The sequence below is a fragment of the Paenibacillus polymyxa genome (genome assembly GCF_015710975.1).
GTDB classification, from domain to species: Bacteria; Bacillota; Bacilli; order Paenibacillales; family Paenibacillaceae; genus Paenibacillus; species Paenibacillus polymyxa.
Genome location: NZ_CP049783.1, coordinates 3,005,343 through 3,120,685 on the forward strand (window position 1 = coordinate 3,005,343; position 115,343 = coordinate 3,120,685).

The following is a 115,343-nucleotide window of genomic DNA, read 5'->3' on the forward strand; positions in this document are numbered from 1 at the left end:
TGATGTCGAGGACGTATTTATTGATCTAGCGGAGAATGAGTACTGGGTAATTCTACCTGCGATTTTGCTGCATACAGATGATATTGAGGATATACGAGATGCTGTGCGTGAGTATCGTTCACACGGTTGGGAATGTACGAAGCCTTTATAAATGCATACTGCTTAAGCATCTACACGGAGACGTCTTTCTTTTGCGAGATAGGCGTTTTCTTGTGTATTTGTGTATAAACTATTCCTAATGATTGGCATGAAAAGAAAGAAATTATGCTGAAAATGCGCAAAATGTATCATTTTTTATCATAAAACGACAAGTTGGGAAATGAAAACGGACTTAATGTGTTATACTTAGTATATCAAAGGACAAGAGTCTAAAACGACCGGTAAGGCCCTTTCTTTGAAGAGCCTCTGAATGGTTCAACGTTTATCCAAAATAAATGGTCAAAAGGAAAAGGGGAAATGCTAACGTGAGAGTGAATTTGAAATTTACGAACAAAGGGCAAGTTGCAGTTGAGAAGTTCAACAATGAGGAGCTTATCGAAATCTTTAGCCGCTACATTAAAACGTTATGCAAGAAGTATGATATCTCGGTTACGGTACCTGAGGATCTGAACGAGCAGATTTTGGAAGAGGGCACCGTGAAGGTCGTGCTGGATAAGATTAATTGTGACATGGACGCTTTTTTCAAAGAGCTGAGTCGGGATATCAAGGTGCCGCTGGTCAAACGATTGGGTACCAAACTGGATAACGTGTTTAAGACCGAGGTCGTGGAGCAAGAACAGAGCCAAGAATAGAGATCAAGTCGAGACCCAATGAGAATTTGCATTATGAAATCATAAAACCTCCCGAATGGGGCGCATGGCTAGGCAATGTGCTCGTTCGGGAGGTTTTATATGCTTAAGCTGCTCTATTTAGGAGATAACATGCATGGCATGTCTGCACCTTTTAGCGTGTTGTTGTGGACGTAAGGCGCAGTTTGGCTAAATCAAACGGAGGCACCAGCCCTTCCTGCGCAGCGCGACCGAGTAAGGCTTCAATGGCGGCATAACCGCTGTCGCCCAAATTGGCGGTAAAATCGTTCACGTACAGGTCGATATGCGATTGGGCGACATCGGGTGATAGCTCTTGCGCATGAGACAATACATATTCACGCGAAGCTTCGGGATGTTTCCAAGCATATTCGACAGAGGCACGTATCCAGTTGGTGATCGCATCCAGATCCAGTGTACGACGGGCAATAATAGCTCCGAGCGGGATTGGCAGCCCTGTATCTTCTTCCCACCAGTTCCCTAGGTCAACTTGCTTGCTAAGTCCATAGGACGGATATGTGAAGCGTGCTTCATGAATCACCAATCCTGCATCTATCTCTCCGTCACGGACAGCAGGCATAATTTGGTCGAACGGCATCACGACGATCTCGCCGACACCTCCAGGCACATGCTTGGCCGCCCATAGACGGAACAGCAGATAAGCGGTGGAACGTTCACTTGGAACAGCTACACGCTTGCCGGATAGGGCTTTCGGACCTTCGACGGTGGAACCTTCCTTAGTCAGCACGAGCGGTCCACAGCCCCGGCCCAGTGCACCACCACAAGGCAGCAGGGCGTATTCATCCAGCACCCAAGGAAGTGCAGCGTACGAAATTTTCATGATATCAAGTCCGTCTGGTGTGATCGCCAGATTGTTGGTGATGTCGATATCGGCGAATGTAATGTCCAGCGCGGGTGCGCCCGGAATCAATCCATGCACCAAGGCATGGAAGACAAAAGTGTCGTTAGGACAAGGTGAAAAAGCAATTTGCATCTATATAACCTCCGTTAATGTAGAAAATGCGGCTTCCAGCGCTTGCAAAGCCTCTTTGATTCGCCAGGATGCACGGTCACGTGGACCAACAGTATTGGAAATCGTGCGAATCTCCATCATCGGCAGCTCGAACCTGTTGGCCGCCACGGCTACTCCGTAACCCTCCATCGCTTCGGCAGCAGCGCCGGGAACGCGTTTGGCTAGGCGTTCCGCTGTAGCCGCTGTGCCGGTGGCCGTCGAGACGGTCAGGATCGGTCCGGCGACGGCCGTCTGGCCAGCGTCACGCAACGCCTGAACGAATCGCTGCGCGGTGGCAGCGTTCACGGCAATGCGGCTGGAGCCAAAACCCAGCTCGTCCACGCTGCTGAAGCCCTCTGCCGTCTCTGCCCCTAAGTCGGCGGCAATAATCGCGTCAGCAACGACGACGCTCTCCAGTGCAGCGACCTTCACGAAGCCGCCCCCAATTCCGGCGCTAATGACCAGACGGTAGCCGCCAGTGGCCAGTGCCAACGCGGTTGAAGCCGCTGCGGACGGAGCGCCTACACCAGCCAGCTCGACCACAAAGCGAGTGTCGCCTTTCAGGCCGCGCAGCACAGCCTCCCGTTCGCCTTCAACCGCGGTCATGACCAGGATGCGCCCATCTGATGTTGTATGCTCCATCGGTTGATTCCCCTTTAAATTTAGGTAATATGCTTTCTTATCATACTGCTTTTCCAAACGATGTTCAAAAAAAGTCAACAAAAAAAGCGCTCTATGGCGCTTTTTCGGAGAAAACTGCAAGATTCAACAGATATGAAAATTGGTAGATTAAACATATAACCATTCTAATCTGGAAGAACGGCGCAGACATAGCATATAATAATTATATCGGCTGATCCTTCGTGATTAGCTGAAACATGGTGATATTGCGGTCATAATGGCTTGGGGTCCCATCCTGATTGCGCACCCGAATCATCTCGCTACTGAACAATTCGATATAACCACAGCCTATCTCACAGTATACGCCCGCAGGGTCTTCTTGCCAGACCGAAACGAGGTGTTGAGACAGCGCCGCGGTAAAAAATTCGATGTTTTTTTGCAGTACGCGTGGCGTTTTCTTGGGTTCCATAATGTAAATCCTCCCTATATCATGCCATTTGAAAATCAGCAATTGAACGTGGCTACTAAGTGGTTATTACGCATCATAATGAACTTAATCAACTGAAAAAGGTACGGTTCGTCATTCTACTCTATGAAACAGACGTAAACACTGTACCGCTTAATGCTATTTTTGTAAAGCATCCGTTTGACCTTTTCAACATCCATTGTGTGTTTACACACATTTTACATTGCGTTTACACTTCTGTGATGCTAGTGCGTTTCATCTAATAGTACAATTAAGGGTAACTATACTGCATGAAATTGATGGAGGCCATATGTTGATAGAGAGTCAGAAGAAGGATAAAGCCGGGTCAGAACGTTACTTTAACCGAGATTTAAGCTGGATTGAATTTAATCGTCGTGTGCTCCAGGAGGCTCAGGATGCAGATACACCGTTGCTGGAAAGAGCCAAATTCTTAGCAATTGTGTCCAGCAATTTGGATGAGTTTATGGCTGTTCGTGTTGCAGAGACGCGCGAGAAGATCAAGGCTGGTTTTATGCAAAAGGATTTTACGGGTTATACCCCCTCCGGTTTGTACAAGCGCCTGATCAAGCGTACCGTCTCGATGGTATCCGAGCAATACCGGACCTATCGTGATATTTCTCGCCTATTGACGAAAAAAGGTCTTTTGCTGCTTGAATATAATGACTTAAATACGACACAGCGCAAGTCGCTGGATGCATATTTTCATGAAATTATATTTCCGGTGCTTACACCGATGGCGGTCGATCAAAGCCGTCCTTTTCCACTGGTTCATAATAAATACGTATATTTGGCAGTTGTCTTGAAACGTCCAGGAGATACGGAGGAGGATAAGCCGCTTTTTGCCATTGTGCAGGTGCCTTCCAATATTCCGCGTGTCGTTTCGGTGCCGTTACGTTCCAATAGCAAGAAGAAATCATTTATTTTAATTGAGGAACTGATTAAGCATCATATACAAACGTTGTTTTCTGGATATATCCCCGAGGCGGTTCATGCCTTTCGGGTTACGCGTAACTCTGATTTGTCCATTAATGAAGAAGAGATTGAAGATTTGCTCGAAGAGATTGAAAAAGAACTACGTCGAAGACGGCGGGGAGCACCGGTCAGACTGGAAGTGGAAAAAGGGATTAATCCCTTTGCCCTGATGGAACTTCAACGCGAATTCAAGCTGTTCGATCATGTATTTGAGATCGACGGGCCGTTAGATCTGACGTTTTTGTCGTCTTTTGCCGATCATTTGGAGGGGTATTCGCATCTGAAATTTCCGGCAATCAAACCATTGTATCCAGAAGAACTGCCTCCGCAAGAGGATATCTTTAACGTACTTCGCAAACGGGACGTGCTCGTGTACCATCCGTATGAATCGTTCGATGCGGTAACTGATTTTATCATTGAGGCATCAGAGGACCCGGATGTAATGGCCATTAAGATGACCCTGTACCGTGTCAATGGAGAATCGAAGCTCATTCCGGCTCTGGCACGTGCAGCCGAATCGGGCAAGCAGGTGACCGTAGTGGTCGAGCTGAAGGCACGTTTTGACGAGGAACGTAATATTGCTTGGGCGCGTACGCTTGAAAAAGCTGGCTGTCATGTAGTATACGGGTTGGTCGGCTTGAAGACGCACGCCAAAATTATTCTAATAGTACGCCGTGAACGTAATGTGCTCAAACGATACGTGCATGTCGGAACTGGCAACTACAATGAAAGCACGGCACGTGTATATACGGATATCGGGTTATTCACAGCGGATCCGGTGCTGGGTGAGGATGCCTCTGAGCTGTTCAATGAAATTACGGGCTTCTCGGCGCTCAAGACCCCGCAAGCTTTCACCGTAGCCCCGACGGGAATGAAAAATAAGCTGTTCGACCTGATCCGCAGGGAAGCGGAGCAAGCACTTGCAGGCAAGCCAGCCCGTATTATTGCTAAAATTAATTCTTTATCCAATCAGGAAATGATTGATGAACTATATGCGGCTTCTCAAGCAGGTGTGAAGATTGATTTAATCATTCGAGGGGTCTGCTGTTTACGCCCTGGAGTGGAGGGCTTTAGCGAGAACATTCGGGTTATCAGTATTGTCGACCGTTTCCTAGAGCATTCCAGACTGTTTTACTTTGAAAATGCAGGTCATTCGGAGCTATTCTTGTCCAGCGCGGATTGGATGACTCGCAATCTGACTCGCCGGATTGAGCTGATGTGCCCAATTTATGACGACCGAATCAAAGAAATGCTAGTGGATATTTTACGTTTATCCTTGAAGGATAATGTAAAAGCACGCCAGCTTCTGCCGAATGGCAGCTATCAATTTGTAGCCAGAAACAACGAAGAGGCTCCCATCAGGAGCCAATTCGAAGCAATGAAGGTTAAAAACTGGAAGAAGGAAGAATGGACCACGACAACGTAAGATTCCAGGCCTTTTGAAAATCTTTTGCGACAGCCACCAGCTCCCGTTGCTCCAGAATCGGTTCACTCTTGCTTTCCAGGCGAATATGCAGCGCATCGTCTCCTGTCGTGGGATGGATGCCGGAGATGATGCCGGATTCGCTACGATCCATACCGATTGCTAGCTGGAGCAGCGAGCCGAGCCGGTGTACACGTTCTTCGTCGGAAGGCTCCAAAATATCTGCATGTGTGCGCAGCAAGCGGGGAGTCCGGTTTTTAGGGTGGTAATCAGCGATCAGCGCGGCTAGCACTGTTTCCCGGTGAGATAAGCCGCCAATGCCTGCGTGCAAGATCCAGAACACGGAATGCTGGCGGAAGTGATAGTAATTCAAGGCTGCGCCTGTTTTGTAAAGAGTTGCTGCGGTCAGTAACAAGCGTTTGTCCATAGCGATTGAAGGTCCCTCAGCTAAAGTGTCATAGAGCCGGACGGCGTACTCGTTAACCCGCTTGACATGCGCTTCGCTAACCGGGACAGCAAACGACAAGATATTGCGAATGGACGCGATGAGCGGATTAGCCACCACAGGCTGTTCAGCGTTGACTAGCTCATGAAACAGGCCGTCTCGCAGACCCGCTCCACTGACCAAATATGCGGAGCCTTGAGCAGCTTCAAAGATCGTTTTCAATATAATGAGACCCGGTACGATAATGTCGGCTCTGTCTTTGGACAGGCCGGCTGTTTTTTTGCGTTTTTCATAGGGGAGATGAGGCAGACTGCTATAAAAATAATCGACATCTTCTATTGTCATTTCGTAATGGTGTGTCACAGGAAGCGAGTAATCCTGCCGTTTCTGATTGATTTTAGCCAAAGTACGGAGGGTTCCACCCAGCCCGATAAACGGCAGACCCGGATTGGAGAAGATCCAATCATGGTTTTGCAGTGAAGAACGGACAAAGCTCTCCATTTCTTCAATCTGTCCAGAAGACCATTCGCCATTCTTGACCTCACGTCCAAAGCGCCAATTCATATTGACTGCGCCAAAGGGAAATGAAACTGTATGCAGCCGTGTTCGATCCCGGAACAGCGTAATTTCGGTACTGCCGCCCCCGATGTCAATAATAATGCCGTCACTCACATTCATTGTATTCACTACGCCCAGAAAACCGGCATAGCCCTCTTGCTCCCCACTCAGGATTTCCAATGTTAAATTTGTCTCTTCCGCAATCCATTGAACAATTTCGTCCGAATTGGCCGCATTGCGGATGGCCGCTGTTGCTGCTGCACGCATACGAACAACCCCGTGCATACGGCAAACTTCCATAAATTGGCGTAGCAATGGAGCGATGCTGCGGATTGCTTCTCGTTCCATACGGCCGTTGGCCCCAACCTTTTCGCTCAGTCGGGCAGCTTCTTTGCATTCCTGCACAATTCGATAAGCACCAGTCTCTGTCATTTCATAGATCACGAGACGTATGGAGTTTGAGCCAATGTCCATGATGCCAATTTTGCTATTCATGAGTTGACCTCCTTGTTGAAAGAAACAATTTGCAGCAAATTTAACTGCTCCGTTCTAAATGGTATTCAGATTATTGTCATTGTACCAGTGTTGTCCGGTGCATGCTACCGTTCGTCATGATCTTGTCGAAATAGACACATGATCCTGACAATCACCCAAGAATAGCACACCTCTATTGAGTATGTATAAGTATAGCTGACGGCGAAAGGAGAGAATTAGATGAGACAACTTGCAAGCAAATGGCTAAAGACGAAGGCGCTCCTCCATCATCCACATACCGCCGTTTATATACCGGAAACCTGTCTATATAGTGAAGAACAATTGCGCATAATGCTACGGCGGCATGCTTTTGTATTTATAAAACCCGTAAAAGGAGGCGGAGGTGTCGGAGTCATGCGCGTGGCAAAGGAGGGGAACGGCTACACCTGTACGCGTATGGAACAAACATATCGGTTCAGCCATTTTAGAGCGCTTGTGGCCGGAATCAATAAGCTCCGAATCCAACGTCCGTATCTCATTCAGCAAGGTATTCAACTAGCAAGTATCCAAGGTAGACCTGTTGACTATCGAGTCAAAGTCGTAAAGGAAGGGGGAAAATGGGAGTTTCGTGCAGTGGTGGCGCGTCATGCTCGTCCCGGACTGGTCATAACGAATCTGTGCAAAGGAGGAACTTTGCTGAAGGGAACAGAGGCACTTCGAATGATATATCCGCGACGGCTAGCTAGACGAAAGCGGCGGGAGATCGTTGAACTTACACAGCACTGTATTCCTATACTTGAAAGAAGATTTCCCGGGATCGGACAACTGGGATTTGATTACGGGCTTGATTGGAATGGACGGGTATGGATTTTAGAGGTAAACACAAGACCTCAATAAATTCAGGTTTTCTTCAAAAAGTTTCCATTATAATCTATTAACAAGATGCTAAATATAATATATTTGTATAAACATAAAAAAATTTTTTTTTGCGTTTAATCGCCAAAATTCTGTGTATAAATATTGTCCACATTATCCCCTGTCACATATAAGGGTTAACGACACTTACCAACAATTTATACACAGGATTTCCACAATTGACTGTGGATAATAGAACGCTTGTTCCGTTTTTGGTATTTTGATAGAATAGATTTTGAAATAAAAGGAAAGGTTGTGTCGAGGATGGCTATGCTGACGGATGAAATGCTTTTGGATTCCTATCAGATGGCAATCGAGCTTAAACTTGAATGTGACTTCATTGCACTGTTGCTGGCTGAAATTCACAAAAGAAATCTAGAGATGAATACAGCCGTAGTCCTTCATTAGACCGGACAAGCTCTCGTACTGCGACTGTAAAGTCATTCAGGGTTCGGATGACTTTACGGACAATCACTGCAACGAATAGGCACACCGTGAAAAAGGGTATTTCACTCCAAAGGTTCAAATCTGGAGTAAAATACCCTTTTTTGTCATAGTCTAAATTAACTACAATTTCATGTTACTGCTGTGTCCGGGAGACAACTTGGCGTCTGGATCTACATAGACCTTGGCGTTGTTGACTGCTGTAGGAGCTTCACCAAAACCAACCGCGATCAGCTTGAGCTTGCCTGGATAGGTAGTGATGTCTCCTGCAGCGAAAATGCCAGGAATATTCGTCTCCTGACGAGAATCGACCACGATGGAGTTACTTTCGATTTCAATTCCCCATTCAGCAATTGGGCCAAGTGTGGATACAAATCCAAAGTTAACGATGACATCGTCCACTTCGATTTCCTGAGTTTCTTTGGTTTTTACATGAGCAAGAGTGACCTTTGTAATCGTATCTTCCCCATGCAATTCTGCAATTTCCGTTGGTGTAATCACGTTTACTTTGGAAGCGAGGAGGTTCTCGACACTGTGTTCATGCGCGCGGAATTTGTCACGGCGATGAATCAATGTAACCTGTTCTGCAATCGGTTCCAGCATAAGGGCCCAGTCTACAGCAGAGTCACCGCCGCCACTGATTAGCACCTTACGACCTGCAAATTTGCTCAGGTCGCTGACAAAGTAATGCAGGTTCGTTTTTTCAAAACGATCGGCACCTGGAAGCTCCAGTCTGCGCGGCTCGAAAGCACCCACGCCAGCGGTAATAATAACCGCTTTACCATGATACTCGCCACCTTTGTCTGTTTTGACGATGAAGTGGCGTTCTTCTTTCTTCTCTAACGATACGACTTTCTCTTCTAGCTGCACCTCTGGATTAAAATGGTTCATTTGTTGAACCAAATTGTTGACCAGTTCCTGTGCAGTCACTTTAGGAAAGCCAGCAACGTCATAAATATATTTTTCAGGATAAAGGGCTGCAAGCTGGCCGCCCAGTTGGGGCATACTTTCAATTAAGGTGACGGATGCCTGACGCATTCCTCCGTAAAAAGCGGCGAAAATACCGGCTGGACCGCCTCCAATTATGATCAGATCGCGGATCTCCGCACCTGTGGATTGAGCTGTCACTCTAAAAACACCTCCGAAAGGGATAGTATGAATTGTATATATTGAATCAGCCGCATAGAGGTTCAGATAGCCGCCGAACGTATGATTCACTGCTTATCATTATAAACTGCTGGGTTCTTCTTGCAAAGTTAAAGCGATTAATATTTGATGAAGACTTTCCGGTGAGTATAAGTTAACCGTGTTAAGAGAAAAGCTGTGAATATTGAATGATTATGTATATCGGAAGGGGTAGAAGCATGAGCAGTATTCCCAAAATTGTCATTGTGGGCGCCGGATATGGCGGTATATTGACGGCTCAGCAATTGCAAAAGGAGCTCAAGCACAATGAGGCAACTGTCACGCTAATCAACCGTCATGATTACCACTATATTACGACACATCTTCACATGCCTGCGGCAGGCACGGATACGATTGAGCATTCGAGGATTCCGATTGCGCAGCTAATCGATGAGTTCAAGGTGGATTTAGTCAAAGGAACAGTGAAGGAAATCATACCAAATGAGAAAAAAGTCGTGCTGGAGGATGGCTCGCTATCCTACGATTATTTGGTCATCGGATTAGGTGGCGAGCCGGAGACATTCGGTATTCCAGGAATGGATCAATTCGCACTGACGATTCGCAGTATTAACTCTGTGCGCCTGATTCGAGAGCATATTGAATACCAGCTGGCCCTGTATAAAAATGACGGTAAGCCAGGTCGCCTAAATTTCGTCGTAGGGGGCGCTGGTTTTAGTGGCATTGAGTTTGTAGCGGAGTTGGCAGATCGTCTGCCACAGCTGGCTAAAGCTTACGACATCGATTTTAACCGAATTCAAATCATTAACGTCGAGGCAGCTCCTACAGCATTACCAGGGTTTGATCCTGAGCTGGTGGAGTATGCGATGGATGTCCTCAAGCGTAAAGGGGTTAACTTCCGTATTGGAGTCCCGATTAAGGAATGCCAGCAGAATGGTGTAATTGTCGGTGAGGGTGAGAAAATTGAAGCCTGCACGGTCGTCTGGACAGGTGGAATCCGTGGGAACGGTTTGATCGAGAAAGCCGGATTCGAAGTGATGCGTGGAAGGGTGAAAATCGACGATTTTCTGCGTGCACCGGGTCACGATGATATTTTCATTATCGGGGACAGTTCTCTGATGTTTAATCCCGAAGGCCGCCCTTATCCACCGACTGCCCAAATTGCAATGCAGCAAGGAGTGCTTTGTGCCAAGAATCTGGCCGCTACGCTCCGCAAAAAGGAGCTGCACAAGTTCGTCTTCTCCAATAAGGGTACAGTTGCATCTCTTGGAAAGGGCGAAGCCGTCGCCGTAGTAGGTAAACGCAAAATCAAAGGCTGGGTGGCCGCACAGTTGAAAAAGATCGTAGATCTACGCTATCTGTTCATCATTGGCGGCATTCCACTGGTATTGAAAAAAGGGCGATTTTTCTAATCTCAGCCAAGTAGTCAAGATGCACCTAAAAACAATAAGAACAGAAAAAGGTTTCCACGACTTCTACCAGAGCCTGGAAACCTTTTTTCTATTGCTTTTCTTTTCTATATATTAGAGTCCTACAGCTTCAGCATGTCTTCAAATGTTTCTTCGTTCAACACGCTGCCGACATAGAAGGAACCGAATTCACCGTATCGGGCACTCACTTCATCAAAACGCATTTCGTAAATTAGCTTCTTGAATTGAAGTGCGTCGTCGGAGAACAGGGTCACGCCCCACTCCCAATCGTCGAAGCCGATGGAGCCTGAAATGATTTGCTTTACTTTGCCAGCATAGCTGCGTCCAATTAAACCGTGGCTGCGCATCAAGGTGCGACGCTCGTCCATCGAAAGCATGTACCAGTTGTCATCCAGATCACGTTTCTTGTTCATTGGATAGAAACAAATATAACGTGCCTTGTTTAATACAGGCTTCAGGCGCGCGACAATTTGTGGATTTTGCATTGGATCTTCTTCCTTGCTCAAATAATTACTCAGTTCCACCACACTTACATAAGAATACGTTTTGGTCGTATATTTGGCGAAGGTTGTTTTGTTGAATTCATTTTCCAATTTATTGAGGTCTTCCAGCGTTTCACGCAGGTGCAGCATAACAAAATCAGCCTTTTGTCCGACTATAGTATAGACAGCTGAACTGCCCAGACCTGCTTCCTCGGTAACGCTCCATTCCTTCATAAACTCTTGAAGCTCGTCCAGTGCTCCCGCGCGCTCTTCATCGTCTGCAGTTTTCCATGCCGTCCAGTTGATGGACCGGAAATCGTGAAGCGCGTACCAGCCTTCCAGTGTGGAGGTTACTTCGTTGGGTGTTGCTGGGGTTTGTTGAGGTTGATGTTGATTCACGATCTACACTCCTTTACGATCTGTAAATGTAATCGGCTTAGCCGAAATATGTGTACTTCCGTATATCGTTCCTGTATCCAATACGTGATGTTTAACCATTATATTGTAGCTCAATTTGGAGCTTTTCACCAATGAAAGAAGTGTGAAGAATATTATTTTTCCATGATGCAGGTCACAAAAGTCATAAAATAGTTAGTATTCTCGAAAAAAGAAGAACTCGGACGAATACGGCTGCCAAAAAGGAGGACAATTGCCCTTATTTTGTTGGTCCCACCCGAGGGCAAGTATGATAGAATAGAAAAACATCTTGGAGAACGTTATGTCAGGAAAGGAAGAATGTCGGAATGCGGATGAAAAACCTGCTGCACTATACTGAGAACCACCGCTACTGCGTTTATCGGGAGTTTGGCTTGAGCGCACTGGATGAATTGATGCTGGGAAGTGTCTATCAGCCGATGGTAGGCGCATTTGCGGTCAGTCTATATCGACTGTTGTTCCAGCATGTGCCAGTCGGACAGATTGGTTATTCGCCGTTGGAACAGCAACGTCGACTTTTTCTGACACTGGGACTGGAGCCAAGTGAGAAGGGACGCAAGTATTTGATTGAACAGACCTCCAAGCTGGAGGCTGTCGGTCTGTTGCAGACGTCCAGGTTGTATGCGCCCGAAACGGACGATTATATGTATGAATATGAGATGCAACCACCGCTCGCACCTGCTGAATTTTTCAGAACGCAGCACCTTACCCTTTTGTTGAGAGACAAAATCGGTAAGTTTGCAGTGCTTTCTCTGAGAGAATCGTTGTGGAGCAGGGAATCTAGCGAATGGTCGCAATCTTCCCATAATAAAGAGAATATATCGGTTCCGTTTTATGAGCTGTTTGAGCTGAACACCCATGTTATAGATTATGAGCTGGAACAGGCGTTGTCCGAAGTATCCACGAGCCGCCAGACTGGAGCATTAGCGTCCGAATCGGAGGAAGCTTTGAACTATGCCGATATTATTCTTCGTTTTCCGCGTGAATCCGCCAATCGCAAACACGTGGAGCGTCTTCGATTTGAACACGAGCAACTGGGTATGGTCAATTACGTGGTCCGTAAATTTGATCTCTCTGTACAGGATATCAGCCGCTTACTGGATGAGGACGGCATTTTTACCGAAGCAGGTGACTTATTGCTCGACGAGCTTCAGCTTCGGGCTAGCCAACACTCCAGGCAGGAACGGAAGCGTCAGGAGGAGCAGCAAGTGCAGGCCGCCAAAGTGGTTGCCTTGCGACAGAGGGAAACTTCCACACCTGAAGAGCCGCCTGCAGAGCAGGCTGTGGAAATGGAATTTTATGTAGAGGTTCCCCCACAATTCACAGCCAAGTGTGACATTCACCAATATAATATGATGCTGCGCAACGAGCCTTATCGCCGTTTGCTGCAAACCTTTTTCCCCGGCACGGTTCCCGGTAACCTGCTGGATATATTCGAGAAGATTGATATCAGCTATAAGTTGCCTGGTGAAGTCATCAATGTGCTGATCCATTATTTAATGTCACTGCTCGTATCGGGGAGCGATCAGCGGATTAACCGCAACTTTGTCGAGGCCGTTGCCTCCAACATGCTGCTAAAGCAGGTAAACACTTACGAAAAAGCTGTTCAATATATAAGGGATCAAGCCAAGGTAAAAGGAAAACAGTCTACTGCTTCTTCCTCCGGGGGCAGATCCCGCACGTATGCCAAAAACAATGGGCCTGCCAAGCCGTCTATTCCGATCGTACAAGATCAGCCTTCCGAGGAATCCGTATCCGAGGAGGAATTGGATGAACTGCTTCGCCTGGCCGAACGACTGCAATCCGGTAAACAGAAAAAGGTGTAATGGAAGCCAATTCAATAATGTGTCGACTTTATGGCGGTCGGCAGCGAAGCGTCAATCGCCCTCCATAACTTGCACATTTTAGAAAGGAGGAGCATTCTTGGAATCACTCGGTGATTTGCTTCAGCAGATGCAGAACCCTTCGTTTCGCCAACGTACTCGTAGCGTAGCCGATCAGGTTCTAAATGATCCGCTGGTGAAGGAATTTTGTGCTGCACATCCTGATGTAGACGAAACGCAATTGCGACTTAATATGAGTATGCTCTTTCAGTATACCCGGGATCGTCGAAATTGCGACAACTGTCCGGGACTGGAACAGTGTCCTAACGATTTCCAGGGTCACTTTTGCAAGCTGGGCGTGGAGTATCCCAATGGAACAGCGGAAATGGTGGACATTCGGACCCCGTGCGCCAAGCTAGTTGCCTCCCAGCATGAACAACGAGTGCGTCAGCGAATCAAAAGCTTTTATGTGGACGAGCGCGCGCTGTTGGAAGGATATAATGCCGTGGAAATTGCGCGCAAAGATTTGCAACGCGTACCCGCAGTCAATCAGGTTTTCCGCTATATTGAAGAAACCAAAAGTCAGGGTTTATTAAAAAAAGGGCTCTATCTGGAAGGTACGTTTGGTACGGGGAAAACCTTTTTGATGGGTTATCTGTTGCACGAGTTGGCTCTGTCGGGTTTCAACGGTGTGATTGTCTACATGCCTGATTTTGTGGAGGACTTAAAGTCCATGATACAGGATGGACAGAAGCTTAAGGAAACGACCGAAATGCTTAAAAATTGTGATCTGCTCGTATTTGACGATATTGGTGCTGAAAATTTGAGTCCATGGGTACGGGATCATGTAATGGGCTCCATTTTGAATTACCGAATGAACCGTAAACCGACCTTTTATACTTCTAATTACTCACTGCAAGGGCTAGAGAAGCATCTTAGCTTTACAAGCAAAGACGGAGAGGAAATGTACAAGGGACAACGCTTGATGGACCGGATTCGTCCTTTTGTGGATGTCATTACCGTCAAGGGGAAAAATCAGCGAGGGTAAGCGTTCATTCGTCGCTCTTTTGATATCTTACAATTAAAAGACTATTGTGATATAATTAAAAGGTGTCGAAACAGACATTACAGGTTATAATAATCTTGACTTTTCTATAAAGGAGGAACATACAATGGCAATTGTTAACGTGTCCGATCAATCCTTCAACGCAGAAGTCGAAGGCACAGGAACCGTTTTGGTTGATTTTTGGGCGCCATGGTGCGGTCCTTGCAAAATGATCGCTCCAATTCTGGAGGATCTGTCTACAGAAGTTGGCGATAGTGTCAAAATCGCGAAGGTGAACGTGGATGAAAATCCAGAGTCTGCTTCTCGTTTCGGCGTGATGAGTATTCCTACCCTAATCGTCTTCAAAGACGGACAGCCTGTTGATAAAGTGGTAGGTTTGAACTCCAAAGAAGCATTGAAAAGCATGCTTACTAAACACCAATAATCATGGAATGTGACCCATGCTCCTGCGGGGGCTTGGTGGAGCGCCATGAACAGTCAATGCCTCCGGTTATATATACCGGGGGCGTTTTTGTGCATTATTCCTATATAATATAAGTAGTAAGTTGAGCAGTCATTAAGAATGGAAGGAGGAACCGGGCGAATGAAATCCTATGCGGAGGACTTGCAGAACCAGGAGAAGGCGCTGGAGAATATACGGCACAAATTAGCATTGCTGCCGGATGCATCAGGCTGTTACCTGATGAAGAACAGCGAAGGCACCATCATTTATGTCGGCAAGGCCAAAGTGTTGAAAAACCGGGTCCGTTCCTATTTTACAGGTAGCCATAACGGCAAGACGCAACGACTGGTTGCCGATATTCGTGATTTTGAATATATCGTTACAGGCAGCAATATGGAGGCGCTCATTCTGGAGTGCAACCTTATTAAAAAGCACCAGCCGCGTTATAACGTCCTGTTGAAGGATGATAAAACCTTTCCGTACTTGAAAATTACGAACGAGGCACACCCCAAGCTGGAGGTAACCCGTCGCGTTCTGAAAGATAAAGCGAAATATTTTGGACCGTACCCCAATTCCTACGCGGCACATCAGACGAAAAAGCTGCTGGATCGTATGTATCCGCTACGCAAGTGCGGTGTAATGCCAAAAGAAGTGTGTCTGTATTATCACATGCATCAGTGCTTGGGACCTTGTGTAAAAGAGGTCGAGAAGGAAACATATGACCAGATCAGTCAGGAGATCGGTTCCTTTTTGAGTGGAGGACATGAGGAAATTAAAAAGGATCTCCAACGTAAAATGCAGGAGGCCGCAGAGGAATTGTACTTTGAGCGTGCCAAGGAGCTGCGGGATCAGATTATTAGCATCGACGCGATGATGGAAAAGCAGAAAATCACCACATCTGATGCGAAGGACCGGGATGTATTCGGCTTTTCGGTAGATAAGGGCTGGATGTGTGTACAGATTCTATATGTCCGCAAGGGTAAAATGATCGAGCGCCATATGTCGACTTTCCCTTTCTACGGTGAAGCTTACAGTGATTTTATGTCCTATGTGACGCAATATTACAGTGACAACCCGGCAGTGCCGCAGGAGATATTGTTGCCGGATTCTCCTAAGCTGATGAAAGCAAAATCGGCTGATGTTGATCAACCGATTGCAACAGAAACTGAGCTTTACAGTGCAACTACAGCTGAGACTACCAGGATTACAGATGAGGAAGCAGTACAAACGGAGTCAGACCGTTCTGCTGACCCACTGCGGGTAGCCGAAGCACGAGCAGCTTATGCAGAAGGAACGAATCAAGCTCAAGTTGGTGACCAAGAAACCGAGGAAACAGAAACTGAAACTCAACTATCCGGTGGATTGGAGGACCCAACGGCGGCAGCTCTCGCTTTGGCTGAATGGCTGGATGTAAAGGTACTTGTGCCGCAGCGTGGGCTGAAAAAGCAAATGACGGGGATGGCGACGGAAAATGCACGTGTTGCTTTGGATGAAAAGTTTAAACTGATCGAGCGGGATGAGGAACGGACCTCCAAAGCTGCAAGCAATCTGGGACGTGCCATTGGGCTGGATAGTCTGCATCGGGTAGAGGCGTTCGATAATTCCAACATTCAGGGTTCCGATCCAGTGTCGGCCATGATCGTCTTTATTGACGGTAAGCCTGCCAAAAAAGAGTATCGAAAATACAAGATCCGTTCTGTGCAGGGACCAGATGATTATGAAACGATGCGTGAGGTTATTCGGCGCCGATATGAACGTGTACTGAAGGAAAATCTAGAGCGTCCCGATTTGATCATTGTCGATGGCGGGCGTGGACAAATAAAAGCGGCAACCGATGTATTGGAAAATGAGTTGGGCTTGTTTATTCCTGTGTGTGGTTTGGTGAAAGATGCCAAACACAGAACTTCCCAATTACTGATGGGGGATACATTTGAGGCCGTAACACTTGCACGCAACAGCGAGGAATTTTATCTGCTGCAACGGATTCAGGACGAGGTTCACCGTTTTGCCATTACGTTCCACCGCGAGCAGCGCGGCAAATCGATGGTAACTTCCCAGTTGGACTCCATTCCGGGCATTGGAGAGAAACGGCGTAAGTTGCTGCTTAAGCATTTTGGATCGCTCAAAAAAATAAGAGAGGCCAGCGTCGAAGACTTCCGGCCTCTCTCTATTGGGGATAAACTTGCTCGTCAGATTATAGCTGCCCTTCGGGAGGAGGAGTCGTAGAATACGGCTCCTCTTTTTTCACGGGTTCAAACATGATTAGATTAGGTTTTTTAGGACTAAACCAGTAAATGATGTAGCCTACAATAGCCGGAAGTAAGATCCAGAATAGGCCTGCGCTCACATTCACGGTGTCTCCCAAACTGATCACACTAAGCCCCATTAATATGCTGTCAAAAATAACGTGGCTGAACATGGCAGCGATAAAGCCGTAACGCAGGAACACGAAGCTAAACAGCAAACCAAGAAAAGTCAGCTCAATAGGTCTTGAAATCACTGGATAGATTGGATAAAGCGTATGTCCCAGTGCCCAAATAAGCGTAGTAATCAGACAAGCAACAAACGTATTTTTGACTATTTTTTTTACCATCGGAATACCAAATAGACGGTAAACAGTCTCTTCTCCAATACCTGCCATCCAGGCCATAATCGGTAGTAGCCATGGATAAGCCATATTGTAAGGGGATTGCGTGGCGTCTGTAGTGGAGAACGTATTAAATGTACGCTCCAGTACAAAGAACAAAATGGATTGTACGCCGAGTAAAATGAAGGCCCACAAGTAACCGACATACATACTGCGAAGCACATACAGCCCGTAGCCCGGCTCTTTGGCCCGTGGCCATGCATTGAGTCCAACCTGACGCATAAGCCCGTCACCACCAACCAAGGAGAAGTAGAGGGCTACAGCCATGAAGAAGGTAACACCGACCTGGAATACCATAAGAAATATAAGCATGCCCTTACTGCCTGCTTCAGCTTGTAATAAAGGCAGCATGTTCATGGTCCCAGCTATACTAGCAACAAAATAAACAATGGACAGAACAATACCGCGTACAAATGAAGTATGTCGTCGGGTGAGTGACGCATACACAATGGCAAGTACGCCCAGGACAAAGCTAAATAGGGCATAACCCGCATAAGTCATCCAATTCGCCCAGTATGTTTGATTTTTAACATAGTCGGTATAAGACGAAGGGGCTGAAAAGCTTTGGGTAAATGAGCGAACATCCCCATCTTCAAAGGTAAAAGCCAGCGTAAGGACCGAGGCGCCGATTTTCTTTTCGTCCACGGTATATTTTAATCCACCTTCCCCCTCAGTGGTCGCAAGCTTCAATTCCGATGGATTAAAGCCAAAGCGTTTGATCCATTTTGCTGCAGCCTGTTCCTTAGCTTCAAGCGTCATGTCGCCCTCAGCTATACGTACAAGCTTGCTTCGTGCTTGTTCATCTGTAGAAACATCAGCCTGTGTGTAATTGGTGCTGGAGGTGATCCGCTTAAAGCTAACGACCTTCCCAGTGGATAAATCCACATGAATTTGCAGCTTGCCCTTCGCTGAGGAGTCAGGCAAATCAACCCGAAAGGTTTCATAAGGATAATTTTTTTTCCATGTACGATCGTACGCTTGAAGCAGTTTTTCTCTGGATAAATAACCGTACAAATCTGTTTCAGCCTGATAGGTCACGACAGGCTTCTCTGGCTGTGATTCCGTATAGCCCAGCTCAGAACGGGCGAAGTCCAATGCGTGTACGATCGCTTCTTGTTTGCTGATGACCTTTGCATTCATCAATGATTCCGGACTTGGATTGCTAAGCGAGGGAATAAGCAATTGAAAGATAAAAAAGCAAATCAGGCCAACCCCGCCCAGCAAGCCTAATTTTTTGAAGTTGGCCGTGAGCACGACCGGTTTCCCGATAGGATTCATGAGTTTCCTCCTTAATCTGTAAATAAGAACATCCATTAAAGATATCATACTGCACAGGTTCCCGCCAACAGACCAGCGATATTCATGAAAACAGAGTGAAAGCACTTTAAAGTTTTAATAAAATTAGATAAGCTGTGATTAAGCGATGCCCAATCGCAAATTAAAGCCAATTTCACGTTTTTTCGGCGAAATCGGTTTTGTGATCTGGATAGAGAAGGATTATAATCTTGAGGCAATGCCTATGAAATATATGGGTAATGACATACATTTAAGCCGAATTTCTGTGAGAAAACGGGGGAACCATGTTACTGGGGTGAATTTTACAGCCGATCCTGATGGACCGGAAGTGTAAATAGGGCATACTGTGCTGCCCGAATCCGTCAGCTAACCTCGTAGGCTGTGGGCAGGAACCAAGTCAGGCACTCGGTTTTCCGGTGTCTTTTTTTGTGTGTATAAGTGTGAATAAAAGTTTGCTGAGTTAAGGACGCTGCGCGTTCCATTTGATCTTCCAATCGCTGTTGCCACTGAATTTTTTTGATTTTCTAGACCTTGATAAGGGTAAAATTCAGAGTCAAAGGCGAGCGCTATCGCTTCTCCAGATTCAAATGGACCGCTTCGCTGCTGCCCGCCTTAAAGTCATCAAACGTTCCATGAGGTAGTTACGTAAAGTGTAGTGAGTATTGAAAGGCAAAAGTATCCCGCTTTGCGGATACTTTTCTGATTTATAAAAGAAACTGAAAAGAATTGGTGATTTTATGAGCTGAGCGATCTCCATGCTCATAGTTCACCAAGGAGGAGAAGTGATGAATAAATGAATCCCAATGCAAGCTGGCTTCGGCTTTCTCCACCGCAAATATTCGTTGCAGGCTTTGCCATTATCATTCTAATAGGTAGTTTATTGTTAATGCTGCCCATTTCTAATACAACAGGAAAACCACTTGCGTTTATAGACGCTTTGTTTACTGCCGCTTCCGCGACCTGTGTAACTGGGCTTGTCGTTAAGGATACAGGGCTCTTTTTTACAACCTTTGGTCAAATTGTCATCGTTGCGTTGATTCAGATTGGCGGACTTGGCTTTATGACTATGGCTACCTTGATCGCGCTGGTGTTCAAGCGTCGGATTTCCTTGCGGGAGCGCCTTATTTTGCAAGAAGCGATGAATCAGACCTCTGTCGAAGGAATTGTCGGATTGATCCGCAAGGTGCTATGGTACTCGCTGATGATTGAGGGCGTATGTGCAATCATTTTTTCGATTCGCTGGTCGTTTGATATGCCTGTAGGCAGGGCGATTTATTTTGGGATTTGGCATGCTATTTCCATGTTTAATAATGCTGGTTTTGATTTATTCGGTGAATTTCGCAGCCTGACAGGTTATGTATATGATCCGATTGTTAATTTTACAGCCATGTTCCTCATTATTTCGGGTGGCATTGGTTTTGTAGTGATGTCAGACCTGGCAGATTATCGCAAGCGTAAGAGACTGTCCTTGCATACCAAGGTGGTACTCAGCATGACAGCTGCTCTGATTGTCGTCGGGACGCTTGTCATTTTTGTATTTGAGTTTACGAATCCGAAGACGCTTGGCTCGCTTGATTGGGGTGGTAAACTGCTGGGTTCTTTATTCCAGTCCGTTACCCCTCGCACCGCAGGTGCCAACACGCTGGACATTGCAGGCTTGCGGCAGGCTACGCAGTTTTTTATCATCATACTCATGTTTATTGGGGCTTCGCCTGGCTCCACTGGAGGCGGGATTAAGACCACTACATTTGCTCTGCTCATTGGAGCGGTGTTTTCGATGCTGCGGGGACGGGAAGACATTGTGCTGTTCCGGTACCGACTTGCGCAGGCACGCATTTATAAGGCTTTGACTATTACATTGCTGGGGTTGCTGTTCGTGATTGGGGTGACGATGATTCTGTCCGCAACCGAAGATCATCATTTTCTGATGATCTTGTTCGAGACGGTGTCTGCCTTTGGTACGGTAGGACTGTCCATGGGGCTTACACCTGATTTGACAGTTGTAGGCAAGCTGGTGATTACTCTGACGATGTTTGCAGGCAGGCTGGGTCCACTCACGCTAGCTTATGCACTGGGACCGAAAAAGGGTAAGGAATTGTATCGTCATCCAGAAGGTAAAATAATTATAGGGTAAGGGAGTTTTCGAGTAGATATGAAAACGCAGCAGTTTGTAGTCATTGGCTTGGGACGGTTTGGCTCAAGCCTGGCTTTGCAATTGGTGGATATGGGGTGCGAGGTGCTGGGCATTGATCGGAATGAGGATGTTGTGGACAGTATGAGTGAGATTCTGACACATACTGTCGTGGCGGACGCTACAGATGAGGATGCCTTGCGGTCACTCGGCATACGTAATTTCGATTGCGGCATTGTTGCGATTGGTGATGATATTCAGGTAAGCATCCTGACCGCCATTTTGCTGAAGGAGCTGGGTGTGAGAAAAGTCGTAGCCAAAGCCATATCTGTGCTGCATGGGCGTGCGTTAGAGAAGCTTGGGGTGGACCGAGTCATTTATCCGGAACGGGATATGGGTATTCGAGTAGCGCATCAGCTGGTCACGCCTAATCTGCTCGATTATTTGGAGCTGTCCAAGGAATACAGCATTGTAGAACTTAATGTGCCTGCATGTCTGAATGGCAAAACGTTGGCAGAATTAAATGCTCGCACCCGCTTTGGTTGCAGCATCGTGGCGCTTCATACGGCGAATGGTATCTTGATCGCACCGACAGCTATGGATCGGCTGAAAGCAGACGATATTATGGTCATTATCGGCTCCAATGATAATATCGGCCGCTTTGAGGATGAGGTCGTTAATGTCAATGAAGAGGGTTAAATCCTCTATACCATACGGTAGCCTGCAAACGATGCGCGTGTCTCGCTAATCCAGCGTCGTGCTGTTGGGCCGAGATCGGCCGTTTCTGAGTAGATGAGGGAGGTCGTTCGGCGTGTCTCCTTCAAATCAGGCAAGTACAATGCAGTAAGTCCATTATCTCGCAGCAGTTCGCTGCGCAAATAGGATTTGGGCAGCAAAGCGGATGCCTTGCAGGTGGGAAGCAGGCGTACAATCGCCTCGAAGGAGTCGATTTCCATGCGGATATCCGGCATAATGCCGCTACGCTGGAACAAGTCATCCGTCAGACTGCGGTACCAGGTTCCTTTGGAGAAAATAATCATCGGCAATCCTTGCAAGTCCTTCATTGAAGCCGTTCCTGTCTTGACAGTTAATTCATGTCCGATGGGGACGACTAGCTCCAAATGATCGTCAAATAACGGAATGCAACGCAGTCCAGCTTCATGAATGGCAGACCCGACAACGCCGGCGTCTGCTTTTTTGTCGCGTACAAAGGCAACGATTTCATGCGTCTTGCCGGTGAGCAGCTTTAGCTCAGTCTGAGGATGCTTGCTCATGAAAGCTTCGACGAGGGTAGGCAGCGTCGTTTGGAGTGTCGTGAGACTAGCGCCCAGTGTAAGCATGCTCTGAGCTTCATTTTTGTGCTGGGACAGCTTTTGTAAGAAGCGAAGCTGACGTTGCCGTTGCTCCAGCGCGAAAGTATATACAAATCGGCCAGTCGATGTAATTTCGAGCCGTTTGCCCCGACGATCAAAGAGATGGACACCCAGCTCTTCCTCCAGCTTGGCAATTTTGCGAGACAGGGCGGGTTGGGACAAATTCAGCAGTTTGGAGGCTTTATTCAAGCTGGACTGCTCGACAATGACGGCAAAAGCGTTCAAATCCTCAAACAAATCTTCCACTTCCTCTCTATATGCAAAAAAGACATAATAATTAATACGTATATTGCAATTCCATTATAAGCCGAAAAGGAGTAACATGAAAGCGACACAAGATGTTCACACTTTTGTTTTTCCTTATAAGGGACACCTTGTTGAACATTCCCTGTCGGGAACTGTCATTTTATATGTTATATTACTATTGAAAACGCTATTATTGGGAGAAGGGAGCATGACCTAGATGAGAGGATTTTATTCCAGAAAGCTGCATTCGCTTCTTGGCGTCATTCCATTGGCTCTATTTTTTGTTGAGCATTTGGTGACGAACTTCACAGCGGTGGAGGGCGGCAAGGAAGGTTTTAATCGCAGCGTGGCCTTCCTGAATGGTTTGCCGCTGGTTATTGTGTTAGAAACGTTATTCATCTACTTGCCATTACTGTTCCACGGAATCTATGGCTTGTATATCGCTTATCAGGCTGACCCGAATGTCAAAAGGTTTGGCTATTCGCGTAACTGGCGCTTTTTGTTCCAGCGTATTTCCGGCGTCATTACGTTTGTATTTATTATCTGGCACGTATACGACACACGCTTTCAGGTGGCCCTAGGTAATGTAACTCATGAGGAGCTAGGCGGCGTAATGCATGGTATAGTGACGAACCCGGTCTATTTTATTTTGTATTTAATCAGTGTCGTTTCGGCATCATTTCACTTTGCTAATGGACTGTGGGCATTTATGGTCAGTTGGGGGATTACCGTGGGACCACGTGCCCAAAAAGTATCTTCCTATATCTGTATGACCCTGTTCGTGGTGGTGTCGATCGGCTTCGTTGCTTCCCTGCTTGCATTTCGCAGCGCGGAATTCCAGGAAACGGCAACAGCCTTGGTGCAATGCAGCGCCTTTAAACAGCTACTGTAAATGAGTTATTTAAATGATACATCGTGTTGAGATTCTATTCTGATTTGTAAAAGGGGATTTAGTACAAATCCTGAAAAGAAGGAGTGAGCAGAAATGGCAGCATCCAACATTATTGTCGTGGGCGGCGGTCTGGCAGGTCTAATGGCTACGATCAAGGCGGCAGAAGCGGGAGTCCACGTTCATCTATTTTCTTTGGTTCCGGTCAAAAGATCCCACTCCGTTTGTGCGCAGGGCGGCATTAACGGTGCGGTAAATACCAAAGGTGAGGGAGACTCACCCTGGATTCACTTTGATGATTCAGTCTATGGCGGTGACTTTCTGGCCAACCAGCCGCCGGTAAAAGCGATGTGCGAAGCGGCTCCGGGAATTATCCATCTCATGGACCGCATGGGTGTTATGTTCAATCGGACACCAGAAGGACTGCTAGATTTCCGCCGCTTTGGCGGTACCCAGCATCATCGGACAGCCTTCGCTGGCGCGACGACAGGACAGCAGCTCCTGTACGCTCTCGATGAGCAGGTACGGCGCTGGGAATCTGCTGGTTTGGTGACCAAGTATGAGAACTGGGAGTTTTTACAGGCTGTACTGGATGATGAAGGCATCTGCCGAGGGATTTGCGGGCAAGATTTGCGTACGATGGAAGTGAAGACTTTTGCAGCGGACGCCGTTATTTTGGCATCCGGTGGTCCCGGAATTATTTTCGGCAAAACCACAAATTCCGTTATTAATACCGGTACAGCTGCCGGTGCAGTGTATCAGCAAGGCGTTCGCTATGCGAACGGTGAGTTTATACAGATTCATCCAACGGCTATACCCGGTGACGACAAGCTGCGTCTCATGTCCGAGTCGGCACGGGGGGAAGGCGGTCGCATTTGGACGTATAAAGACGGGAAGCCATGGTATTTCCTTGAAGAAAAGTATCCGGCTTATGGAAATCTGGTCCCTCGCGACATTGCGACACGTGAAATATTCAGCGTATGTGTTGATGATGGACTGGGTATTAATGGCGAGAACATGGTCTATCTGGATTTGTCCCACAAGGACCCGAAAGAGCTGGATGTAAAGCTGGGCGGCATTATTGAAATTTATGAAAAATTCGTCGGCGACGATCCGCGTAAAATCCCAATGAAAATATTCCCGGCTGTTCATTATTCAATGGGCGGCATGTGGGTCGATTATAATCAGATGACAAATATACCGGGTCTGTTCGCAGCTGGTGAATGTGAGTTCCAGTATCACGGAGCGAACCGCTTGGGTGCAAACTCATTGCTGTCGGCCATTTACGGCGGGATGGTGGCTGGACCGAAGGCTGTGGAATATATTAAGGGCTTGAAAAAGTCTGCACAGGATGTAGCTTCTTCGGTATTTGATGCGGCAGTCCATCAGCAGACAGAGAAGTATGAACGTATTTTGCATATGGACGGTAAGGAAAATGCCTATGTTCTTCATAAAGAGCTAGGTGAGTGGATGACGAACAATATGACCGTGGTTCGTTATAATGACAAGCTGGAAGCTACGATTCACAAGATCAAGGAGCTGAAGGAGCGTTACTCGAACATTAACATTAATGACGCTTCGCGCTGGAATAATGCGGGTGCTGCGTTTACACGGCAGTTGTGGAACATGATGGAGCTGGCCGAAGCGATGACCAAAGGGGCGCTGCTGCGCAACGAAAGTCGCGGGGCCCATTACAAGCCGGACTTCCCGGACCGCAATGATGAAGATTATTTGAAAACGACGATTGCAGATTGGACACCGGAAGGACCACAAATTTCGTATGAAGAGGTCGACGTTTCACTGATCAAGCCGCGTGTTCGAGATTATTCCAAGAGCAAATAACAGAAGGGAGTGTATTTAGATGTCGGAGCAAGTAGTGAAGTCGAATAAAACAGTGAAGTTCGTGGTTACTCGTCAGGATGAGCCTAACGCTAGTTCCTATACGGAAGAATTCGAATTGGCATACAGACCGGGAATGAACGTGATCAGCGCGCTGATGGAAATTCAGCGTAACCCGGTAGACAGCCAAGGTAAAGAGACGGCTCCGGTGTGCTGGGAGTCGAACTGCCTGGAGGAAGTATGTGGAGCTTGCTCCATGGTGATTAACGGCAAACCGCGTCAGGCGTGTGCGGCGCTTGTCGATAAGCTGGAGCAGCCGATTACGATTGCGCCGATGAGTACATTTCCGGTCGTACGGGATTTGGTCATTGACCGCAGCCGGATGTTTAACGCGCTCAAGAAGGTCAAAGCGTGGATTCCGATTGACGGTACCTACGATCTGGGGCCGGGTCCTAGAATGGCAGAGAAAAAGCGTCAGTGGGCGTATGAGCTGTCCAAGTGCATGACCTGTGGTGTCTGTCTGGAAGCATGCCCGAACGTCAATGAGAAGACGACGTTCATCGGACCTGCGGCGATATCTCAGGTTCGCCTGTTTAATAGCCATCCGACAGGGGAAATGAATCAGGAGGAGCGCCTGGATGCATTGATGACGGACGACGGGCTGGAGGGCTGTGGTAATTCGCAAAACTGTGTACGCTCTTGCCCGAAAGGCATTCCATTGACAACTTCCATTGCCGAAATGAACAAGCAAACGACCAAGCATATGTTCAAGCGCTGGCTGACTGTGTAGCAGAGCCAGCCCATAGGTTGTACTCAAACAGGCTTCTTCCCAAACCGGAGAAAGCCTGTTTTTTTGCGCTCAGGAATGATGGAGGGTAACATGGAGTAAGGAGCGAGGGACAGCACTTATGGTATAATTAGAGTATTGTGTATCGTTTTGGAGAAAAGGAGGCTGGACAGGTGACTGTGCAACCGATAACGAATCGACCTGTCACGAGGTCGGATGTAATGAAAGGATTAAAGGAACTGGGAATTCGGAGCGGCATGACATTGCTTGTTCACTCGTCGATGCGCAGCTTTGGACGCTTTGTTCCAGGCGGGGCCTCCACCATTCTTGCCGCATTAACCGAAGCGATTGGCCGGGAAGGAACGCTGGTGATGCCAACACAGTCACACGACTTGACAGATCCGTCCACCTGGATGAACCCGCCTCTGGATGAGTCATGGTGGGAACTGGTCCGCGAGGAAATGCCCGCTTATGATCCGCCCTGGACGCTGACCGGAGGGATGGGCGTCATTGTAGAAACGTTCCGTGGCCTGCCGGGAACAGTGCGCAGCGGGCATCCGCACGTTTCTCTGGCGGGGCGTGGACCTGCTGCTTTAGGCTTGCTGGAAGCGCATGAGCTTGATTTTGGGCTGGGTGAGCATTCGCCCTTGGCAAAGCTGTATGAGGCAGATGCCTATGTACTGTTGCTGGGCTGCGGACATGACAGCAACACCTCCTTACATTTGGCAGAATATCGAACAGCCTATAATGGACGTGAAGTTGTCACGCATCAAGCCCCTATGATGGTGGATGGGACCAAAGCGTGGGTGTCTTTTCAGGATTATAATATTACCTCGGATGATTTTGAGCAGCTGGGACTTGATTTTGAGCGGGAATGTCCCACATCCTTTACGCGGGTGAACATTGGAGAGGCTTCATGTTTTTTCGCAAGGCAACGAGATTTGGTTGACTATGCAGAGCAGTGGTTATCCACTCATCGCTAGAGCTTCTGGACAGTAGGGAAATCTGAGAAATGAGATAGAAAGGACAGAACGCAAGGGGGGACGCATAATGAAGAAGACGCCGCAAATCCGCCGCGAGAGTCAGGATGGCCTACATCAGGAGGCCGCTATCCCTCCCGGTTCTTCGCGGCGTTCCTTATCAAATGAGCCAGCTAATCCTTCTCGCCGCCGTTTTTTGAAAAAAGCGGCTTTAGCCACCGCAGGAACTGCACTTCTGGCTGGAGGATATGCTTCCTTATGGGAACCTAATCATTTGGAGATTACACGCTTCAACTTGTCTCTCCCTCGTCTTCCGTCTGCATTTGACGGAATTAGGGTGGTGCATTTCAGTGATGTACACTTGGGGTTTCATATGGATGAGCAGGATCTGCGTGAGCTGGCGGACCAGATAGCAGGTCTGGAGCCGGATTTGCTCTGTTTTACAGGAGATATTGTAGATGATTATTCCGTATCTATGAAGGCTGCTGTTCCAGTTATGGCTTCCATGCACGCTACCCTTGGCAAGTTTGCTATTCTGGGCAATCATGATTATAGAGGCTTGCCAGCCGGCGTTCAGGAGCTATATCCCAAAACTGGGTTTACGCTGCTGAGAAACGAGCATACGGTTATAGAGCGCGCGGGACAACGTGTGGCCATTGTCGGTTTAGAGGATAACATCATGGGCAAGCCCAATCCGCAGCGTGCTATCCACGGACTGCCTGATGAGATGTGCAAGCTGCTGCTGATGCATGAGCCGGACTATGCAGATGTGGCGGCACAAATGTCCTTTGATCTTCAATTGTCAGGACATACACATGGGGGACAGGTACGTTTGCCGGTCATTGGAGCACCGATGCCGCCCCCAGGTGGACGCAAGTACATTCAGGGATTGTTTCATGTGGGGACGGATAGAATGCCACTGTATGTCAGCCGCGGCATTGGGATGACACATTTGCCGATACGGGTGCTGTGCAGACCGGAGCTTAGTGTGATTACGTTAAAATCTGGCCAATAGGCCATGATCTTTTTTTTCATCTTCATCATATATGTTGGAACTACATAATGTTGGCTTGAATGTAGTGTAGAGATGTAGTCGTTTCGGGACAAAGGAGTGAGATTCAGATGGATCGTGTTGCTGTCATTTCAGATATTCATGGCAATTGGCCTGCTTGTGAGGCGGTGCTGGAGGATATTGCTTCCCGAGGCATTAGCCGTGTGTTTTGTTTGGGGGATCTGATCGGCAAAGGGCCTAGCCCGTGCGAGGTGCTGGATGCTATCCGCCAACATTGTGAAGTCGTCGTTAGAGGCAATTGGGATGAGTTGGTTAGCATAACCGATGATCTCCATTTTAGCTGGCAAGCCGAACGTTTGGGTGCAGAGCGAGTACAGTATTTGGCACAGTTACCGTTTCATTATGATTTCAGAATGAGCGGACGTCGTATCCGCTTGGTGCATGCCTCGCCGCAAAGTGTGTATCACCGTGTGCAGCCATGGGATGAGCCGGCCAAAAGGCTTGCCATGTTTGATCCACTAGCAGAGGAAAGTGGAAAAGTACCTTTTGCTCCAGAGGTCGTGGGATATGGTGATGTGCATAATGCTTTTATTCAGCATTTTCAGGGGAAAACACTTTTTAACGTTGGGAGTGTCGGGAATCCGTTGGATATCACCCAGGCTTCCTACTGCATTTTAGAGGGGCAATGGGGAGAGGAGCAGCTCACGCCTTTTTCCATTCAGTTTGTACGTGTACCCTATGATATAGAATTGGCAGTAAAACAAGCAGAGGAGGCAGATGTTCCTTCCTTGGCATATTATATTCGAGAACTGCGTACCGGTATTTACCGCGGAATTCAGGACCTGGATTAAGTATGGAAATATGCATAGCTAAAAGCAGAATCCATCCGCAGGAGGGAACATTGTGCTGACCAGAGAAATGCTTCGTCTCGGATTGCCGGAGCTTTACACTCGCCGAGTCCGATTGCGCCAGCTAAGAGCGGAGGATTATCCTGCGCTGGAGCGGATCTTATCCGATCCATTGGTAATCCAATATGTGAATCGAATTCGCAAGCCAGTCTATGCCAGAATGAGGCGCCTGGTTGCGCAAATTAAAATATCTGCTGACTCCCTGGATTCTCTGCATTTCGCAGTGGAATGGCATCGGAGAAATACAGGAGAAAGCAATCTGCATGATGAATTCAACAAACGGACCTCCTCACCGTTGCTCGGTATCGTTTCTTTTCAGCAATGGAATGAAAGGACGGGTGAGGCACAACTGGGCTATATTCTGGATCGGCCTTTTTGGGGACAGGGATTGGCTACAGAAGTCGTGGGAGAAATGCTGAACTTTGGTTTCGAGTCTCTGAAGCTGAAGCGGATCGAAAGTCGTTGCCAAGAGAATAACCACGCTTCGATGCGTGTGCTTATGAAAAATAAGATGCGCCTGCTGCGGACCATTGGTGCCTATGATCCCTTAGGAGAGGTGCCGAGTGTATTGGTATTTTCGATGACCCAAGGGGATTATGCCTAGAAATGACATTGGAATATTTTGTTACAAAGATGAAATATAACTGCAAAGCAACTCTAACACAGGACGGGTACAATACAGACATGACCCCCTTTTGAATAATATATGTTGCTGGGACCCGATCATTCGGGTCCTCTTTTTTTGGTTCTTTAATTCGAGATAATATGGATTGGACAGATCCTGTCTATGTTTCATTTTGTAACAAAAATGAAATATAACTGCAAAACTACTTTAATATAGACTGGGTACAACATAGACATGACCCCCTTTGAATCATATATATTGCTGGGACCCGAAGCTTCGGGTCCCCTTTTTTTATGATTCATAGGTACGGTTCAGGCTGATTACCAGCTCTGGTAACCATTCGTTTAGGGAGAGGAATGAGTATCCCTCTGACTGGGCATTGGATGTATCCATGTACCACGACTGTGTAATACCGAATGGAGACATATGCTCGTCTGCTGTTTTTTCTTGGATCACAGCTTGTTTTCCCGTGACCTGCTCGATAATGGAAATGATATCTCCAATCCTTACTGTACCGTCGGAACAAGCATTTACAGGGCCTGTTAAATGAGCAGACCCAAGCCAAAGCAGAAAATCTGCAGCTTCATCGGAACGAATAAATGAGATATGGGCTGCGGGATTAGGTACTCCAATTTCTTGGCCTGCACGAACATGTTCAATATGAAAATGAAGTCTTTTCGTATAATCATCTGTTCCCAATACAATCGGAAAACGAACAGCCACTACAGGGAACGTAGCTTGCTGCGTAAAAACTGCTTCAGCCTGCCGTTTAGCCTCTTGATATGTAAAATCGTCCTTTCCGCCCTGGCGAACTGGATAAGCCTGAGGATCGAAGATATTCTCTGTCACCGCTTCCGGGCTTGGATCATAGACAGATAGGCTTGAGGTCATAATATACCTTTTGGCTTTAGCATCAAAAATACGACAGGCTTCGCTGGCTTCATCTGGGGAATAGCAAATATTATCATAAACAACGTCCCACACTTGCTCACCTACCGCCTCTGCGAGCGCTTGCGGGTCCGTACGGTCTGCACAGATCCGTTGAACACGGTCACCAAACGAATCGTTTGTGTGGCCCCGCGTGAGAATAGTAATGGAGTTCTCGGAACTGTCCAGCAGACGTTCCACCAGTCTCTTGCCGAAAAAGCGCGTTCCTCCCAAAACAAGTACCTTTTTCATACTTACATCACTCCTCATGGAATGGTTTTCATTTATATTAAGATAGACGGACTAAGGAATGTAAAAGATACAGGACGCAATAAAAAAGGGAGGATCACATGCCATACGTAAAAACTCGGGATTTAGAAATGTATTACGAAAAAATGGGTGTAGGAGACCCCGTCATATTTTTGCACAGTCATTATTCAAGGGGAATCCTGGCTTTTTCATCTCAATTACTTGATTTTTCAGCAAAAGTATACATGTTATTTTCCAGACCATCGGGGACATGGCAGAACGAAATGTGATAGCCTGGAATGGAGTACCCCTCAACTCGCAGAAGATGTGCTTGATTTTATGCAGGCGTTACATATTTCTAAAGCTCATCTTATTGGGTACAGCTGCGGAGGCAATGTGGCTTTATACTGTGCGGTGAAGCACCCTCAAATGTTCGCAACCGTTACCACCATTGGGTGTAGTGGAGTCGCATGTCCTGAGGGGGCAGATGAGTTTGAGCCGGAGTGGCTCATCCAAAACGAATGTTATGAAATGATTCATCAAATGATGGAACGCCATGAGGAAGCGCATCAAGGTAATTGGCAGGAATTTATGCGTCAAAGCGCTCAGGATTGGCGCCAATATCCGCAATTGACACGGAATGAGTTAAGCCGCATTACGTGCCCTGCATTATTTATCGCCGGTGAACATGACGACTTTGCCACAGAAGAGCAGCTTCAGGAATTATGCTCATGCGTCCAAGATTCACGTTATCTAGTTGCTCTGGGTTGTAGTCATCGACCGCATATGCTTAGAGAGCAGCCCATCTTAATCAATGATTCTATTCTTCAATTTTTGAATAATCACGCTATTGGTTGATTAAAATTATTCCCCTAGAAGCTTCAAAAAATTGGCTGGCACCGTAATCTGCTGATTATTAATCATAATCTTTCGAAGCTCTTCCATAGAGTCTTCTTCACCTCTGGCATCTTTAATCTCCTTGATTTCACGATGCAGACGTTCCATTTGCAGATCCAGCGCATTAGCGGAATCCGCTGCGTTCTTTAATTCACGTGTCAGACTCTCGGGAACAGACTGGTTGTATTTATAAAAGATTTTATGCTCCAGGCTTGCCCAAAAATCCATCGCAATGGTTCGAATCTGCACCTCTACGCAGACTAGTTCCTCACAGTCCGACATGAATACAGGAACTTGAATCAGCAAATGCAGGCTTTGATAACCGTTCGGCTTGGGATTCTTGATGTAATCCTTGATTTCCAGCACCTTGAGGTCACTCTGTCTCTGAAGCATGTTACTGACATCATAAATGTCAGAAATAAAAGAGCAAGTAATACGCAAGCCCGCGATATCCTTGATAGAATCTTTGATAGCATCCAGCGATAACTCGCTATTTTTACGAAGCATTTTGTTCATGATGCTCTCAGGAGACTTAAGGCGTGATTTGGTATGCTCAATAGGGCTGTAATCGTGCAACGCTTGAAATTCCTGTTTTAATATTTCAATCTTGGTTTCCATTTCGTCGAGCGCAAACTTATAGATGAGCATAAAGCGCGTGATGTCATGCTTTAGCTTTTTGAGCTTGTCCATAGGATCTTCCAATTGCATATGTAATTCTCCTCACACAAGATGTTGTTTATTAAAAATAATGGAGCTGTACGGTTTAAGGCGATTGGTAGCAGAGCGAGGATTTGAATCTGGAGAAGCATAGCGTTCGCTGTTGCAATGGGATTATTGCTATATATAGAATACCTAAGCATCCCATTGCAACAGCGATCCCACCTTTCATGCCTTTTAAAGCGCCACAGGAATTTTACGTTTTTCTTTAAAATAAACCCATTCCCGGAAGCCGATATCCTTCAGCATCGCTTTTACGTCTTCCCAATCGTCGCCTACCCGCGAAGGCTTATGGGCATCCGAACCAAAAGTAACCTCCACACCAAAATGGTGCGCTCTTTCTAAAATAGAAGCAGACGGGTACCATCCGCCACTCAGCTTGGTTTTACCTGAAGTGTTAATTTCAATCGCCACATTGGATGCTGCAATCACTTGCAAGGTTTCGTCAATGGCTTCATCGGCAGGAATGTCTGAAAAGGCAGGGAAATTCCCCTTCATGGCGTCAATATGACCTAAAATCTGAAACATGCCGCTTCGCGCAGATTGCTGAATGAGCGCATAGTAGGCTTGTTTGACCTCGACTTTACGAGCGTCACTTAGTTTTTTCCAACGGTTGCGGTTAAAAATGCTGTCCCCTTCAACATTGTGAATCGACCCGATAAGGTAATCAAATGGATAAGGAGCCAAAGTAGAACGATACAATTCAGCAAAATCAGGGAAATAATCCGTTTCCAATCCAAGAAGCACGTCAATACGGCCCTCGTATTCCTTCTTAAGCTCCTGTACCTCTTTTACATATTCAGCAAGCTCTGACTTGGCCATATAAATTTTAGGAAAAGCCTGATCCTTTTCGCTGCATAGGAAGGGGGAATGGTCGGAAATACCAATAGCTTGTAAGCCTGATTGAATACCTGCTTCGATGTAATCCCGAATGTTGCCGTCTGCATGACCGCAGCGGAAATGGTGGGTGTGCAGATCAAATTTCATGGACTGTCTTCCTTTCGTAACCAAGGTTTATATTGTGTATGTTGTTCATAGCGAATTACGTTATTCAGAACTGGTGAAATTCGTCTCTGGCATCCCCTTTAGATCGCTTAAAAATTGCTGCATTGCTGAGTTTAGATAGCGGCCGGATTTATAAATCACCCCTACCGGATGACTAACTTCCAGCTCGGGAATATGGATCATTTTTAATGTGCCTGTACGCAGTTCAGAAGTGACTGACAATCTGGAAATGATGGCAGCCCCGAGATTGATTTCGACCATCCGTTTAACTTCCTCACTGCTGGACAACTCGATCACAACATGGGGAACGATTTGGTGCTTTTTAAAAACATCGTCCACGAATTTCCGTCCAACCGTATCGGGAGAGAGCAGAATGAGCGGAATTTCCCGAAGGGCTTCAATGGTAGCATGTGGTTGCGAGGCCAGCGGATGAGTAGGAGACACGACAAGTTCAAAGGAATCATAGTACAGAACTGAAGTGCTTAGATTGGGATTACGTTCGATCAGATAACCGATACCAACATCAATAAGTCCGTTCTCCACCTGCTGATAGATCATCGAGGAAGCCATCGATTGAATGGAGGTTTTGATGAGAGGGAACTGATCCTGAAAATAGGAGAGCACACGCGGTAAAATTTGAATGGCGATGGATGTTGTGGTACCCAGTGCAATGTGACCCTGCGGTGTTTCGTTTAAGTCGTACAATCTCTGTCTTAATTCCTCAACTACCTCTAATATGCGCTCGGCGTGTTCCAAAAAAACAACTCCCCGGTCGGTCAGGGTGACGGGCTGGTTGCGGTCAATCAGAATGGTTTTGAACTCATCCTCCAGACTTTTGATTTGGGCGGACACTGCCGGCTGCGTCAAATTGAGAAGTTCTCCGGCTTTACGGAAGCTCATCGTTTTGGAAATCATGATAAGCGTTTCAAGTTGACTGATGTTCATGAAGTTCCTCCTCTCTTTTCTTTAGCTTGTCGCAGCTGTATAGACTGAGTTTAGCCAATCTACTTGTTTATATGTAAAACCATCGTTATGCTTTATTTCATTAGATTATAGGTTATTCGAGCAGGAAGGGCAATGAATCGAAGCAGTACATCGTAAAGTGTGGTATATTGGGAAATAAAGACTAAAGTCCTGATATACTTTAAAATTAACCTGTCTAAATTCGGCATGGAGTAAAGATATAGGACATTATTCACATTTTTTGTGCTTTAGCTATAAAAAATTGCCGGACTGCTGTCGATAAGTGATAGAGAGAGCATTTTATTGCAGGTTGAGTCGTTATACAGCATTATTTGAATAAAAAACTCAAATTAAAATGGGACTTTTGTTGTGTGTCTAAAAGCCCATCGTAAAGGGGCGCAATGATCGTGAAGGCAGAAGTGATAAATCCTTTTTTGGAGTCGGCGAGACGGGTCATTGAACAATTGATCCAAGTATCTCCTTTACCCGGAAATCTCGGTGTGAAAAATGTCGAGCTGGTGGACGACCATATCTGGATTATGATCGGGATGACTGGACAGCTTAGCGGAAATATTGTGTTCGGCCTGAATGAACAGGTGGCGCTACGTATGGTATCGGCGATGATGGGCGGATTTGTGTTGACTGAAATTGATGAGATGGGAAAAAGCGCAATTTCGGAATTGGGCAATATGATTAGTGGCAATGCCAGTACAATTTTGTCCAGTCAAGGAATTGTCGTGGATATCACCCCTCCGCAGGTCATGAAATCAGAAAACTTAACCACTTTTGTGCCTCAGCGTGCCCTTTGTATTCCGCTTTCGGTGGAAGGAATCGGTGAGCTGGATATTCAGGTGATGATCTCTTAATATTAAAGGAGTAAGTTTCTTTAATGTGGAGGGATGTCCATGAGTACATTGCAGGATAAGGTAATTGTGATTACAGGTGCATCCAGTGGGATTGGCGCCCTTTGCGCTCAGTTGTTGAGCGCAAAGGGCGCGATTCCTATTTTAACAGCGCGCTCGCAGGAACGACTGAAGCAAGTATCTGCGGGAATCAGCGGCAGGCACGAGCTGATCCCACTGGACGTAACTTGCCAGGAGCAGGTAGAGGCTGTGGCTGCACGAGTATTGGAAGAATACGGACGGGTTGATATATTGCTCAACAATGCGGGGTACGGTAAGTTTGAGTATTTTAATGAGACCGACCTGACAGAGTTCGAACAAATGATGGACGTGAACTATATGGGGGTTGTTCGCTGCATCAAGGCATTTCTGCCACAAATGACAGAGCGGAACTGTGGGCAGATTGTTAATGTAGCATCGATGGCTGGGAAAATCGGGACAGCCAAATCGGCTTCTTATACGGCCACGAAGCATGCGTTGCTCGGTTTCAGTAATGCGCTCCGGCAAGAACTGCGCGGAAGTGGAGTGACCGTAACGACGATTAACCCCGGGCCGATTGATACACCGTTTTTTGAGCTGGCAGATCCCTCCGGGGGTTATGTGCGGAATGTTGGCTGGTTTATGCTAAAACCTGATAAGGTGGCACAGCATATCGTAAGGGCGATGGAGCTTGGTAAGGAGGAGGTTAATCTGCCACAGTGGGTATCTCCTTTTCTCAAGCTGTATCAATTAGCTCCCAGACTGATCGACAGGCTGGGGCATGGTGTGATGAATAAGAAATAATAGATGTCCCGTAGCCATTAGGTGTGGTGAGGGACATCTTTTATTTTTGTGATTTGGTAACAAGGCTATTTTCGCATATAATGGAGAGTAACGAATTTACGTATAGGGGTTGGACCTTTTCATGACATCGAATTTTGAAGCGCTCGGCGTTGAACAAGATCTGCTGGACAAACTGACCGAGCATGAAATTACACAGCCTTCGCCAGTTCAGGCAGAGGCTATACCGGAAATAATGAAGGGACAGCATGTATTGGCACGCTCGCAAACCGGCACAGGCAAAACACTGGCTTATTTGCTACCGCTGCTACAAGCCATTGACCCACAGAAAAAGGCTACGCAAAAGCTCATACTGGCTCCAAGCCAGGAATTGGCCATGCAAATTGTACGTGAGGGTCAGCGCTACGGAGAGCATCGTGGAATCCGTGTACTGGGTCTGATTGGTGGGGCAGCCATCAAGCGCCAAATCGAAAAGCTAAAGGATCACCCACAGCTTGTGGTAGGCACACCAGGCCGTGTACGGGAACTCATCGCTTCGAAAAAGCTGAAGATGCACAATATTACAACAATTGTCATCGATGAGGTGGATCAGATGTTCCAGCTCGGCGGAGCAGGCGATGTGACCAATATACTGGGCTCTGCCCAACGTGACCGTCAATTGGTATTCCTGTCCGCAACGCTGAATAATGAAATTCAGTCGCTGGCACAACGGGAGATGCCTGATTACGTAGAAATTGGGATTGATCCTGACCAGAAGACGGCCAGTGGACTGGAACATTACTACTTTGTATCCGAAGAACGGGATAAGGTGGATATGCTGCGCCGTCTGGTACGGCACTTTAATCCGAGAAAAGCGCTGGTGTTCGTGAATACAACCAATGCTATTGGGGAAATTGAAGCCAAGCTCAAGCATATGGGTCTAACTACGGCATCCTTGTATGGAGATGCAGATAAAGTCACGCGCAGCAACGTGTTGGCCCGATTCCGCGAGGACAAGCTCAAAGTGCTGGTCGCTTCCGATGTGGCAGCCCGTGGTCTGGATATTGAGGGCCTTGAAATGGTCATTCATTTTGACCCGGCTACGGATAGTCAAGCTTATGTTCACCGCGCAGGACGGACAGGACGTATGGGACGCAAAGGATTAGTAGTGTCGGTTGTGACTGACCGCGAAACGTTCATCATGCGTAAGTTTTCTCGTGAACTGGGAATCGATATTGCAGAGCGTGTGTTGTACGGAGGTCGAGTTGTGGTGCCGCGCCCGGCGGATGCCAAACGTGTCCCTGTAAGGCCATCTGAAACTAGATCCAATTCCAATGGAACAGTGACGGAAAATCGCAAGACACCTGTTCGGACTGAAGCAGGACGTCCAGGCAGGAATTCCGTGAGCGGTTCAGCTCCAGGCAAGAGCAAAGGAGCAGCCTTATCCAAAGCAGGAAAGGCACAGCGCGAGCGTGATCGTAAAAACAAGGGTGCGCCAAGATGGCTGAAGGAAAAAGGATCAAAACCGAACGAGTAAGGGAGAAGAGGGGAGCCATGGAACAACAGCCTGTGTTGCAAATTAACGGACTGACTGGTGGATACAGCGCCAAACGCCCGGTGCTGCATCAGATTTCGCTCGATGTGAAACCGGGCGAAATGGTGGGACTGATCGGTCTGAACGGGGCCGGGAAAAGTACGACCATGAAGCATATTTTGGGTCTGATGACACCGCAGGCCGGAGAGATTCGCGTACAGGGGCATAAGCAGGATGAGAATCCCGAGGTATATCAGGGAGCTATTGCTTTTGTACCTGAAGCTCCAGAGCTGTATCCTGAAATGACAGTGATGGAGCATATGGAGTTCACGGCTAGAGCGTACGGAGTCAGCGAAGCAGATTTCCGCACGCGCAGTGATCAAATGCTGGATTTGTTCCGTATGCGGGATAAAAGCGGAAGTATGTCGATGCATCTCTCCAAAGGGATGCGCCAAAAAGTGATGATTATGTGCGCATTTTTAGCGGGACCGCCGTTGTATGTCATAGATGAGCCTTTTTTGGGTTTGGACCCGCTCGGCATTCGTTCTCTGCTTGACTTTATGTTGGAGATGAAGCGTTCGGGCTCGTCTATTTTGCTCAGTTCTCATATTTTGTCCACGATTGAAAATTATTGCGATCGTTTCATTGTGCTTCATCAGGGTGCCATCATTGCTCAGGGTACGCTGGATGAAGTGACAGCACAGGCGGGTAAGCCGGGCATGCCGCTGGAAGATGCATTTTATGAGCTGGTACAGGGCAGGGAATGAGCATGGATTTGCAACGTTTGCATAAAGAAAGACGTCTAGCGTTCTGGGGACAGGTGCTGCCTTATCTGGGCTATGTCATTCAGAGCGGCCTTGCAGTGGTCTTCGGCTTTGCGCTGATTGCCTTTGCCGCATGGTACACGTCACTACTCATGCATATTCCGCCGGATTTGCCCATCCGCTGGATCATGCTTATTGTAGCTATTCCAATTGCGCATGCGAGCTTTCGAACGTATTTGAATGCGGCAGATATAGTCTTCCTTCGTCCCCAGGAGTACGCGATGCCACAATATTTTAAGGCCAGCCGGATTCGAGGCGTAGTGTACAAAATATTCGGTCTGCTGCTGCTGTCCATGATTTTGTGGCCGTTGTATATCCGCAGTGATGCTGCACCTAAGCCGCTGCTACTGACTCTGCTGCTGTTCGTGCTACTGAAGGTGCTATTTAGCTACGGCGGCTGGCAGGAGCTTCGTATGGTATCGGTTGGCGGGAGCATAGGCTATCGTCTACTGCGGTGGGTGCTGGCTGTGCTGATGGTAGCCGCATGGCTATGGCAGCCCCCGCTACACAGCTTGCCGTTTATCGTATTGGTTGGCGTGGTGTACGTGCTTGTTCTGCGTTTGCCGGTCAAGCTGCTAGTGGCTTGGGAAAAACTGATCCGCACAGAGGCTATGCAGGCTGCCCGCGTGATGCGTACGTTGGGCTGGTTTGTCGATGTGCCTGCCCTTACACAGAGAGTGACGCCGCGCCGCTGGCTCTCCTGGCTGGGTGGCAACATACCTTGGAACAGAAAGGGAGCGTATCGTTACCTGCTGTTTAAGACGTTCTTGCGTACAGAACCAGCAGGCATTGTCATTCGGTTAGGTATTCTGGGTCTGTTAATTATATATATCACCCATGCTAGCTGGATTGGTATTGCCGTATATTTATTTTTTATATTCCTCATAGGTGTTCAGATTACTTCATTAAGACAGTATCACAGGGATTCGTTGTGGCTTCAGTTATATCCGATTCCTGCGCATAGTCGCCGTGCGTCTTTTCTTGACTTTGTTGTTCGGTTGACGTTGCCGGCTGCGGTGGTGCTGTGGCTTCCTTTTCTGGCAAAAGGAACGGAGGATTTACTGTCTACATTGCTCACGTTGGTTGGGGGAGTCCTTGTTGTGTTCCTGCTCCGTGGTACTCAAGCCAAAAAATGGCGTTTGGACGGACAGGATGAGGAAGAAGTGTGATCCATATCTGTGTCAATAAAGTAAAGGCTAATTCGCAAGCAGCAAAAGCTGAGCTGCCTGCGGATTAGCCTTTTTTGTACATTCACTGCTTATGGTAGTCGTGGGTGCAGATATCGGTCTGCTTAAACGAAGATCGTTTTGCTGATGATAACTAACAAAATGAACAGTACCAAAATTGTTCCTGTACTTGTGAATGCGCCGTAACCACCGTAACCGCCTCTTGTTTCTTCTGCTCCCATGCTCATTCTCCTCTCGGTCATTGTGATAAAGGATACATCGTATCTTATGAAGTGGGTTTCCGGATTGCGTGGGCCAATGTTCTGGTGTGTTGCCGAATCGCCCTATATTTTTCATCAGATGCAGGAGATGAGAGAGGAAAAGGTACGTATTATCGAGAATAGAAGAAGTATGTAATCATTATCACTTGGAAAGTGGGAAAGACGAGATGCTGGTAGATAAGCTGCTCGTGAACATATTTCTTGTGTTTGTACCGTTACTCGTATATAGTGCTTTGTCAGATCATCGGCATAGGAAGCATACCCCGCTGCTTATGGGAGGAGTGCTGGGTGTTTCTTCTGTGCTTTGCCTTATGTTTTCGTACATTTGGTACGGATTATATTGGGATCTTCGCTATGTTCCTTTGATCCTTTCTGTTTTATATTTTGGTCCTACGGCAGGCCTAATGAATGTGACGCTAATGGTAATGGCTCGCATGTATGTAGGCCCTGAGTCTATGGTGGTGGGGCTTCCGAGCATGATGTTGTGTTATTTGGGACCTCTCTTGGTAAGAAACAAATTTATGCAGCTCAAAAGCATGTTGCTTCGAGTGGGCATGAATATGGTAATGAGTATATGGATTACTGGGGTCATGCTGATTTTTCTTTTAATACATTCTTGGATCAATGGCAGACTGGATGAGGATGAGATTGAGCTGATCCGTTCAATACTCTGGTTCGGTGTGATTCAATTTCTAAGTATTGGAGCCTCTTCTTTATGGATGGAGTTTAGTTTGGAGCGGGAAGAAATGAGAAGAAAAATTAAATATGCCGAGCGTCTGAATACGTTGGGTGAACTGGCAGCCTCTATGGCTCATGAAGTACGGAATCCTTTAACCGTTGTAAAAGGGTTCCTGCAAATGGTTCAGTCAGGATTAGAAGGAAAAAATCGCAGATATGTTGCTTTGGCACTGGCAGAGGTGGATCGGGCTGAAAGAATTATTAGCGATTATCTGAATTTATCCAGACCGCAGATTGGGAACACAGAACGGATGGATCTGTCTGGCATGGTTGAACAGATCGTTTTGCTTCTGAAACCAATGGCGACCAAGCAAGGCGTAAGGCTGTATACAGAGCTAAGGAATGAAATTTATGTACATACAGATCGTAACCAGCTGCTACAGGCGTTAATACATGTGACGAAAAATGCGATTGAAGCTGCGGAAGATGGAGGCAGGGTATACATAAAGCTGGCGATACAGGAAGAGCAGGCATGTCTGAGTATCAGGGATACTGGAAAAGGCATGAGCCAGGAGCATCTCGAACGAGTGGGTACTTTGTTTTTTTCAACCAAAGAGGTAGGAACAGGACTGGGAACGGTCGTTTCCTTTCGAATTATTGAAGCCATGAACGGGAGTATACGCTATGAAAGTGAGCCCGGAGTGGGAACGGAGGTCGTCATCCTGCTGCCACTGGCACAGGAATCTCTGCTAGCTGCGGAAGGATAATTGTGCGGACGTATGATGGACAATAGTCAGCCGACCCAAAAAGCGGTATGCCCTAATATCTGGCATACCGCTAGTTATATTATATATTCTAACCTGATACAGACAGATTAGGCGTTCAACAAATCTTGTGCACCACGATACACAATGTCATATAGGTCTTCCAGATACTCCTCTTCGATACATGAGAATGCGATACGAAGATCGTATTCACCCAATGCAATCGTGCCTACCCCATATTGTTCCAGCAAATGTGTGCGCAGTCGTTCAGCAGACAAGCCGTTCAGCTTGAGACACATAAAATAGCCTGAATTGAAAGGATAGTAGCTCCATACATCCCCGTATTTTCCGCTATCGAGCAACGCTTTGACTTTATTAGCTCGCCCCTTCATAATTTGGAACTTTTCATTCTTCTGTTGTTCAAATTCTGGTGATTTGAGAGCATCCAGTACGAAGGTTTGAGATGGGTGAGGACCGCTCGAAATCGTTGCCCGGATAATCCCTAGTGTTTTTTGTTCCAGTGCGCTCAGTACATCCTGATGCTCCGAAGCAAAGGTAATAAATCCGACACGGAAGCCCCAAACGAATTCTTCTTTGGTAGCTCCGTCAATTTTGACTGGTAAAATTCTCGGATGAAGCCCGGCTAGCTGACCGAATAGTGATTCATGCAGAGAGTCCTCGAAGAACAGGCCAAAATAAGCGTCATCTGTCACAACTACGACATTGATGCCTGCTTCCGCCGCTTCCTGAATGGCAGCGACAATTGCTTTACCTTCTTCAAGGCCCGGTGTATAGCCTGTCGGGTTGTTCGGGAAGTTCAGTACAACGATCGCTTTGCCGTATTCTTTCTGCGCCAGTAGCGCCTCGCGTAGTCCCTCACTATTAAAACGGTGATCCTCTGTGAACAACGGGAAATTCACCAAACGTCCATGACGGCGAATACCGAAAGTCAGTTCATAGTTCTCCCAGTTTTTATCTGGATAAATGACAGCATCTCCTTCATCCGTAAACAGGTCGGCAACGATGCTCAAACCGTGGGTCAGCGCGTTGGTAACTACAGGAAGGCCGTAGCCTTTTCCAGCCAGCGAAGGATTTTCTTTCAGCATTTTGTCACGCCATACGCTACGAAGTTCAGGCTTGCCCGCAGGGGGAGCGTAAGGATACAAATCCTTGGGACTGTAAGCGGACAGCTTCTCCTGAATAACCTCCAAATGCATAGGACCATTGCCTTCAGTAGCAATCCCGATCGTAGCATTATACTTTTTGGCAAGTTTCCCTGCCTCGGCGGATTGACTCAAAATCCCTTCTTTTGGAAAATAAATCTCTTTACCTAAAAGAGAAAGCATTTGATATACATGCTCGTTGCCTGTCTGAATGTTTTGATTTAACTGCGCTGCCAGTGGATTCATTCCCGTTTCATCCTTCCAAGTCATTTTGATTACATATTATAGCATTACACACGGTAAGCGTCACGCACAAGCATTAGGGGCCATAAGAGCGTATTTTTTGCTTAATCGTGGCGCTGCGCTTATATTATAAAATAACGGGATAACAGGACAACCAGAGATGAACCAAAGGAGGTACAGATTTTGCTGGATACATCTGCGTCATCGTTTATCCTGCTGCCGGCCTTTGCCAAAATTGTGTGCGAGCCGGGCTGGAAATGGCAGGTACGCGAGAAGCCGATGCCAAACTATGATTTATTTTATGTATGGAGTGGAGAAGGAACGGTTGTATTAAATGGGGAAGCCTATCCGGTGAGCAAGGGCAGTTGTTTTTTGTTCAAGCCGGGAGACGATACCCGTGCCACACATAATCCGCAAAAGCCGCTCATACTTACTTATATTCATTTTGATCTCACCGAACAACCCAAGCAAATTCCAGCCAGCTACCGCATGCTGGAAGAAACGTTCGAGGTGGAGCATATGCTTGCCAGATATGTCCGTCTGCGTCTGGAGCGTGCCTATGGGGCTGATGAGGAGGGCAAGCTGATCCTGAAGCAACTGATGATTCATCTGCTGCGTGCAGATCGGAAGGAACCGCAGGAGCAACAGGCCAGTAACCAGCTCACCGAGGTCATTCGAGAAACGGCCAACTACGTGCGCCAGCATCCGGGACTTCCTCATCGAGTCGAAGATTTGGCAGCACGTGCAGGGCTGTCACCGCGTTATTTTTCGATAAAATTCAAGGAGCTGCTAGGTGTTTCCGTGCAATCCCATATAATCAGCATGCGGATTGAGCGCGCGCAGCACCTACTGCTACATGCCGGAATGAATGTAACTGAGGTGGCGGAGGCTTTGGGGTACCGCGACATCTTTTTTTTCAGCCGTCAATTCAAGCAGTATACAGGAAAAAGTCCGTCTGAGATTCGATAAGGCTATTAACGCATGACGAATATAAAGGATAAATCAAAAAGGACCGAAGCAGTTACGCTGGGTCCTTTTTCGTATGAGTCATTTGAATCATTCGATCCCCATGCTCAAATGTGCAGCTATTTTTTTGTTACAATCCTTCATTTATGCTTTAGGATCGTGTCGAAAGCTACCAAGACGTTGTCCCATTTTCACCACGTCCCCAAGCTTCAATGCGGGGTCTGGCTCAAATGTGCCGTTTTCAGTCAGCAAAACTACGGTTGAGCCAAATTCGAAATAGGCGAGATCGTCACCTTTTGTCCAGGAAGTCGCTTGTTCATCCGTATATTTGATGCTGCTCACATTCATTGCGCCAACCTTGACGACCGCCACCTCACCATATTCGTGGGCCATGTACGTAATTTGTCGCTCATTGCGGCTAAGAACTCCTCTCATATGCTGCAAGCCAAAGTCATTCACTGGGTATACTTTGCCACGCAGATGTTCCTTTTCTACCAGTGTACCGGATACCGGTGCATGAATGCGATGGTATTCTGCCGGGCTGAGATAGAGCACAAAAGCATAGCCGTGTGTGTACTTCTCAAGACGCGGAGAGCGGTTAAGAAGCTCTTCCAGCGTATAGTCTTGCCCCTTGACATTCAAAAGAGTACCAGACGTAATTGGGCCGGTAAACGTAATCCGTGCATCCACCGGACTGGTCATCACCTCGGCGTTCGTATCAATCGGGCGCATGCCCGCTTTTAATGTGCGTGTAAAATAGGCGTTCAGGGAGCGGTATTCTTTCCAATCCTGTTCCGCCTCATGCGTCTGGATCTGGTACGTACGTATAAAGGTGGGGATAAAAAGTCGGCTTGCACCGCTTTGCGCGAAGGAGCCCACAATCCGGCACACCCACTTGCGCGATGATAGCTCCGTCATAAGCCGCAGCCACTGTTTTGCCATTACAGATCCCCCTTGTTCATTTCCGAGCCGTCTTGGCCGGAACCTGTCCGGCCGCTCTGAACTATATTGACACAGAATGTGACGTAAATCAATACAGGGGACGGCCAGGTGAACGTTCGATGCCTGACGAAGACATTCGTTCGAGAAGCCAACGAGCGTAAGCCATCGGCTGAGCATATGTTTCTTTCCAGACATTACTCATGCCTGCCTGGCTAAAGCCATAGCGCTGATCACGACCGTTGCATTCGATAAAAATAATCTTGCCTTCATGGGTAATTCCCAGATCCAGTCCGACATCGGCGAGACGGGGTAGGTGTTGTGCCAATCGGTGGACGATTTGCAATGAGAGTCTCTCTAGCTCATTCATCAGCCGGGCTATGTTTGAGTTTTGAACTGTCTCTGTTCGTGATAACACCTCTGGTAGGGAACGGGCCGTACCGCCCTGGGCTACATTCGAGACGAAAGTGTGGGATGGAGCAATTTTGGCAAACATGCCTGTCACGCCCCAGATTCCGCCATATCCGCGCTGAACGGTCACACGGATATCAAATGGACGATTATCGCATAAAGCAAGCGGAATGGTTTCCTGAATGATATGAGGTACACGCATCAGTCGCTTATGCAGAAATAAAGGGAGTTCTCCGACATTCAACCGTAGTGTGGACCAACGCCCAGGTATCGTTGGATGAGCACATTGCAATGTCCAGCTTCCGCTGGAATGCCTCAGCCGCATAATTCCTCTACCCACGCTGCCGCTACTGGGTTTAATTACAACATCCCCGGTTTGCTCCATCAAGGTACGGATGGAAGACAGGTTGCCTTGCAATGTTTTGGGCAGGTGGGAATGTAGCAGAGGGTCTTCCTGTAGAATTGCATGTATATGGTCTTTGCCGAAACGGTTTTGTTCATTAAAAATATAGAATCCCTTGTGTACCAGCCTGTTGATATCGCGGGCATTTTCATTTTGCCGATAGAGAGTCCGATTGTGGATGACTGGCGGCAACGGAAGAGTCATCTGCCGATACTCGTTACCGTTTTTAACAAAAGCCCGGCATGTTCCGGACGATATATGAATATCTTCCAGACGAAGAAAGCAGGGGATTAGCTCGTGGCTTAATCCGGCCTCTTCGTAATTGGCGATGGATTCATATCGCGTCTTCATGACGGGAATGCCCCGATAAGTTGCCGGGTTGAGCATGACGCCGACATGCAACATGAGTATGTCCGCCCTCCTTATCGTCATTCCAACTAATCATACTATGGTTCTAGTCCATCATATGTATCAAAGGTCGGCCAGGCATGGACGCTAGCCTTGCGGTATGCCCAAAGTAGTAAGTCAGGCACCTTTCAGAGCAGGGAACGATATGATACAAGATGAGTGTTGAAGGGTGAAGGAATAAGGTGAGGAAAGTAGGTGAGGTGATGCAGAGACTGAAGGTAGCAGTCATTACACCGGGCTCTTTTGTTATACCTTCGTCCCGCAGCAGTTCAGTGGAGAGGGTAATTGCTCGTATGGTACCACTGGCTAGCCATAAGCTTCAGGCACAGATCTATGGCATAAGAGGGGCAGAAACACCGGATCACGGCGATGTTGACGGAATTCCTTGTATGCGCTATACGCGGGGAGCAGGATATATTCCCGAGGTAATCGCTGATTTGAAAAGATGGTTACCTGCGGTTATAGATGTACACAACCGCCCCGCAGTTGCTTATGCCATTCGCGAGGCTTTGCCCAATAGCAAAATTGTGCTGACTTTGCATTCCACCACGTTCATCCGGGAGCCTCACCTCAAACGGAAGGACATGGGTAGGCTGTTGTTGCCGCTGGATCGTATTATTGTGAACAGTGCGTATTTAGGGGCTGTTGTGGCTTCTGACAGTCCCGATGCGGTCAGAGAGCGCATCGTCATCAACAAGCTGGGTATTCATCCTGGCGATTTCCTACCACGGTGGACTCCTGCAGCAGAAGCGATCAGGTCGGCTCGATTGGAAGATTTCGGCTGGTCAGGCCGCCGAATCGTGTTATTTGCAGGCAGACTGGTGCCGGGGAAGGGAGTTCATCGGTTGCTAAAGGCCTTGCGGCGTATCGTCCATACCTGTCCGGACGTGCTGCTGCTTATAGCAGGGAGTGCCTATTACGGTCACGACCGCCTCACGCCATACACCGCAGCATTGCATCGGCAGATACGTAAACTAAGGTTGGCGAGGCATGTGCACTTCCTGGGTTATGTGCCGCATCCGGCATTGGCCTCGTTATATCAGTTAGCCGATGTGGCGGTTGTTCCTTCAGTAGAAGCTGAAGCCTTCGGGCTGGTCAATCTGGAAGCCATGGCGGCAGGCGTGCCTGTGGTAGCCTCACGAATCGGTGGTATTCCGGAGGTTATACAACACGGCAAGACAGGCTGGTTGGTTTATCCGTCACACGGCGAGCAGGAAATGGCCGACGCCATCATCAGGTTGCTCCAGCAGCCTGACTTACGGCAACGGATGGGAGAAGCCGGGCTGGGTGAGGTGCGAAGCCAATTTTTATGGCAGCACTCTGCAGAACGCTGGGCTCAAATTGTAACAGACTGTGCAATTGAGTGACGTGGTCGTGGTTACGTGCATAGGCTATCGCATAGGCATTAGGCCATGATTCCCACCTGGGTGAATGAAGCGGAGCGACCGCTGTTTCACTCCTGTGTCAAAGGAGCGGTCATCATGAACCATCGCACGAACCATAACCCTAAGGATAAAAAAATAGCACGGCGTAACCATTCCAATACTGTCCCCTCTCCCCGTGTAAACAAGGAGAAAACGGTTTCGCCTGCTGTTGCTGGCAGTCACAGACCCACTCAGCGTGGAACGGCAAGGGTACCTGTTCCCGTAGAGAAGGATACCCCGGTGCAAGCTATAGAGGAAGCAGCATGGAAAAAGCATAAGCTTCCCAAAACGCTGGAGGAAGCGATGCAGATGAATCGATCATCTGTGCTGCTGTTGTCTGTGCCTGACTCAGATACCGAATACGGAACGGATCACGACATGGCGTCTATGAAGACGGAAGGTCAGACCGAGCAAGATTCGTTATTGGATTGCTCTATAACCAGTATTCATATTGCGGAAGGAAGACAGCGTCCAAAGCAGCGAATGCGCTTGCCAGAGCAAGATACCCATCTAGTTTCTCAGACTGAAAAAGAATTAGGTCGGAATGCCATTCATGTTGGCTCAGTGACCGATGACGGGACTACTGACAGTGAAGTGACTTTACCTCAATTTGGCAGCACTTCTTTTTATCTTTCTGCACAAGAAGTTACAAGCAAAGTGAACGTTGTGTTTGATAAGCCTTTTATAGACACGCAATATGCAATCACCGCCAATGCGAGCGTACCGGGAGTGATAGTGTCCGTCACACAACGACAGAGGCATTCGGCAGTGCTTACAGTGGAACGCAGACAACCGGGTCAGATATGTGAGGGATGGATTCTCTGGATTGCGATGGGGACATCATAGATAATAAATATACACAGCTTTTGTTTATGGTAATGTTAGAACAACCTCAGACACTGAAACAGGAATGAAAAAACGCCATTCTTTCCTATGATTATAAGGAAAGAATGGCGTTTTTTTACTTTTTTTAATCGGCAGAGCATAATAGCCAAAAGCTAAATCGAGCGAAGGTAAAGGAGCTAATGCATGACATAAAAAAGAGCTTAGTACAGCTTGTTTTATAGTCATGATCTACAAATATGACACTTTGACACTACCGTATGTGACAGATAACAAGTTAGATTCGAAGGGCAATTTATAACGTATTAGCAAATAAAATAAAGAGTAGGAGAGAATCAAATGACGAAAGAATCAGCTCGCAAAAGGTTGCAAGATTTCTACTTTTTGTTATTTACCTTCGGGTCTGGACTGTTTTATTTTTGCTTCTATTTGGCCAGCATTACATTTGCGTTAGCGATGACGGTTATCTTCGTGGGTATTCCCTTGTTGGCGCGTGTGTTGCGAACAACTCACACGTTTGTCCAATATGAACGCATTCAGACGAAGGTTTATACGAATATATCAATAGAGCCAATCCTGACAAGGACAAACAGTGGAAGGGATAAATGGATGAAAGCGAGAGAAGCAATTCTTAGTAGTAGCAATTGGAGGGCCGTTTTTTGGCTTATGCAGAAATTTTTTATTGGGGTGATTAGCCTCATATGTGCCGTTATATTGTACATAGCTCCGCTCGTATTTATCGTTACACCGATACTTTTTCAACATCTTGAGCTATACTTATTGGGATTCGCTGTGGATTCATGGGAAAAGGCTATAAGTGTCATGATCGCTGGGTGTATTCTCGTCTGGATCAATACCCGCATTGGAAAGAGCCTAGTTCAAATCGTTGGAATGTACACGCGCTCTATGTTCAAAGCTATTAAGGAGTGATAATTTGTTTACAGCCTGGAAACAATGGCTCTGGTATGACTGGTTATTGCTTTGTATACGTTTTGTCATCTGGTTCTCATTGATGATAACTACGATCCAACACCAAGACCATTTAACTGTGCCCCTTTGGATCATCATTCTTTGGGAAGTTGTCTCATTTTCAGTACCTTGGATTTGTTTAATGTTCAGTTATCGCTACTATCTGCTTACTGAGATGGTTTTGTTTGGCGGAGTGTGCTTCTACTTAACCTTATTATTTCCGGGGGCGTATCTTGCATTTTTAATGCCAACTTTCATGATCGCGGCAAATAGTGCTCATAAATCATTCCGTTGGTCGGGTTCTATTACAGTTGTTTTGTTTCCGTTGCTCATTGCAATGTTTTCCCCAGGAACAGATCTATGGGCGATTATCCCACAAATCGGTCTGACTTTTGCGATGGGATTTTCCTTTCACTTACTAGTTTCTAATTACCGCCAAAATGAAGTTATTCGCAATCAGAAGCTTGTGCTGGAACAGTACCTATCTCAGATTGAGCAGATTACTTTGTTGGAGGAGCGCGATAGACTTTCCAAAGATTTGCATGATACGATGGGGCATTCCTATACCTCGATCATTATGGGGTTGGAAATATTGCGTACGGAATTAGCGACAAAAGATGGAGAGCAAAAAATCGACTCATTATTGCAATTGGCCCGTAACAGTATGGAGGAAGTGAGAGCCTATTTGCATCAAATAGATTCACCACAAGAATCACTTCCCTTGACTGTTACTTTGCAACAATTAGCAGAGGAGTTCCAGAAACATGCACAAGTAAATGTACGCACTCGAATAATAGGGGAAGAGTACATAGTCTCCAAACAAGCGAAAATGACGTTCTATCGGAGCTTGCAGGAATCGCTGACTAATGCCGTGCGCCATGGACAATCCACTGAAATCATTGTGTCACTGCATTTTGAACCGCAACAGACGAGATTGGATGTGCAGGATAATGGCGGCGGAGTGGAGGAGTGGAAGGATGGCTTCGGATTAACTGCAATGAAAGAACGTGCGACACAGTTACAAGGAAGAGTCACTGTATACTCCGAAAAAGGCGAAGGGACGTTCATTTCATGCGTGTTACCCAGACTGGTACAATTGTCCGATGAACGAATCCGCTTGTGTATCGTCGATGATCATTCGTTTATCCGAGACAGTCTCCATACCATCTTGGACGGACAGGAGGACCTAGAGGTGGTGGGGGTGGCCGAAGATGGGGAACAGGCTGTGGAATTGTGCAGAAGCCTGAATCCGGATTTAATATTAATGGATTTGGAGATGCCCAATCAGGATGGGATTCGTGCAACCCAAATAATCAAGGAGACATGGCCTGACATTCGCGTCCTCATCCTGTCAACGTTTCAGGATACAGAGAGGGCGAAGGAAATCATGCGAAGCGGCGCTGACGGCTATTTGCTGAAATCCATAGAATCGCGTGAACTGGCTGAAACGATTCGCCTCGTCTATCGGGGAGGCACGGTAATTAACCAAGATTTGTTCCATAGAATGTGGGACGGAAATGATGAAGAAGAGTCAGTCGGACCGAGGTCAGATGGAGAAGAGTATGGCTTAACGAAACGTGAACTAGAGGTTTTGAATCTTTTATCTCAAGGAAACCGTTATAAAACAATTTCTGAGAAACTTTACCTATCCAACGGAACAGTAAGAAATTACGCCTCCACTCTCTATGACAAGCTGGGAGTCAACAATCGAGAAGAAGCTGTGCAAAAAGCAAGAGATACAGGATTACTTTTATAAGAGAAAAGGACGCCCCTTTGAGGGGGCGCCATAAATAAGGGGGAAGGGGTGCAGACTTGTACACTGCACCCCTATTTTTCGTCCATGGTATGGGCAGAGCCAAGTGACAGTTGCACAATGGCAAAGGTCTATGGACGAGAAAATGAGGAGGATCGTGTATATGATTTAGTTTACGCCTACAGCGTCAAAAGACTTAGCAGCTGCAGTTGCTTCTGCTGAGTTCGCCCCGTACAGATCTTTTGCGGCTTGGATCACAGCAGCACGTGCGTTGGAGAAGTCGGAAGAAGAAGTCAGGTAGTTCGTAAAGGCACTATAATAAATTTGCACCGCAGCATCGCGGCCAATTCCATTTACAGTAACGCCATGGAAAGTACCGCCTTGTGCCAACAAGTAGTAGGCTTTATTGATAATACCGCTGTTTGTATGAACGCCGCCGTTATCGGAGCTGCCTTTATACAGGTTGGAATAGTGATCTGGTTGATCGTACAGAGTAGGATTGGACATTGAGCGAAGGGCATCGCCCGCAATGTTTGGCGTGTAAATATCATCGCCTACAAGCCAGTTTTTGCGTTGAATGTCATTACCGATAACGTCCGAGAAAGCCTCATTCAATGCGCCGGACTCTCCGTAATATTCCAAATTCGAAGTATACTCTGTGACACCATGTGTAAGTTCATGCCCTACTACATCGGGGTCCCCGCTGAAGGCGATAAATGTGCTACCGTCTCCATCTCCATAAGTCATTTGGGAGCCGTTCCAGAAAGCGTTGTTGTAGCGGCTGCCGTAATGGACTGTCGAACGGAGTTGCAGACCACGTCCGTCAATGCTGTTGCGTCCAAATTTGGATTTATAGTAATCATAGGTTTTGGCAGCATACGCATGGGCATCCACACCGGCTGGATCATTCCATACATTATCAGCATCTGTCAAAAGGGTGCCTGGGATGCTTTGGCGGTTGGAGGCCGTGTAAGTCACGATACCGTTACCGCGTGTGGTATCTTTTAACTGGTAGCTACTGCCGGAAGCGGTAGTAGTGAACGATTTGGAATCACCAAGCACACCTTTACCTGTGCCTGTCGCTTCATTAATGATGTCATACTGGAATACGATGCTGCCGTCATTGGCATCAATAATGTAGCGGGTACGCAGTGGGGCAGGTTCTAAAACATTAACTTCTGTCACATAAACTAGCAGCAGGTCATCCCCTTTAGGGTAGTAGTAGAGTTCTGCTTTAGGATCTACTTCAGGCTGTAGATTAGCGATTTTGGCAATGGAACTTTTTTCGGCCTCCACTGCTACAATTTTGCTATCTTTCAGGACAGATGCCTTATCAAGACTCAGCTCGTCCTTATCAATAGAAAGCGTTTTGTCGTTGTTAGCTGCTTCGGCGTAAGTATCTTTACTTACACTGCTTGGCTCCTCAGCGTCTTTAGAAATAGTATCGTCGGAGGTAGGGAGGGCTTCAATCCGTGCAGCTGCTTCTTTATATGCGGTGTAAACCGCTTCAGAAGCGCTGATTTTTGGAGTTGTACCTTGCGTAGCTTCTTCCTGCTGATCCTCATTAATCACCGCTCCTAAGTAAGAGGTGACTTCACCAGATTTGCCCACATGAATAGTTTGCTCAGCTCCATATACGGGAATCCCGTTTACATACTGCTTCAGTCGATAATGGCTCACACCGGACTTGTCGCTTGTGCGATCAACGATTCGGAATTGTTCACGTACACTGGAGCTATCCACACCCAGTAACGATTTCTTTTGTCGATTCAAATAGCTCCATACAATGTCGTCCCCTGATACCGAGGAAGGAGCTTTCCATTGCTCGGCGTGGAAGGTCGGTGTAAGCTGTGCTGGTCCCGAAACGGAACTCTCCGCAGATGCACCAGACGCCACAGACCCTAATAACATAGCTCCTCCAAGAAGCGAAAACCATACTTTTTTCATAAAAATTCACTCTCCTCGATTAATGTCAGGACGAATTATCCTGCTTTGAATAAGGCATTACGCCATTTATGTAGGTCGTGTTGTCGTCTGGAATAGAAGAATGGAACATGAAGAGAAATACCGAAGTGTTTTTCATGAAGCGTGCGTGAAAAGAGGGTACTGCATTTGAAGCAAGTAGCCTAAAAAGGTAACAAACTCCTCCCTTCCTGTCGTATAAAAAGATAGTGGAATAAAAGCGGATAATGGAAAAAAGTTGCCTTATGCAAAAAAAAACAAAAGTTGATTTTTCGAACTCCCATCATCTGGCTCTGATATTAGCACAGAGAATGACGGACGAGAAGATCTATGTAACAAATTTATCCAAAATGATTCTTTAGACCCTAAAAACTCATTTATTTAATAGGAATAATAAGTTTTGTAAAATAAAGTCGAAAATTGCTGTGTCGAAAAGACTCCACGCTTGCCGTTACACACGGCTTTTGGACCGCATAGGTTATGTTGAACTGTCCTAATCATGCTGTTCATCTATACAGCAGCAAGGGAGGTGAGACGGGAGCATGAAAAAGCGTGGAAGAGCTGGATTCAAGATTAATCGGAGGCGGCATTCTAGGGCTTATTATCATTCTAAGATGTGGCTGCCGTACCGAATGCCGAACATGGATAAGAAGCCGATAGTCTCTGACAAGAGCGATGTACTCGAAACGGAGAGAGGGGCACAAATCGGCGAAGCGCGGCCATCTGAACCATCATCAGCGGGAAAGATTATCGTATCTGTCATTATTCCGGCCATGAATGAGCAAAGAACAATCGGAGCTGTGATTCGCGAAGCGCGCCATGTCCATCCACATACAGAGGTTATCGTCGTTGAGAACGGATCACACGATAGAACGGCGAAGGTGGCTGCGGCGGCGGGGGCTCGTGTACTTTCCTTCCCGGAACCGCTCGGACATGATGTTGGCCGTCGTATTGGAGCGGAAGCGGCATCCGGACAGATCCTGCTTTTTCTGGATGGTGATATCGTCATTCCCTGCGTCAGACTTCGGCCATTTATACAGGCCGTAAGTGCAGGAGCGGATGTGGTGCTGAATGATTACCATGGACCTGTGAATCGCACGCCCATACATCCTGTAGTTGAGGCAAAGCATGTATTGAATATCTTGTCGAATCGTGCTGATTTAGGGGGAGCCTCTATGACTGGTATTCCACACGCCATAAGTCAAAAGGCTTTAAAGGAAATAGGTCTAAAGTCCTTGGAGAAACCTCCCCTATTTCAAGTGATGTCCATCGTCTCCGGGTTGCGAGTGGTGACTGTACATGGAATAGCTGTCGGTAAAATGAACGCAACACGTAAAAAACAGAACGGCAAGGACCCGCTGGCAGATGTAATTGTCCAGGATCACCTGGATGCTATTGCCTGGCTTACATCACGTCTGGGAGCACGTGCGGGATATACAGATTTGGAGCGCAAACGGATCAGAGACGAGGTGAAAACGTGACTAGAGTATATCGTAGAAGAAAGCGTGAAGACCCGGGCTGGGGGCTAAGACGTATACAGCGAAAACGAGAAACGACGGCTTCGATGCATAGCCGCAGGGTGAGAAAACTCTCACCTCGGGCAAAAGAAATGCCCGAAGTCCATCTGACTGAGGAACGTGAAGCCTCCAGTGATATTGTATTGCAGGGGACCGCAGCAGCCGTGGTCAGCGTCTGTAATGAGGAGACTACGATTGACCGGGTACTGGGTGAGCTGGAAAAACTTCCGCTTGCGGATATCGTGGTCGTATTAAACGGCTGTACGGATGGTACGCGCTCCGCCGTAGCCAAACGTCATCCTGGCGCGACTCTCGTCGACGTACCGGGTCGTCTGGGGCATGATGTTGGCCGTGCGGTAGGCGCACGTCTGACGCAGGCTGATATTGTGCTGTTCGTGGACGGAGATTTGCCGATCCCAGCGTCTGATTTGCTGCCTTTTCTTCAAGCGGTGGATCAGGGAACGGATGTGGCGCTTAATGATCTGGGCAGACATTTGCCGCCTTATACCCAGCAGGACAGCGTAACACGGTGCAAAGGGTTTCTGAACCGCGTACTGCGCAGGTCGGATCTTGGAGCAAGCTCATTGACCGCTGTACCGCATGCATTATCTCGGCGTGTGCTGGATCAACTTGGGCCAGCCGTGCTTGCGGTACCGCCGAAGGCCCATGCGATGGCGATTCTGCATGGCATGATCGTGGCAGCCGTACATGCTGTCGATGTGATTAAAACAAACCGCAAGCGGACCTTCAATGTCGGGAAAGGGAACGCTATGGAGCAATTAATTATCGGCGATCATGCAGAGGCGCTGACGGCCGTGTTTCAGGTAGCCGGGTATTCTCCGTTAGGGCCTGTTCCAACACGGGTAGACGTTGCCAAAGGGAGGAATGCACGATGAGTCTGACGAGCATCATTATTCCGACTTATAATGGCCTGCATTTATTAAAACCGTGTATCGAGGCGATTCGAACACATACCATAGATGCACCGTATGAAATTATTGTTGTGGACAACGCTTCGAATGACGGGACGGATGATTTTTGCGCATCTGAGCGGCTAATTAGCATACGTCTTCCTGAAAACAGGGGCTTTCCGGCAGCTTGTAACAGAGGAATTCGTCTGGCTTCGGGTGACCAATTCGTCATTTTAAACAATGATGTGACGGTTACACGGGGATGGCTATCGAATATGTTGGCTGCTTTGCATAGTGAAAGCACAGTGGGATTGGTGGGACCGGTGACGAATTACGTCAGCGGTATTCAGCAGATTCACGGAATAGAAGGAGATATGGCCAGCTGTCTGAGGTATGCGGAGCAGAATAATGCAAGTAATCCCTCCAGATGGCAAGAGGTCAAGCGGTTGGTCGGGTTTTGCCTGTTATTCCGGCGTGAGCTGATGGAACGGATCGGATTGCTGGATGAACGGTTCAGCCCCGGACATTATGAGGATGACGACTATTGTCTGCGTGCACGCGTGCATGGCTACAAGCTGCTAATGTGCAATGACTGTTTTGTCTATCACCAGGGAAATGCGAGCTTTTCGCGCTCGGAATCTTCCTGGCTCAAAGAGCTGATCGAGCGGAATTATCGATTATTTATAGAAAAATGGAGCGTAGATCCCAGAGTGTTTATCGAAACGGGAATCCCATGCACTGAACATGCTGTCGAAGGAGGAAGGAAGATATGAAAGGGGTTATTCTCGCAGGAGGAACCGGGTCGCGCCTTCATCCGTTGACTACATTACTCAACAAGCATCTGCTTCCGGTCGGCAAGTATCCGATGATCGTATATGGTATTGAAAGGCTGCGACAAGCGGGGATTACCGATATGCTCATTATTATTGGTAAACAATCGGCCGGACTGTACACTGATTTTTTAGGCAGCGGCAGTAATTATGGTGTCCAATTGACATACCGGATTCAAGAAAAAGCGGGCGGCATTGCGGAAGCACTCGATTTGGCAAGAAGCTACATGCAGTCAGAGGAGAAGTTCACTGTTTTATTAGGTGATAATTTGTTCAAGGAAGACTTGGGACCTGTCATCGAACGCTTCAAACAACAGCCACCGGGGAGTGCCAGAGTCTTGCTGAAAAAGGTGGCAGATGCCCGTCGTTACGGGGTACCCGTGTTTGATCCCGAGCGCCCAGAGAGCATTACGCGGATTGAAGAGAAGCCGCAGCATCCCCAGTCCAAATATTGCGTTACGGGTATCTATATGTACGATACTGCCGTATTCGATAAGATCCGGGAAATAACGCCTTCAGCACGTGGTGAGCTTGAGATCACCGATGTTAATAACTGTTATGCTGCTGAAGGCAAGCTGGAATATGATATTTTACGGCGCTACTGGAGCGACGCAGGAACCTTCGATTCCCTTCAGGAAGCTGGAGTGAAAATGAAGGGACTTCTACCTTGATTTCAATGAAACACCATCCAGCCGGGCCAGGCATATAGTATAGGCATAATGCCACCCGGAGGAGTGAACGGCATGAAACGCCTGAGTACGCAAAGGAAACACAGCAAACGGCTCGGAAAGAAGGGCTATTGGTCAGGATATAACAGGGGCCAGGAGCAAGGCAGGAAGTTGGGGCAGGCTTCGTTCGGCAAGATTTTTGAAGGCGTAAGTATTATCATTGTGTCCTGCAATCAGCTTCAACAGCTCCGTGCTTGCATTCATCATATTGAGGAGAATACGAGCCATCCTCACGAAATTATTGTAGTGGACTGCGGCTCGACGGACGGGACACCTACCTATTTGCTCCGTAAAAGCATCGCTGTACGCTATGCGCTGCTAACAAAGGATGTTCAGATGATCGGCAGTCTGAATCAGGGACTGATGATGGCCAAAGGTACAACTATTGTTGTACTGGACCCAAACTCGATGGTGACTCCTGGCTGGCTGGACCGGTTGATGGGCTGTTTATACAGCGATTCGCGTATGGGAGTTGTCGGCCCTGTAACGAATGGTCCATTCGGAGAACAGCAGATTGAGGTTCCTGATATGAATGAAAATGAAGTACGTCCATTTGCCACGGCCCATAATATTCCCAACCCGGATGCATGGCGAGAGAATGAAAGCCTGGCCGCATTTTGTCTACTACTGCGCAGAGACACTTTGGTAAAGACGGGATATTGGGACGAAGGATGCCACAGTATTGAGGAAGCCTATGCAGATTGGCTGCTGCGTGTACGCTTGTTGGGGATACGTATGGCAATTGCCGGAGATGCGTTTATCCATTTTGCAGAAAGTGATCGGGATACGGTTTATGGTTTTCCTCAAACGGCCGAAAGCATCGGTTCAACGGAGGAAAGGAGCCGGAACCGATCCTTTTTTGTCCAAAAGTGGGGGACGCGGATAAGCTGTTCCACGACCCGGAATTTGGAACAGCAGAGCCGCACGGCCAAGGATTATCAAGTAAGGAAGCCCACTTATCAGCAGCAAGTTTTTATCCCGTCGGAGCGCTTGTTCAGGGACCTTCCGGTGCAGTATTTCGGATAGAGCCGGGAAGTAGACGGCGGCTGCATGGAGCCAGTGATGCGGGAGATAAACATGTGCGTCTCGTTAGAGTGTCTCAGCTTGATTTGTTGGCGCTTCCCTTGGTAGGTGAGCCGGAGGCGACAGTCTCCGGCAGCGCTGACGCCCCCCCTGTAGCTGTGGCGCCTGAGGAACCCTTGCCCGTGCTGGCGGCTCCTGAGCTGGGGAACATGTCCATGTTGCCCACACTTCATATCCCGGCTCAACGCAAACGGTGGATTGAGTTACTGTATGCTGAAGGTGGGCAACTGTACCAAATCGGCAACGGCTGGAAAAGACCGTTCCTTACCCTCTACGCTGTGATGAGCTGGCGGGCTGAGGACTATCCAATTCAGTTTTTGTCCTCCGAAGAATTGTCGGCATTGCCGGAGAAGCAGCCTATTATTGCTCCACCAGTGTTGCAAGGGCATTTATGATGATCGAATAGGCTTTTTTAGGCGGAACCGACTACTCGCTGCGGCATACGCTGTAGTAGCGGAAAGCCCGTAGGTATTTCGTGCGTTCCGCACGGCGGAACACATAAAGGAGGGGCTTATGCATAACGAGTTAGATGATTTGCTGATCCATATTTCGCACTCGCAGCAGCAGATGTCTAGGCTGTTGGATGCGGAACGGCAGGTGGTCGTGCGCATGGCACAGATCATACATGAACTGCCGGATGAGGAGCCGCGTTTTGATGGAATTCCGGGCATTATTGATAGCTCGGGACAAGTAAACAAAAGCATTGTTGCCTATTTGAACGGTATTGCCGACCTTCAGGAAGCAATGGCTGAAATGCTCGTTCGTGTCGTGAAGGAGACGGCATACTCGGAAGAGGAGTAGTGTAACAATCGAGGGTAGGGAGTGAACACATGAGTAGGGAAAAAGCAATGATTCACATGTTGGACGCAGCCTCCAAGATGCAGCGGAATGTGTCTATGATCCTGGAGGCCAAGGCGGTCGAAGCAGAAAAAATGCGTAATTGGACGCTGAACCATCTGGCGCCTCACGCATTTGACACCGATGAAGAGCAGCTGGGGCGGCCTTTGGAAATTCACGAGCAGATGGTGGAAATGCTGGAGGGATTAACCCGGCTTCAGACTGGACTATGTAGCAATCTCAAAGCATTGCTTGACCAGGATGAGCAGCAGGGTGGCGGAATGGAAGGGATGATGGGAGGCATGGGCTCGGGGGATATGAACTAATGAGCATGAGGCGTGAACGTGAGATTAAGCTGGATATGATGGAGTCTATTGCTGCCAGCCAGCACGCCGTTGCCCGGATGCTGACCAGTCTTGCGGACTTGACGCCCCATGCGGATATGTCGGCTCCCCGTCTGGAAGAGACCATCCGTATACTCAGCAACTATCAGGGAGAAATCACGAAAATGTTGGCAGGTATTCCTTTAAGAAGACAGGTATATGGGAAACCGACGAAGCCGTGGCTCCATGTGCCTGTTCAAAAAAATGAAACCCAGACGAGAAAGCAAAGGAGGAATGAAAATGAGTACAAGATGGGAACGCACTACTCGAGACAAAGCGCGCAAACGACGTAAAGATGCCCGGCGTTCTAGCATTCGTAGGTTAAAACGGAGAAGAAGACGTCTGCTTGCTCTTAGACGCCGTAAAAGGGGGCTTCATTCAGTACGTAGAAGACGTTCTCTTCTGCGGCGGCGGAAAAAACCTCAAGCTAATCCAGCCGCAGCTCCTTCTGCGGAGAACCCACAGCCCGCTCCTGTTGTATTGGAGCATGACCCGCAGGCATTCCAGCAGGGATATGATGCTGCTTACAATGAGGGTTTCAATTCAGGCTTTGCCAAAGGTTATGAAGATGGCCACCAGGTCGCTTACAAGGCACAGTAAACTATGAAAATCATCTATTACGGTTAACCCCCCGAAGCCTAGCAGCTTCGGGGTTATTTGCGTTTCGGTAGTTGGACGGGCAAACGCCAATTTTGTCCGGGCAGTGGCAGTCGTCCATGATGCGTTTGACCCCTGTGCATATAGTTTAGGAGTGACAGAAGTTTATCCTACAACAGGACAGGGTGAAGGATGTGAATGATCAACGAAGCGGAAATGAACGCGAAGCACACCGATGCGGCTATCGGGAAGGGCGCAGAATGGGCGGTTGCACGGCTGCTCTGTCACAGGTCGTGGCAATACAACCTGCTGTTCGCCAGTTGAAAGTGTTGTATATTCCGCAAGGTTTCGCAGCTATAGACACAGGTGTGCAAGAAGCATTGAGCCAAATATGCAGCTCGTGCGCCATTGGTACTCCTGCCACGATGCTGGCTGACGCTGAGGCTCACCGTCCAGACCTCTTATTGGTCATGAACGGGCTGCATGTTTTTCCAGCGGATCATCTGGAACAGGTACAACAAATACGAGCCATGGGCATTCGGACGGCCATATGGTTTGTAGATGATCCCTACTTTACGGAGGATACGGCGTTGATCTGTCAATCCTACGATGTCGTTTTTACGCATGAAATTTCTTGTCTGCCGTTTTATCGGGATCAAGGAGTAACGAGGGTCCACTATATGCCGCTTGCTGTGTCAGCCCGTATCTTTTATCCACGTCGGGTAGAGCGTGAGCATCAGCATGATATTTGCTTCATTGGGAATGCCTTCTGGAACCGTGTGAAGCTGTTTGACTACCTTGCTCCCTTCTTGGCGGATAAAAGAGTGCTGATCGTAGGTGGGCACTGGGATCGGCTAACCCGGCGGGATGTGCTGGAACGCTTTATCCGTCCGGGTTTTATGGAACCGGAAGAGACCGCTCAATACTATAACGGCTCCAAAATTGTTATCAATATGCACCGCCCGACAGACCCCGGACTGGATAATCGGAATACACACCAGTTGTCAGCGGAGTCCATCAATCCTCGGACATACGAAATTTCTGCTTGCGGAACGCTTCAAATGACGGATGTGCGGAAGGATCTGAGCCGTTATTACCAACCAGGCTATGACATTGAGACCTTCTCGGGAGCAGAGGAATTGAAAGTGAAGCTGGACTACTATCTCAAGCATGACTGGGAACGCGAACGCATAGCCTGGCGCGCACTGCACACAACCATGCAAAAGCATAGGTACTCGAATCGTATGGAAGAATTGCTGGACAAGGCGATGGCCTAAAGTAAACACCATAAACAGTGAGGAGTGAAAGTGATGACGATATCTACGACAGGACCGTATGACCCAGCTGTTCACCAGACGGCGGCGGCCTCCTGGGAGAAGGGGAGAGCTGCGGGACTCCATGACGGATACGACGAGGGATACCTGCGCGGACGTGCTAACGCGATTATGTCGCGAACCAAAGCAACGTTCCCTTCTCGACAGATCCATGTACTGTATGTCGTCTCGGGCAAAGGCCTTCCGTATTCTCCGCTGGATGAGGCGGTCATTACCACGTTGCAGAGCATGACGGCTCAGGTTACCGTAACAGACCCGCGCCAGCCGGTAGGAGATATTGCCGCTCAGCTTCGTCCGAATCTGATGCTGGCACTGGATGGGATGGATCTACCGTTAGGACAGGTGGCTGCAGTACGCCAGTTGGGCATTCCCACTGCCATCTGGCTGACGGACGATCCCTATTACACCGATACGACGACCAAAATTGTGACGAATTATGATTATGTGTTCACCTTAGAAATGAACTGTATAGAACTGTATCGTCAGTTGGGTTGCACGTCTGTGCACTATTTGCCCTTTGGAGCATTTTTGACTCACTATTTCCCACTCAGCTCGCCTGCTTCAGTCCGGCGTGAGATTGGATTTACAGGTTCAGCCTACTGGAATCGCATCTATTTTTTCAATCCGATTATGCCGCAGCTCATGGCTCGTAACATTAAAATCAACGGAATCTGGTGGGATCGTCTCCCGGATTATCAGTCGTATGGTGACAAAATTGAGCTGGGACGCTGGATGTCTCCGGCTGAGACAAATGATACGTATAACGGCAGCAAAATCGTAATTAATCTTCATCGTTCCCACCAGGATGATTCAGTGAACAACAACTCACTGAAAATTCCGGGGGTTTCGCCAAATCCTCGTACGTTTGAAATTTCCGCTAGTGGCACGTTGCAACTGACGGATACAAGAGACGATCTGGCTCGTTTTTACAAGCCAGGCGAAGAGATTGAAACTTACAGTTCTCAGCAGGAACTGCTGGAGAAGGTTGAGTTTTATTTAACGCATGAAAAGGAGCGCCGTGAGATTGCTCTGCGTGCGCTGGAACGAACCCTGCGGGAGCACACGTATGGTCACCGGATTGACCAACTGCTATCGGTCATATTCCCATAAGGCCATTCACACACGTCCGATGGTTGTTATTTTTAAAGGAGGTGAACTCCGATCAAGCCGAAAATGATGCTATTCAGCCATGTCAGCAACGTTCGCAGTATTACAGGGGCGGAAAAGCTGCTGCTGCAATTTTGCCTAGACGTTCGTACGTATTTCGATTGCATTCTGGTAACGCCTGGTGAAGGGCGGCTAACCTCAATGGCCCGCAAGCGTGGGATCACTGTCCAGATTCAGAATCTATTCATGCTGCATGGCATGTATACCCCGTACGAGGGATTGGCGCAGGATGCGGAGAATTTGCGAAATCATGTGGCGTACGCGCCGTTGCTCCAGATGCTTGGGCAAGCTCGGCCTGATGTGGTGCTGGTCAATACCTGTGTGAACGTCATGCCAGCTATGGCTGCCCAAGAGCTTAATATTCCGGTGATCTGGAAAATAACTGAGGTCATTAATCAAAATGCGCATACGCCAGTTTCTGTCTCCATTATTGAGCGTTATAGCCAATGGGTCATCGGCATTTCGCAAGCGGTTATGCGTCCTTTGTATGGCGGGGGATTGACACGTCAGCATACGGTGTTGTCTCCATGTCGGGATATGGAAATGCCGTCTCCCAAAGAGCATGTGCTGGAACGGAAGAGGAAACGTGAAAAGCTGGGACTGCGGGATTTTCATATCTGCATTGGTTATATTTCATCCTTTATCTACGAAGCCAAAGGGCTGTTGCCTTTTGTCCAAATGGCTCTAAAGCTGTGTGAAACCAATTCGCAGTGTCGTTTCTGGATCATCGGCAGCTCAGTGGACTCCGAGTATTACGTAAAATGTGTCTCTTTGATTCGCCAGTCCCGTTATAGCCGCCGCTTCCAGTTCAGTTCATTTGAGGAGTCCGTCTCAACAGCCTATAGCGCAATGGATATTGTTGTGATCCCTAGCATGGTGGAGGAAGGCTTTGGTATGACGGCCCTGGAGGGTCTGGTTTACGGCAAGCCTGTAGTAGCCTTTGCTCAGGGCGGGCTTGTGGAATTGATGGAGGCGACTGGAAATACAGATTTTTTGGTAGAGCCGGGAAACAGCGACATCCTGGCGCAAAAAGTAGGCTACCTGCTCGATCATCCCGAGGAAATGGAACGAATTGGTGTGCGCAACAACAGTGCGGCTACGCGTGTGTACGGACCCGATTCCTACCGAAGCAGTCTGCATGTCATGGTCAGTCAATGGGTATGTCATCATCCGCATTGGTTCCCATTGATTCAGCAGCCGGGTGGACCGGTATGGACGAGGGAAAGCGAAGGACTGCGTCAGGTCACTGCTATACCTGAGGCTTATGCCCACACTGTTCGAGAATTTCCCGAATCGGTGGTTAATCAACTGCCGGTGCTGGGCCTGCCGCCAATTGAATATGCAGCTATTCAGGGCTTGCCACAACCAGCTCCCCCTTTGCCTGAGGCACCATCTGAGTTGCCTCGCCGCAAGCGTAGTATTCGGGCAAGATGGCCAAAGGGACGCAAGCATACCAGACTGCGGAATCGAAGGTACAAGAGAAGCGCTGGCAGAAGCCGTCTCAAGAAAATTCACGGGTCCCCGTTATATCGAAGATCCAAGTCCAAACAGAAGCTCAAGCGGAAACTCAAACTCCTGTCACGGCGATCCAAAGCGCACAAGCAGAAGCGAGTCATACTCAAGGCCAGACAGCATTCCAAACAACGGTCCGGGTGAACATACACCGGACCGTTGAGATGAACGTTTAGCCGGAGCACAGCCAGTCTGCTGGATGGCTATTATTCATTGAACTCCACAGTTCTATGAAACAACGACAGCAAAGGTGGGTTCCAAAACCATGAAAATATTGACCGTGCTCGGCACAAGACCGGAGATTATACGGCTCAGCCTGATTATTCCGAAGCTGGACCATTATGCAGATGAACATGTGCTTGTGCATACGGGCCAAAATTATACGGAAAGCCTGAGCGGACAATTCTTCCGCGAGCTGGGTTTGCGCGCCCCGGATTATGTGCTTCAGGAGAAAGCGGGAACGCTGGGCAAACAACTGTCTGCCATGTACTCGCAGATGGAGGACATTTTAAACAAGGAACGCCCGGATCATGTACTTTTGCTAGGTGATACGAACAGCGCCTTATGTGCCCTGCTTGCGGAACGTATGGGTTACCCCGTTGTGCATATGGAGGCAGGGAACCGCTGCTATGATCTGGATGTGCCAGAGGAGAAGAATCGGCGCGTCATTGATGCGATTTCTACCATTAATATGCCTTATACAGAGCAAAGCAAGCAGCATCTACTACGCGAAGGCTTTCCAAGCCAACGAATTATACTGACTGGAAATCCGATCTATGAAGTAATGCAACACTATGAGAAAGAGGTATCCGGCAGCGAAATTCTGAAAAAGTTAGGACTGTCGATAGGAAAATATTTCCTGGTCACTGCCCACAGAGCTGAAAATGTCGACCATCCGCCGCATTTGCTGGCTATTTTGGATGGTCTTAACCGGGTAGCCCGGCAGTTCGGGCAGCGTGTCATTTGCAGTATTCATCCCCGCACGGCCGCCCGGATCGCAAGCCACCCGCCGATCCAGCTTGATCCGCTGGTAGAATTCCACGAGCCGTTCGGTTTTTTTGACTTCGTTCTGCTGGAGCGACATGCCCGCTGCGCTTTGACGGACAGCGGTACCGTACAGGAAGAATGCTGTGTCATGGGGGTGCCGACGGTCACGATGCGTCGCACGACCGAAAGGCCGGAAACGGTAGATTGCGGTAGCAATATCGTGTCCGGTCTTGATGGCGAGGTTATAGCAAATGCGGTAGCCTTAATGACCGGGATAGCTCATAAGTGGCAATGTCCCGCAGGCTATCTGGCGGAAGATGTGTCGGATAAGGTAGTAAAATTTCTGCTTGGAGGGAAACGGCATGTTTGAAAACAAACGTATCTTGGTTACCGGCGGTACCGGCTCCTGGGGGCATGAGCTGGTTGCCCAGTTATTGCCGCGTAACCCCAAAGAAGTCATTATCTTTTCACGCGGAGAATCGAGTCAGGTTGCAATGAACAGGCAGTTTGAGGATGAACGACTCAGCTTCTGTATTGGGGATATTCGGGATAAGGATGCGCTGACTACCGCTTGCCAAGGAGTAGACTATGTATTCCACTTGGCGGCTCTCAAGCACGTACCTGTCTGTGAGGATCAGCCCTATGAGGCGCTCAAAACGAATGTCGTAGGCACCCAAAATGTAATCGAGGCCGCTGTCGCCAATCAGGTAAAGAAGGTCATATATATATCGACTGACAAGGCGGCCAACCCTTCCAATTTTTATGGTATGACGAAGGCGATTGGAGAAAAACTGATTGTTTACGCCAATTTGCTGAATAGTGATACACGTTTTGTGACGGTACGCGGCGGTAATGTTTTGGGTACAAACGGAAGCGTGGTGCATTTGTTCCAAAGCCAGATTCGCCAAAAGGGCAAGGTTTTCATCACAGATATGAACATGACCCGCTTCTTCCTGACCTTGCGTGATGCCATCAGTCTACTGTTCAAAGCTTCAGTAGAAAGCGTTGGCGGCGAAATTTTTATCATGACCATGCCAACCTGCCGTATTGTGGATTTGGCTGAGGTGCTCATTGAGGATTCAGGCGTGGAAAATGTAGAAATCATAGAAAAGGGCGTCCGTCCCGGTGAGAAAATACACGAGATTTTGATGAGTGACTTTGAAAGCCTGACAACGGTAGTATATGACGAGCAATATTTGGTCATTCTCCCGACACTGAATATTCCTCAATTAAAGGACCGTTATAATCAGTGCCCTCCGGTATCGTTCAGCAGCTTTAGTTCGGAATTCAATTTGATGTCAAAAGAGGAGATTCGAAGCATTCTCCAAAGCGGGGGGTTCATCAAATGAAGCTGCTTATTTTGGGCGGGAACGGCATGGCAGGCCATGTTCTGGTTAAGTATTTTCAAAACCAGAGCGGGTATAACGTGTTCTATACCACCCGTGATTCCGCAAATAAAGGCGGTCTCCTGCTGGATGTAAAGGACAGCTTTATGGTGGAGCAGCTGGTACGGAGTGTACAGCCAGACGTAATTATTAACGCGGTTGGCGTACTCAATCAATATGCCGGGAAAGATCAGATTGCGGCATACCAAATCAATGGATTGCTGCCGCATCTTCTCCGGCAGACGGCGGACAGTATCGGTGCCCGATTGATTCATATCAGCACGGATTGCGTATTCGAAGGAAAGCGGGTTCCTGGCCTATATGAGGAGACAGATCAACCTGATGGGACAAGTGCCTATGCTTTGACGAAAATACTCGGAGAAGTAAAGGCACCACGGCATCTGACCATCCGTACCTCTATTATCGGACCGGAGATTCGGTCAGGCGGGATTGGCTTGCTGCACTGGTTCTTGCAACAGAGCGGAGACGTTGACGGATACCGCCGGGTCTTTTGGAACGGAGTCACAACGCTGGAATTAGCAAAAGCGATACAAGTGTTGATGAATGAGCCGTTGGACGGACTCATTCATCTGGTTCACCCTGAACCGATCAGCAAGCATGATTTGCTGCTTCTGTTCAAAGATATCTGGAAGAGAGAGGATATTCGGATCGTGCCGAAGGATGAGCCGGTGCAGGACCGGACGCTTCGTTCTACCCGGGCCGATCTGCTCTACGATGTTCCTCACTACAGCATCATGCTGAAGGAGCTGCTGGAATGGACAGAAGCACAGCGGAACAACGTCGGCCAGTCATAGCCATTACCGGAGCGGCGGGCTATACCGGGATGCATGCCTGCCGCTATTTTGCAAAACTTGGCTGGGAGGTGGCAGCGCTGACTCGCACTGCCGCTTCTGCTACAAAATTGACCTCACAGACTGAAAATGATGGGGATTTCAGCCTGGAAGCGGGCACACGTGGCTGTATTACACCTTATGTGTGCGACTTGCTCGACAAGAAACGTCTGGGCGAAGTGATTCGACACATTGCTCCGGATTATGTGCTTCACCTGGGTGGCAAAAATTCCGTACCTGAATCTTGGCAGAGTCCATTGCTATATATGGAATCCAATGTACTGTCCACCCTGTATCTGCTCGATGTACTGCGACCTTTCCCCCAAGCCAGAATTGTTGTTGCGGGTTCTCGGCTAAAGACGGCTTTACAGGCACCATACCATCCAACGCATCCATACAGCCTTAGCAAAAGCATTCAAGAGGCAGTCGCGCTCTCGTGGGGCGCGCTGTTCGAGCAATCTGTCATGTTGGCAGAGCCTTGCAACCTGATTGGCCCGGGTCCATCCACCGGCTTTTGTGCATTACTCGCGGGGTATATCGTTCGGACAGAACGCATGAAAGAGCAATTCGTAACGGAGGCAGCTCCGTTTCGCGTGTCTTCCCGACATGCGCAGCGTGATTTTCTCGACGTTCGTGATGCAGTTCGCGCCTATGGCGTGCTATTGGAAAAGGGAGTGCCAGGCCGAATTTACTCGGTCTGCACAGGCCGCATTGTGGAACTGGGAGATATCGTGGAACGTATGGTTGCGCTGGCGAAAATATCTATTCCCATACAATGGGGAGATATAGCCGAGCCAGCGGCAACGGAGGCATATCGGGCGCAGGAGCTGGAGGAGATGGGCTGGAAGCCGACCATACAGCTGGGGCAATCGCTGGAGGATATGATTCAATACCGCCGAGCTGGAAAGGAAGGAACGATATGAGACCAAAAGTAACGATCGTCATTCCCTTTTATAACTGTGCATATGTGGATCAGGCTTTACAAAGCGCTTTGGAGCAAACCTATGGGCCGCTTGAGATTATTGTCGTCGATGACGGGTCCACCACACATGTTAATATGCTTCAGCCCTATCTTCCCTATATACATTATTTGGGCAAGTCTAACGGTGGAACAGCCAGCGCTTTGAATCATGGTATCCGGCATGCCAGCGGTGAATATATTGCGTGGCTCAGCTCCGACGATACCTACCATAGGGACAAAATTAATAACCAGGTTTCTTTTATGATCGAACAGAGTGCATACATCTCTCATACTAATTTCAATTTCATCAATCAACACAGCCAAGTCACAGCCTATCAAGCAGCTGCTGTATTTCCGTCCCTGACGGAGTTTTACCGTTTTTTCCAGCAGGGGAATCCGGTCAATGGATGTACGGTGATGTTCAAAAAGGAGCTGTTTGCACATATCGGTTTGTTCGATGAACTGCTGCCGTACACCCATGATCTGGATATGTGGTACCGAGTAATGCTGGCAGGATATCCATTTCCTTTTCTGAACGAGTCCTTGGTTAACTACCGCTGGCATGATGAAATGGGAACCAAAAAATATTGGCCTGCTGTGGAACAGGAGTACAACATCACCCAAGCACGTTATCGAGATCGCTTCAGTCAGATGTTGGGCGGTTTATCCTCATGAAGCGAAAGTTTGTCAGGGGGGATTGATATGGTAGATACGGGGATTGTTATGCCGCTGTACAAACAGGATATTGGTTATCTGCAAGCTGCGATCTCATCCGTACTAGCCCAGAGTTACAGGGCATTTCGCTTCATCATTGTGATTGACGGGGCGCCGGAAATGATAGAGCCGGCGCTTCACGCAGCAATGGGAGACCCGCGCGTTCAGTTAGTTACACTCCCTCAGAACCAAGGAGTATCCCATGCCCTTAACCGGGGATTCGATGAGTTGTTTAAAGATCCAGCGATCAAGTATGTGACCTGGGTATCCAGCGACAATGTGTATCATTCATCCTTTATCGAACGATTGCGGTGCGAGCTAGAGCGGGGGCCCGATTCGCTTGGACTTGTGTTCTCCACCTTCCGTCAGATTGACGCTGCGGGTAATCCGTTATACGACCAGCAGCATCAACAAGCGCTGATTCGGTACCAAAGTCAGCCGCATCACGAATTGTTGAACGCCAGCATTGTCGGGGTGTCATTTATGTACAAAAGCCAATATGCCCGTCTGATCGACGGCTATCGGCTGCAACCTGTAGAGGATTATGATTACTGGCTGCGGCTGACCGAGACATGCAACATGAAATTCATCCCGGAGATCCTGATGGATTATCGGGTGGATTCTGCTTTTAGTGTATCGGCCAGCTTGCGCAGCCAAAAAGAACATCGACGCTGGCGGCATGCATTTCAAATCGCCAAACATGAGGCCAGGGCCCGCCGGGGTATCCCACTTGAAATGACCATTTTAATGCCTATTACAGATATGGCTCAAGCTGAGCCGTTGCTCGATAATCTGCTGGAGCAGCATTACAGTAATTGCATCGTGCGGTTGCTGGATATTACGCCGGAACAGGGAGCTTCTTCCTTTCTGGAAATGATGCTTGACCCTCGGCTAATCGTAACGCCGAGACCGCATTATTCCGTCAAGGAAGCACTGATTCAGGCGATTGGTGAAACGACAACACGCTTTGTTGTATGCTTCGGTGTCAAACCTTATATTGCCGTGACAGATTTGTTGTATCTTACGGATTTATTGCGCCCTTTGCAGGATACACATGCCTTTTCCTACTATACAGATGACCACTCAACCATCGGCAGCGGCCGAGGGGTTCAGTCCGTTCCGCCGGAATGGAATTACGTGTATTATACCCACAGATTGCATCAGGCACTGGAACAGGGTGGCTTTTAAATAACAGGGGACAGTGCCGGGATTGTGGTCAGCTCGGACTGGAGAACACGATGCTCCTGTACAACATTACCAAACTGATCCAGTCCAAAGTTGGAAAGCACAACATTGGCTGGAGCGACGGAGACTACGTTGTATTGCACCTCATAGGCAAGAACCCCTTGTATAAAGAAGGTCCGGCGTGCAATCGAGTTTGCGGGCAAATTAACCGATGTTACGTACAGTGGTGTCTTGGTATCCGGTACGAGTGAGAAAAAAATTTGGATGGTCACGGTTGCCGCGTTCACTGTGTCCTCATTGACCAAATTTACAACAACATTGGAGCAGGCAGTACCAAAATCCCTTGTGTTTGTCATATATCCGGTTGTAAAAGCCAATAGAATCATCCTCTCAAAACAGTATGATGGAATCCCTCAATAGGGATGCTTCTATACTATGAATCTATGGAGAGGAAAGCTTGTATGGTTGTCTGTAGGCTATACCGAAAAAAGTACATTTTGATAGAAGCACTTCAGGCATATCTATATATAATGAAGGGAATGCTCGCGATGCCTTTGAATTTTCAAGTAACACCCAGCGGCCTGCCCAAGTTTGAGCCTAGTGTTGCTGTTAATTTGCTGAATCCGAATATCGTTGTGGCTGTAGCTGTTGACTTTAGCAGCGGGCCCCCTTTAATTGGACTGTATCGCTCACTGGACGCCGGGGCGAACTGGACCGATACGTTACTGCCACTCCCACCGGGATATACAGGAGCAGAGGCAGGAATGGTGGCCTATCTTTTCCCCAATATTTTTATCGTATCGGCGCATGTGTTTCCGGGAAATGAGAACGGGGCTGTCGTGATCTACCGTTCTACGGACAATGGGGCCAGTTTTGATCCTCCGGTGGTCATTAACCCAGGCTATGGAGATTACATTAATAATGACTGGACCAATATTACGACAGATAACGCAGGGGCAAGTCCGTATCTAGGGCATGTCTACGTTACGTATAACCGCCAATACAACGTAGAGGTTAATGCTCGGTCAGCGGCCTTCTACCAGCGCTCCACTGACGGAGGATTGACCTGGGATCGACCGTTAATGCTTTCCAATATCCAGTCCTCCACAGAGCGGCCTGAGCCTGCGGTCGACAAATATGGCAGTGTATATGTCAGCTGGATTCGTACGGGGCCGCAAACACCGGCTTTCTTTATCCGGCGTTCTTTTGATGGAGGGTCCACTTTTAGCGGGGATATTCTTGTGTCCAACATAACACTGGTACCTAGTCCGTTGCCCGTCCCCGGATATGATTTTCGTGTATTGAATTCTCCCTGCTTGGCAGCAGACTGCTCGGGGGTGCCTTCTACAACAAATACGCTATATGCCGTGTGGCAGGATTTTGGTCAGGGCTACAGCAATGTGTTGTTGTCCAAATCCAGCGATTTTGGCGGTACCTGGAGCGCCCCAGTCATTGTGACAGACAGCCCGCCGGGTTCTCAAAATTTCTTCCCTGCGATTGCAGTGTCGCCCAAGACGGGGCTGGTCGTTGTTGTCTACTATACGAATCGCCTGGACGGCTTTAATCTGGATGTGTTCGCCGCTCAATCATCAGATGGGGGAAATACCTTTACGAACAGTCGTCTCACAACGACTTCCTTTAACCCGAATGTAGGTGGGGGCGAATCAGAACTGATCGGCGACTACATTGATATCGCCATTGTACCACCGAACAGCTATATATCCGTCTGGACGGATACGCGCACAGGCAGTTTAACGATTTTTGCTGGCGTACCGGGAGGTGAAACCTGATGCCGAACGTACAGCTTACGCCCAGTGGAAGGCTGGCACAGGAGCCGAGTGTGGCTTTCAATCTGCTCGACGGTACCATAGTAGCTGCTACCATTGATTTTACGACCGGACCGCCGTTGACAGCAGTATACCGTTCAGATAACGGCGGTGTCTCCTTCACACAGCAGATTTTACCGCTGCCAGTCGGTTATGTAGGGGCTGAATCCCATAGCGTCAGCTATGGTTTTCCCAATTTGTTCGTCATAGCTTGTCACGTATTTACCGCAGACGGCTTGAGCGGTACCATCGCTACCTATGTGTCCAGAGACAATGGGAATACATTTGATCCACCCGTGATTGCCCAACGAGGGTATGGGACGTTTGTCAATAATGTGGAAGTCAGCGTGAAATTCGATACTTCACAGGTCAGCTCCTATACCGGCAACATCTATTTATGTTATACGCATCAGTATAACCCCGACTTTTTCGGCGGCTCAGTCATGTTTTTTCAACGCTCGCAGGATGGAGGAATCACATGGAATACACCTGTGGTGCTCACTCCTGGTTCCAATCAGATCACGCGCGGAGAAATCACCGTGAGCATTACAGGGGTGATTTATGTCGGGTACATTGTGACGAATCCGGTTAACCAATATCAGGTCATTGTGTCCTTCAATGGGGGGACTTCGTTCAGTTCCTCGCTGCCAGTGTCCTCTGTCGTCCCAGTTCCAAGTCCGCTGCCTGTGGTCGGTTTTGGCTTTAATGTATTGCCGACGGCCAACATTGCCATAGATCGTTCCACCAGCCCGAATCAGGGGACGCTTTATGCGGTTTGGCAGGATAATCGGGCAGGGTATGCGGATGTGCTGCTTGCCCGGTCCGTGGATGGTGGATTAAGCTGGACTGCGCCGCAATCGGTGACAGGAGCCAGTGCAGGAGCACAGCATTTTTTCCCGGCCATTGATGTTTCGCCCGTGACCGGTGTGATTAAGATTGTGTACTACACCAATCAAATCATAGCCTCTTTATTAGATGTATTTGTTGCAGAATCATCTGACGGAGGGAATACATTTACGAACCTCAGAATAACAGACAGTTCCTTTAATCCTAACGGGATTAGTCCTGTTCCAGTGGTCACGATCGGCAATTTTATTGATGTAACGATCGTGCCGAATAACGGTTTTTTTGCGGTCTGGACAGACGCATTATCGGGTTTCCAGCAAATTTACGGAAGCAACGGAATGTAGCTTAACGTACGAGACAGAGGAGGTGGGGCTGTTTTGAAAATTTTGTTGGCTACGTACTGGCCGATTCCTCATTTGGGTGGTGTGTGGCCCTTTATGCTGCAAATTAAACGAAGACTTGAGCTACTGGGTCACACGGTAGACTTGATGGGGAACGGACCGGATACCCCTAAATACCATATTGTTTTTGAAGATAAGGAGTTGCTGAAGGATCAATTGCTGCCCTTGCTGCATACGAAGCTGAATGAATCAGCTGCCCCTGTATTACATTTGGATTCATGGGTGCAGACGGTGGAAAAGGATCGATACTGTATGGAACTGGCGGCAGCCTATTTCGGGGTTGAGCAGTATGATGTGATTCATACGCAAGATGTCATAGCCACTCGTGCTCTAAGTCGGGTCAAACGCAAAGACAGTGCGTTGGTAGCAAATATTCATGGCTCGCTGGCTCGTGAAGTCATGATGGCTCTGGAGCGGGATCATGAAGAGGGTTACCGCGAGACGCTGATGTGGAAATATTATTGGGCGCTGGAGCATTATGGCGCTATTTCCGCTGATATTACGATTACGTCTACAGAATGGATGAAGCAGACGCTTGTGCGTGAGTTCGAAGTGCCTGAGCAGCAGATTGCCACTTTCCAATATGGCTTAGACACCGAACACTTCTGGGAAGTCCATGCCAGGGGAACAGACATGACACGACCTGAGGGGAAAAAAGTTATCATTTGTCCTTCTCGGCTGGTCTATATCAAAGGGCTACATTATTTAATGAGCGCTCTTGGCCTGTTGAAAGCAAGCCGTACGGATTGGGTTTGCTGGATTGTTGGGGAGGGAGATAAGAGGGAAGAGCTTCAGGCACAGGCGAAGGAGCTGGGGCTGGAAGAAGACGTGGTATTTCTCGGACATCGTGAAGATGTACCTGCCCTTTTACAACTGGCGGACCTTTTTGTACATCCGAGCATACAGGATAATCAGCCGTTTTCGGTCATGGAGGCACAGATTATAGGGCTTCCGGCAGTGGTATCGGATGCGGGTGGACTGCCGGAAATGGTGAAGCATGAACACACTGGACTGGTTTCCCCGGTTGGCGATGTGGAGGCACTTGCAGCTCATTTGCAGCATTTACTCGCTCAGGATGAAGTACGGATAGCTATGGGGAATCGTGCCAAGGCATGGGGAACCGCGCACTGGTCGCTGGATGTTATGATTGAACGGCTCGTCAATATTTATGGGCAAGCGCTTAATCAGGTGCGTTGATTCGATAGTTAGGAGGGAGAGCATGACTTTTCCTATCGTTGGAGACTTGTACAACCGTATTTTTGAAATCCAGCAGTCACATCCAGATCAGATGGTCGATTATGCAATCTGGAACCGAATTAACACCTCGCTGCCAGAGGATTATAAGCTGCCGGATGCTGACATTTTGGAACGGCTGAAACAATCTGCGCCATGAGCATACAGACCATATAAAAAGGCAGGTCGGGCTTACATTCCCACCTGCCTTTAGTTTATTTCAGCTCATTGTTCATCCGGGTTGTCATCCATTTGGTCTACATAAACCGAGCCTCGCATCATAAGTGGTCCCGTAACAACAGCACGGTGGTCAGCTGATTGTACAGTCAAGCAGTATACATGAGTCTCTGCCTGTCGTGCTGTTTCCTCATAGCTTAACTCGGCAAATCCCTCCTGATAACAGGAGTCCTGCAGCCAATCCAGCACGGGTCCCTGCTCATCGTTGCGGCGCAATCGAATATCCAGCTCCCCAATATCCCAGTTGAGCAGCGGATTCTCCCATGCCAAAGAGACTTCGATGAGAATGTGGCCCTCAGCTTCACCTGCAGGAATGATCAATGTAGAGAGCACGATCTCCTGTTCGGTAACCTGAAAAGGCAGTGCATATGTGCCTGCTTCAGCTTTGTTTTGAACTGTATATTTCAACAACATACAATTTTCCTCCTCTGCCTGTTCATTAAGGTGTCACGGTAAAATGACTGGCTGTCCGCTTAGCGACTACGTTCCCGTTCTCCACAAATTCCGCCAAGATAAACAGCGTTTCTGGATTGTAAATATTTGTGACCACTCGCAGATAAAATGGATTTTGGGCTGCCTCCATATCTTTGATTTCCAGTACAGAGCCAGCTTCGGGAGAAGGGCTCAGCCGAAGAAGTTGCCGCCTAAAAACACCACTGTCATTCCCCATTTCCAACAGCACATCAACAGATCTCTTTTCACGATTGAAAAAGGTTACATGGCAGCTTTGTATATGGGCGCTGTGGTAAGCGAGATGATGATCGACAGTTAAAAGAAACACGGACATATCATGATGCCTCCTTGAATTCCGTTAGGTTACCAGCCTTATATGATATGAAAAATAACCGCGAGTGGACTGGATAGTTGTACGCCTCTTTGACTAAAAGCGCGTCAGTGTCCAACCCTTTTTGCCATGCTGTGCATGTAATGTAGAGTGAACAATCTGCGGCCTGAAGCCCCTATTTGACTACAGAAGAAGCATAGAGCTAGATCGGGGGAAGGGTCGCTTTAACAAAGGAGGCACGGCTATGAGACTCGCACAGCTGGCAGGGGAATATGACGCGGTCTTCAGTCTGGGGCAAAACTGTACACCTGCCATTCAATTGGAAAAGAACCGTTTGCGGCCGTTTGCCGGGGTGCTGGATTGGATGATGTCTGACACGCTCTCTGATGTGAATCGCTTGCTTGAGAATCGGTTTGCAGGTTTTATGGATTTGCCCAATTTAAGTGTCGTTGGTACGAGCCAACTGAATTATATGGTCAGAGATATTGCTTATAATGTGATCTCGGTACACGATTTTCCGCAGGAACGTAACACGTCCGCAGATCTGGTGACCTATCCCGAGTTCAGGGAAAAGATAGACCGTCGTATCGAACGTTTTTTTGCAAAAACACAGATGGCCAAGCGCAACTTGTTCGTCCGTATGCTGGGCACCTATGAAGAAGTAGAGGAACTGGAGCGGATCTTGTCGGGGATCGTAGCGAATGAATTTCGGTTGTTAGTGGTGAATTGTTCCGGTGTAACGGAGTTGACGGAGGTGGATTGGCAGCTTCCTCATGTATGCGCAGTGGAAATGCCTTTTGCCGATGTATGGAATTACAAGAGTGATCCACACTGGCGCACCCTTTTTGAGGGAATGTCCTTGTCGAAAAGGGGAGGTCGTCGTGCTTGAACGGTTGCAAGGGGAATATGACGCAGTGTTTAGCCTGGGAGGGCATTGCTTACCATCGATTCAGCTGGATAAAAACGGACTGCGTCCGTATGCAGGTCCGCTGGATTGGATGATTTCTGGCAATTTGTCACAGATCAGTCGTTTACTGAATGAGCGATTTGCCCGTTTTATGGATGTTGAAAGCCTGCGTGTCACAGGGCATGATTACGGAGGTCATAACTTCCTGGTTGAGGATGCGTCCTATGAGGTTACAGCAGCACACCATTTTCCGGTTAGCCAGAATACATCAGAGCAGCTGGCGTCTTATCCTACATTCAAAACGACACTTGATCGCCGCATCGCACGTTTACTGGAGAAATTCGCATTGGCTTCCCGTCTGCTGCTGGTTCGTGTCGGTGGCAGCCGGGAGCAGGCGGTAGAACTGCATGATGTGTTGTCACAGAGGGTTACCTATGATTTTCGCTTGTTATACGTGGATTATACAGGGACTGAAGGTGTGACGGAGCTGAATTGGGGACTGGAGCGATTGGTTTCAGTAGCCCTGCCACCCGAGGATATATGGAACGGTCAGGATGAAATGTGGCGTTATATGCTGGACAACGTCAGACTTCATGTCTGAGGTGCGGAGACTATAGGAACACGTATAGATTGTCTTCCACCTGTGCTTGCGCCTGCGCCAAGCTGTAGAGCATCGCATAACATGATGCGAAGGGAAGATAGATGCTTCGGTTTAAAAGGAGGGTGCGCTAGTGAAGGCTTTGGTCACCGGAGGAGCCGGATTTATTGGTTCCCAGCTGGTACGTGCGCTTGCTGACTCGGGCGTCAGAGTGCTTGTGCTGGATAATCTGACGACCGGGAATGCTGCAAATGTAGACCCGCGCGCGGTCATGCATATTGCAGATATTCGCAGCCCTGAAGCCAGGACGCTGCTGATTCGGGAAAGCCCGGATATTGTGTTTCACTTGGCTGCACAGGCTGATGTGCAGCAATCCATCCATCACCCCGATGAGGATGCGGATGTGAATGTGCTGGGGACGATTCATTTGTTGCAGGCCTGTCGTGATGCGGGTGTGTCGAAAATCATATTTGCCTCCACATCCGGCGTATATGGAGAGCTGCAAAAGCAATGTATTCAGGAAGACGATCCCGTGGAGCCTATTTCAGGCTACGGACTGTCCAAGCTGACCGCAGAATCGTATATTCGGCTTTTTTATCGGTTGTACGGTTTGAACTACACGATTTTGCGTTACGGAAATGTGTATGGTCCCGGTCAGGCAGCGAAGGGAGAGGGCGGTGTCGTCGCTATTTTTATAGAGCGGCTGAAAAAAGGCAGCCCCTTGCTCATTCACGGCGACGGAACGCAAACCCGTGACTTTGTGTACGTCAAGGATATAGTTCGAGCCAATATGGCGGCTATGCATGCAGCGGACCAACGCACGGTGCATGTAAGTACGGGACGAACGACGTCCATCAATCGGCTGGCCTATGATTTACTAAAGCTGCACGGTTCGTCTGTGCGCCCTGTGTATTCACCGGCGCGGGCGGGAGATATTCACCACAGCTGTCTGAGTAACGCAGTCGCCAGACATTGGCTTCGTTGGGAACCGCTATACGGTATCTCTGCCGGTCTAAAGGAAACGTACGTGAGCAGTATGGGCACAGGCAAAGAAGGCGTATAGGGCTAACGAGCGCGCGAATCAACCAAGAGACTGAGAGAACCTCTCAGCCTCTTTTTGGTTTGGACGAATTTATATGTTTTCGCCAGCCAGCTTGTCCATTTAACTACTTATACTCTTCATCCAGATCAGCAACAAATGAGCGCTCCTTGATAACAGCTTGATACCAGTAGCCCGATTTCTTCAAATGCCGACTTCGATCATTTTCCAGATTAATTTCCACCAGTCCATAACGATTTTTAAAAGCATTCATAGGAGAAACGTTGTCTGTGAAGGCCCACAGCATATAACCTGTACAGTTGGAGCCTGCGTCTACAGCTTGTAACGTGTAGTATAAATGCTCAGTTATAAAGTCAATCCGATAGTCGTCCTGAATGATGTGTTCCTCATTTTTGAAAGCAGCTTCATTCTCAATGCCCATGCCATTTTCCGCGACAAACCACTCGATATTGTTATATTCGTTCTTGATACGTATGCCCATATCGTAAATGATCTTGGGATAAATTTCCCAGCCCCGTGACTTGTTCATTCTTTTACCTGGAAGTTCGAAATGCTCATAGTAGTATGAGGGGTGAAAAGGAATGTTTTCGTTCCATGCTTTACTCTGCGCTTTGACCCGGTGGGGAGAGTAGAGATTGATTCCAACGTAATCCACGGTATTTTCCTTAATCAAGGCCAGTTCTTCCGTTGTAGCCTCAAATGCAATATCATGCTTGCTCATAAGCTCGAACAATTCTTGCGGGTATTCGCCTTTTATAAGCGGGTCCAGAAATATCCGATTGTAAAATAAATCATACACATGTGCTGCGTACTGGTCATGAGGGGCGCTGGATCGGGCATAAGTCACTTCGGGATTCAAAATAGCACCTATTTTAGCCCCGTTCTGACTATAATTTTTGGCTTTGAAAAGCTGTACGCACTTTGCGGTAGCCAGCGTTTTGTTGTAGTTCCATTGCATCCACTTCCGTGTGTTTTGTTCATAGGGATAGCGAAGGGCATCCAGATAGACGCGAGTCTGTACAACAATGGGCTCATTAAACGTAAACCAGTGCTTGACCCGATCCCCGTACCGTTCAAACACCTTTTCCGCATATTTCACAAACAGCTCTACCACATGCTTGGAAGACCAGCCCTCATATTTGTCGAGCAAATAAGCAGGTAATTCATAGTGTTCCAGACAAATCATCGGCTCGACTCCGCTTGCAATTAATTCGTCAATGACTTTGCCCATATAATCCGCATAGGTTTCATCCACCACCACATTCTCATAATCCGTTAAGAAGCGGGCCCAATTAATAGAGGTGCGATAATGAGTCAGTCCAATCTGCTTCATCAGCGCAATATCCTCGGTATAACGATTATAAAAATCGGTTGCACCCGCGGGTCCATATCCATTGTGCCAGGCATAGCGGTCATTTTTGTACCATACGTCCAGATACGAGTCCTGACCTTCCTGTTTACCGCTCCAGCCCTCTGTCTGCCAGGCGGAAGCCGCTGCCCCCATCATGAAATTCGGTGGAATTTGTATTGTGTGTTTAGCCATGATATGTTTCTCCTTTTCATTCTATAGATTTCCCATAGCGATCCTCTGCGGGTGTATCTCTACATTAGCGCATTATTCAGTCGTTCGCTTGTTGGCAATTTCGAGGAACGAAAAATAGATGAGATGATGAGTTTATGAAAGAGTTCATCATACAAAAAATAAAGAGCCCTTGACGATAAGCTGCTTCTGGTTACGCTACTGGAGGCAGCTTATTAATCTTTTGCTGGGGTTGATATTGGAGTATACTCCTCAACTCTTTTCACATCCTGTCTATAAATTCAAATTATACAGGGTAACCCAAATGTTTATACAATAACTATTCTAGCTATAGGGGATACTCAAATTCAGCGAGGAATTTTCTTGATCTAGAATAAGTGTAGGGGATCATCGAGCAAAGTACATGAATTGGAAAAAAATATATTCTCGCGTTTTACACGATTTGGTTGTAATTCGCAGCCTTAAATCACCTACATAAGTGAGAGGGAATTGAAGACTAACATTAAAGAATGTGGAGCCATTTAGATGTTAGCGACTCTATCAAATCTACTCTCAACTAAACTAAATGGAGGCGTTTAACAATGGGTTATCACATTATTGCTAATTTTCCATCTAATCGAGATTACAAAGGAACACTGAAAGTTTATAACGATAGTGGTAGTTTGGTATTTGGACCTGTAGAAGCTTTAGGCCGTGGATCAAATGATCCGAAGAATGGTAACGACCATACGAACTGGAGACTTAAATATGCAGACATTCCTACAGGGGTTGCGAAAACAATTGTTTATGCGAAAGGTGACTCCGACTATTCTTATGGTCCTTATAAGCGTGTGTGGCTGAATCAAGCAGTAAGTGGGAACTTCCTGACTGCTACAAATAATGGCCGCGACGAAATTATGATTCATGGCGGAGACCCTGCTACAAGCACATCTCTGACTTGGTATCCTCTGCGTCCAACATACGGTTGCATCCGACTTTCTAACAGTGACCAAAGAGCACTAATTCAAGTGCTTGAGCAAAACGGAAGTTCCGGCAAAATCACAATAAACTAGAACAAAAAATTCAAAGGGCGGGATTTACTCCGCCCTATTTGGTATTAATTTGTACTGTATTTATCAAGTTTGAACCATTTTTGAAATTCGTTCTGGCTAATTTTTTTAACAGGTTTCACCTTTTTGCTGTCCATTGAGTATCTGTACAACTTCTTTTGGTCAGATGGATACTCACTTATATAGTCTAAACTTTTTCCATTTTTATGCCATAAAATCAGACTTGTGCTAATGTAATCCGTTTCCCTAGGAAGATATATAAAGGCATCCTTCTTGGTGTTATAAATGGCTATGGAGCTGCTTGATGTATCACCGTACGAAAAGGCAATTTGATCTTCTTTAGGTGACCAGTTATAAGCAGCAATGGATTCTACACTTTTTTTGCCTTTAGCTTTTAAAAGATCATTTACAATGGTAGATTTTCCGGTTTTAAGATTGATCAGTAATAACGTATCTCCTGCACTGCGCCGTGCCTGGATAGCCAACCATGTATTAGAAGGAGATAATACTGCGCTCGATATATTACGCAGTTTATCATTATATCCATCTGTTTTAATGGTGTAATTCTGTTCTCCTGTTTTGATCGTTATAGATGTAATAACACTCTTCTCAGAGCTTGGTGCATTTTCTAGCTCCATTTTTTTGGCCACTAACGAAACGTTGTTCTCCTTCCAAATCACCTGATTTGGGGTCTCGCTCTTTTTAAATTTGGTTACAGACTGGTAAACAGATGGATTTATAGTATTAACTGAACTTTGAACATGCGTATTAGGGCGTAAAGTGCTATTAGCATTGGCAATAGAAAAGCCACTTACACTTCCCACAAGCACTATACTAGACAGGAAAGCAGTAGCGTATTTTAGTCTTGGATTTTTCATTTTAATTGCTCCTTTGTAAAAAAATATTGGGCTTCAGGACTTGATCCAAGGTTTTCCTAAAATTAAATCTATATACATAGACGTGGAAATCGTGAATTTGTTTCTTGTTTATTGAAAAAAATTACATAACAATTGGAAAACATGAAGGAGCGAGTGATACTTTCGCCCGCTCTAGCAGGCCAGCCCAAGTCAAACATTCTGTTATAAGGTTGGATGTTATTGAGGTGAAGGCAAAATGCAATTTTTCCCTTCGATTTTCTATACTTAACCTATAATCTTGACATTCCTGCAGATTCAGAGATATTATAGATACAATAAGTCTGTGAATGAGGTGTAGTTATGAAATTTACCAAAGCAACCAATTATGCACTGCACACCATGCTCATGCTCGTTGAGGATTCGTCGGTGAAGCCCGTAGGTGTCCAGCAATTGGCCGAATCCCAAAATGTCTCACCCACGTATCTTTCAAAAATTTTGACGAGGCTTGTGAAGGCGGGGATGATCGAATCGGTCTCTGGAGCCAATGGGGGCTATCGCTTATCCCGCAATAAAGACGATATTACCTTTTTGGATATTATCCATGCGATTGAAGGGACGAATTCTTTGTTTGAATGTGATTTTGTCCATGGATCAGAATGTCTGATTCAAGCTGTAATGAGGGAAGCGGAGGAAAAAATGGAGGGCCATCTTAAAAATACGAAATTGGTCGATTTAGCCCAAAAGCAAGCGCAAGTATAAAGGGGAGCGGCTATAAATAGAGAGAAGGTGATCGCCAGTTATGTGAAGTGTTTTTTTTGTTTTAATTATAGATATAAAGAGTCTTTAATATCTTTGTAAAAGGAGCTGGATGTTATGCTGTACGATTGCGCTATTATTGGGGGAGGACCTGCTGGATTGAATGCAGCCCTTGTACTGGGCAGGGCAAGAAGAAGTGTGGCTTTGATCGATAATAACCGGCCCAGAAATGCGGTTACGCATGCGTCGCACGGTTTCATTACGAGAGATGGCGTAACGCCGGCCGAGTTCCGCCGCGTAGCTTATGAGGAAGTACTGCGGTATCCATCTGTGCATCATCTGCAAACCGAGGTTATTTCAGTTACGAAAAATGAATCCGGATTCGAGGTATTTGATTCTTCAGGCCTTCGTGTTCAAGCGCGAAAATTGATACTGGCGATGGGTGTAAAGGAGATATTCCCTGAGATCGAAGGTTTTTACACGTTCTACGGAAGAAGTTTGTTTAATTGCCCTTATTGCGATGGCTGGGAGTTACGGGATCAACCGCTTGTCCTCGTCTCTGAGTCGCCAGCTATATATCACACAGCCAAACTGCTCCTGAACTGGAGTAAGGATTTGCTTGTCTGCACGAACGGTCAGGCATTCTTGTCGGACGAGCAAAAAGAACGACTTCAATCTAAAGGAGTCGCGGTAATGGAGCAGCCTGTTGCAGCGTTCATCGGTCACCATGGACAGCTGGAGTATGTGTCCTTTACGGACGGTACTCAAGTCCCAAGGGCCGGCGGCTTTGTGACCCCCCAATTTGTGCAAAGTGCACCGTTTGGAGAACGTTTGGGCTGTGAAAGGACCGAGTCGGGCGGGATCCAAACGGATGGAGCGGGGAGAACCTCCATTCCTGGTGTATATGCTGCGGGGGATTCTTCATACTTCATGCCTTCTCAGTTGATTTTTGCTGCGGCCGACGGTAGCCGAACCGCTGCGAGTGTAAACCTGGATTTGACAGAGGAAGACTTTAACGAATGACGAGAAATTGAAGCTCTCATGATAGTTAAAGATAATGAGGAGAAGTGAGAATTTATCGTTTCCGGTAACGCTTAGATTCATTCGCTATAAAATCACAATTCAGAAGTATAAAAGCTGAAAGGCCGCCTATATGGCGGCCTTTTTCTATTCACTTGATTATAATTCTGCGTCTATACAAGACCTTCTTTCAATAACCTCTGTATTTACAAGAACCTGAGTATGGTGCTCCTGATTGTGATTAAGCCTTTCCATCAGCAAGTTTACAGCCGTTCGGGCCAAAATATCCTTTTTCACATGAATGGTTGTGAGTTCCGGGCTAATGACCTTAGCTTCATGAATATTATCAAACCCCATGACGGAAATTTGTTCAGGCACTCGAATGTTCATTTCCTGAAACGTTTTAATAGCACTGATCGCCATATAATCATTCTCACAAAATAGGGCCGAAGGCAGCTCATTCAGTTTATGAATAGCTGTTTTAAATGCGTCCTGTGACATGACAAGCATCGGGTGCATATCAAATGTAAGCCCATGACCTATGGCAAGATTGTGCTCCTCTAAAGCAGCCATGAACCCCTCTTTTCGTTTTGTAAAGTTAAGAATTCTGGTACTGGATTGTACGTATCCTATATTTCTGTGTCCGGACTGGATTAAATATTGGCCTGCCTGGTACCCCCCAAGATAGTTATTAATCGATACAAAACTGGCATCAACGTGTTCAAAGCAGGTATCCAAAATAACGATATTGGAATGAATGGATTGTAAAGAATGAATAATCTCGGACGTTAAATTGGTGCCCAGCAGAAGTATACCTGAAGAAGGCTGGTCCTTTTCCAGAGCAGATAATTCTTCTTCAAGGCTATGGCTGTCAAATGACGAGAAAATCAAAGTATTGCCATGTTCTCTCACCTGCTGGGTAATATGATGGATCAATTCATTGAAAAATGGAAGTGATTCATATTGTTCGGTCACGATGCCTGTATTTTTGCATGCAACAAAACGAATGACATGATGACTCTTCGTAAATTCCTTATTTGACTTCATGGTACGTGGTCTATATCCATGCTCGTGGGCAATTCTTAATATATGCTCTTTGGTTTCTTCGCTAACACCGGGTTTGTTATTAAATGCTAAAGAGACGGCTGATTTTGAAACACCGGCAAGCTTCGCAATATCATCTATTTTCAACGTGGAACCTCCCATTGGACTAAACTATATAAATTATATCATGATTATATAATAAAGTTTAGTTTATAAATTAAACTAAACAAACAACAGGTAAAACGAGTTGACCTTTTCGGATACATAGTGTTAATATTCAATTGTGAACGCTTTATTTAGTTTATTTTATTTAATATCGTATAAAATTATACATTAGTTTAGTTTTGTTTATGAGTGAAAGGGTGATTTGTTTGAGCTTAAGCATGGCTGAAAATCAAAGAAGTTTTGTGAAAAAGGGCAAGCCTTTCTTTTACTTGGCAGATACCGTCTGGAGCGTATTTACCAACGCCACTATTGAAGAGTGGAGCGATTACCTGGACTATCGAAAAATGCAGGGTTTCAACGTTTTACAGATCAATATGCTCCGACAATGGGATGCCAGCGAATCAGACCTGAATCTACAGCCATTTGCATTACTGGAAAATGGAGATTTTGACTACCATACCTTAAACGAAGCTTATTTTGAGCGGGCGGAAGTCATGATCCAGATGGCTGTCGAGCGCGGCTTTATTCCAGCACTGGTTCTGTTGTGGTGTAACTATGTACCGGATACATGGGCTGAAATGTTCCAGAAAGGCAATAAAATGCCGCTGGATTGCGTTGAAAGCTATGTAACTTATGTTGTAAACCGCTATTCCCGATTCGAGCCTGTTTATTTGATCAGCGGGGACACTGATTTTCCTACAGAACGTGCTAATGCGTACTATTTGAAGGCGCTGGAAACGGTACAACAATTAAGCCCGGCAAGCTTGACTACGCTGCATATCCAAGGGAGATTGAGGGAAATTCCTGAAGCTTTTGAGCAACACAAGGGTCTTGGATTTTATATGTATCAATCAGGACATAATTCGGAGTTTCAGCATGTCGCCCATGAGATTGCCCAGCATTTTTATCACAAGCCGGAGATACGTCCCGTCATCAATGGAGAACCTTGCTATGAACAGATCAGTTACAGCCGCAATGTGTATGGAAGATACACTGCACTAGATGCCAGAAAAGCAGCATGGCACAGTCTTCTGGCAGGCGGGGGAGCGGGAATTACCTATGGAGCGCATGGCATTTGGAGTTGGCATAAAAAAGGCAAGAAGTTCGGAATTGTAGAAGGAGAGGGCTTTGATAGTCCCTATGATTGGAGAACAGCACTGCGTTTTGAGGGCGCATGGGATTATTCCTTTATCAAATATTTGTTTGAAATGTACAACCTGATTGGCATAAAGCCGTTGGATATTGTTTTAAACAAGACAGAGGAGATCAGAGGTGCGGGGAACGAGAATACCCTCGTCTTGTATATCCCGGTTAACACGAAAGTGCGGCTAAATATCAACGTGCAGGACTACAAGTTTACAACCATTGATTTAGCGGAGAGACGATTTGCCCAAACGGAGGTGGATGTCCAGGCTGATCAATCCGTCATTGGTATGCATGGTTTTGAAAGCGATGTTGTGATCATCGGAACGAAATAAAACCAGAGAAGAACAGGAGTAAGCTACAGGTGGAGTGGAGAAATAGAAAACGCATCCAGGAGTGATCATGATGGATTACCAAAAGACAGCTAGAGAAGTGCTTAGATCGGTGGGGGGAAACGAAAATGTGAACAGTGTCATTCACTGTGTTACTCGTTTGAGATTCAAATTGAAGGATAACCAATTGCCAGATAAAGAAAAAATTAAACAGATTGACGGTGTCATTACCGTCGTGGAAAGTGGCGGCCAATTCCAGGTGGTCATCGGGAATGAGGTTCCCAAAGTATACGAGGCTCTTTTGGATACGATGGGAGTAAAGCACGGAGATCAGGCAGTTGAAGACGATCAAAAGAATGAAAAAGCGAGCCTGTTCAGCCGATTTGTCGATGTGATCTCAGGCGTGTTCATGCCCGTTGTGGGTGTGCTCGCTGCTGTGGGGATTCTAAAAGGACTGCTGGCCTTATGCACATCTCTGGGCTGGATGACTGATCAGATGGGCACATACAAAATTTTATATGCAACAGCAGACGCTATGTTTTATTTCTTTCCGGTTATTCTAGGGTTTTCGGCAGGTAAAAAATTCGGAGGAAACCCGTATCTGTCTGCTGTTTTGGGGGCAGCCTTGGTGTATCCGACCATTACTTCCGCTTTTACGGATAAAACGGCGCTGTCCTTTTTGACCATACCTGTCGTTCTGATTAATTATACTTCTTCTGTTATACCTATCATTATTGGGGCGTTCTTGGCAGCTAAGGTTGAAAAATTTATTAGTAAGTATGCACCTGCATCCATTAAAATGTTCATTGTGCCTTTTCTGACCTTGGTCATTATATCACCGATTGTTTTTCTGGTTGTCGGGCCGATAGCAACTATAATCAGCGATGGATTAGCCAAAGGCTCCATGTGGATTTACCAGTTAAGTCCGGCTATAGCTGGTCTCGTTCTGGCAGGATTCTGGCAGGGCATTATTATCTTCGGCTTGCATTGGGCATTCATTCCGATTCTCCTGAATAATGTAGTTACGAACGGGTTTGATCCGATTAACGGTATGCTGTTCTGTACTACGTTTGCGCAAACAGGTGCGGCTTTTGCCATTGCTTTGAAATCACGCGACCCTAAATTAAAACCTATTGCGACTTCTGCTACCATCGCGGGTTTGATGGGGGTTACTGAACCAGCTATTTACGGGGTTACGCTACCCACCAAAAAACCGTTTATTTTAGCCTCGATCGCTGGGGGTGTAGGAGGAGCTGCAGCGGGCTTACTCGGCTCAACAGCATATGGATTTGCCTCAGGCGGGATTTTTGGTATCCCTTTATTCATTAATCCAAAGGGGATAGATGCAGGCTTCATTGGCTTTATTATATCTTTGGTTGTCGCTTTTGTAGTCGGATTTATTCTGACCTATCTTTTCGGCTATAAGAATGCGAAACCCGCGCCTGAAATTAAGGTTGCAGTTGAAAACAAAGCGGAAGAAAAAACGGTATTTAGTCCTTTAAACGGTGAATTGATTCGTTTGACCGCAGTGAAAGATGAGGCTTTCTCCAGTGGTGCGATGGGTCAGGGAGCCGCGATTATCCCCAAGAAGGGGTAGCTTACGCACCGTTTAACGGAACTGTTGTTACCGTTTTCAAAACAAAACATGCGATTGGACTGATCTCTGAGGATGGAGTTGAACTGCTCATTCACATTGGAATTAATACGGTCAGCTTAAAAGGGAAACATTTCACTTCTTTTGTGTCTGAAGGAGATACGATTCAAAAAGGGGACAAGCTGGTTGAATTTGATCCAAAAGCTATAGTGGATGAAGGATATGATCTCACCACCTCTGTTATAGTAACCAATACTGCGGTGTACACAGATATCTTAGCTGAAAACTCGAAGGATATTCATACAGGAGAACGTTTATTGAAGATCAGATAGTTCCCTAATATTCAGTAATGCACAGCAAACGCATCAAGCTGACGATGGCCCGTGTGTAAAAATAGGGTTGTCGTCAGCTTTTTTGGATCATGAAACAGACTTTTGCGGCATGTACTACAATAGCAGGTTACCGTACACCCAACGAGCTCATCATCTGCCGGAAGGAGCGCACATATTTATCTGGCGCCAATAGGTTAACGATCCGTGTCCGCCCCTTCTGGCGGATAGATTCGCGATGAGGGACGTTGTTCATGAGGTCTAGTCCTTGTAGTACCGCCTGTAAAATGTCTCCCTGCTGATAAAACTTGCCGGTTTCGTTATGGTCAATGAATGCTCGTACTCCGTCTGAATCAGAGCTTAAGACCGGGCAACGACAGGCCATGGCCTCAGCTACCGCGTAGCCGAATCCCTCCACCAGTGAAGTCGAGAGCAGATACCCACCCGAGTCGCCAATCATGGAATAATACAAAGGCATTTTCGCATGAGGCACGCTTTTAAAACGCTCAATGATCGTGGACATGCCAAGCTGAGCAAGCATGTTCTCGAATTGTATTTTATCCTCCGTCTGCGACAAGGTGTCATCATAGAACATCCAAATCCGAAGATCGGCACGATTTTGCAGCATCCAGTAAGATATGTCTATAAAATGCCGCCAATTCTTATTGGGCTCAAGCCGCCCAACCCATGCAATGACCGGATTAACCGGGGGAGTGTTAGGTACATAATTAAATACGCTAGTATCCAATACGTTCGGAAATACATAACGATCAAGCCATGGACACATGCTGGAAAATAGCTGCACGAGGTGAGTTGTATCGGGGAGAAGCACCGCGTCAGCATAATTTTGAAGATACGGAGATGCATCTGCAACAACCCAAGCAGCTTCTTCGTGAGTGCCAAAGCCTTGTGATTCATAGATTAATATCCCTTGATAGCCCAACATTCGCAGTCTAGGGAGCATAGGATAGTCCGAAGAGACGATAATTGCATCGTAGCGATGAGTCTCCACCAGTTTTCGAATTTCTTCTTCAGAGGAAGTCATGAACACCGGAATATCGCCTTGCAGGTTTTGCATCCCTGTACCCTGCTGATAATAGAGAAGATGACATTCAATCCCGTCCTGAATGAGCGCTTTACAGCGTTGGCGGTTCAAGGTTTCCACGCCACCGCTGGGTATATAAAAAGTAAATAGAACTTTGATCTCAATAACCTCCTTTGCCAACCACAAGTTCTTATACCAAGTTATTCAACCTACAGGACGGGGTGTGGGTTTCTATGGAAGCCTGGATTGAATTAGCGCATAATTATGGCGAAGGCGAGAATCTTCCGGAGAGCGTTCTGTTGCTTCTTTCGCAAATTCACAGGCTTTGTGTATTAGGCCCAACTCATAGCAAGCGAGGGCTCCAAGATCATACAAAGTAGCATCCCAGCAAAAATCCTCTTGCATATACGTATCTGGTCGTGTCGAAATGCGCAGCGCTTCTTCGACCATATGATAGACGGCGGGCCAGTTCCGTGTATGATAGGCAAGCTGAGCCATTTCCGTGTAAGGTTCACGTAAATAGGGTGCTTCCGCAATAGCACGGTATAACCAACGTGCAGCCTCATGCCATTGTTCAGTTGCCTTATACGCTCTAGCGATAAAACGCATCGAAGCGCTGCGTTCATCGGCCCAGCGCGCCTGTGGCATGGTAAGATGTTGTTGCAGCGTAGTGATGCATTCGTCCCAACGGGCATGATACATATATTCTCGCCCCAAGTAATGCATATTGCGATCATCCTCGGGAAATTCACGTACAGACTGCTCTAGCAGTGGAAGGTATTGGCTGCGTGACTTGTGCGGATCGGGATCATGATACAAGCGGAGTTGCTCTGATCGGATGCTGTATTCTTCGCCTTCCCCAATATATTCAAGCACTTCATGAACCGGGCGTACCCAGTGGTAGTCATGACGAGTGTGTATTTTTTCTTTCCAGAACCATGTATAAGCGGTATCCCTTCCAGGCTGTCCATGTGTAAAGGCATACAGCATTCGAGTCGTTCCATCCTTCCAGTTGCTTTCCAGGCGCGACCGCCATCCCTCCTCCCAGACTTCATCCAGATCTGTACAGACACAAATATCTACATCATCAGGGACCAGCCGCAGGGACTCATTGCGAGCCTTGTCAAAACGCCAAGGGACTACCTGAATAGGATGTACCTCTGCACCCGCCTCGCGCAGTAGAGCAACGGTGTCGTCTGTAGAACCGGTGTCGGCTACAATGACAACATCAGCTTCCCGCATGGAGTTCATCCAGCGCTTGGCGAATCGGGCTTCATTTTTGCTGATGGCATAGACCGCTATCTTGTACCGTTTCTGTGGTTGCATTGGTTTGCTCCTCCTTTGATTGACTTAAAGAATGATGGCTGGCTATGGGAGGCATCTCTATTGGGAAGGGTTCAGGATTGAGCTGAAATATTGTCGATTATGCTGGACATGCGGGTCATTGGGAACGTACGTGGCTGCTTGCTCATTGTGCCAGTTCGCACGTGTATAGTCTTTTAGCCGAAAATGGCAAATGCATAGCTGGATATGAGGAAACCATGTTTGGTATGCGTCTTGTACCGGGCCCAGCGTGTTAGGAGGATTCAGAGTGGTAGCCATGTCGTACCAGTAAACGGCTTTGGGAATCTCATTTTTATGCAAAAAATAATGACCCATCCGACAACAAAGCTCCGCTCTAGGCGTATCGAAGGTCAGGCTACGGAGAGCCGCGGTAATACTTTCCTCCAGCTTGCCGAGTTGTTGCAGACAGTCAGCCATTTTGCCACATGCACTAATTGCGTCCTCTACCCAGCCTTGTTCGGTGTTTAGAAAGTCTCGGTAAGCCTGCACGGCCTGCTCATATCTTCCATTGTCTCTAAGCTCGTTAGCGTAATAGTAGCGGTCGCGGGGAGAGAAGTCATGGCCTTGGGCGAGCTGCTTCTCATAAATTCGCAGATTTCGGCCCGGGGTATGGGTATGTGTTCTGGTGTGAGTTATGGCAATATCCGCATGTAGAATATTTCCGTCTACGGCGAGATACTCATGCACGGCTCCATGCCAACGGAACCCGGCCGACCGTCTGACCAAGCGATTCCGACGAAAATGCAGGGTGACATTGCCATGATCATCGAAGGCATAATGATACTTCATGGACACTGCATCCACGGTTGATATAGCTGAGGAATCAAGAGTATGCTTTAGCTCAAGCAGCTTGATAGCATCCTGCTCCTTCAAAATGTCATCGGCATCCAGCCAGAGAATGTACTCCTGCGTAGCTTGCTCAAATGAATAGTTACGTGCAAGGGCAAAATGATCTACCCATTCAAACGGAAAAATCCGATCTGTAAAGCTGCGACATATGTCAATGGTCCGATCCTGTGAACCTGTGTCCACGATGTTGATTTCATCTACAATATGATGGACCGATTCAAGGCAAGGGCCGATGGTATGTTGGTCATTTTTGACGATCATGCACAGGCTGATGCTGATCAATTGAGTATCACTCCTTTGGGAACCATTTAAGGATTGAGGTCAAACCTAAAATTGGAATTAAAAGAGACCTGATTATAGAAGCCCTGCCGCAATTGCGGCAGGGCAAGGATGGCAAAGCCATAACTTGCTAAGAGGCTTTGGCGGTAGGATATGATACGTCGTTTAAGTCCATGATGTGGTAATAATAGAAGATTAGAGTCCGGTCGGTCCTGTAGGTCCGGTCGGTCCAGTCGGCCCCGTAGGCCCGATAGGTCCGGTCGGTCCAATTGGACCTGTAAATCCAAGACCAAATGGCCCGGTCGGTCCAGTTGGTCCAATCGGTCCCGTGTCGCCCGTAGGTCCGACAGGTCCAGTGTCGCCAATAGGCCCGATAGGTCCGATAGGTCCAGCAGGCCCCGTAGCGCCAACGTCGCCCGTAGCACCTGTAGGTCCGGTAGGTCCGGTAGCGCCAATGTCGCCCGTGTCGCCCGTAGGTCCGACAGGTCCAGTGTCGCCAATAGGCCCGATAGGTCCGATAGGTCCAGCAGGCCCCGTAGCGCCAACGTCGCCCGTAGCACCTGTAGGTCCGGCAGGTCCGGTAGCGCCAATGTCGCCTGTGGCACCTGTAGGTCCAGCAGGTCCCGTAGCGCCAACGTCGCCTGTGGCACCCGTAGGTCCGGCAGGCCCCGTAGCGCCTGTGTCGCCTGTGGCACCTGTAGGTCCAGCAGGTCCCGTAGCGCCAACGTCGCCCGTAGCACCCGTAGGTCCGGCAGGTCCAGTAGCGCCAACGTCGCCCGTAGCACCCGTAGGTCCGGCAGGCCCCGTAGCGCCCGTGTCACCCGTGGCACCCGTAAGTCCGGCAGGTCCGGTAGCGCCAATGTTACCCGTAGCACCTGTAGGTCCGGCAGGCCCCGTAGCGCCAACATCGCCTGTGGCACCCGTAGGTCCGGCAGGCCCCGTAGCGCCCGTGTCGCCTGTGGCACCTGTAGGTCCAGCAGGTCCCGTAGCGCCTGTGTTGCCTGTGGCACCTGTAGGTCCAGCAGGTCCCGTAGCGCCAACGTCGCCCGTGGCACCCGTAGGTCCGGCAGGCCCCGTAGCGCCTGTGTCGCCTGTGGCACCTGTAGGTCCAGCAGGTCCCGTAGCGCCAACGTCGCCTGTGGCACCCGTAGGTCCGGCAGGCCCCGTAGCGCCTGTGTCGCCTGTGGCACCTGTAGGTCCAGCAGGTCCCGTAGCGCCAACGTCGCCCGTGGCACCCGTAGGTCCGGCAGGCCCCGTAGCACCTGCATCGCCGCTAGCGCCTGTAGCACCAGTTGGCCCAGCAGGTCCGGTTGGTCCCACAGCTCCAGCTGCACTTGCTTTAACAAGGGCAACGGAATCAATGGCTATATCAGCAGTGTTAGCTGTGGCATTTTTGGTAATAACCAAAAATGCATAGGTAGCATTCGCTGGAACAGGAGCTGTTACTTCATACAGGCTTTGCCATGTTCCATTCACAGCATCCGGTAATGTGCCTGCGCTCAAATAGGTAGTCAGCCCCGTGCCAAGGAAGTTAAAGTTTGTGTCATAGTAGTACAGAAAAATGTTGATTTGAGGATTGACCAAGTTTCCTATTTTCGCAGCTGAAAGGCTTAACGTATAGCTTTCGCCTGGTGTGGCAAAAACGACCTGGGAAAGAGATGCATCTGCCGCGCCTCCTGCCATGATCGCACTATAAAAGTTTGTCTTTTTCACGGATAAGTTAGTGACGGTGACATTGACAGCGTTCCAAAAAAGGGTTGATCCGGTCTCGAAGTCGCCGTTAGAAACTAGATTGGTAAATAATACACTCATCGCTTTTTATACACTCCCTTCACACGTTGTAATGATAGTAGATGCGAATCCATACCATGGCGAACCGTACAAGTTTACGAGGATAGATGCGCATTTTTTCAGTTCACATTTTAGACACATTATTTTAAGCTTCTATTTAAGTGACGTTAAGCTGAAGCTATATGTGGGGGATTATCATTAGAATTTAAAAGTGTAGCATGAAGTTCGAGGAGACCGCTCCGCTACTCATGCAACATTTTAGGTGGGAGAGCAGCATAGGGAAGATCACGAACAATGAAAGGGTGAAACATGTGCTCAAAGTACAACAGGTGAGCAAGTGGTATGAGGGCAACCGGGGCGTACATAAGTTGGATTTTGAAATGCAGCGCGGTGAAATTGTTGGTTTCCTGGGGCCAAATGGTGCGGGTAAAACGACGACAATGCGTATGATTACAGGGTATCTTCAGCCAAACGAGGGAGTAATTACGATCGACGGTATCCCGATTCAGGATAAAGGCAGACAGGCTCGTTCCAAAATTGGTTATCTGCCGGAGATGCCTCCTTTGTATGGGGATATGTCTGTAAGATCCTACCTAAAGTTTGTAGCTAGTATTCGGGACGTGCCTGCGCGAGAGCAGAAGCTGCGTATTTCAGAGATGATATCCCGATTGGGTCTGAATGGACGTGAAAAACAATTGGTCCGCAGCTTGTCCAAAGGGTATAAACAGCGCTTAGGACTGGCAGGTGCGATTATTCACAACCCGGACTTACTAGTGCTGGATGAACCGACTTCGGGTTTGGACCCCAATCAGATTTTGGAGATTCGTCAGCTCATTCAGGAGATTGGTGAAAATCATACGGTATTGCTCAGCACGCATATTTTGCCTGAGGTGGATGCTTTGTGCAATCGGGTTCTGATCATCCACGAAGGCAAACTGGTCATGGACGGGCGTCCTGACGCGCTCGGCGGTTCGATGGAAGACGGATTCAAGGTGAAGGTGGAGGTCAAAGGCAAGCGTGAGCAGGTAATGGATGTCCTACGAGCTTGGGGAAAAGTACAAGTTGAACCTTCGTCACCTACTCTGCCTTCAGCGAATACGAAGCTGGCTGTCACAGAGCAGGATTTGACTGGATTGTTGCTTACAGGAGCTTCTAATGAGGATTTTCGCGAAGAACTGTTTTTTGTGCTGTCGGATGCGAAGCTTCCGATTATGGAAATGAAAAAAGAAAACATAAGCTTGGAAAACATCTTCCAGCAATTAACGACCCGCGAGACGGAAGAAGGTGGAGGCGACGATCCAGCGGTTCATGTTCTACATACCTCTAAGAATGAAGCAACGGTCAACACGGTGGATCATGGAGAAGCCTTGGCCAGCGATAACAAGGTCGATGAAGACAAGGATACAGGAGGTAAACAGTCATGAGGCGTTTGTTCGCAGTCTGTCAAAAGGAGCTGCAAGCCTATCTATGGACTCCAACGACGTATTTTGCGCTTGCGGTGTACATGTTGCTGACGGGGTTACTATTTTACACGAACTTTGTGATGTATCAGCCTAGTATTTTGGACTATCGGCTGGTACTCGGTGACACATTGTCCATGCTGGTGTTTGTTGTCCCCCTACTCACGATGCGGCTGGTTGCAGAGGAATTCAGGCAAGGTACAGATGAGCTCCTGCTTACCTCACCTGTGAGTGTAACGGAAATCATGATAGGTAAATTTTTGGCATCGCTAGGCATGTTGCTCATACTGGTGCTGTGCAGTCTGGCGTATCCGGTCGTGATGTCCTTTTATGGGTCGCTGGATTGGACGCTCGTATTTACATCCGTGATCGGCCTGTTTATGCTTGGCGCAGCCATGATGGCGATTGGCTTATTCGCATCGACGCTTTCACAGCATCAGATGATGTCCGCGGTCGTCAGTTTTATTCTCTTGCTCGTGTTCTGGATGCTGGATTCGTTTGGTGGACAAACGGGCGCATCTGCGGCGCTGCAGCAGTGGCTGGAACCTTTTTCACTAACCGCACGGTTTGACAGTTTCACCAAAGGATTGCTGAATGGAGCCGATGTGATGTACTACGTGACGGTGGCGGCGCTCTTTTTGCTATTTAGTATCCAAGTGGTTGAACGGAAACGGTGGAGGTAATGAATATGAAAAAATGGCTGGGTCATACCAATAGTATGGTACTATCGATTGCTGCTGTAGGGATTTTTATTTTATTGACGCTATTTCTGCGTTCGCTGGGAGGCTTTCAACTGGATCTGACGGCAGGCAAGCAGTATACGCTGTCTGATCAGACGTTAACGACCATTCAGGGTGTGAAGGAAAACGTACGATTGATTGCCTTTACCGTATCCACTTCGCAGAATCAGAAGCTGAACCGGGATGTTACGGATATGCTGAATGAGTATGCCAAGCGTAACAACAAGCTCAAGGTCGAGCAATATGATTTGAATCAGGAACCGATACTGGCCAAGCAATATGGGATTACAGCAGCATCCATCGTGTTGGTGCAAGGAGAGAAGAAGCGGGTTATAGATATTGGGAGTCTATTTACGCAGGCTCAGGGGAGTAGTGAGGGAGCATACCAATTTACCGGGGAGGAAAAGCTGACCAGTGGACTGCTGGCATTATCGTCTACCCGCCAAGGGAAAGTGGTTTTTCTGACAGGGCATGAGGAAATTCCTTTGTCCCAAATGACCGAATTAAGCAGCTCGCTGGCGCAAGATAATGTGAAAGCAGAGGAAGTTCAGCTCAATCAAGCGGGTAGTGTGCCCAAAGATGCGTCTGTATTGGCTATTGTCGGACCCGAACGGGATATTAGCGTGACGGAACTGAAGAGTATTCGTACGTATCTGAATGACGGTGGAAAGCTTTTTATGGCGTTAGGATTTCACCCGAACATGGGGTCTAGCTGGAAAAACCTTGACGCATTAGCGGCTGATTATGGTGTGAAAGATACTCATGCTATCGTGGTGGATCAGGAACAGACGAATACGCTTGGTCCTCTGTGGACGGTTCCCACCTTTGGCAGTCATGCGATCACCGATAAATTGGCGCCCTCTAATCTGTATCCTGTTCTTTCGCTATCTATTGCTTTGCAGGCAGGAGAACAGAAGGATTGGAAGACGACGCTATTGCTAAAATCTTCTGCAGCTAGCTATGGTGAAATGAATATTCAGGGACTGCTGAACAACGAAACGCAGAAGGATGACAAGGACCCACAGGGGCCGCTTGATCTCGGTTACGCGGTAGAAGGAAAAGACGGCAAGCCCAAAGCGGTTATTCTCGGAACCTCAGCCCTCCTAAGCGACACGGAGATTAGCACAGGAGGGAATCGAGACTTTGTGCTGAATAGTCTGAATTATGTACAGGAACACTCTGATGGACTCACTATTCGTCCTCGTCAGGAGCAGGATTTTAAGGTAGCTTATTTGACTGCTGCACAAGCGAAAACGGTATTAGCCATATCTGTCGTCGGATTGCCGCTGCTGTTTGCGGTTGTCGGAATCTTATTATGGTGGAGGCGAAGAAGTGCATGAGAAAATGGATACCCACAGTGCTGCTGTTAGTCGTATTGGGAGCGGGTATAATCTATGCCAAGAGCCAAAATTTCTTTCGTGAACAAGCTCCGGCCGCTCGCCAGCTCGTTCAGCTTACGCAAGAAGATATTACGTCTTTTGCGATCACTGGAAAGGACGGCAAGTCGGTGGAACTTGATCAACATGATGGCAAATGGAGCATGAGTAAGCCGCGATCTTACCCGTTAAATCAATATACATTAGACAATTGGCTAGCCGCGATTCAAAATGTAAAGTTGGGTGATGTCGTGGAATCATCTCCCAAAGACGTAGCCAAATATGGAATCAGCGCTACCCATGACCAGATTGAGATTAAGACCAAGAATGGTGACGTTCGCACCTTTGCCTTCGGTGATACGCTGCCTTCTGGAGACGCTGTTTATGTACTATCAGACCAAAAAGAGATAGCTTCCGTACCTATAGATACACTTTCGGGTTTGCTGCTGGATGCTGATGATTTTACAGACACAACGCCGTTTGATTGGGATGATACCAAGCTGAGCGGGATAGAGTGGGAAGGCCAGAATGCCTCATGGATGCTCCGTTCCTCCGGTAACAGTGGAACTGGAGATAGTGCTTCCGCATCTTGGACGCTAAACGGAAAGTCGGTAGTGGGTGACACGGCGACTTCCCTCTCACAGCAAATCAAAAACCTGGCCAGCAATCAGGCTTTGCGCAAAGCCTCCGAGCTGAACAAGCCTGTTCACCGCTTTACGCTGAGTATATCGTTGGGTAAGGAGGATTCCCAGCTGGTTTATCAGGGCTGGACACTTAACGATGATCCGGATACCGTGTGGGTTGTACCGCCACAAAGCAACTGGGCTTATGGCCTGTCAGCATCTGACGTGAACCATGCTGAACAGAATGGTCATGACCAGGCTAAGGCTAGCCAATAATCATTACATTTATAATAGCTGAACAAAGAGGCTCCAACGGCGAATAATCGCCGCGTGGAGCTTTTTTGTGTGCGTTATTCATCAGGCTTGCTGCTTTTGGAAGAAGGGCTGTTATTGACGTTTAAATCTTGGATGACCTGAATCAGCTCATGAAGTGAGAGATCCAGCTTATCCAACTTTTCTTCCATCGTGTGCAGGATGTGCCGCAATAAAATAAAACAAAGTCCAGCCGGAAAGCCTACGTTGGTAACCAGAGAAAGAGCATCATCCATCTGCAATGTATTTCCCTCCTTTTTAGCCATATATAAAGGAAGGTAAATTAAAAGAACCATATACAACTGATTGTAAAAATAGTATAATAAATAAGAACAAATGTTCTGTTTTGGTTGTAAAACAGGATTGCAAATTACCCTATAATATGAGGATTTAGAAAAAGTCAAATCCAAAGAGAAAGGGTGATTTATATTGGAGAAATCTCAGCTAACATTGGTCGAACAATACCGTAAGAAGTTGTACCGCATTGCTTGGAGAATCCAGTATCGTGCTCGGGTACAAACCAATCATGAATTTGTAATGGAAAAGAACGAAACTGTCAGCGCCCCATCTTTTGCAGAATCTGTAAACTCTAATATGTACACACTACAGCTTATCAACTCTCTATCTTCTGAGATCGGAAAAATGATCATCTTTGACCTTTACATACTAGATAAAACCGAAGCGCAGATTGCAAAAGAGTTAAAGCTATCCCAACAGGCGGTGAATAAATGGAAAAAGAAAATGCTCAAAGAGTTATTTCGGATGCTGAGTTCGTCCAATGGCTCAAATTAGCACAACGTGGGGATCAGGAGGCCATGAGCAGGATACTTTATTTGTTCGAGGAAGACATTCAGAGGACGAGTCGGTATATACGTATGTCCCGTGAAGATGCTGTTCAAAGTATCATGGTTGATTTTATTGAAGAATTGCGGCAAGAGCTGAAGACAGAGATTTAGAAAAGTGGACATTGGATATAGTCTTGTCTATCCTTATCGGTAGGTTTAACTTATGTGACGGAGGGCTTGTATGTTTATGAGTGATAGCAGGGCTTTATTTGAAAAAAATATGAAGTTGTATCCAGTTAACCGTATTCGTTCCAATGTTATCATTCTTGTTTTATTGCTGTTAGATCTGTTTTTAACTATTCCCTTAATGGGAAACCCCTACATTGCAGTCTATGTTTATGTGCTGATGCCACCGATTGTTGTGATTAATATTTGGGCTCTTGTACTGGTCATCATGCCAAGCAAATTGCAATTGAATTATGTTTTATTCCGTGGTGTATTTGGTTTGGTATGCTCTATTGGCTTCATGATCATGACACAAAAGTTTGCTTATGGTATGTTGGGTCTGGATACCCCATGGTATTTTATAAGTTCTTTTGCCGCTTATGGAATCGCTTTATACTGCTATATAAAATATCATCTGACGAAATTCAAAGATCCTTCAACTTATAAGAAAGAACCAAAAGTGAAGAAAAAACACAAGCGAGAAGCTGTAGTAACAATGACCACATTTACCGGGGCTGGTTATTTGATAGCCAATCTTTCCCTTGGTTTTGCTACACAACAATTCGTTGCTACAGTATTGATGTGTGTTTATTCCATGCTTGCATTTGTTCTTTTTCATTTTATTATGGAGCTACATCGCTACTATTGGCTGAATAAACTGAAGAATCAGACAACGGATTGAACAGAACACAATGCATAGATTACATCGTATTATCTCTATTAAAGATGTTTGGAATGATAAATAAGCCTGCGAACGCCCATACTATAATAGGTGTTTGCAGGCTTATTAAATTGTAGTTTTATTTAGTCAACATACTTGTTACCGTCAGCATCAATATAAATGGATTGAACTGCTGTGCGGCGGTAAGGATATCCTGCTGCTGTGGTACCGTTAATTTCATACGTTACGGAATAGATGCCCGGCTTGTCCGCTTTAGAAAGCTCAATTTGCCCAGTAGGGTTAACGGTTTTTTGCTGCAACGTCAGACCTTTGGACGCTGTAGTGATTTCTTGTTGCGGATCACCATAGTATTGAACTTGGTAAGTGACTTGTGTGACGCTGGCCGGGGAATCCTGGGACTTCAGGTTTAGCCTTGGACCCACTGCATTTAGATTGTATTTGAGCTCAGGGACTTGAACGGCATGATAGCGTGCAATCAGGAGATACGCACCATGATCAGGAATAACGGCATTCAACTTATAGATGCCTGGTTGGGGATTGGTAACTACTGCACTATGATGCCAGGCACCAGCAAAGATTTCTTCATCACGACCTGCTTTCACATGAAGCAATTCGCTAGTACCGTCAGGTTTGGTCAGCTCAAGCTGGCTTACACGTTTATCACTGATCCAGTCCAGATCAATGGATTGGACACCATTTTCAACCGTAAGGGTTTCGGAGGCTTTTCCGTTATAATCGCCGCCTCGAATAAAATATGAATTATCGATCTCGTTATAGGTGGATTGTACAGCAGAAGCGGTCAGGGAAGATGCTGCTGAAAATGCCTCAGTTTCCTGATTCAATGCTGGAGTGTTCGCTTGGAGGTAAGGTAGGATCAGGGAGAAGACGTAAGAACCGGTACGAACCTTGGCATGATCCCAGGAACCGACTTTAACTACACGTCCACCGGGAAGTTTAGCATTGTCGACTGTGACCACCCCATCATTTTTGCCGAAGGATGAGAGATAAAGTCCACCCAGTATGTAGGAAGCAGTGCCACCAGACCAGTTATCACCAGCAAACGTGAAGAACGGAATTGTAGTTGCGTTGCTGAGTGCATCGGTTTTAGTTCGGAAATACTTCATATAAGATGTTTGTAAAGTAGAGGTGCCGGGATTTTGTGAGCCGACGATATCTGCCAGCCATCCGGCCCAGCTGCTGTAGGCGAGATCTGCAAGTTGTGAGCCATGATGGGGACTGCTGAGGGTGATGACACGTTGTACATAAGGAGCTGCTCCGTTATACACGAGAGCGGTTTGAGTATCCACTCCACCTTTGCTGTGGGCGATGATGATGAGTTTTTTTCCAAAATGATTACTAATGACTTTGATTTTGTCGGCTAGAAGCTTGCCATTGTCCCACATATCCTGGGATGTGCCATTCGCATCGTACAGATTAATGCTGGCCGTCTGGTATCCAGCGTCACGGGCTTTCTGAAGCATATCGTTATTATTCTTGGTCCACACTTCGGCGCTACTGTTCAAACCATGTACAAACAATAATGCAGGCTTGGCAGGATCAACGCGATTAGGTGGTGGGCCTTCTGTCCAGCTTCCGGCGGGAGCTTTCGGTGCTTCAGGTGTAGTGGAGCCTGCAAAAGCACCGGCGGGGATAAGAGTGACGGATAACAAAAAAATGAGCATCAAAACGGTGAGCTTCTTCAAACTGTAAATCCTCCTTTTTGTAAAATTAAGTATTTCAAACTTATTATACATGCCATCTTGTGGTAAATCATCAATTGTATTTCATATTTACATTAAAATTTTATTTTTTTAGTCATTTTTTAGTCAGGATATCCCTAAGATTGATGGCGCATGCTAATCTCGTCACACATTTTATATGTATGGAGGATGAGTTCATGCCAGGAACTAAAAAAGTCATCAGTTTTACGATTTCAGCTGCTTTACTCGCCAGCATGGCTGCTTTAACCGGGTGTGGAAATGCTGATCATAACGTTCGTACGAACAGTACACGCTATAACGCGCAAAGCACACAGCATATGGATGGTGTGAACCGTTATGGTTTAGATGGTGTAAACCGTATGGATGGTGTGAATCGTTATGGGGTTAAATCCAACGGTATGGACGGGATGTCATTGAATGAAAATGGCAACAGAACCGGACACCCAATCCGTAATCTGCAAGTCGATCGCAATTTGTCCAAACGTATATCCGAGATGCCGGATGTAAAGTCTGCGACAGTGCTGGTCGGTGAACGACATGCCTATGTAGCCGTTTCCTTGAAAGACCAAGCCAACGGAACGGGTGTCAATGCTCCAAGCATTGACGGTACTCCAAGTGCTAATAGTATTGGGGGTAACGGAAATGTACCGAGTGTGAATGGCGTGAATGGCACTAGAGGGAACCGTACTACAGGTACTACAACGCCTGGAATGACAGATAATGGAGTTACCGGGATTGGAACACCTGCACGTCGTGACGACGGTTTGTACGGAACAATGGGTACAGGCTCGTATGGTATGTTGCGTGGCTTGACGAACAACAACAATCGCACAGATAACGGCAACAACACCATCGAGGGAGCAAGAACTGCATATGAACCAAGTGATGCAGTCAAGAGTCGTATTGCTAACAAGATTAAGCAATTTGCTCCTTCCATTGAACAGGTGCATGTATCGGCTAACCCGGACTTTGTTAAACAAACCTCTGACTTTACACGCAGTGTACAAAATGGTCATCCGATCAGAGGCTTGAGCAATGAAATGGTGGATGTGATTGAACGTGTATTCCCGACTTCGGCGGCAGATACAAACCGTCCAATGCAGAATACACCAATACGTCCACAAAATAATACGCCCGCACCAATGAATCATCGCTAATTCAAACCCTTAAATGTGAATATCCAAAAAAGAGCTATCCCATCTCGGCAATTACGCTGATGGAATAGCTCTTTCTTTTGCGGGGATTATATAACTATAACGATTTGCGAACTCCTTTAATCCATATCCCTTGCAAATTTAAGTCAGCATCCAGCAACAAGATGTCTGCTTGTTTACCTGCTTCAAGTGAACCTGTTCGATCAGCTATGTTCAGGGATCGAGCTGGATTCAGGCTGGCCATTTGTGATGCCTCGGGAATACTCAAGCCTACCTGTTGAACCAGATAGCGGAAGCCCTCAATCATCGTTAGGGTGCTTCCTGCCAAAGTGACGCCATCCTCCAATCGTGCGACACCGTCCTGTACAATCACTGGCAAATCGCCGAGTGTATAATGACCGTCTTCCAGTCCAGTAGCAGACATGGCATCGGTGATGAGGATGAGGTTATGGTCCTGCTTTAACTTGGCAAGCAGGGAAATGGCGGCAGGATGCACATGAATGCCATCTGCGATGATTTCTGCTTCAATGCGCGGATCAACAAGTACAGCTCCCGCAGCTCCCGGCTTGCGGTGGTGCAGCGGAGTCATGGCATTAAAGGTGTGGACTGCATGGTTCAGGCCCGCCGATGCTGCCTGTTCAATCTCCTCATACGTAGCATTCGTATGACCGAGCGCCGCGGTGATGCCGTGGCTCCGCAGCCATGTGATGAGCTCAAGGGCGCCTTTTCGTTCAGGCGCAAGTGTGACCTGGCGAACAAGGCCCGGATAGCACTGCTCCCATTCTGCCACCCAAGCGAGGTTCGGAGGCACGATATGTTCCGGATTTTGTGCTCCTGCCCAGTTCGGACTAATGAACGGTCCTTCCAGATGCACCCCCTCCAACTGAGCATGGGGCATGGGAAGTGCCATGTATGTGTGAACTTCTTTTAATACCCGGTCAATTCGTTCCTTGGGCGCGGTCATCGTGGTAGCCAGCATAGCCGTCGTTCCTTGTGAACTATGAAAGGAGGTGATGGCATCCAGCACCCTCGAATCTGAGTCCATAAAGTCCTCACCGTTGCCGCCGTGAACATGAATATCGATAAAGCCTGGTAGCAGGTAACCCCCTTCCAGACGAACAATATTCGCCGCTTGTGTGGCACCTTCTTCTGGATTGCCCAAGACCACTGAGGTCCAATCCACGGGCAAATCCTCCTCTGATCCAACGTATACGATGGATTGCCCCTCAATGATGACAACTCCGTTGTCGATGATGTCATTCCCAACGACGACTTGACCATACAATAGCTGCGGTATGTTACCGTTCAGTTCATCTGACTTCATTTGAACCATCCTCCTGCTTCCTGATCCAATAAAATAAGCACATCGGGGTGACATTGCAGCAGGGAAGCCGGACACTCCGTTGTGACGGGGCCAGTTAAAGCCTGCCTTATAATGTCGGCCTTCTCTGCGCCAAAGGCCACCAGCATAATTTGCTTCGCCTTCAGAATGGTGCCAACTCCCATCGTCACTGCTTGTCTGGGGACTGCATCTATATCACCAAAAAATCGGGCGTTCGCTGAGCGCGTTCTTTCTTTCAAATCTACAACATGTGTGGCTCCGGTCAAGCTGTGACCGGGTTCGTTAAAGCCGATATGACCGTTATGACCAATGCCAAGCAATTGGAGATCCACAGGTCCATGATCCAAAATGGCCTGCTCGTGTGCTGCACATTCTGCTGTGAGATCTAGTGCATCCCCGTTAGGGACGCGTGTATGAGATATGGGAATGTCGATATGCTGAAACAAGTGCTCATTCATAAAGCTGCGATAGCTCTGCGGATGTTCTGGGGCAAGGCCAACGTATTCATCAAGATTGACGGAATAGGCGTGTGCAAAGCTCACCTGTCCCTTGCGGTACATATCTGCAAGATGTCGGTAAATGCCTATCGGCGTACTACCGGTGGCCAAGCCCAGCATAGCTTGTGGTTTGGACAGCAGCAAGCTGGCGATCACAGTGGCAGCAGTAGCGTTCAGGTCTTCACGGCTGTTCAAAATGCGAATGTTCATCTTTAGTGACCCCCTGGTTGTTTTTTGAGCTTACTCACTTGTTGATATGAACCTTCCAATCTCGGAATATATTTGTCAAAATTAGCGCTCACCATACCTGTAAACAGGATATCTATAATATGAAGCTGGGCGATGCGGGAGGCCATGTCTCCACGTCGCATTCCTTCCTCCAATGAAGAGGAAAATAGCGCAATATCCGCAAGGCTTGCCAGCGTATTGTTTCCGAAGGAGGTCAGGGATAATGTTTTGGCACCCTGTTCCTTTGCACACCGTAGAGCCGCAATCGTCTCCTGGGTTTCTCCTGAATAAGAGACGGCAAAGGCTACATCCTCCGCTCCGAGCGAGGAGGCAGAGGTGATCTGCATGTGAGAATCCGCGAAGGCAGTGCTATTCTTGCCAATACGGATCAGCTTCTGGTAAAAATCCTGCGCCACAATTGAGGATGTCGCCATCCCATAGAGATCAATACGGCTTGTGGCTGACAGCCATGCAATGGCATGCTCCAGCTTGTCGAAATCCAGCAGCCGGGTCGTGTCCGCGATGGAGGCCGTATGGTTTGCCTGAATAGCTTTCACGATGCGGGAAAGTGAATTTCCAGCCACAATGTCCTGATAGGATTCTTCACCTGTAAGGTTGGAATGGGACAACTCGGCGGCCAGCTTCATTTTGAAATCGGGATACCCTTTAAAATGGAGTGATTTACAAAACCGTGTAACGGTTGCGGCACTCACACCACAACGCTCTGACAGTTCCCGAATACCCAGGTGCAGCACATTTTCTGGGGCTTGCAGGATAGATTCCGCCAGCTTACGCTCTTGTACGGGCAACTGATCCAGTCGATGGGATAATGTATGAAGAATGGGGGACATGGGCTGTGCTCCTTTAGCTATATAATGCTTTTATGAAAAAAAGTATCGTTTAATTAGAAAAAATAAAGAAAAATATTTTCGTATATATTGTAAAATAATTACGCTTTTCATACAAGAGGAGAGAGGCTGATCGCTTTCAAGTGTAGCTTCTATAAAATGAATAATGAATGCAGAAAAATTTGTAGAAGTAATCATACATTAATTTACATCTTGCGACTTTTACTTACAAAACAACCTATTGACTTGTCTCTTCAATGGAGGAGTATAATTGAATATAGTTCCAAGCAAGGAAATTTTCTAGGAGCTTTTTAGACGGCATCGTTGGACGGAAGAGTAGTATCTCATTCACAAGGAGGAGTTTGCTATGCAAAGCCAAGTGATTGAAATGATCAGCGCGGTCAAGGAAGATCCTGAATTGGTCGCTAAGCTGGATGGACATTCGGACATTATTCATGATGCAGGACTAGATTCGTTGCAATTGGTTCATTTCATGCTGCAAGTGGAGGATGCATTTGATGTGGAGATTGATTTTGATTCCTTTGAGTTGGAACATCTCCGTTCAGTAGATGCGTTTTGCAGTTACATTCAAGAAATGAGCGATGCGGAGCAAGTGCCGCACCCGGAAGGTATGGAGACAGTCTGAACGTAGGGTAGACTTTGCCTGAAAATCCATTAAACGAGGTGTTAGCATGCAGCCCAAAAGCAATGTGCTGATTGATGAGAAGGCTTTCAAGCTCATCAAGCGTAACCTGAAAAACGCTTCCGTGTCTTATCGTAACGCAACACAGGACCCTGCTTTCAAAACGGACATGCCCCAGACGATCGGTATTAAGCTGACCAACCGTTGCAACTTAAGATGCACGCACTGCTTTGAATGGAACGAGGAAGGCTATCATCACCAGATGGATAAAGAAGAACAGAATATGGATCTTGCCCCGGACATGCTCCGGCAGATTTTGAGCGAAACGAAGGAGGTTAAGTCCCGACTGTACATGTGGGGTGGTGAACCGATGTTTCACCGGCGCTTTGATGAAATTTTGGACGTGCTGGCGGAAGATCGGCGTGAAATGACCTTTTGTACAAATGGACTACTCATTGATAAATATTTGGACCGGATTTTGGACTTGTCTGAAAATCTGGAATTGTTAATAGCGATTGAAGGTTTTGAAAGAGAACACGATTTAATACGCGGTAAAGGCACCTTTCAAAAAACAATGCGGCAGATGGATAAGCTGATTGAACTTCGCGATCAGGGATTGTACAAGGGACGGGTAACTGTCCATGCGGTCATTAACGATAACATGATCGGACGGATGTACGAATTTCTGCAAATGTTGGAGGACAAGAGGCTGGATCTGGTGCTGCTGACGTTCCCCTGGTACATTTCCAAAGAAACCTCCTTTAAAATGGATGAATATTTTACACGTAATTTCTCCTGGCTCCGACAACTTGAAGAAAAAAATATTAGTAGCTGGCATGCTTTCAAATATAAAATCAACCCGGCTAACATTGACCCTCTGATGCAGGAATTACAGCGGATCAATGAGCGGGTATGGAACATTCGCGTGCGCTATCAGCCCGGCTTGGATTATGAGGAAATTGATAAATTTATACATGGCGAGGAAATGGTCAGCCGTTGTTCCAATCATTGCTTGGCGCTCACCTCCAGAACAGATATTTTACCAGACGGAAAGGTTATGCCTTGCAAATTTTTCAGTGAGTTCACAATTGGAAGTTTGCGTGAGCACAGTCTGAAGGAAATATGGAACTCGGATGCGTATGAAAAAACCCGTCAAAAGATTAACCATGAAGGATTGACGCCGGTGTGCTCCAAATGCAGTGTACTGTATCTGCACGGGGCAGGCTCTCTGAAATACATTTAGTTTCCTATGGATCTCCTATGGATATTGTTTGCTACTAGATGGAAGAGAGAGGGATGATGACAAGACGTGACGACTAAAACGATTAACCTTGTGGAAGCACTTGCTCATGAACGGGATCATGGGGTCCTGATTTGGCTGTTTAATATCGGCGCAGAGCAAGTGTGGCATCCATCCCCCCGGAAGGGGGCATGGTAGACCGGGATGAACAGCAGGTTGTAAACCGGATGGAGGAAATGAATCTCCTGCTATGCCGAAGTCAGGATGTCATTGTACTCCGTGAACAGCCGGATGAGGCATTTCTGGACATGCTTCAGCGGTTAGGCTTCAGCCTGCCGCGTATTGAGGTACCAGAGCCCTCTGATCCGCTAACGCCGATTTCAGAGCTGGTACTGGCGGATGACGCGCTTTTGGCACGATTACGCGCGGTTGCGGATGCAGGCCATAGCAGCGGTGGTACCAAAGCATGGCTCGTACCCTATGCGGTCACACCGCAGGAGGAAGCGATCGCGGAGCGTTGCGGGCTGGAGCTGATCGGCGCTCCATCTGCGGTGTGCGCCCAGGTGAATGATAAAATATTTAGCCGTCTGACCGCACAAAAGCTTGGTTTTGCTGTCAGTGAAGGCGCTGTGTGTGCAGATGAAGCGGCAATTCGCAGAGAATGTGAGAGATTGGCTGGCTTATCGGACGAGCCCGTGAAGCTGATTATTAAGCAGCCGCACGGTGCCTCGGGACAAGGCATGTATATGCTGGACGAGCTGTCCAAGCTGGATACACTGCTGAGTGTGATGAGACGCTTCGGCGGCTCGTCATCGTCTTCTGGCGGCTGGCTGGTGGAGCGCTGGCACAATAAGCAAATGGATCTGAACTACCAGCTCTGCATTGACGAGGGCGGTGGGGTGACGATGTTTTCACTAAAAAGGCAAAACGTAGACGGCACAGTCTATATCGGGTCCCAGGTTCCCGCTGATATTGGCGAAACGCTGGAGGAAGAAGTGAGACGATGCGCTTATCAGTTGGGAACGTATCTCTATTCCATCGGGTATACGGGAATGGCCTCCATTGACGGTTTTGTTGACGAAGATGGTTTGCTGGTTCCAGTGATCGAGATTAACGGCAGATTTACCCTGTCTACTTACATCTCGTTCCTGTCCTCTGTCTTGGGAGAACAGCATAAGACCTTTTCCCGTTATTATCGCAACGTGACCACTACACCTCTCACCTACAGCCGTTTGTGCGGGTTGCTGGCGGAGGAAGGCCTGCTATATACACCCGAGCGACCTGAAGGGGTGTTTGTTTATACGGCGGGCACTTTGTCTGGTATTCCTGTGAAGCGGGGCTATGTGAACCGGATTTTTACACTTATTTTGGCAGACAGTTGGCAGGAAGCTGATGCTTATGCGCACAAATTGGAAGGTATCATTGCTGGATTAGGATGCTCATAAATTAGGAGGGAATCGAGAATGAAAACAGACGTATACCATGTAGTACCTTTACTGGAAAAGGTTTTGAAGCTGGCTCCCGGCGAGCTGGAACAGCTCACTCCGGATCAGGATCTGCGAACCTTGGGGCTGAATTCCTTATCTGCTGTTGAATTAATTGTTGAATTAGAAAATGAGCTTGATATTACGATGGAGGACGACGATTTGGTGCTGGAGCATCTGTCTACATTGCAAGGCATTGAGCGTCTGCTGGGCAAATATGCATAAGGGCGCTGAACAGACAAGACCTAGGCTGCAATCCGATATGGGAACTCGTCATGATTCCATAGTTGACCATAGTGCAGAAGAAATCGCAAGCGCTCTCCCAGGGAAACATTGTGTATATTCTTCCCTGCGTACTTCATTGCGGAGGTATGGAGTGAACATGGCGGAAGCTGAGCTGTTCATGCTGTGTGGGAGTATGTGCGCAGAGTATGGTGGAGATTTGAAGCGCTTCGGGCCGGAGAAATATCCGGAGCAGCTTCAAGAAATGGCCGCCAGTGGCGGACCGGTTATTCGGGTAGAACCGTGGATCGAAGGAGTCAGCAATGAAACCGACCTGTTGCAGGTGCTCACATCCGGCTATGGTACGATGCTGCATACGTCTAGCACCGCTTTAACCTATCACGACGTATATGTGAAAAATTACCCAAGGGGCCATGTGATTGAGTTGTGCGGATTGGACTTGCAAGAACGGACGGCACAGGTGAATGATAGCTTCCTGCTCGATTCCTCGGGACATGCGATGACTTATGTGGGCTCAGCCCGGCTCGACGACCTCATGCAGGGCATTATTGAGTATGCATGGCTAGTGGAGCAGCCTGTCCCGCTTTCGCCAAGGGAGCTGCATGCTGCGTGTGCTTACCATATTCGTCAGTATGTGACGGGTGAGAAAGTTGCAACAGACCAGCAGGTCAAGCGGGGAGATGCAGGTTACCGGTCATTTGTCGATGACTTCCATCTGTTAGAAGACATGGAGGATCAGGAGTTTCGGACGTACTGTCATGAAATCTATTACAATCTGCGATTAGGCAGCGCTCTTCATTTGACAGATTATACAGCTGATTATTGCCGGCTGCATCAAGATACGCTTGGGCCGCAAACCCAGCATGTCATTGAATTGGCACAGGCACTTCACAGGGATTGGCACAAGCTTAATCTGCATATTTACAAAACAGGACTCCAACTGCGCAAGCATCGGATGCCTGAGATTACAGAGCGGGCTCTGCATTTGATTGAAAGACAGCGCCATATGCTGGAGGAATTGATGATTTTAGCTGAGCAAGCAGCCGAGTAGTCTAAGCATTCGGCTATATCAGGCATGTTCATCCAGGTATCACGCACAGAGGAAAGAGGAGGGGAATTCATTGCCGTCCATTACATTAAACCAATTGTCGAAAACGTTTACGTACTACAAAAAGGAGCCGGGCGTGCGCAAATCGTTACAAAATTTGTTTAAGCGTGAACAGCTGACCAAAAAGGCTGTGCAGGATGTTAGCTTTAGCATTGAGGAAGGTGAGATTGTCGGATTTCTTGGCCCAAACGGGGCGGGCAAAACAACGACGCTCAAAATGCTGTCCGGCATTCTCCATCCCACAGACGGGGAGGCATCGGTACTCGGCTTTACCCCGTGGAAGCGCCAAAAGGAGTTTAAACGTCAGTTTTCCATCGTAATGGGACAGAAAAACCAGCTCTGGTGGGATTTGCCTGCAAGCGAGTCGTTCGAGCTGAACAAGCTTATCTACGAAATCGATGATAACCGTTATAAAGAGGCGCTGGATGAGCTGGTCACTCTGCTTGGGGTGGAGGAGCAGCTGCATGTGCAGGTGCGGCGACTATCGCTCGGCGAGCGTATGAAAATGGAACTAATCGCCGCGCTGCTGCATCGCCCACGAGTCATTTTACTGGATGAGCCGACCATCGGATTGGACCTTGTTTCTCAGCGGCGGATTCGGGAGTTTTTCAAAGCTTATAATCGTACACACCGGACGACCATTTTGCTGACAAGCCACTACATGAAGGACATTGAGGATTTATGCACTAGGTCCATCATTATCAGTGGGGGCAGATTGGTGTATGACGGAGACTTGCACAAGGTGAATGAGGTCATGGGTGCTCGTAAACTGCTCAAGGTTCGACTGGAGACCACTGTATCCAACCTGACGTTGGCGGGGCTCGGCAAGCTTCGCTCCAACTCGGAGCTGGAGGCGGTATTTGAGCTGGACGCAGAAGATACGTTGACTTGGTCCAAAAAGATTTTGGATGCACTGCCTGTCGTTGATTTTACGATTGAGGACGTCCCGCTGGAAGAGGGGATAGCCAATTTGTATGATGGGGGCAGGCTGGCCGATGCGAAATAACAAATATGTGAAGGTGCTCCAGCTTGGTATGCAAAACGAAATGGAGTATCGAGCCAATTATTGGCTACAAATGGCGGGATTTATGCTGCCGATCATGACACAAATTTTTCTCTGGCTTGCGGTATTCGGTTCTTCAGGACAAGCAAGAGTGGTGGACTATTCTCTGCCGGAAATGCTGGTGTATGTGGTTATGGCGGGAGTAACTGGAAAACTGATTGCTACAGGCTTTGAATACGAAATTGCTACAGATATCAAGGAAGGTGGACTGGCAAAATTCATGGTACAGCCTGTACATTATTTTGCCTACCGTTTTTGCCGGTTTATTGGAGGCAAAGTCATACAGTCCGCAGTTGTGCTGCTGGCGGCTGCTATTTTGCTGTTATGCCTTAGCCTGGAAGGACAAATTAGCTTCGAGCTATCGTACATCCTGCTTTACATATTGGCGTTGCCGGGAGCACTTGTGCTTAATTTTGTGGTCTATTATGCGCTGAGTGGCATAGCTTTTTGGATGACAGAATCGGCGGGACTTTTTTATACGGTGTCGCTTGTCATTTATGTAGCTAGCGGTACCGTGTTTCCGCTGACGATTTTTGGAGATGCGTTGGCCCGTTTGTTCAGTCTGCTGCCGTTCAGCTATACCGTATTTTTTCCGGTGAATGCGTTGACGGGCAAGCTGACTGTGCTGGAAGCCGCTGAAGGCATTGGCGTGCAATGGATCTGGATTGCAGTGCTGGCGGCCGTATCACGCTGGGTGTGGCAAGCTGGAGTCAAACGCTTTGTCTCGGTGGGAGGTTAACATGAAAAATGTTTTTCGAAACGTTGGACGTTACCTCAGACTGTACTGGAAATTTGTCCAGTTTTCCGTCATGTCGCAAATGGAATACCGCACTAATTTTATAAGTGCATGCCTGGTTGAAACCGCTTATTTATTTATCAAGCTGCTATACGCATCGCTTCCATATCGCGCTGGGACGGACATTAACGGCTGGTCTCCCGATGCCATGCTCTTATATATCGGCGTGTTTACGATGATGAGCGGATTTTATAGTGGATTATTTTACAGTAATTTTACAAGCCTGCCTGACAAAATTCGCACTGGCTCACTGGACGTGCTCATGACCAAACCAGTATCGCTGCAATTTATGGTGACACTGCGTCAATTTGAACTGGGCTATACTGTGCCGAATGTCGTGGGCGGTGGAATCATGACAGGCATTGGCTGGTATCATCTGGGGTTGCCATTTGATGTGGAAACCGTGGGAGGATTTGCTGTGCTGCTCGGATGTGGAGTGCTTACGGCATACTCCGTGTTTTTGCTGCCACAACTGCTGGCCTTCTGGATTATCCGCACGAACGGTGTTACAGAGCTATCCAACAGCATTTTCGAGACAAACTATGTGCCGATGGCCGTGTACAGTAACCTGATTCAGCGTATTGGCTTATTTGTGCTTCCGGTGTTTGTCATCTGTAATTTTCCGCCCATGTTCATTCTCGGCAAAATGGAACCCAGTTTGATGCTATGGGCCTTTCTCGCACCTCTCTGGCTGCTGGCGATTATCCGCTTGATATGGCAGTTTGCTCTACGTGATTATACGAGCGCGAGCCAGTAGCGCTACCGTGTAGTAGGTTCATAATGAAGCAGGAAAGGAAGCGAATCATATGAATGCGATACCGAACCAGCGTCATTTATATATGGGAACGTTCGAAGCGGAGGCTTACTGGCGAGATACCGAGCTAGCTTCCCTACCCGCCCTGCCTGACCGGGCTTCTTCGGCCATAGTAGCAGCTATGGATGAATTGCTGTTTAGCTTTTGCCAGCCGGGAGACGCCTTATTGACACGTTATGCCATTTCACCTGTGCACCGTCAGTATATCGCGCAGCTAGGCTTTCATCCGGCTGTAAACGAACGGGATTTGACTGACGGAATGGAACTGGCGGACAATGTGTCGGCCGCATCCGTTTTTGAGCTACTGAGCAGTCGCAAGACGGATGCCGATGAAGGTTTTCCTCAGCTGGAGGGCTGTGTGCTTAGTCCATTTGCGGGGTTGCCGCATGCGGAGGAGGCCGCACGTGCTTGGGGAATTACATTGCATCAGCCACCGCTGGAAACGATTCGCAATGTAAATGCCAAAACCTATTCCTCTGAGCTAAAACGCAATCTAGGTCTGCGCAATCCAGGCCATATTGTGACTTCGTTTGCGGATGTCGCTGAAGCAGGACGTAAACTGCTGCGGGATGGAAGCTTTTTAATCAAGGATGATTTTGGCGTATCGGGCAAAGGCAATCTACACATTACCTCGACACAAATGCTGGACCGGGTAGTGTCGTATTTGCGTGGACAGGAGCGCAAAGGCAAACGGGTGCTGTTCCTGCTGGAGCCTTTCCTGGAGAAAGAGCAGGATTTTTCATGCCAATTCACGATTAGCGATGATGGACGTGTCGACATTATATCTGTGCAATGGCTGGCTAATACTCAATTCGCCTATCGGGAATCCCTATCGCCGGACAGGACTTTTATGGAGCGCCTGGAGCGGGACGGCTATTTTAGCTTGATGCAGGACGTGGGACAGCAATTGTATCGGGATGGATATTATGGCGATGTTTGTATTGACTCCATGACACTTCGCGGCGGGAAGCTGGAGCCCATTATCGAAATTAATGCCAGAAAGTCGATGAGTTTGATCAAGCATCAGCTCGATACCTATCTGGCCGGGAAAAATATGCATGGCACGTTGACGAATTATTCGCTGTCCCATGATGGGAGTCTATCCTATGAAGAACTGCTGGAAGGGCTGAAAGGTGAGGGATTGCTATTCACAGGTGAGCGTGAGGAAGGTGTCATGCCTCTGGGAGCCAATACGTTATATGTAAACACAGGTGGACGAGACGGTGAGAACAAGACTGCAGGTCATACAACCACGCCAAGCAGAAACACAACCGGACGCGGAGGCAGATCATCTGCCAAGCAGGTTCGCGTAAGTGGGATTGGAGCCAGCGATGGCGGACCAGAAGGGAACGGCATGAGTCAGCCTGATTTGAATGGTAAACAAGAAGCTGATGGAAATGAACGGGCACGAGGCAAAGGCCGGCTTTATTTGGAACTGGTTGCTGCGAGCGATGAGGAAAAAATGCGATTGACTACCAAGCTGGAGCGTTTTTTGGCAGAGCGACATTTTACAGTGCTGAATTAAACGGGAGGCGTATAAGCATGCGTAAGAGTACGGAGAAGCTTATGAAGGTAACGATTTTGTGTTCCGGTTTCGGATTGGGCTTTTATACCCCTGGCTTGCTGCTGCAAGCAGGTCTTCGCAGGCTGGGCATGGATACGGCGATCCATGTATTTGAAAATGTACTGCCAGAATCGGCCCGTCTCAAGGTCGACAAAAGTCGGAAAGCTTACCATGACAATTTTGCGGTGGCCTTAATGTCGCAAAAGGTTCCGCAGGATATGCGTCATTCACTGGACCCCGCAGCGATGGAAGTACTGCTGAACCAATGGATAGAAGAGGATCGGCGGTATTTTATATGCTTATCCGGTCATTGGATGTATGTACTGGAGGAGTATCGCAGGCGCAGAGAGCCGGAGTCGGTGTATGTGGACATCGTGTATATGGATTCGACACCTTCTCCTTCCTGGAAAAATCTAGCCAAGCATCATCCGCATTTTGCTGATGGCTGTGGAGAAACGACCCTGTTTGAAAATGATAAAAATAGAGTCAGCCACTATATTGACATCCCAGCAGTGGAGCATATCCCTTTTGAAGCACGGCAATCCCGCTTATTCGTACATGGCGGCGGTTGGGGGATGGGCACCTACCGTGAGAAGGTTGGACGGTTGGCAGAAGCGGGCTGGGAACTGGATCTGCTGCTGTATGATCAGGATCAGCCAGATGAACAGCGGGACAGTATACGCTATTTTCGGATGGACCCGCAATGGAGAACATGGCAACGAAATGAAGCCGGGGAGCATACATTTCCACCTTTCGGAGAGGTGAAAATGGGTGAGGAAACGGTGTATCAGGTCGGACCGGATTACCATTGCATGCTGGACCGAGTATGTCATGCCCAGGCCATTGTCAGCAAGCCCGGTGGCGGTAGCCTGACCGATTCGTTCGCTACAGCTACTCCGTTGATTATGCTGGAGCCGTTTGGTGTGCATGAGAAGCATAATGCGGATCTATGGGAACGTCTGGGGTTAGGCATGCGCTACGAGACGTGGATTGGAACCTATGGCGCCAGTGCTCAGATTCTGGAGGAAATGCATCGGAGGATCGTAGAGCTGCGCAGTCGGACGCCGCGTTATATAGAGTCCTATGTGAAGAGCATTCAAGTGCCATCAGGAATGGAGCAGGGATCATGAACGCGGCCGCGGCTGCGCAAGAACCTGCAATGCCAGATATTCGCTTTGGGATCATTGGCTGTTCTGCCATTGCCCCTCGTGCGTTGCTGGAACCGATCCGACATGTTGCAGGAGCACGCGTGACCGCGCTTGCGAACCGTACGGTTGCCAAGGCGGAAGAAATGGCAGAGCGTTATGGAGTCAATGTCGTTTATGGTCATGCTGAGGATATGTTAAAAGACCCGGACATCGACGCTGTATATATTGCGCTCAGCAACGATTTACATGCTGAGTGGATTGGCAGAGCCTTACAAGCTCATAAGCACGTGCTGGTGGAAAAACCGTTATGCCTGCAGACGGCTGATCTGGCTCCCTTGGCAGCTATCGTCGAACAGAGCAACGCTTACCTGCTGG

The 115,343-nt window shown here is 47.6% G+C and carries 112 protein-coding genes, 2 pseudogenes and 1 riboswitch (2 of these 115 cut by a window edge); of the genes and pseudogenes, 81 read left to right on the forward strand and 33 right to left on the reverse strand.

Features of this window, described 5'->3' with window-relative positions; all coding sequences use genetic code 11:
- A protein-coding gene (locus G7035_RS13470; RefSeq protein WP_019688524.1) for a hypothetical protein crosses the window boundary here: on the forward strand, positions 1-151 show its 3' portion. Its footprint begins 140 nt before the window's first position; the window shows 151 of its 291 coding nt (coding positions 141-291); its start codon lies off the left edge, out of view; the stop codon is at positions 149-151.
- Positions 152-464: 313 nt separating this feature from the next.
- Positions 465-791 (forward strand): hypothetical protein, encoded by a 327-nt coding sequence (locus G7035_RS13475; RefSeq protein ID WP_019688523.1) that lies wholly within the window; start codon positions 465-467, stop codon positions 789-791.
- Positions 792-942: 151 nt separating this feature from the next.
- On the opposite strand, the gene G7035_RS13480 is transcribed toward G7035_RS13475, so the two are convergent.
- The 3 genes from G7035_RS13480 to G7035_RS13490 form a co-directional block, all read right to left on the reverse strand.
- A complete protein-coding gene (locus tag G7035_RS13480) occupies positions 943-1,800 on the reverse strand; it encodes a 1,4-dihydroxy-6-naphtoate synthase (protein ID WP_019688522.1) in 858 nt (285 codons plus the stop codon).
- A complete protein-coding gene (locus G7035_RS13485; protein ID WP_019688521.1) occupies positions 1,801-2,460 on the reverse strand; it encodes a futalosine hydrolase in 660 nt (219 codons plus the stop codon).
- 202 nt (positions 2,461-2,662) lie between these two features.
- Positions 2,663-2,908, reverse strand: coding sequence for a hypothetical protein (locus G7035_RS13490; RefSeq protein WP_016820022.1), 246 nt, complete (start codon positions 2,906-2,908; stop codon positions 2,663-2,665).
- A 307-nt stretch (positions 2,909-3,215) separates the two neighbouring features.
- On the opposite strand from G7035_RS13490, the gene ppk1 reads away from it, so the two are divergent.
- Entirely contained in the window at positions 3,216-5,324 is a 2,109-nt protein-coding gene (ppk1, locus tag G7035_RS13495; protein WP_019688520.1) for a polyphosphate kinase 1, read from the forward strand.
- Here the strand turns inward: ppk1 and G7035_RS13500 are convergent.
- Positions 5,284-6,819: a Ppx/GppA phosphatase family protein gene (locus G7035_RS13500; RefSeq protein WP_019688519.1), complete on the reverse strand. Its 1,536-nt coding sequence runs from the start codon at positions 6,817-6,819 to the stop codon at positions 5,284-5,286. The two genes, ppk1 and G7035_RS13500, sit on opposite strands and share 41 nt — an antisense overlap.
- A 219-nt stretch (positions 6,820-7,038) precedes the next feature.
- On the opposite strand from G7035_RS13500, the gene G7035_RS13505 reads away from it, so the two are divergent.
- Together G7035_RS13505 and sda are read left to right on the forward strand one after the other, a co-directional pair.
- A complete protein-coding gene (locus G7035_RS13505; RefSeq protein WP_019688518.1) occupies positions 7,039-7,695 on the forward strand; it encodes a YheC/YheD family protein in 657 nt (218 codons plus the stop codon).
- 282 nt (positions 7,696-7,977) lie between these two features.
- Positions 7,978-8,121, forward strand: a complete 144-nt coding sequence (gene sda, locus G7035_RS13510; RefSeq protein WP_007431918.1) for a sporulation histidine kinase inhibitor Sda — start codon at positions 7,978-7,980, stop codon at positions 8,119-8,121.
- A gap of 159 nt (positions 8,122-8,280) precedes the next feature.
- On the opposite strand, the gene G7035_RS13515 is transcribed toward sda, so the two are convergent.
- Complete coding sequence (locus tag G7035_RS13515) at positions 8,281-9,285, reverse strand: NAD(P)/FAD-dependent oxidoreductase (protein WP_016820026.1); 1,005 nt, start codon at positions 9,283-9,285, stop codon at positions 8,281-8,283.
- A 236-nt stretch (positions 9,286-9,521) separates the two neighbouring features.
- Between G7035_RS13515 and G7035_RS13520 the strand changes: the two genes are divergently transcribed.
- On the forward strand, positions 9,522-10,712 hold the full coding sequence (locus G7035_RS13520; RefSeq protein WP_019688517.1) for an NAD(P)/FAD-dependent oxidoreductase: 1,191 nt from the start codon (positions 9,522-9,524) through the stop codon (positions 10,710-10,712).
- Positions 10,713-10,831: 119 nt separating this feature from the next.
- Here the strand turns inward: G7035_RS13520 and hemQ are convergent, their stop codons facing one another.
- A complete protein-coding gene (gene hemQ, locus G7035_RS13525) occupies positions 10,832-11,611 on the reverse strand; it encodes a hydrogen peroxide-dependent heme synthase (protein ID WP_013372883.1) in 780 nt (259 codons plus the stop codon).
- A 344-nt stretch (positions 11,612-11,955) separates the two neighbouring features.
- On the opposite strand from hemQ, the gene G7035_RS13530 reads away from it, so the two are divergent.
- The 4 genes from G7035_RS13530 to uvrC all read left to right on the forward strand — a co-directional run bounded on the left by G7035_RS13530 (position 11,956) and on the right by uvrC (position 17,204).
- Positions 11,956-13,473 (forward strand): replication initiation and membrane attachment family protein, encoded by a 1,518-nt coding sequence (locus G7035_RS13530; RefSeq protein WP_013372881.1) that lies wholly within the window; start codon positions 11,956-11,958, stop codon positions 13,471-13,473.
- Between the two features lie 97 nt (positions 13,474-13,570).
- Positions 13,571-14,518 carry a primosomal protein DnaI gene (dnaI, locus tag G7035_RS13535; RefSeq protein ID WP_016820033.1) on the forward strand — a complete coding sequence of 316 codons (948 nt, stop codon included), beginning with the start codon at positions 13,571-13,573 and terminating at the stop codon, positions 14,516-14,518.
- Between the two features lie 124 nt (positions 14,519-14,642).
- Entirely contained in the window at positions 14,643-14,960 is a 318-nt protein-coding gene (gene trxA, locus G7035_RS13540) for a thioredoxin (protein WP_010347861.1), read from the forward strand.
- Positions 14,961-15,119: 159 nt separating this feature from the next.
- The gene (uvrC, locus tag G7035_RS13545; RefSeq protein ID WP_019688516.1) at positions 15,120-17,204 is read left to right on the forward strand and encodes an excinuclease ABC subunit UvrC; all 2,085 of its coding nucleotides are present in this window, start codon (positions 15,120-15,122) and stop codon (positions 17,202-17,204) included.
- Here the strand turns inward: uvrC and G7035_RS13550 are convergent.
- Complete coding sequence (locus G7035_RS13550; protein WP_019688515.1) at positions 17,173-18,903, reverse strand: CPBP family intramembrane glutamic endopeptidase; 1,731 nt, start codon at positions 18,901-18,903, stop codon at positions 17,173-17,175. The genes uvrC and G7035_RS13550 overlap by 32 nt on opposite strands.
- A 261-nt stretch (positions 18,904-19,164) precedes the next feature.
- Positions 19,165-19,317: riboswitch (cyclic di-AMP (ydaO/yuaA leader) on the forward strand.
- A gap of 397 nt (positions 19,318-19,714) precedes the next feature.
- Here G7035_RS13550 and G7035_RS13555 point away from each other — a divergent pair.
- Positions 19,715-21,055 carry a TrkH family potassium uptake protein gene (locus G7035_RS13555; RefSeq protein ID WP_019688514.1) on the forward strand — a complete coding sequence of 447 codons (1,341 nt, stop codon included), beginning with the start codon at positions 19,715-19,717 and terminating at the stop codon, positions 21,053-21,055.
- 18 nt (positions 21,056-21,073) lie between these two features.
- Positions 21,074-21,751 carry a potassium channel family protein gene (locus tag G7035_RS13560; protein WP_013372875.1) on the forward strand — a complete coding sequence of 226 codons (678 nt, stop codon included), beginning with the start codon at positions 21,074-21,076 and terminating at the stop codon, positions 21,749-21,751.
- Between the two features lie 5 nt (positions 21,752-21,756).
- On the opposite strand, the gene G7035_RS13565 is transcribed toward G7035_RS13560, so the two are convergent.
- The gene (locus G7035_RS13565) at positions 21,757-22,662 is read right to left on the reverse strand and encodes a LysR family transcriptional regulator (protein WP_016820037.1); all 906 of its coding nucleotides are present in this window, start codon (positions 22,660-22,662) and stop codon (positions 21,757-21,759) included.
- Between the two features lie 226 nt (positions 22,663-22,888).
- On the opposite strand from G7035_RS13565, the gene G7035_RS13570 reads away from it, so the two are divergent.
- From G7035_RS13570 to G7035_RS13600, 7 genes are all read left to right on the forward strand, one after another.
- Positions 22,889-23,563 carry a succinate dehydrogenase cytochrome b558 subunit gene (locus G7035_RS13570; RefSeq protein ID WP_016820038.1) on the forward strand — a complete coding sequence of 225 codons (675 nt, stop codon included), beginning with the start codon at positions 22,889-22,891 and terminating at the stop codon, positions 23,561-23,563.
- Positions 23,564-23,656: 93 nt separating this feature from the next.
- Positions 23,657-25,402, forward strand: coding sequence for a succinate dehydrogenase flavoprotein subunit (gene sdhA, locus G7035_RS13575; RefSeq protein ID WP_019688513.1), 1,746 nt, complete (start codon positions 23,657-23,659; stop codon positions 25,400-25,402).
- 19 nt (positions 25,403-25,421) lie between these two features.
- Positions 25,422-26,189, forward strand: a complete 768-nt coding sequence (gene sdhB / locus G7035_RS13580) for a succinate dehydrogenase iron-sulfur subunit (RefSeq protein ID WP_019688512.1) — start codon at positions 25,422-25,424, stop codon at positions 26,187-26,189.
- A 170-nt stretch (positions 26,190-26,359) separates the two neighbouring features.
- Entirely contained in the window at positions 26,360-27,169 is an 810-nt protein-coding gene (locus G7035_RS13585) for an AAC(3) family N-acetyltransferase (RefSeq protein WP_019688511.1), read from the forward strand.
- 67 nt (positions 27,170-27,236) lie between these two features.
- Positions 27,237-28,181, forward strand: a complete 945-nt coding sequence (locus G7035_RS13590) for a metallophosphoesterase (protein WP_019688510.1) — start codon at positions 27,237-27,239, stop codon at positions 28,179-28,181.
- Between the two features lie 107 nt (positions 28,182-28,288).
- Complete coding sequence (locus G7035_RS13595) at positions 28,289-29,029, forward strand: metallophosphoesterase family protein (RefSeq protein ID WP_017427302.1); 741 nt, start codon at positions 28,289-28,291, stop codon at positions 29,027-29,029.
- A gap of 52 nt (positions 29,030-29,081) precedes the next feature.
- The gene (locus G7035_RS13600; RefSeq protein WP_017427303.1) at positions 29,082-29,690 is read left to right on the forward strand and encodes a GNAT family N-acetyltransferase; all 609 of its coding nucleotides are present in this window, start codon (positions 29,082-29,084) and stop codon (positions 29,688-29,690) included.
- Between the two features lie 312 nt (positions 29,691-30,002).
- Here the strand turns inward: G7035_RS13600 and G7035_RS13605 are convergent, their stop codons facing one another.
- Positions 30,003-30,890 (reverse strand): NAD-dependent epimerase/dehydratase family protein, encoded by an 888-nt coding sequence (locus G7035_RS13605; protein ID WP_017427304.1) that lies wholly within the window; start codon positions 30,888-30,890, stop codon positions 30,003-30,005.
- Positions 30,891-31,109: 219 nt separating this feature from the next.
- On the opposite strand from G7035_RS13605, the gene G7035_RS13610 reads away from it, so the two are divergent.
- Positions 31,110-31,745, forward strand: a complete 636-nt coding sequence (locus G7035_RS13610) for an alpha/beta fold hydrolase (RefSeq protein WP_017427305.1) — start codon at positions 31,110-31,112, stop codon at positions 31,743-31,745.
- 6 nt (positions 31,746-31,751) lie between these two features.
- On the opposite strand, the gene G7035_RS13615 is transcribed toward G7035_RS13610, so the two are convergent.
- The 3 genes from G7035_RS13615 to G7035_RS13625 form a co-directional block, all read right to left on the reverse strand.
- Positions 31,752-32,492 (reverse strand): GTP pyrophosphokinase, encoded by a 741-nt coding sequence (locus G7035_RS13615; protein ID WP_016820046.1) that lies wholly within the window; start codon positions 32,490-32,492, stop codon positions 31,752-31,754.
- A 186-nt stretch (positions 32,493-32,678) separates the two neighbouring features.
- Entirely contained in the window at positions 32,679-33,488 is an 810-nt protein-coding gene (locus tag G7035_RS13620) for a histidinol-phosphatase (protein WP_017427306.1), read from the reverse strand.
- Between the two features lie 60 nt (positions 33,489-33,548).
- Positions 33,549-34,451: a LysR family transcriptional regulator gene (locus G7035_RS13625; protein ID WP_016820048.1), complete on the reverse strand. Its 903-nt coding sequence runs from the start codon at positions 34,449-34,451 to the stop codon at positions 33,549-33,551.
- Between the two features lie 425 nt (positions 34,452-34,876).
- On the opposite strand from G7035_RS13625, the gene G7035_RS13630 reads away from it, so the two are divergent.
- The 5 genes from G7035_RS13630 (at position 34,877) to G7035_RS13650 (ending at position 39,657) form a co-directional block, all read left to right on the forward strand.
- The gene (locus G7035_RS13630) at positions 34,877-35,335 is read left to right on the forward strand and encodes a chemotaxis protein CheX (protein ID WP_025365744.1); all 459 of its coding nucleotides are present in this window, start codon (positions 34,877-34,879) and stop codon (positions 35,333-35,335) included.
- Positions 35,336-35,374: 39 nt separating this feature from the next.
- A complete protein-coding gene (locus tag G7035_RS13635; protein WP_016820049.1) occupies positions 35,375-36,154 on the forward strand; it encodes an SDR family NAD(P)-dependent oxidoreductase in 780 nt (259 codons plus the stop codon).
- Positions 36,155-36,275: 121 nt separating this feature from the next.
- Positions 36,276-37,667, forward strand: a complete 1,392-nt coding sequence (locus G7035_RS13640; protein WP_019688509.1) for a DEAD/DEAH box helicase — start codon at positions 36,276-36,278, stop codon at positions 37,665-37,667.
- 17 nt (positions 37,668-37,684) lie between these two features.
- A complete protein-coding gene (locus G7035_RS13645; RefSeq protein WP_016820051.1) occupies positions 37,685-38,431 on the forward strand; it encodes an ABC transporter ATP-binding protein in 747 nt (248 codons plus the stop codon).
- Between the two features lie 2 nt (positions 38,432-38,433).
- Positions 38,434-39,657, forward strand: a complete 1,224-nt coding sequence (locus G7035_RS13650) for an ABC transporter permease (protein WP_029515208.1) — start codon at positions 38,434-38,436, stop codon at positions 39,655-39,657.
- A 122-nt stretch (positions 39,658-39,779) separates the two neighbouring features.
- Here G7035_RS13650 and G7035_RS27380 read toward each other — a convergent pair whose 3' ends face one another.
- Positions 39,780-39,896, reverse strand: a complete 117-nt coding sequence (locus tag G7035_RS27380) for a hypothetical protein (protein WP_013372853.1) — start codon at positions 39,894-39,896, stop codon at positions 39,780-39,782.
- A 206-nt stretch (positions 39,897-40,102) separates the two neighbouring features.
- Between G7035_RS27380 and G7035_RS13655 the strand changes: the two genes are divergently transcribed.
- Positions 40,103-41,380 carry an ATP-binding protein gene (locus G7035_RS13655; RefSeq protein ID WP_019688507.1) on the forward strand — a complete coding sequence of 426 codons (1,278 nt, stop codon included), beginning with the start codon at positions 40,103-40,105 and terminating at the stop codon, positions 41,378-41,380.
- A 107-nt stretch (positions 41,381-41,487) separates the two neighbouring features.
- Here G7035_RS13655 and G7035_RS13660 read toward each other — a convergent pair whose 3' ends face one another.
- Positions 41,488-42,786, reverse strand: coding sequence for an aminotransferase class I/II-fold pyridoxal phosphate-dependent enzyme (locus G7035_RS13660; RefSeq protein WP_016820054.1), 1,299 nt, complete (start codon positions 42,784-42,786; stop codon positions 41,488-41,490).
- Positions 42,787-42,966: 180 nt separating this feature from the next.
- Between G7035_RS13660 and G7035_RS13665 the strand changes: the two genes are divergently transcribed.
- Positions 42,967-43,752 (forward strand): helix-turn-helix domain-containing protein, encoded by a 786-nt coding sequence (locus G7035_RS13665; RefSeq protein ID WP_019688506.1) that lies wholly within the window; start codon positions 42,967-42,969, stop codon positions 43,750-43,752.
- A gap of 141 nt (positions 43,753-43,893) precedes the next feature.
- Here the strand turns inward: G7035_RS13665 and asd are convergent, their stop codons facing one another.
- Both asd and G7035_RS13675 read right to left on the reverse strand, forming a co-directional pair.
- Positions 43,894-44,691, reverse strand: coding sequence for an archaetidylserine decarboxylase (gene asd / locus G7035_RS13670; protein WP_019688505.1), 798 nt, complete (start codon positions 44,689-44,691; stop codon positions 43,894-43,896).
- Positions 44,692-44,779: 88 nt separating this feature from the next.
- On the reverse strand, positions 44,780-45,907 hold the full coding sequence (locus tag G7035_RS13675) for a YheC/YheD family endospore coat-associated protein (protein ID WP_019688504.1): 1,128 nt from the start codon (positions 45,905-45,907) through the stop codon (positions 44,780-44,782).
- 206 nt (positions 45,908-46,113) lie between these two features.
- Here G7035_RS13675 and G7035_RS13680 point away from each other — a divergent pair, with 206 nt between their 5' ends.
- Positions 46,114-47,277 carry a glycosyltransferase family 4 protein gene (locus G7035_RS13680; protein ID WP_019688503.1) on the forward strand — a complete coding sequence of 388 codons (1,164 nt, stop codon included), beginning with the start codon at positions 46,114-46,116 and terminating at the stop codon, positions 47,275-47,277.
- A gap of 114 nt (positions 47,278-47,391) precedes the next feature.
- A complete protein-coding gene (locus G7035_RS13685) occupies positions 47,392-48,180 on the forward strand; it encodes a WIAG-tail domain (RefSeq protein ID WP_049789279.1) in 789 nt (262 codons plus the stop codon).
- A gap of 24 nt (positions 48,181-48,204) precedes the next feature.
- Here G7035_RS13685 and G7035_RS13690 read toward each other — a convergent pair whose 3' ends face one another.
- Positions 48,205-48,405: a hypothetical protein gene (locus G7035_RS13690; protein WP_154654550.1), complete on the reverse strand. Its 201-nt coding sequence runs from the start codon at positions 48,403-48,405 to the stop codon at positions 48,205-48,207.
- Between the two features lie 111 nt (positions 48,406-48,516).
- Between G7035_RS13690 and G7035_RS13695 the strand changes: the two genes are divergently transcribed.
- Both G7035_RS13695 and G7035_RS13700 read left to right on the forward strand, forming a co-directional pair.
- The gene (locus G7035_RS13695) at positions 48,517-49,107 is read left to right on the forward strand and encodes a sensor domain-containing protein (RefSeq protein WP_019688501.1); all 591 of its coding nucleotides are present in this window, start codon (positions 48,517-48,519) and stop codon (positions 49,105-49,107) included.
- 181 nt (positions 49,108-49,288) lie between these two features.
- Entirely contained in the window at positions 49,289-50,902 is a 1,614-nt protein-coding gene (locus G7035_RS13700) for a helix-turn-helix transcriptional regulator (protein WP_019688500.1), read from the forward strand.
- Between the two features lie 165 nt (positions 50,903-51,067).
- Here G7035_RS13700 and G7035_RS13705 read toward each other — a convergent pair whose 3' ends face one another.
- Entirely contained in the window at positions 51,068-52,846 is a 1,779-nt protein-coding gene (locus G7035_RS13705) for a M4 family metallopeptidase (RefSeq protein ID WP_019688499.1), read from the reverse strand.
- A 557-nt stretch (positions 52,847-53,403) separates the two neighbouring features.
- Between G7035_RS13705 and G7035_RS13710 the strand changes: the two genes are divergently transcribed.
- From G7035_RS13710 to G7035_RS13795, 18 genes and pseudogenes are all read left to right on the forward strand, one after another.
- Entirely contained in the window at positions 53,404-54,342 is a 939-nt protein-coding gene (locus tag G7035_RS13710; RefSeq protein WP_016820064.1) for a glycosyltransferase family 2 protein, read from the forward strand.
- Positions 54,339-55,274 (forward strand): glycosyltransferase family 2 protein, encoded by a 936-nt coding sequence (locus tag G7035_RS13715; RefSeq protein WP_016820065.1) that lies wholly within the window; start codon positions 54,339-54,341, stop codon positions 55,272-55,274. The genes G7035_RS13710 and G7035_RS13715 overlap by 4 nt, the downstream gene beginning before the upstream one ends.
- A complete protein-coding gene (locus tag G7035_RS13720; RefSeq protein ID WP_016820066.1) occupies positions 55,271-56,062 on the forward strand; it encodes a glycosyltransferase family 2 protein in 792 nt (263 codons plus the stop codon). Before G7035_RS13715 ends, G7035_RS13720 begins: the two co-directional genes overlap by 4 nt.
- Positions 56,059-56,790 carry a sugar phosphate nucleotidyltransferase gene (locus G7035_RS13725; protein ID WP_016820067.1) on the forward strand — a complete coding sequence of 244 codons (732 nt, stop codon included), beginning with the start codon at positions 56,059-56,061 and terminating at the stop codon, positions 56,788-56,790. The genes G7035_RS13720 and G7035_RS13725 overlap by 4 nt, the downstream gene beginning before the upstream one ends.
- Before the next feature lie 72 nt (positions 56,791-56,862).
- Positions 56,863-58,325: pseudogene (locus G7035_RS13730) on the forward strand (glycosyltransferase family 2 protein).
- A 118-nt stretch (positions 58,326-58,443) separates the two neighbouring features.
- Positions 58,444-58,731, forward strand: coding sequence for a hypothetical protein (locus tag G7035_RS13735; RefSeq protein WP_016820069.1), 288 nt, complete (start codon positions 58,444-58,446; stop codon positions 58,729-58,731).
- 29 nt (positions 58,732-58,760) lie between these two features.
- A complete protein-coding gene (locus G7035_RS13740) occupies positions 58,761-59,093 on the forward strand; it encodes an alpha-helical endospore appendage domain-containing protein (RefSeq protein ID WP_013372833.1) in 333 nt (110 codons plus the stop codon).
- Entirely contained in the window at positions 59,093-59,443 is a 351-nt protein-coding gene (locus tag G7035_RS13745; RefSeq protein ID WP_019688498.1) for a hypothetical protein, read from the forward strand. The genes G7035_RS13740 and G7035_RS13745 overlap by 1 nt, the downstream gene beginning before the upstream one ends.
- Positions 59,391-59,750, forward strand: a complete 360-nt coding sequence (locus tag G7035_RS13750; protein WP_049789276.1) for a FliH/SctL family protein — start codon at positions 59,391-59,393, stop codon at positions 59,748-59,750. The genes G7035_RS13745 and G7035_RS13750 overlap by 53 nt, the downstream gene beginning before the upstream one ends.
- 182 nt (positions 59,751-59,932) lie before the next feature.
- Positions 59,933-61,024 carry a CgeB family protein gene (locus G7035_RS13755; protein ID WP_019688496.1) on the forward strand — a complete coding sequence of 364 codons (1,092 nt, stop codon included), beginning with the start codon at positions 59,933-59,935 and terminating at the stop codon, positions 61,022-61,024.
- Between the two features lie 33 nt (positions 61,025-61,057).
- Entirely contained in the window at positions 61,058-62,191 is a 1,134-nt protein-coding gene (locus G7035_RS13760) for a CgeB family protein (RefSeq protein WP_019688495.1), read from the forward strand.
- A 63-nt stretch (positions 62,192-62,254) separates the two neighbouring features.
- A complete protein-coding gene (locus G7035_RS13765) occupies positions 62,255-63,904 on the forward strand; it encodes a glycosyltransferase (RefSeq protein ID WP_019688494.1) in 1,650 nt (549 codons plus the stop codon).
- 121 nt (positions 63,905-64,025) lie between these two features.
- Entirely contained in the window at positions 64,026-65,117 is a 1,092-nt protein-coding gene (gene wecB, locus G7035_RS13770) for a non-hydrolyzing UDP-N-acetylglucosamine 2-epimerase (RefSeq protein ID WP_017427322.1), read from the forward strand.
- The gene (locus G7035_RS13775) at positions 65,110-66,096 is read left to right on the forward strand and encodes a polysaccharide biosynthesis protein (RefSeq protein WP_016820076.1); all 987 of its coding nucleotides are present in this window, start codon (positions 65,110-65,112) and stop codon (positions 66,094-66,096) included. The genes wecB and G7035_RS13775 overlap by 8 nt, the downstream gene beginning before the upstream one ends.
- Complete coding sequence (locus G7035_RS13780; RefSeq protein ID WP_016820077.1) at positions 66,093-66,947, forward strand: dTDP-4-dehydrorhamnose reductase family protein; 855 nt, start codon at positions 66,093-66,095, stop codon at positions 66,945-66,947. Before G7035_RS13775 ends, G7035_RS13780 begins: the two co-directional genes overlap by 4 nt.
- Positions 66,908-67,906 carry an NAD-dependent epimerase/dehydratase family protein gene (locus tag G7035_RS13785; protein ID WP_019688493.1) on the forward strand — a complete coding sequence of 333 codons (999 nt, stop codon included), beginning with the start codon at positions 66,908-66,910 and terminating at the stop codon, positions 67,904-67,906. The genes G7035_RS13780 and G7035_RS13785 overlap by 40 nt, the downstream gene beginning before the upstream one ends.
- Positions 67,903-68,619, forward strand: coding sequence for a glycosyltransferase (locus tag G7035_RS13790; protein WP_019688492.1), 717 nt, complete (start codon positions 67,903-67,905; stop codon positions 68,617-68,619). Before G7035_RS13785 ends, G7035_RS13790 begins: the two co-directional genes overlap by 4 nt.
- Before the next feature lie 27 nt (positions 68,620-68,646).
- Positions 68,647-69,846 (forward strand): glycosyltransferase family 2 protein, encoded by a 1,200-nt coding sequence (locus G7035_RS13795; protein WP_019688491.1) that lies wholly within the window; start codon positions 68,647-68,649, stop codon positions 69,844-69,846.
- Here G7035_RS13795 and G7035_RS13800 read toward each other — a convergent pair.
- Entirely contained in the window at positions 69,843-70,220 is a 378-nt protein-coding gene (locus G7035_RS13800; RefSeq protein WP_016820081.1) for a hypothetical protein, read from the reverse strand. The two genes, G7035_RS13795 and G7035_RS13800, sit on opposite strands and share 4 nt — an antisense overlap.
- Before the next feature lie 84 nt (positions 70,221-70,304).
- Between G7035_RS13800 and G7035_RS13805 the strand changes: the two genes are divergently transcribed.
- From G7035_RS13805 to G7035_RS13820, 4 genes are read left to right on the forward strand one after another with little or no spacing between them, the layout of a single operon-like run.
- Entirely contained in the window at positions 70,305-71,633 is a 1,329-nt protein-coding gene (locus tag G7035_RS13805) for a sialidase family protein (protein ID WP_016820082.1), read from the forward strand.
- On the forward strand, positions 71,633-72,859 hold the full coding sequence (locus G7035_RS13810) for a sialidase family protein (RefSeq protein ID WP_019688490.1): 1,227 nt from the start codon (positions 71,633-71,635) through the stop codon (positions 72,857-72,859). Before G7035_RS13805 ends, G7035_RS13810 begins: the two co-directional genes overlap by 1 nt.
- A 33-nt stretch (positions 72,860-72,892) precedes the next feature.
- Positions 72,893-74,113, forward strand: coding sequence for a glycosyltransferase family 4 protein (locus tag G7035_RS13815; protein ID WP_019688489.1), 1,221 nt, complete (start codon positions 72,893-72,895; stop codon positions 74,111-74,113).
- Between the two features lie 22 nt (positions 74,114-74,135).
- Positions 74,136-74,309 (forward strand): hypothetical protein, encoded by a 174-nt coding sequence (locus tag G7035_RS13820; protein WP_016820085.1) that lies wholly within the window; start codon positions 74,136-74,138, stop codon positions 74,307-74,309.
- A gap of 65 nt (positions 74,310-74,374) precedes the next feature.
- Here the strand turns inward: G7035_RS13820 and G7035_RS13825 are convergent, their stop codons facing one another.
- Both G7035_RS13825 and G7035_RS13830 read right to left on the reverse strand, forming a co-directional pair.
- Complete coding sequence (locus G7035_RS13825) at positions 74,375-74,800, reverse strand: hypothetical protein (protein ID WP_019688488.1); 426 nt, start codon at positions 74,798-74,800, stop codon at positions 74,375-74,377.
- 25 nt (positions 74,801-74,825) lie between these two features.
- Positions 74,826-75,173 (reverse strand): hypothetical protein, encoded by a 348-nt coding sequence (locus tag G7035_RS13830; RefSeq protein ID WP_017427330.1) that lies wholly within the window; start codon positions 75,171-75,173, stop codon positions 74,826-74,828.
- A gap of 241 nt (positions 75,174-75,414) precedes the next feature.
- Between G7035_RS13830 and G7035_RS13835 the strand changes: the two genes are divergently transcribed.
- The 3 genes from G7035_RS13835 (at position 75,415) to G7035_RS13845 (ending at position 77,738) form a co-directional block, all read left to right on the forward strand.
- Complete coding sequence (locus G7035_RS13835; protein ID WP_016820088.1) at positions 75,415-76,059, forward strand: DUF1796 family putative cysteine peptidase; 645 nt, start codon at positions 75,415-75,417, stop codon at positions 76,057-76,059.
- On the forward strand, positions 76,052-76,678 hold the full coding sequence (locus tag G7035_RS13840) for a DUF1796 family putative cysteine peptidase (RefSeq protein ID WP_019688487.1): 627 nt from the start codon (positions 76,052-76,054) through the stop codon (positions 76,676-76,678). The genes G7035_RS13835 and G7035_RS13840 overlap by 8 nt, the downstream gene beginning before the upstream one ends.
- 130 nt (positions 76,679-76,808) lie before the next feature.
- Positions 76,809-77,738, forward strand: a complete 930-nt coding sequence (locus G7035_RS13845; protein WP_017427333.1) for an NAD-dependent epimerase/dehydratase family protein — start codon at positions 76,809-76,811, stop codon at positions 77,736-77,738.
- A gap of 103 nt (positions 77,739-77,841) precedes the next feature.
- On the opposite strand, the gene G7035_RS13850 is transcribed toward G7035_RS13845, so the two are convergent.
- Positions 77,842-79,278, reverse strand: coding sequence for a glycoside hydrolase family 1 protein (locus G7035_RS13850; RefSeq protein ID WP_019688486.1), 1,437 nt, complete (start codon positions 79,276-79,278; stop codon positions 77,842-77,844).
- A gap of 578 nt (positions 79,279-79,856) precedes the next feature.
- Here G7035_RS13850 and G7035_RS13855 point away from each other — a divergent pair.
- Positions 79,857-80,327, forward strand: a complete 471-nt coding sequence (locus G7035_RS13855) for a L,D-transpeptidase (protein WP_016820092.1) — start codon at positions 79,857-79,859, stop codon at positions 80,325-80,327.
- A 44-nt stretch (positions 80,328-80,371) separates the two neighbouring features.
- On the opposite strand, the gene G7035_RS13860 is transcribed toward G7035_RS13855, so the two are convergent.
- The gene (locus G7035_RS13860) at positions 80,372-81,202 is read right to left on the reverse strand and encodes a TolB-like translocation protein (RefSeq protein ID WP_019688485.1); all 831 of its coding nucleotides are present in this window, start codon (positions 81,200-81,202) and stop codon (positions 80,372-80,374) included.
- A 339-nt stretch (positions 81,203-81,541) separates the two neighbouring features.
- On the opposite strand from G7035_RS13860, the gene G7035_RS13865 reads away from it, so the two are divergent.
- Entirely contained in the window at positions 81,542-81,940 is a 399-nt protein-coding gene (locus G7035_RS13865; RefSeq protein ID WP_016820094.1) for an Rrf2 family transcriptional regulator, read from the forward strand.
- A gap of 114 nt (positions 81,941-82,054) precedes the next feature.
- The gene (locus G7035_RS13870; RefSeq protein ID WP_019688484.1) at positions 82,055-82,960 is read left to right on the forward strand and encodes an NAD(P)/FAD-dependent oxidoreductase; all 906 of its coding nucleotides are present in this window, start codon (positions 82,055-82,057) and stop codon (positions 82,958-82,960) included.
- Positions 82,961-83,116: 156 nt separating this feature from the next.
- On the opposite strand, the gene G7035_RS13875 is transcribed toward G7035_RS13870, so the two are convergent.
- Positions 83,117-84,148: a LacI family DNA-binding transcriptional regulator gene (locus G7035_RS13875; protein WP_019688483.1), complete on the reverse strand. Its 1,032-nt coding sequence runs from the start codon at positions 84,146-84,148 to the stop codon at positions 83,117-83,119.
- A gap of 215 nt (positions 84,149-84,363) precedes the next feature.
- On the opposite strand from G7035_RS13875, the gene G7035_RS13880 reads away from it, so the two are divergent.
- Together G7035_RS13880 and G7035_RS13885 are read left to right on the forward strand one after the other, a co-directional pair.
- Complete coding sequence (locus tag G7035_RS13880) at positions 84,364-85,644, forward strand: glycoside hydrolase family 140 protein (protein WP_019688482.1); 1,281 nt, start codon at positions 84,364-84,366, stop codon at positions 85,642-85,644.
- A gap of 70 nt (positions 85,645-85,714) precedes the next feature.
- Positions 85,715-87,567, forward strand: a pseudogene (locus G7035_RS13885) (beta-glucoside-specific PTS transporter subunit IIABC).
- A 127-nt stretch (positions 87,568-87,694) separates the two neighbouring features.
- Here the strand turns inward: G7035_RS13885 and G7035_RS13890 are convergent.
- The 4 genes from G7035_RS13890 to G7035_RS13905 all read right to left on the reverse strand — a co-directional run bounded on the left by G7035_RS13890 (position 87,695) and on the right by G7035_RS13905 (position 92,893).
- A complete protein-coding gene (locus tag G7035_RS13890; RefSeq protein WP_016820099.1) occupies positions 87,695-88,789 on the reverse strand; it encodes a glycosyltransferase family 4 protein in 1,095 nt (364 codons plus the stop codon).
- A 51-nt stretch (positions 88,790-88,840) separates the two neighbouring features.
- Complete coding sequence (locus G7035_RS13895) at positions 88,841-89,935, reverse strand: tetratricopeptide repeat-containing glycosyltransferase (RefSeq protein ID WP_019688480.1); 1,095 nt, start codon at positions 89,933-89,935, stop codon at positions 88,841-88,843.
- 57 nt (positions 89,936-89,992) lie between these two features.
- Positions 89,993-91,084 (reverse strand): glycosyltransferase family 2 protein, encoded by a 1,092-nt coding sequence (locus G7035_RS13900; protein WP_019688479.1) that lies wholly within the window; start codon positions 91,082-91,084, stop codon positions 89,993-89,995.
- 192 nt (positions 91,085-91,276) lie between these two features.
- On the reverse strand, positions 91,277-92,893 hold the full coding sequence (locus G7035_RS13905) for an NTTRR-F1 domain (protein ID WP_147288175.1): 1,617 nt from the start codon (positions 92,891-92,893) through the stop codon (positions 91,277-91,279).
- Positions 92,894-93,120: 227 nt separating this feature from the next.
- On the opposite strand from G7035_RS13905, the gene G7035_RS13910 reads away from it, so the two are divergent.
- From G7035_RS13910 to G7035_RS13925, 4 genes are read left to right on the forward strand one after another with little or no spacing between them, the layout of a single operon-like run.
- Positions 93,121-94,296 carry an ABC transporter ATP-binding protein gene (locus G7035_RS13910; protein WP_019688477.1) on the forward strand — a complete coding sequence of 392 codons (1,176 nt, stop codon included), beginning with the start codon at positions 93,121-93,123 and terminating at the stop codon, positions 94,294-94,296.
- Entirely contained in the window at positions 94,293-95,015 is a 723-nt protein-coding gene (locus tag G7035_RS13915) for an ABC transporter permease (RefSeq protein WP_016818483.1), read from the forward strand. Before G7035_RS13910 ends, G7035_RS13915 begins: the two co-directional genes overlap by 4 nt.
- A 5-nt stretch (positions 95,016-95,020) precedes the next feature.
- Entirely contained in the window at positions 95,021-96,412 is a 1,392-nt protein-coding gene (locus G7035_RS13920; RefSeq protein ID WP_019688476.1) for a GldG family protein, read from the forward strand.
- On the forward strand, positions 96,409-97,347 hold the full coding sequence (locus G7035_RS13925; RefSeq protein ID WP_019688475.1) for a DUF4340 domain-containing protein: 939 nt from the start codon (positions 96,409-96,411) through the stop codon (positions 97,345-97,347). The genes G7035_RS13920 and G7035_RS13925 overlap by 4 nt, the downstream gene beginning before the upstream one ends.
- 74 nt (positions 97,348-97,421) lie before the next feature.
- Here the strand turns inward: G7035_RS13925 and G7035_RS13930 are convergent, their stop codons facing one another.
- Entirely contained in the window at positions 97,422-97,625 is a 204-nt protein-coding gene (locus G7035_RS13930) for a hypothetical protein (RefSeq protein ID WP_016818486.1), read from the reverse strand.
- A gap of 187 nt (positions 97,626-97,812) precedes the next feature.
- Between G7035_RS13930 and G7035_RS13935 the strand changes: the two genes are divergently transcribed.
- The 3 genes from G7035_RS13935 to G7035_RS13945 all read left to right on the forward strand — a co-directional run bounded on the left by G7035_RS13935 (position 97,813) and on the right by G7035_RS13945 (position 99,075).
- Positions 97,813-98,175, forward strand: a complete 363-nt coding sequence (locus G7035_RS13935; RefSeq protein ID WP_016818487.1) for a hypothetical protein — start codon at positions 97,813-97,815, stop codon at positions 98,173-98,175.
- A 23-nt stretch (positions 98,176-98,198) separates the two neighbouring features.
- Positions 98,199-98,339, forward strand: a complete 141-nt coding sequence (locus G7035_RS27390) for a hypothetical protein (RefSeq protein ID WP_016818488.1) — start codon at positions 98,199-98,201, stop codon at positions 98,337-98,339.
- Positions 98,340-98,409: 70 nt separating this feature from the next.
- The gene (locus G7035_RS13945; RefSeq protein WP_019688474.1) at positions 98,410-99,075 is read left to right on the forward strand and encodes a hypothetical protein; all 666 of its coding nucleotides are present in this window, start codon (positions 98,410-98,412) and stop codon (positions 99,073-99,075) included.
- 122 nt (positions 99,076-99,197) lie between these two features.
- Here the strand turns inward: G7035_RS13945 and G7035_RS13950 are convergent, their stop codons facing one another.
- Positions 99,198-100,778 (reverse strand): esterase/lipase family protein, encoded by a 1,581-nt coding sequence (locus G7035_RS13950; RefSeq protein ID WP_019688473.1) that lies wholly within the window; start codon positions 100,776-100,778, stop codon positions 99,198-99,200.
- A 194-nt stretch (positions 100,779-100,972) separates the two neighbouring features.
- On the opposite strand from G7035_RS13950, the gene G7035_RS13955 reads away from it, so the two are divergent.
- Complete coding sequence (locus G7035_RS13955) at positions 100,973-101,953, forward strand: YhcN/YlaJ family sporulation lipoprotein (RefSeq protein WP_019688472.1); 981 nt, start codon at positions 100,973-100,975, stop codon at positions 101,951-101,953.
- A gap of 94 nt (positions 101,954-102,047) precedes the next feature.
- On the opposite strand, the gene nagA is transcribed toward G7035_RS13955, so the two are convergent.
- The 3 genes from nagA to G7035_RS13970 are packed head-to-tail and all read right to left on the reverse strand — an operon-like array spanning position 102,048 to position 104,868.
- Entirely contained in the window at positions 102,048-103,274 is a 1,227-nt protein-coding gene (gene nagA / locus G7035_RS13960) for an N-acetylglucosamine-6-phosphate deacetylase (protein WP_019688471.1), read from the reverse strand.
- Positions 103,271-103,999 (reverse strand): glucosamine-6-phosphate deaminase, encoded by a 729-nt coding sequence (gene nagB / locus G7035_RS13965; protein ID WP_016818493.1) that lies wholly within the window; start codon positions 103,997-103,999, stop codon positions 103,271-103,273. Before nagB ends, nagA begins: the two co-directional genes overlap by 4 nt.
- Positions 104,000-104,001: 2 nt before the next feature.
- Positions 104,002-104,868 (reverse strand): MurR/RpiR family transcriptional regulator, encoded by an 867-nt coding sequence (locus G7035_RS13970; RefSeq protein WP_016818494.1) that lies wholly within the window; start codon positions 104,866-104,868, stop codon positions 104,002-104,004.
- A 364-nt stretch (positions 104,869-105,232) separates the two neighbouring features.
- Here G7035_RS13970 and G7035_RS13975 point away from each other — a divergent pair, with 364 nt between their 5' ends.
- From G7035_RS13975 to G7035_RS14025, 12 genes are all read left to right on the forward strand, one after another.
- Complete coding sequence (locus G7035_RS13975; protein ID WP_016818495.1) at positions 105,233-105,511, forward strand: acyl carrier protein; 279 nt, start codon at positions 105,233-105,235, stop codon at positions 105,509-105,511.
- A gap of 46 nt (positions 105,512-105,557) precedes the next feature.
- Positions 105,558-106,751 carry a radical SAM/SPASM domain-containing protein gene (locus G7035_RS13980; protein WP_016818496.1) on the forward strand — a complete coding sequence of 398 codons (1,194 nt, stop codon included), beginning with the start codon at positions 105,558-105,560 and terminating at the stop codon, positions 106,749-106,751.
- Positions 106,752-106,817: 66 nt separating this feature from the next.
- The gene (locus G7035_RS27675; RefSeq protein WP_268820005.1) at positions 106,818-106,946 is read left to right on the forward strand and encodes a hypothetical protein; all 129 of its coding nucleotides are present in this window, start codon (positions 106,818-106,820) and stop codon (positions 106,944-106,946) included.
- A complete protein-coding gene (locus tag G7035_RS13985) occupies positions 106,940-108,193 on the forward strand; it encodes a preATP grasp domain-containing protein (RefSeq protein ID WP_230877780.1) in 1,254 nt (417 codons plus the stop codon). The genes G7035_RS27675 and G7035_RS13985 overlap by 7 nt, the downstream gene beginning before the upstream one ends.
- An 18-nt stretch (positions 108,194-108,211) precedes the next feature.
- Entirely contained in the window at positions 108,212-108,457 is a 246-nt protein-coding gene (locus G7035_RS13990) for an acyl carrier protein (protein WP_016818498.1), read from the forward strand.
- Entirely contained in the window at positions 108,450-109,526 is a 1,077-nt protein-coding gene (locus G7035_RS13995; RefSeq protein WP_019688469.1) for a hypothetical protein, read from the forward strand. Before G7035_RS13990 ends, G7035_RS13995 begins: the two co-directional genes overlap by 8 nt.
- 70 nt (positions 109,527-109,596) lie before the next feature.
- Positions 109,597-110,589 (forward strand): ABC transporter ATP-binding protein, encoded by a 993-nt coding sequence (locus G7035_RS14000; RefSeq protein ID WP_019688468.1) that lies wholly within the window; start codon positions 109,597-109,599, stop codon positions 110,587-110,589.
- Entirely contained in the window at positions 110,579-111,385 is an 807-nt protein-coding gene (locus G7035_RS14005; protein ID WP_016818501.1) for an ABC transporter permease, read from the forward strand. The genes G7035_RS14000 and G7035_RS14005 overlap by 11 nt, the downstream gene beginning before the upstream one ends.
- A gap of 1 nt (position 111,386) precedes the next feature.
- A complete protein-coding gene (locus G7035_RS14010) occupies positions 111,387-112,199 on the forward strand; it encodes an ABC transporter permease (protein ID WP_019688467.1) in 813 nt (270 codons plus the stop codon).
- A gap of 49 nt (positions 112,200-112,248) precedes the next feature.
- On the forward strand, positions 112,249-113,781 hold the full coding sequence (locus tag G7035_RS14015) for an ATP-grasp domain-containing protein (RefSeq protein ID WP_019688466.1): 1,533 nt from the start codon (positions 112,249-112,251) through the stop codon (positions 113,779-113,781).
- A gap of 17 nt (positions 113,782-113,798) precedes the next feature.
- Positions 113,799-114,950, forward strand: a complete 1,152-nt coding sequence (locus G7035_RS14020) for a hypothetical protein (protein ID WP_019688465.1) — start codon at positions 113,799-113,801, stop codon at positions 114,948-114,950.
- A protein-coding gene (locus G7035_RS14025) for a Gfo/Idh/MocA family protein (protein WP_019688464.1) crosses the window boundary here: on the forward strand, positions 114,947-115,343 show its start. 692 nt of this gene lie beyond the right edge of the window; only the first 397 of its 1,089 coding nucleotides appear in the window; its start codon is at positions 114,947-114,949; its stop codon lies beyond the right edge, outside the window. The genes G7035_RS14020 and G7035_RS14025 overlap by 4 nt, the downstream gene beginning before the upstream one ends.

Bases quoted from the DNA above. Each gene is read 5' to 3' on its own strand.
- G7035_RS13480 (WP_019688522.1), bottom strand. From the start codon at position 1,800: ATGCAAATTGCTTTTTCACCTTGTCCTAACGACACTTTTGTCTTCCAT.
- G7035_RS13485 (WP_019688521.1), bottom strand. From the start codon at position 2,460: ATGGAGCATACAACATCAGATGGGCGCATCCTGGTCATGACCGCGGTT.
- G7035_RS13490 (WP_016820022.1), bottom strand. From the start codon at position 2,908: ATGGAACCCAAGAAAACGCCACGCGTACTGCAAAAAAACATCGAATTT.
- ppk1 (WP_019688520.1), top strand. From the start codon at position 3,216: ATGTTGATAGAGAGTCAGAAGAAGGATAAAGCCGGGTCAGAACGTTAC.
- G7035_RS13500 (WP_019688519.1), bottom strand. From the start codon at position 6,819: ATGAATAGCAAAATTGGCATCATGGACATTGGCTCAAACTCCATACGT.
- G7035_RS13505 (WP_019688518.1), top strand. From the start codon at position 7,039: ATGAGACAACTTGCAAGCAAATGGCTAAAGACGAAGGCGCTCCTCCAT.
- sda (WP_007431918.1), top strand. From the start codon at position 7,978: ATGGCTATGCTGACGGATGAAATGCTTTTGGATTCCTATCAGATGGCA.
- G7035_RS13520 (WP_019688517.1), top strand. From the start codon at position 9,522: ATGAGCAGTATTCCCAAAATTGTCATTGTGGGCGCCGGATATGGCGGT.
- G7035_RS13530 (WP_013372881.1), top strand. From the start codon at position 11,956: ATGCGGATGAAAAACCTGCTGCACTATACTGAGAACCACCGCTACTGC.
- trxA (WP_010347861.1), top strand. From the start codon at position 14,643: ATGGCAATTGTTAACGTGTCCGATCAATCCTTCAACGCAGAAGTCGAA.
- uvrC (WP_019688516.1), top strand. From the start codon at position 15,120: ATGAAATCCTATGCGGAGGACTTGCAGAACCAGGAGAAGGCGCTGGAG.
- G7035_RS13550 (WP_019688515.1), bottom strand. From the start codon at position 18,903: ATGAATCCTATCGGGAAACCGGTCGTGCTCACGGCCAACTTCAAAAAA.
- G7035_RS13555 (WP_019688514.1), top strand. From the start codon at position 19,715: ATGAATCCCAATGCAAGCTGGCTTCGGCTTTCTCCACCGCAAATATTC.
- G7035_RS13560 (WP_013372875.1), top strand. From the start codon at position 21,074: ATGAAAACGCAGCAGTTTGTAGTCATTGGCTTGGGACGGTTTGGCTCA.
- G7035_RS13570 (WP_016820038.1), top strand. From the start codon at position 22,889: ATGAGAGGATTTTATTCCAGAAAGCTGCATTCGCTTCTTGGCGTCATT.
- sdhA (WP_019688513.1), top strand. From the start codon at position 23,657: ATGGCAGCATCCAACATTATTGTCGTGGGCGGCGGTCTGGCAGGTCTA.
- sdhB (WP_019688512.1), top strand. From the start codon at position 25,422: ATGTCGGAGCAAGTAGTGAAGTCGAATAAAACAGTGAAGTTCGTGGTT.
- G7035_RS13590 (WP_019688510.1), top strand. From the start codon at position 27,237: ATGAAGAAGACGCCGCAAATCCGCCGCGAGAGTCAGGATGGCCTACAT.
- G7035_RS13595 (WP_017427302.1), top strand. From the start codon at position 28,289: ATGGATCGTGTTGCTGTCATTTCAGATATTCATGGCAATTGGCCTGCT.
- G7035_RS13605 (WP_017427304.1), bottom strand. From the start codon at position 30,890: ATGAAAAAGGTACTTGTTTTGGGAGGAACGCGCTTTTTCGGCAAGAGA.
- G7035_RS13615 (WP_016820046.1), bottom strand. From the start codon at position 32,492: ATGCAATTGGAAGATCCTATGGACAAGCTCAAAAAGCTAAAGCATGAC.
- G7035_RS13620 (WP_017427306.1), bottom strand. From the start codon at position 33,488: ATGAAATTTGATCTGCACACCCACCATTTCCGCTGCGGTCATGCAGAC.
- G7035_RS13625 (WP_016820048.1), bottom strand. From the start codon at position 34,451: ATGAACATCAGTCAACTTGAAACGCTTATCATGATTTCCAAAACGATG.
- G7035_RS13635 (WP_016820049.1), top strand. From the start codon at position 35,375: ATGAGTACATTGCAGGATAAGGTAATTGTGATTACAGGTGCATCCAGT.
- G7035_RS13640 (WP_019688509.1), top strand. From the start codon at position 36,276: ATGACATCGAATTTTGAAGCGCTCGGCGTTGAACAAGATCTGCTGGAC.
- G7035_RS13645 (WP_016820051.1), top strand. From the start codon at position 37,685: ATGGAACAACAGCCTGTGTTGCAAATTAACGGACTGACTGGTGGATAC.
- G7035_RS13650 (WP_029515208.1), top strand. From the start codon at position 38,434: ATGGATTTGCAACGTTTGCATAAAGAAAGACGTCTAGCGTTCTGGGGA.
- G7035_RS27380 (WP_013372853.1), bottom strand. From the start codon at position 39,896: ATGGGAGCAGAAGAAACAAGAGGCGGTTACGGTGGTTACGGCGCATTC.
- G7035_RS13655 (WP_019688507.1), top strand. From the start codon at position 40,103: ATGCTGGTAGATAAGCTGCTCGTGAACATATTTCTTGTGTTTGTACCG.
- G7035_RS13660 (WP_016820054.1), bottom strand. From the start codon at position 42,786: ATGAATCCACTGGCAGCGCAGTTAAATCAAAACATTCAGACAGGCAAC.
- asd (WP_019688505.1), bottom strand. From the start codon at position 44,691: ATGGCAAAACAGTGGCTGCGGCTTATGACGGAGCTATCATCGCGCAAG.
- G7035_RS13675 (WP_019688504.1), bottom strand. From the start codon at position 45,907: ATGTTGCATGTCGGCGTCATGCTCAACCCGGCAACTTATCGGGGCATT.
- G7035_RS13680 (WP_019688503.1), top strand. From the start codon at position 46,114: ATGCAGAGACTGAAGGTAGCAGTCATTACACCGGGCTCTTTTGTTATA.
- G7035_RS13685 (WP_049789279.1), top strand. From the start codon at position 47,392: ATGAACCATCGCACGAACCATAACCCTAAGGATAAAAAAATAGCACGG.
- G7035_RS13690 (WP_154654550.1), bottom strand. From the start codon at position 48,405: ATGACTATAAAACAAGCTGTACTAAGCTCTTTTTTATGTCATGCATTA.
- G7035_RS13695 (WP_019688501.1), top strand. From the start codon at position 48,517: ATGACGAAAGAATCAGCTCGCAAAAGGTTGCAAGATTTCTACTTTTTG.
- G7035_RS13700 (WP_019688500.1), top strand. From the start codon at position 49,289: ATGTTCAGTTATCGCTACTATCTGCTTACTGAGATGGTTTTGTTTGGC.
- G7035_RS13705 (WP_019688499.1), bottom strand. From the start codon at position 52,846: ATGAAAAAAGTATGGTTTTCGCTTCTTGGAGGAGCTATGTTATTAGGG.
- G7035_RS13710 (WP_016820064.1), top strand. From the start codon at position 53,404: ATGAAAAAGCGTGGAAGAGCTGGATTCAAGATTAATCGGAGGCGGCAT.
- G7035_RS13720 (WP_016820066.1), top strand. From the start codon at position 55,271: ATGAGTCTGACGAGCATCATTATTCCGACTTATAATGGCCTGCATTTA.
- G7035_RS13725 (WP_016820067.1), top strand. From the start codon at position 56,059: ATGAAAGGGGTTATTCTCGCAGGAGGAACCGGGTCGCGCCTTCATCCG.
- G7035_RS13735 (WP_016820069.1), top strand. From the start codon at position 58,444: ATGCATAACGAGTTAGATGATTTGCTGATCCATATTTCGCACTCGCAG.
- G7035_RS13740 (WP_013372833.1), top strand. From the start codon at position 58,761: ATGAGTAGGGAAAAAGCAATGATTCACATGTTGGACGCAGCCTCCAAG.
- G7035_RS13745 (WP_019688498.1), top strand. From the start codon at position 59,093: ATGAGCATGAGGCGTGAACGTGAGATTAAGCTGGATATGATGGAGTCT.
- G7035_RS13750 (WP_049789276.1), top strand. From the start codon at position 59,391: ATGAGTACAAGATGGGAACGCACTACTCGAGACAAAGCGCGCAAACGA.
- G7035_RS13760 (WP_019688495.1), top strand. From the start codon at position 61,058: ATGACGATATCTACGACAGGACCGTATGACCCAGCTGTTCACCAGACG.
- G7035_RS13765 (WP_019688494.1), top strand. From the start codon at position 62,255: ATGATGCTATTCAGCCATGTCAGCAACGTTCGCAGTATTACAGGGGCG.
- wecB (WP_017427322.1), top strand. From the start codon at position 64,026: ATGAAAATATTGACCGTGCTCGGCACAAGACCGGAGATTATACGGCTC.
- G7035_RS13775 (WP_016820076.1), top strand. From the start codon at position 65,110: ATGTTTGAAAACAAACGTATCTTGGTTACCGGCGGTACCGGCTCCTGG.
- G7035_RS13780 (WP_016820077.1), top strand. From the start codon at position 66,093: ATGAAGCTGCTTATTTTGGGCGGGAACGGCATGGCAGGCCATGTTCTG.
- G7035_RS13785 (WP_019688493.1), top strand. From the start codon at position 66,908: ATGGACAGAAGCACAGCGGAACAACGTCGGCCAGTCATAGCCATTACC.
- G7035_RS13790 (WP_019688492.1), top strand. From the start codon at position 67,903: ATGAGACCAAAAGTAACGATCGTCATTCCCTTTTATAACTGTGCATAT.
- G7035_RS13795 (WP_019688491.1), top strand. From the start codon at position 68,647: ATGGTAGATACGGGGATTGTTATGCCGCTGTACAAACAGGATATTGGT.
- G7035_RS13805 (WP_016820082.1), top strand. From the start codon at position 70,305: ATGGTTGTCTGTAGGCTATACCGAAAAAAGTACATTTTGATAGAAGCA.
- G7035_RS13810 (WP_019688490.1), top strand. From the start codon at position 71,633: ATGCCGAACGTACAGCTTACGCCCAGTGGAAGGCTGGCACAGGAGCCG.
- G7035_RS13820 (WP_016820085.1), top strand. From the start codon at position 74,136: ATGACTTTTCCTATCGTTGGAGACTTGTACAACCGTATTTTTGAAATC.
- G7035_RS13825 (WP_019688488.1), bottom strand. From the start codon at position 74,800: ATGTTGTTGAAATATACAGTTCAAAACAAAGCTGAAGCAGGCACATAT.
- G7035_RS13830 (WP_017427330.1), bottom strand. From the start codon at position 75,173: ATGTCCGTGTTTCTTTTAACTGTCGATCATCATCTCGCTTACCACAGC.
- G7035_RS13835 (WP_016820088.1), top strand. From the start codon at position 75,415: ATGAGACTCGCACAGCTGGCAGGGGAATATGACGCGGTCTTCAGTCTG.
- G7035_RS13850 (WP_019688486.1), bottom strand. From the start codon at position 79,278: ATGGCTAAACACACAATACAAATTCCACCGAATTTCATGATGGGGGCA.
- G7035_RS13855 (WP_016820092.1), top strand. From the start codon at position 79,857: ATGGGTTATCACATTATTGCTAATTTTCCATCTAATCGAGATTACAAA.
- G7035_RS13860 (WP_019688485.1), bottom strand. From the start codon at position 81,202: ATGAAAAATCCAAGACTAAAATACGCTACTGCTTTCCTGTCTAGTATA.
- G7035_RS13865 (WP_016820094.1), top strand. From the start codon at position 81,542: ATGAAATTTACCAAAGCAACCAATTATGCACTGCACACCATGCTCATG.
- G7035_RS13870 (WP_019688484.1), top strand. From the start codon at position 82,055: ATGCTGTACGATTGCGCTATTATTGGGGGAGGACCTGCTGGATTGAAT.
- G7035_RS13895 (WP_019688480.1), bottom strand. From the start codon at position 89,935: ATGCAACCACAGAAACGGTACAAGATAGCGGTCTATGCCATCAGCAAA.
- G7035_RS13905 (WP_147288175.1), bottom strand. From the start codon at position 92,893: ATGAGTGTATTATTTACCAATCTAGTTTCTAACGGCGACTTCGAGACC.
- G7035_RS13910 (WP_019688477.1), top strand. From the start codon at position 93,121: ATGCAACATTTTAGGTGGGAGAGCAGCATAGGGAAGATCACGAACAAT.
- G7035_RS13915 (WP_016818483.1), top strand. From the start codon at position 94,293: ATGAGGCGTTTGTTCGCAGTCTGTCAAAAGGAGCTGCAAGCCTATCTA.
- G7035_RS13920 (WP_019688476.1), top strand. From the start codon at position 95,021: ATGAAAAAATGGCTGGGTCATACCAATAGTATGGTACTATCGATTGCT.
- G7035_RS13925 (WP_019688475.1), top strand. From the start codon at position 96,409: ATGAGAAAATGGATACCCACAGTGCTGCTGTTAGTCGTATTGGGAGCG.
- G7035_RS27390 (WP_016818488.1), top strand. From the start codon at position 98,199: ATGAGCAGGATACTTTATTTGTTCGAGGAAGACATTCAGAGGACGAGT.
- G7035_RS13945 (WP_019688474.1), top strand. From the start codon at position 98,410: ATGTTTATGAGTGATAGCAGGGCTTTATTTGAAAAAAATATGAAGTTG.
- G7035_RS13955 (WP_019688472.1), top strand. From the start codon at position 100,973: ATGCCAGGAACTAAAAAAGTCATCAGTTTTACGATTTCAGCTGCTTTA.
- nagA (WP_019688471.1), bottom strand. From the start codon at position 103,274: ATGAAGTCAGATGAACTGAACGGTAACATACCGCAGCTATTGTATGGT.
- nagB (WP_016818493.1), bottom strand. From the start codon at position 103,999: ATGAACATTCGCATTTTGAACAGCCGTGAAGACCTGAACGCTACTGCT.
- G7035_RS13970 (WP_016818494.1), bottom strand. From the start codon at position 104,868: ATGTCCCCCATTCTTCATACATTATCCCATCGACTGGATCAGTTGCCC.
- G7035_RS13975 (WP_016818495.1), top strand. From the start codon at position 105,233: ATGCAAAGCCAAGTGATTGAAATGATCAGCGCGGTCAAGGAAGATCCT.
- G7035_RS13980 (WP_016818496.1), top strand. From the start codon at position 105,558: ATGCAGCCCAAAAGCAATGTGCTGATTGATGAGAAGGCTTTCAAGCTC.
- G7035_RS13985 (WP_230877780.1), top strand. From the start codon at position 106,940: ATGGTAGACCGGGATGAACAGCAGGTTGTAAACCGGATGGAGGAAATG.
- G7035_RS13990 (WP_016818498.1), top strand. From the start codon at position 108,212: ATGAAAACAGACGTATACCATGTAGTACCTTTACTGGAAAAGGTTTTG.
- G7035_RS13995 (WP_019688469.1), top strand. From the start codon at position 108,450: ATGCATAAGGGCGCTGAACAGACAAGACCTAGGCTGCAATCCGATATG.
- G7035_RS14005 (WP_016818501.1), top strand. From the start codon at position 110,579: ATGCGAAATAACAAATATGTGAAGGTGCTCCAGCTTGGTATGCAAAAC.
- G7035_RS14010 (WP_019688467.1), top strand. From the start codon at position 111,387: ATGAAAAATGTTTTTCGAAACGTTGGACGTTACCTCAGACTGTACTGG.
- G7035_RS14015 (WP_019688466.1), top strand. From the start codon at position 112,249: ATGAATGCGATACCGAACCAGCGTCATTTATATATGGGAACGTTCGAA.
- G7035_RS14020 (WP_019688465.1), top strand. From the start codon at position 113,799: ATGCGTAAGAGTACGGAGAAGCTTATGAAGGTAACGATTTTGTGTTCC.